General features: G+C 53.2%; 99 protein-coding genes, 5 tRNA genes and 2 other RNA genes (1 of these 106 running past the window's edge). 30 read left to right on the plus strand and 76 right to left on the minus strand.

Annotation, left to right across the window (positions count from 1 at the left end):
- Positions 1–148: 148 nt before the first annotated feature.
- The 4 genes from hemG to pepQ are packed head-to-tail and all read right to left on the minus strand — an operon-like array spanning position 149 to position 4135.
- Positions 149–685 carry a menaquinone-dependent protoporphyrinogen IX dehydrogenase gene (gene hemG, locus RAC60_RS14445; protein ID WP_033737395.1) on the minus strand — a complete coding sequence of 179 codons (537 nt, stop codon included), beginning with the start codon at positions 683–685 and terminating at the stop codon, positions 149–151.
- A gap of 18 nt (positions 686–703) precedes the next feature.
- Positions 704–2155 (minus strand): Trk system potassium transporter TrkH, encoded by a 1452-nt coding sequence (gene trkH, locus RAC60_RS14450; RefSeq protein WP_033737393.1) that lies wholly within the window; start codon positions 2153–2155, stop codon positions 704–706.
- 31 nt (positions 2156–2186) lie between these two features.
- The gene (locus tag RAC60_RS14455) at positions 2187–2804 is read right to left on the minus strand and encodes an IMPACT family protein (RefSeq protein WP_162286656.1); all 618 of its coding nucleotides are present in this window, start codon (positions 2802–2804) and stop codon (positions 2187–2189) included.
- Positions 2804–4135: a Xaa-Pro dipeptidase gene (gene pepQ, locus RAC60_RS14460; RefSeq protein ID WP_375093949.1), complete on the minus strand. Its 1332-nt coding sequence runs from the start codon at positions 4133–4135 to the stop codon at positions 2804–2806. Before pepQ ends, RAC60_RS14455 begins: the two co-directional genes overlap by 1 nt.
- A 185-nt stretch (positions 4136–4320) precedes the next feature.
- Between pepQ and fadB the strand changes: the two genes are divergently transcribed.
- Together fadB and fadA are read left to right on the plus strand one after the other, a co-directional pair.
- Positions 4321–6504, plus strand: coding sequence for a fatty acid oxidation complex subunit alpha FadB (gene fadB / locus RAC60_RS14465; protein WP_375093950.1), 2184 nt, complete (start codon positions 4321–4323; stop codon positions 6502–6504).
- 10 nt (positions 6505–6514) lie between these two features.
- The gene (gene fadA, locus RAC60_RS14470; protein ID WP_006121482.1) at positions 6515–7678 is read left to right on the plus strand and encodes an acetyl-CoA C-acyltransferase FadA; all 1164 of its coding nucleotides are present in this window, start codon (positions 6515–6517) and stop codon (positions 7676–7678) included.
- A gap of 68 nt (positions 7679–7746) precedes the next feature.
- Here fadA and fre read toward each other — a convergent pair whose 3' ends face one another.
- Both fre and ubiD read right to left on the minus strand, forming a co-directional pair.
- A complete protein-coding gene (fre, locus tag RAC60_RS14475; RefSeq protein WP_033737387.1) occupies positions 7747–8448 on the minus strand; it encodes an NAD(P)H-flavin reductase in 702 nt (233 codons plus the stop codon).
- Between the two features lie 42 nt (positions 8449–8490).
- Complete coding sequence (gene ubiD, locus RAC60_RS14480; protein ID WP_054688529.1) at positions 8491–9975, minus strand: 4-hydroxy-3-polyprenylbenzoate decarboxylase; 1485 nt, start codon at positions 9973–9975, stop codon at positions 8491–8493.
- Positions 9976–10278: 303 nt separating this feature from the next.
- Here ubiD and rfaH point away from each other — a divergent pair, with 303 nt between their 5' ends.
- Complete coding sequence (gene rfaH, locus RAC60_RS14485; protein ID WP_006121479.1) at positions 10279–10767, plus strand: transcription/translation regulatory transformer protein RfaH; 489 nt, start codon at positions 10279–10281, stop codon at positions 10765–10767.
- On the opposite strand, the gene tatD is transcribed toward rfaH, so the two are convergent.
- The 9 genes from tatD to udp all read right to left on the minus strand — a co-directional run bounded on the left by tatD (position 10764) and on the right by udp (position 18896).
- Complete coding sequence (gene tatD / locus RAC60_RS14490; protein WP_375093951.1) at positions 10764–11546, minus strand: 3'-5' ssDNA/RNA exonuclease TatD; 783 nt, start codon at positions 11544–11546, stop codon at positions 10764–10766. The genes rfaH and tatD overlap by 4 nt on opposite strands.
- 97 nt (positions 11547–11643) lie before the next feature.
- On the minus strand, positions 11644–12402 hold the full coding sequence (gene tatC, locus RAC60_RS14495) for a Sec-independent protein translocase subunit TatC (RefSeq protein WP_375093952.1): 759 nt from the start codon (positions 12400–12402) through the stop codon (positions 11644–11646).
- On the minus strand, positions 12402–13037 hold the full coding sequence (gene tatB / locus RAC60_RS14500; protein WP_006121476.1) for a Sec-independent protein translocase protein TatB: 636 nt from the start codon (positions 13035–13037) through the stop codon (positions 12402–12404). Before tatB ends, tatC begins: the two co-directional genes overlap by 1 nt.
- A 3-nt stretch (positions 13038–13040) precedes the next feature.
- Complete coding sequence (tatA, locus tag RAC60_RS14505; protein WP_033737383.1) at positions 13041–13295, minus strand: Sec-independent protein translocase subunit TatA; 255 nt, start codon at positions 13293–13295, stop codon at positions 13041–13043.
- Positions 13296–13405: 110 nt separating this feature from the next.
- The gene (ubiB, locus tag RAC60_RS14510; protein WP_006121474.1) at positions 13406–15043 is read right to left on the minus strand and encodes a ubiquinone biosynthesis regulatory protein kinase UbiB; all 1638 of its coding nucleotides are present in this window, start codon (positions 15041–15043) and stop codon (positions 13406–13408) included.
- The gene (locus RAC60_RS14515) at positions 15040–15645 is read right to left on the minus strand and encodes an SCP2 domain-containing protein (protein ID WP_006121473.1); all 606 of its coding nucleotides are present in this window, start codon (positions 15643–15645) and stop codon (positions 15040–15042) included. Before RAC60_RS14515 ends, ubiB begins: the two co-directional genes overlap by 4 nt.
- An 11-nt stretch (positions 15646–15656) precedes the next feature.
- Positions 15657–16415, minus strand: a complete 759-nt coding sequence (gene ubiE / locus RAC60_RS14520) for a bifunctional demethylmenaquinone methyltransferase/2-methoxy-6-polyprenyl-1,4-benzoquinol methylase UbiE (RefSeq protein ID WP_033737381.1) — start codon at positions 16413–16415, stop codon at positions 15657–15659.
- A gap of 76 nt (positions 16416–16491) precedes the next feature.
- Positions 16492–17991, minus strand: coding sequence for a DNA recombination protein RmuC (gene rmuC / locus RAC60_RS14525; RefSeq protein ID WP_110268642.1), 1500 nt, complete (start codon positions 17989–17991; stop codon positions 16492–16494).
- A gap of 143 nt (positions 17992–18134) precedes the next feature.
- A complete protein-coding gene (gene udp, locus RAC60_RS14530; RefSeq protein WP_006121470.1) occupies positions 18135–18896 on the minus strand; it encodes a uridine phosphorylase in 762 nt (253 codons plus the stop codon).
- Between the two features lie 302 nt (positions 18897–19198).
- Between udp and RAC60_RS14535 the strand changes: the two genes are divergently transcribed.
- The 3 genes from RAC60_RS14535 to RAC60_RS14545 all read left to right on the plus strand — a co-directional run bounded on the left by RAC60_RS14535 (position 19199) and on the right by RAC60_RS14545 (position 21946).
- Entirely contained in the window at positions 19199–20035 is an 837-nt protein-coding gene (locus tag RAC60_RS14535) for a dienelactone hydrolase family protein (RefSeq protein WP_006121469.1), read from the plus strand.
- A gap of 429 nt (positions 20036–20464) precedes the next feature.
- A complete protein-coding gene (gene metR, locus RAC60_RS14540) occupies positions 20465–21382 on the plus strand; it encodes an HTH-type transcriptional regulator MetR (protein ID WP_006121468.1) in 918 nt (305 codons plus the stop codon).
- Positions 21383–21466: 84 nt separating this feature from the next.
- On the plus strand, positions 21467–21946 hold the full coding sequence (locus RAC60_RS14545) for a DUF1456 family protein (RefSeq protein ID WP_006121467.1): 480 nt from the start codon (positions 21467–21469) through the stop codon (positions 21944–21946).
- Positions 21947–22134: 188 nt separating this feature from the next.
- On the opposite strand, the gene RAC60_RS14550 is transcribed toward RAC60_RS14545, so the two are convergent.
- A complete protein-coding gene (locus RAC60_RS14550) occupies positions 22135–22998 on the minus strand; it encodes a carboxylate/amino acid/amine transporter (protein ID WP_375093953.1) in 864 nt (287 codons plus the stop codon).
- 357 nt (positions 22999–23355) lie between these two features.
- On the opposite strand from RAC60_RS14550, the gene glpT reads away from it, so the two are divergent.
- Positions 23356–24696, plus strand: coding sequence for a glycerol-3-phosphate transporter (glpT, locus tag RAC60_RS14555; RefSeq protein ID WP_375093954.1), 1341 nt, complete (start codon positions 23356–23358; stop codon positions 24694–24696).
- Between the two features lie 41 nt (positions 24697–24737).
- Here the strand turns inward: glpT and yigL are convergent, their stop codons facing one another.
- Positions 24738–25538, minus strand: coding sequence for a sugar/pyridoxal phosphate phosphatase YigL (yigL, locus tag RAC60_RS14560; RefSeq protein WP_033737375.1), 801 nt, complete (start codon positions 25536–25538; stop codon positions 24738–24740).
- A 54-nt stretch (positions 25539–25592) separates the two neighbouring features.
- On the minus strand, positions 25593–26585 hold the full coding sequence (gene pldB / locus RAC60_RS14565) for a lysophospholipase L2 (protein ID WP_324029356.1): 993 nt from the start codon (positions 26583–26585) through the stop codon (positions 25593–25595).
- Between the two features lie 113 nt (positions 26586–26698).
- Here pldB and rhtB point away from each other — a divergent pair, with 113 nt between their 5' ends.
- Positions 26699–27322 (plus strand): homoserine/homoserine lactone efflux protein, encoded by a 624-nt coding sequence (gene rhtB / locus RAC60_RS14570; protein ID WP_058708543.1) that lies wholly within the window; start codon positions 26699–26701, stop codon positions 27320–27322.
- 64 nt (positions 27323–27386) lie between these two features.
- Here the strand turns inward: rhtB and rhtC are convergent, their stop codons facing one another.
- Genes rhtC through pldA form a run of 3 tightly spaced genes read right to left on the minus strand, consistent with a single transcriptional unit; the run spans position 27387 to position 30748 of the window.
- Complete coding sequence (rhtC, locus tag RAC60_RS14575; protein ID WP_006121460.1) at positions 27387–28010, minus strand: threonine export protein RhtC; 624 nt, start codon at positions 28008–28010, stop codon at positions 27387–27389.
- Positions 28011–28022: 12 nt separating this feature from the next.
- The gene (gene recQ / locus RAC60_RS14580) at positions 28023–29849 is read right to left on the minus strand and encodes an ATP-dependent DNA helicase RecQ (protein ID WP_375093955.1); all 1827 of its coding nucleotides are present in this window, start codon (positions 29847–29849) and stop codon (positions 28023–28025) included.
- Positions 29850–29872: 23 nt separating this feature from the next.
- On the minus strand, positions 29873–30748 hold the full coding sequence (gene pldA / locus RAC60_RS14585; protein WP_033737373.1) for a phospholipase A: 876 nt from the start codon (positions 30746–30748) through the stop codon (positions 29873–29875).
- Positions 30749–30938: 190 nt separating this feature from the next.
- Here pldA and RAC60_RS14590 point away from each other — a divergent pair, with 190 nt between their 5' ends.
- Positions 30939–31409, plus strand: coding sequence for a thioesterase family protein (locus RAC60_RS14590; RefSeq protein ID WP_006121457.1), 471 nt, complete (start codon positions 30939–30941; stop codon positions 31407–31409).
- A 53-nt stretch (positions 31410–31462) separates the two neighbouring features.
- Here RAC60_RS14590 and RAC60_RS14595 read toward each other — a convergent pair whose 3' ends face one another.
- Positions 31463–31936 carry an ester cyclase gene (locus RAC60_RS14595; protein ID WP_006121456.1) on the minus strand — a complete coding sequence of 158 codons (474 nt, stop codon included), beginning with the start codon at positions 31934–31936 and terminating at the stop codon, positions 31463–31465.
- A gap of 233 nt (positions 31937–32169) precedes the next feature.
- On the opposite strand from RAC60_RS14595, the gene RAC60_RS14600 reads away from it, so the two are divergent.
- Positions 32170–32547, plus strand: a complete 378-nt coding sequence (locus RAC60_RS14600) for a helix-turn-helix domain-containing protein (RefSeq protein WP_006121455.1) — start codon at positions 32170–32172, stop codon at positions 32545–32547.
- Between the two features lie 119 nt (positions 32548–32666).
- Positions 32667–33566, plus strand: coding sequence for an EamA family transporter RarD (rarD, locus tag RAC60_RS14605; protein ID WP_054688544.1), 900 nt, complete (start codon positions 32667–32669; stop codon positions 33564–33566).
- Here the strand turns inward: rarD and RAC60_RS14610 are convergent.
- The 10 genes from RAC60_RS14610 to RAC60_RS14655 all read right to left on the minus strand — a co-directional run bounded on the left by RAC60_RS14610 (position 33537) and on the right by RAC60_RS14655 (position 44221).
- Positions 33537–34589, minus strand: a complete 1053-nt coding sequence (locus RAC60_RS14610; RefSeq protein ID WP_185200358.1) for an AbrB family transcriptional regulator — start codon at positions 34587–34589, stop codon at positions 33537–33539. The genes rarD and RAC60_RS14610 overlap by 30 nt on opposite strands.
- A 96-nt stretch (positions 34590–34685) precedes the next feature.
- Positions 34686–35639 carry a magnesium/cobalt transporter CorA gene (gene corA / locus RAC60_RS14615; RefSeq protein ID WP_006121454.1) on the minus strand — a complete coding sequence of 318 codons (954 nt, stop codon included), beginning with the start codon at positions 35637–35639 and terminating at the stop codon, positions 34686–34688.
- Between the two features lie 167 nt (positions 35640–35806).
- Positions 35807–35863, minus strand: a complete 57-nt coding sequence (gene ysgD / locus RAC60_RS14620; RefSeq protein ID WP_349887138.1) for a YsgD/CorL family protein — start codon at positions 35861–35863, stop codon at positions 35807–35809.
- Between the two features lie 67 nt (positions 35864–35930).
- Positions 35931–38093, minus strand: coding sequence for a DNA helicase II (gene uvrD / locus RAC60_RS14625; protein ID WP_039339236.1), 2163 nt, complete (start codon positions 38091–38093; stop codon positions 35931–35933).
- A gap of 54 nt (positions 38094–38147) precedes the next feature.
- Positions 38148–38864, minus strand: a complete 717-nt coding sequence (gene yigB / locus RAC60_RS14630; RefSeq protein ID WP_375093956.1) for a 5-amino-6-(5-phospho-D-ribitylamino)uracil phosphatase YigB — start codon at positions 38862–38864, stop codon at positions 38148–38150.
- On the minus strand, positions 38861–39766 hold the full coding sequence (xerC, locus tag RAC60_RS14635) for a tyrosine recombinase XerC (protein WP_375093957.1): 906 nt from the start codon (positions 39764–39766) through the stop codon (positions 38861–38863). Before xerC ends, yigB begins: the two co-directional genes overlap by 4 nt.
- Positions 39763–40467: a DUF484 domain-containing protein gene (locus RAC60_RS14640; protein ID WP_006121450.1), complete on the minus strand. Its 705-nt coding sequence runs from the start codon at positions 40465–40467 to the stop codon at positions 39763–39765. The genes xerC and RAC60_RS14640 overlap by 4 nt, the downstream gene beginning before the upstream one ends.
- A complete protein-coding gene (gene dapF, locus RAC60_RS14645; protein WP_033737412.1) occupies positions 40464–41288 on the minus strand; it encodes a diaminopimelate epimerase in 825 nt (274 codons plus the stop codon). Before dapF ends, RAC60_RS14640 begins: the two co-directional genes overlap by 4 nt.
- A 29-nt stretch (positions 41289–41317) precedes the next feature.
- The gene (locus RAC60_RS14650) at positions 41318–41527 is read right to left on the minus strand and encodes a lipoprotein (RefSeq protein WP_033737356.1); all 210 of its coding nucleotides are present in this window, start codon (positions 41525–41527) and stop codon (positions 41318–41320) included.
- 135 nt (positions 41528–41662) lie between these two features.
- Complete coding sequence (locus tag RAC60_RS14655) at positions 41663–44221, minus strand: class I adenylate cyclase (RefSeq protein ID WP_033737355.1); 2559 nt, start codon at positions 44219–44221, stop codon at positions 41663–41665.
- Between the two features lie 311 nt (positions 44222–44532).
- On the opposite strand from RAC60_RS14655, the gene hemC reads away from it, so the two are divergent.
- From hemC to hemY, 4 genes are read left to right on the plus strand one after another with little or no spacing between them, the layout of a single operon-like run.
- Positions 44533–45474, plus strand: a complete 942-nt coding sequence (gene hemC / locus RAC60_RS14660; protein ID WP_039339259.1) for a hydroxymethylbilane synthase — start codon at positions 44533–44535, stop codon at positions 45472–45474.
- Entirely contained in the window at positions 45471–46199 is a 729-nt protein-coding gene (hemD, locus tag RAC60_RS14665) for a uroporphyrinogen-III synthase (RefSeq protein ID WP_006121445.1), read from the plus strand. Before hemC ends, hemD begins: the two co-directional genes overlap by 4 nt.
- A 24-nt stretch (positions 46200–46223) precedes the next feature.
- A complete protein-coding gene (gene hemX / locus RAC60_RS14670; protein WP_375093958.1) occupies positions 46224–47357 on the plus strand; it encodes a uroporphyrinogen-III C-methyltransferase in 1134 nt (377 codons plus the stop codon).
- Positions 47358–47359: 2 nt separating this feature from the next.
- The gene (gene hemY, locus RAC60_RS14675; protein ID WP_033737352.1) at positions 47360–48556 is read left to right on the plus strand and encodes a protoheme IX biogenesis protein HemY; all 1197 of its coding nucleotides are present in this window, start codon (positions 47360–47362) and stop codon (positions 48554–48556) included.
- Positions 48557–49359: 803 nt separating this feature from the next.
- Here the strand turns inward: hemY and RAC60_RS14680 are convergent.
- The 16 genes from RAC60_RS14680 to trxA all read right to left on the minus strand — a co-directional run bounded on the left by RAC60_RS14680 (position 49360) and on the right by trxA (position 63033).
- A tRNA-Pro gene (locus tag RAC60_RS14680) sits at positions 49360–49436 on the minus strand.
- Positions 49437–49457: 21 nt separating this feature from the next.
- A tRNA-Leu gene (locus RAC60_RS14685) sits at positions 49458–49544 on the minus strand.
- Positions 49545–49560: 16 nt separating this feature from the next.
- Positions 49561–49636 (minus strand) — tRNA-His (locus RAC60_RS14690).
- A gap of 95 nt (positions 49637–49731) precedes the next feature.
- A tRNA-Arg gene (locus RAC60_RS14695) sits at positions 49732–49808 on the minus strand.
- A gap of 157 nt (positions 49809–49965) precedes the next feature.
- Positions 49966–50706 carry a lipopolysaccharide N-acetylmannosaminouronosyltransferase gene (wecG, locus tag RAC60_RS14700; protein WP_375093959.1) on the minus strand — a complete coding sequence of 247 codons (741 nt, stop codon included), beginning with the start codon at positions 50704–50706 and terminating at the stop codon, positions 49966–49968.
- A gap of 42 nt (positions 50707–50748) precedes the next feature.
- Positions 50749–52092, minus strand: a complete 1344-nt coding sequence (wzyE, locus tag RAC60_RS14705; protein ID WP_006121440.1) for an ECA oligosaccharide polymerase — start codon at positions 52090–52092, stop codon at positions 50749–50751.
- Entirely contained in the window at positions 52089–53156 is a 1068-nt protein-coding gene (locus tag RAC60_RS14710; protein ID WP_375093960.1) for a TDP-N-acetylfucosamine:lipid II N-acetylfucosaminyltransferase, read from the minus strand. The genes wzyE and RAC60_RS14710 overlap by 4 nt, the downstream gene beginning before the upstream one ends.
- Positions 53153–54403, minus strand: a complete 1251-nt coding sequence (gene wzxE, locus RAC60_RS14715; RefSeq protein WP_039339227.1) for a lipid III flippase WzxE — start codon at positions 54401–54403, stop codon at positions 53153–53155. The genes RAC60_RS14710 and wzxE overlap by 4 nt, the downstream gene beginning before the upstream one ends.
- Positions 54403–55533 (minus strand): dTDP-4-amino-4,6-dideoxygalactose transaminase, encoded by a 1131-nt coding sequence (gene rffA, locus RAC60_RS14720; protein WP_375093961.1) that lies wholly within the window; start codon positions 55531–55533, stop codon positions 54403–54405. The genes wzxE and rffA overlap by 1 nt, the downstream gene beginning before the upstream one ends.
- Positions 55520–56227, minus strand: coding sequence for a dTDP-4-amino-4,6-dideoxy-D-galactose acyltransferase (gene rffC, locus RAC60_RS14725; RefSeq protein WP_375093962.1), 708 nt, complete (start codon positions 56225–56227; stop codon positions 55520–55522). The genes rffA and rffC overlap by 14 nt, the downstream gene beginning before the upstream one ends.
- A 35-nt stretch (positions 56228–56262) precedes the next feature.
- Positions 56263–57522 carry a UDP-N-acetyl-D-mannosamine dehydrogenase gene (gene wecC / locus RAC60_RS14730; protein WP_164482733.1) on the minus strand — a complete coding sequence of 420 codons (1260 nt, stop codon included), beginning with the start codon at positions 57520–57522 and terminating at the stop codon, positions 56263–56265.
- On the minus strand, positions 57519–58649 hold the full coding sequence (gene wecB / locus RAC60_RS14735; protein ID WP_033737347.1) for a non-hydrolyzing UDP-N-acetylglucosamine 2-epimerase: 1131 nt from the start codon (positions 58647–58649) through the stop codon (positions 57519–57521). Before wecB ends, wecC begins: the two co-directional genes overlap by 4 nt.
- 10 nt (positions 58650–58659) lie before the next feature.
- Entirely contained in the window at positions 58660–59709 is a 1050-nt protein-coding gene (wzzE, locus tag RAC60_RS14740; RefSeq protein ID WP_375093982.1) for an ECA polysaccharide chain length modulation protein, read from the minus strand.
- 26 nt (positions 59710–59735) lie between these two features.
- Positions 59736–60821 (minus strand): UDP-N-acetylglucosamine--undecaprenyl-phosphate N-acetylglucosaminephosphotransferase, encoded by a 1086-nt coding sequence (wecA, locus tag RAC60_RS14745; protein ID WP_033737346.1) that lies wholly within the window; start codon positions 60819–60821, stop codon positions 59736–59738.
- Between the two features lie 278 nt (positions 60822–61099).
- Positions 61100–62359: a transcription termination factor Rho gene (gene rho / locus RAC60_RS14750; RefSeq protein WP_006121431.1), complete on the minus strand. Its 1260-nt coding sequence runs from the start codon at positions 62357–62359 to the stop codon at positions 61100–61102.
- A 341-nt stretch (positions 62360–62700) separates the two neighbouring features.
- Positions 62701–63033: a thioredoxin TrxA gene (gene trxA, locus RAC60_RS14755; RefSeq protein WP_006121430.1), complete on the minus strand. Its 333-nt coding sequence runs from the start codon at positions 63031–63033 to the stop codon at positions 62701–62703.
- Positions 63034–63150: 117 nt separating this feature from the next.
- On the opposite strand from trxA, the gene rhlB reads away from it, so the two are divergent.
- Both rhlB and gppA read left to right on the plus strand, forming a co-directional pair.
- Entirely contained in the window at positions 63151–64443 is a 1293-nt protein-coding gene (gene rhlB, locus RAC60_RS14760) for an ATP-dependent RNA helicase RhlB (protein WP_033737345.1), read from the plus strand.
- 7 nt (positions 64444–64450) lie between these two features.
- Entirely contained in the window at positions 64451–65935 is a 1485-nt protein-coding gene (gene gppA, locus RAC60_RS14765) for a guanosine-5'-triphosphate,3'-diphosphate diphosphatase (RefSeq protein ID WP_006121428.1), read from the plus strand.
- Positions 65936–65963: 28 nt separating this feature from the next.
- On the opposite strand, the gene rep is transcribed toward gppA, so the two are convergent.
- Entirely contained in the window at positions 65964–67985 is a 2022-nt protein-coding gene (gene rep / locus RAC60_RS14770) for a DNA helicase Rep (RefSeq protein WP_033737343.1), read from the minus strand.
- Positions 67986–68126: 141 nt separating this feature from the next.
- On the opposite strand from rep, the gene ppiC reads away from it, so the two are divergent.
- The gene (ppiC, locus tag RAC60_RS14775; RefSeq protein ID WP_039339212.1) at positions 68127–68408 is read left to right on the plus strand and encodes a peptidylprolyl isomerase PpiC; all 282 of its coding nucleotides are present in this window, start codon (positions 68127–68129) and stop codon (positions 68406–68408) included.
- On the opposite strand, the gene RAC60_RS14780 is transcribed toward ppiC, so the two are convergent.
- A complete protein-coding gene (locus RAC60_RS14780; protein WP_039339211.1) occupies positions 68409–70469 on the minus strand; it encodes an AsmA family protein in 2061 nt (686 codons plus the stop codon).
- 63 nt (positions 70470–70532) lie between these two features.
- Positions 70533–71306 (minus strand): cyclic-guanylate-specific phosphodiesterase, encoded by a 774-nt coding sequence (gene pdeH / locus RAC60_RS14785; RefSeq protein WP_058701519.1) that lies wholly within the window; start codon positions 71304–71306, stop codon positions 70533–70535.
- 268 nt (positions 71307–71574) lie between these two features.
- Here pdeH and RAC60_RS14790 point away from each other — a divergent pair, with 268 nt between their 5' ends.
- The 3 genes from RAC60_RS14790 (at position 71575) to RAC60_RS14800 (ending at position 74282) form a co-directional block, all read left to right on the plus strand.
- The gene (locus RAC60_RS14790) at positions 71575–72507 is read left to right on the plus strand and encodes a sugar kinase (RefSeq protein WP_375093963.1); all 933 of its coding nucleotides are present in this window, start codon (positions 71575–71577) and stop codon (positions 72505–72507) included.
- Between the two features lie 65 nt (positions 72508–72572).
- Positions 72573–72872: a hypothetical protein gene (locus tag RAC60_RS14795; RefSeq protein ID WP_375093964.1), complete on the plus strand. Its 300-nt coding sequence runs from the start codon at positions 72573–72575 to the stop codon at positions 72870–72872.
- Between the two features lie 537 nt (positions 72873–73409).
- The gene (locus RAC60_RS14800; RefSeq protein ID WP_006121422.1) at positions 73410–74282 is read left to right on the plus strand and encodes an alpha/beta hydrolase; all 873 of its coding nucleotides are present in this window, start codon (positions 73410–73412) and stop codon (positions 74280–74282) included.
- 4 nt (positions 74283–74286) lie between these two features.
- Here the strand turns inward: RAC60_RS14800 and RAC60_RS14805 are convergent, their stop codons facing one another.
- The 21 genes from RAC60_RS14805 to RAC60_RS14905 all read right to left on the minus strand — a co-directional run bounded on the left by RAC60_RS14805 (position 74287) and on the right by RAC60_RS14905 (position 102235).
- Positions 74287–75795 (minus strand): pitrilysin family protein, encoded by a 1509-nt coding sequence (locus RAC60_RS14805; RefSeq protein WP_033737328.1) that lies wholly within the window; start codon positions 75793–75795, stop codon positions 74287–74289.
- A 246-nt stretch (positions 75796–76041) separates the two neighbouring features.
- On the minus strand, positions 76042–77331 hold the full coding sequence (locus RAC60_RS14810) for a dicarboxylate/amino acid:cation symporter (RefSeq protein WP_172677667.1): 1290 nt from the start codon (positions 77329–77331) through the stop codon (positions 76042–76044).
- 215 nt (positions 77332–77546) lie between these two features.
- Complete coding sequence (gene hmsP / locus RAC60_RS14815) at positions 77547–79556, minus strand: biofilm formation regulator HmsP (RefSeq protein ID WP_263757234.1); 2010 nt, start codon at positions 79554–79556, stop codon at positions 77547–77549.
- Between the two features lie 186 nt (positions 79557–79742).
- Positions 79743–80750, minus strand: a complete 1008-nt coding sequence (locus RAC60_RS14820) for a glycosyl hydrolase family 8 (RefSeq protein ID WP_033737323.1) — start codon at positions 80748–80750, stop codon at positions 79743–79745.
- A gap of 9 nt (positions 80751–80759) precedes the next feature.
- Positions 80760–81206 (minus strand): cellulose biosynthesis protein BcsD, encoded by a 447-nt coding sequence (gene bcsD, locus RAC60_RS14825; RefSeq protein WP_162286643.1) that lies wholly within the window; start codon positions 81204–81206, stop codon positions 80760–80762.
- A complete protein-coding gene (locus RAC60_RS14830; RefSeq protein WP_039339203.1) occupies positions 81206–85012 on the minus strand; it encodes a cellulose biosynthesis protein BcsC in 3807 nt (1268 codons plus the stop codon). The genes bcsD and RAC60_RS14830 overlap by 1 nt, the downstream gene beginning before the upstream one ends.
- Before the next feature lie 11 nt (positions 85013–85023).
- Entirely contained in the window at positions 85024–87996 is a 2973-nt protein-coding gene (gene bcsB, locus RAC60_RS14835; protein ID WP_324029374.1) for a cellulose biosynthesis cyclic di-GMP-binding regulatory protein BcsB, read from the minus strand.
- Positions 87993–90101, minus strand: coding sequence for a UDP-forming cellulose synthase catalytic subunit (gene bcsA, locus RAC60_RS14840; RefSeq protein WP_006121414.1), 2109 nt, complete (start codon positions 90099–90101; stop codon positions 87993–87995). The genes bcsB and bcsA overlap by 4 nt, the downstream gene beginning before the upstream one ends.
- Before the next feature lie 53 nt (positions 90102–90154).
- Positions 90155–90958 carry a cellulose biosynthesis protein BcsQ gene (bcsQ, locus tag RAC60_RS14845; protein ID WP_054634734.1) on the minus strand — a complete coding sequence of 268 codons (804 nt, stop codon included), beginning with the start codon at positions 90956–90958 and terminating at the stop codon, positions 90155–90157.
- Entirely contained in the window at positions 90949–91527 is a 579-nt protein-coding gene (bcsO, locus tag RAC60_RS14850; protein ID WP_324029377.1) for a cellulose biosynthesis protein BcsO, read from the minus strand. Before bcsO ends, bcsQ begins: the two co-directional genes overlap by 10 nt.
- A 593-nt stretch (positions 91528–92120) precedes the next feature.
- Complete coding sequence (dppF, locus tag RAC60_RS14855; protein WP_033737317.1) at positions 92121–93143, minus strand: dipeptide ABC transporter ATP-binding subunit DppF; 1023 nt, start codon at positions 93141–93143, stop codon at positions 92121–92123.
- On the minus strand, positions 93133–94119 hold the full coding sequence (gene dppD / locus RAC60_RS14860) for a dipeptide ABC transporter ATP-binding protein (RefSeq protein WP_006121410.1): 987 nt from the start codon (positions 94117–94119) through the stop codon (positions 93133–93135). The genes dppF and dppD overlap by 11 nt, the downstream gene beginning before the upstream one ends.
- A gap of 12 nt (positions 94120–94131) precedes the next feature.
- On the minus strand, positions 94132–95034 hold the full coding sequence (dppC, locus tag RAC60_RS14865; RefSeq protein WP_006121409.1) for a dipeptide ABC transporter permease DppC: 903 nt from the start codon (positions 95032–95034) through the stop codon (positions 94132–94134).
- A gap of 9 nt (positions 95035–95043) precedes the next feature.
- A complete protein-coding gene (gene dppB, locus RAC60_RS14870) occupies positions 95044–96063 on the minus strand; it encodes a dipeptide ABC transporter permease DppB (protein ID WP_033737316.1) in 1020 nt (339 codons plus the stop codon).
- 205 nt (positions 96064–96268) lie between these two features.
- Entirely contained in the window at positions 96269–97879 is a 1611-nt protein-coding gene (gene dppA, locus RAC60_RS14875; protein WP_006121407.1) for a dipeptide ABC transporter periplasmic-binding protein DppA, read from the minus strand.
- Between the two features lie 898 nt (positions 97880–98777).
- A non-coding RNA gene (locus RAC60_RS14880) (RtT sRNA) lies at positions 98778–98905 on the minus strand.
- Between the two features lie 33 nt (positions 98906–98938).
- Positions 98939–99066, minus strand: a non-coding RNA gene (locus tag RAC60_RS14885) — RtT sRNA.
- Between the two features lie 33 nt (positions 99067–99099).
- Positions 99100–99176: transfer RNA gene (locus RAC60_RS14890), tRNA-Pro, on the minus strand.
- Between the two features lie 125 nt (positions 99177–99301).
- Positions 99302–100993, minus strand: coding sequence for a kdo(2)-lipid A phosphoethanolamine 7''-transferase (gene eptB / locus RAC60_RS14895; protein ID WP_006121406.1), 1692 nt, complete (start codon positions 100991–100993; stop codon positions 99302–99304).
- 254 nt (positions 100994–101247) lie between these two features.
- Positions 101248–101676, minus strand: coding sequence for an organic hydroperoxide resistance protein (locus tag RAC60_RS14900; protein ID WP_006121405.1), 429 nt, complete (start codon positions 101674–101676; stop codon positions 101248–101250).
- A 94-nt stretch (positions 101677–101770) separates the two neighbouring features.
- Positions 101771–102235, minus strand: coding sequence for a MarR family winged helix-turn-helix transcriptional regulator (locus tag RAC60_RS14905; RefSeq protein WP_172913520.1), 465 nt, complete (start codon positions 102233–102235; stop codon positions 101771–101773).
- 62 nt (positions 102236–102297) lie between these two features.
- On the opposite strand from RAC60_RS14905, the gene RAC60_RS14910 reads away from it, so the two are divergent.
- The 4 genes from RAC60_RS14910 to tnaB all read left to right on the plus strand — a co-directional run bounded on the left by RAC60_RS14910 (position 102298) and on the right by tnaB (position 106370).
- Positions 102298–102891, plus strand: coding sequence for an HD domain-containing protein (locus tag RAC60_RS14910; RefSeq protein ID WP_375093965.1), 594 nt, complete (start codon positions 102298–102300; stop codon positions 102889–102891).
- Positions 102892–103256: 365 nt separating this feature from the next.
- Positions 103257–103334, plus strand: coding sequence for a tryptophanase leader peptide (gene tnaC, locus RAC60_RS14915; protein WP_071988795.1), 78 nt, complete (start codon positions 103257–103259; stop codon positions 103332–103334).
- Between the two features lie 259 nt (positions 103335–103593).
- Positions 103594–105009 carry a tryptophanase gene (gene tnaA, locus RAC60_RS14920; RefSeq protein ID WP_375093966.1) on the plus strand — a complete coding sequence of 472 codons (1416 nt, stop codon included), beginning with the start codon at positions 103594–103596 and terminating at the stop codon, positions 105007–105009.
- A 113-nt stretch (positions 105010–105122) separates the two neighbouring features.
- Positions 105123–106370 carry a low affinity tryptophan permease TnaB gene (gene tnaB, locus RAC60_RS14925; protein WP_006121401.1) on the plus strand — a complete coding sequence of 416 codons (1248 nt, stop codon included), beginning with the start codon at positions 105123–105125 and terminating at the stop codon, positions 106368–106370.
- 101 nt (positions 106371–106471) lie between these two features.
- On the opposite strand, the gene RAC60_RS14930 is transcribed toward tnaB, so the two are convergent.
- Positions 106472–106765, minus strand: coding sequence for an HTH-type transcriptional regulator (locus RAC60_RS14930; protein ID WP_006121400.1), 294 nt, complete (start codon positions 106763–106765; stop codon positions 106472–106474).
- A 984-nt stretch (positions 106766–107749) separates the two neighbouring features.
- Here RAC60_RS14930 and RAC60_RS14935 point away from each other — a divergent pair.
- The 5 genes from RAC60_RS14935 to RAC60_RS14955 all read left to right on the plus strand — a co-directional run bounded on the left by RAC60_RS14935 (position 107750) and on the right by RAC60_RS14955 (position 113156).
- Positions 107750–108466 (plus strand): DUF3053 domain-containing protein, encoded by a 717-nt coding sequence (locus RAC60_RS14935; RefSeq protein ID WP_006121399.1) that lies wholly within the window; start codon positions 107750–107752, stop codon positions 108464–108466.
- 437 nt (positions 108467–108903) lie between these two features.
- On the plus strand, positions 108904–110838 hold the full coding sequence (locus RAC60_RS14940) for a PTS mannitol transporter subunit IICBA (RefSeq protein ID WP_054634740.1): 1935 nt from the start codon (positions 108904–108906) through the stop codon (positions 110836–110838).
- A gap of 94 nt (positions 110839–110932) precedes the next feature.
- Positions 110933–112081 carry a mannitol-1-phosphate 5-dehydrogenase gene (mtlD, locus tag RAC60_RS14945; protein WP_133745819.1) on the plus strand — a complete coding sequence of 383 codons (1149 nt, stop codon included), beginning with the start codon at positions 110933–110935 and terminating at the stop codon, positions 112079–112081.
- Between the two features lie 7 nt (positions 112082–112088).
- Positions 112089–112691, plus strand: a complete 603-nt coding sequence (locus RAC60_RS14950; RefSeq protein ID WP_172677666.1) for an MltR family transcriptional regulator — start codon at positions 112089–112091, stop codon at positions 112689–112691.
- Positions 112692–112793: 102 nt separating this feature from the next.
- Complete coding sequence (locus RAC60_RS14955) at positions 112794–113156, plus strand: YibL family ribosome-associated protein (protein WP_006121395.1); 363 nt, start codon at positions 112794–112796, stop codon at positions 113154–113156.
- Between the two features lie 9 nt (positions 113157–113165).
- Here RAC60_RS14955 and RAC60_RS14960 read toward each other — a convergent pair whose 3' ends face one another.
- The 3 genes from RAC60_RS14960 to fdhD form a co-directional block, all read right to left on the minus strand.
- Complete coding sequence (locus tag RAC60_RS14960) at positions 113166–114128, minus strand: VirK/YbjX family protein (RefSeq protein WP_172913524.1); 963 nt, start codon at positions 114126–114128, stop codon at positions 113166–113168.
- A gap of 287 nt (positions 114129–114415) precedes the next feature.
- Positions 114416–115033 carry a superoxide dismutase [Mn] gene (gene sodA / locus RAC60_RS14965; RefSeq protein ID WP_006121393.1) on the minus strand — a complete coding sequence of 206 codons (618 nt, stop codon included), beginning with the start codon at positions 115031–115033 and terminating at the stop codon, positions 114416–114418.
- 222 nt (positions 115034–115255) lie between these two features.
- A protein-coding gene (gene fdhD, locus RAC60_RS14970) for a formate dehydrogenase accessory sulfurtransferase FdhD (RefSeq protein WP_226374606.1) crosses the window boundary here: on the minus strand, positions 115256–115343 show its final stretch. The gene runs 686 nt beyond the window's last position; 88 of the gene's 774 nt are visible here — the last part of the coding sequence; the start codon falls outside the window, past its right edge — the gene reads right to left on this strand; the stop codon is at positions 115256–115258.

Here is a 115343-nt window from a genome sequence, read left to right on the forward strand (position 1 = left end):
GCTCAGTTGCCTGACCCTCTCAACACCGCATTCCGTAAGCCGTTGTGCCGTGTCGATGGAGGCGCATTATAGGGAGTTCGCGCGGCCTGACAAGGGTTAATTGCAAAAATATTACTGTTCGTCTCAAATTTCGCCAGATCGCGTTATTTCAGTACGATTTGCCTGGTAACTGTGCAAAATCTCTGGCGAAACCGCGCACCTGCTCCCAGTCCGTATACTCAACTTCCTTCGTCGTATCCGTTTCGCCGCCGGTCATGCGCATAATCAACTTAATCATGACCCGATCAAACCAACGATAGCGGGGATAATACAGTGCACCAGCAAAAACCGCACAGCAATCGGGCTTCCAGGGCGACTGCGCTAAAAACTTAACGGTATAGGCATTGGTTTCCGGCGTCCGCTTCTCTGGCTTTCGCGCCGTAAGATTCACGGAGAAGAAGCCGCTGACGCGCTGCTGCAATGCGGCCAGGTTCTGCTTAACAAATTCGTTTACGGCGGGCTGAAAGTGACCATAACGGATTGAAGCCCCAATCAGCACCCGATCATATTGCTGCCAGTCAATCGCGTCTGCATCCTGAATATTCATCACATCGCACGCTTGCTCGCCCTTAATCGCCTCCGCCATAGCGGAAGCGATTTTTTGCGTCTGACCGTCACGGGTCGAAAAGAGAATTAATGCTTTCATCATCTGCATCCTTATTAGTTATTCTCGCCAGAAGGTTGGCGTGAATAACACCAGCAACGTGAATACCTCAAGGCGACCAAACAGCATAGTCGAAATTAAAATCCACTTTGCCACATCATTCATTGAGGTGAAGTTATCCGCTACAACACCCAGACCGGGCCCCAGGTTGTTTAACGTTGCGGCGACCGCGGCAAAAGCAGAAAAATCATCCACGCCGGTGGCAATAATGGCCAGCATACTGATCAGGAAGACCAGCGCATACGCAGAGAAGAATCCCCAGACCGCTTCCAGGATGCGTTCTGGCAACGCGCGATTACCCAGCTTAATGGTGTAAACCGCATTGGGATGGACAAGGCGTTTGAGTTCGCGATTCCCCTGTTTACACAGCAGCAGGATGCGGATCACTTTCAGGCCACCGCCCGTCGAACCGGCACAGCCGCCAATGAACGCAGAGCACAGCAGCAAAACCGGCAGGAACAGCGGCCAGCGCGCAATACTGTCTGTGGTAAATCCCGCTGTCGTCGCCATCGAGACAACCTGGAAAAACGCCTGATTCAGCGTTTGCCATCCGCTGTCATAAACATTATGGAACCACAGTACCACCGTACAGATCAGTACCAGCGTCAGTTGCACACCGATAAACATACGAAATTCGGGATCGCGTAAGTACACCCGAAGATTGCGGTTACTCAGTAAAGAGAAGTGCAGGCCGTAGTTACAGCCGGAGATCAGCAGGAACACGGCCACAATCGTATTAATGGTGCCGCTCTGGAAATAGCCGATACTGGCATCGTGGGTTGAAAATCCCCCAATAGCAATCGTCGAAAAGCTGTGCCCAATGGCATCGAAGGCGGGCATTCCGGCAAACCATAATGCCAGTGCGCAGGCCACCGTCAGTAATACATAGATAAGCCATAGCGTCTTGGCCGTTTCGGCAATACGCGGACGCATCTTATTGTCTTTCAACGGACCGGGCATTTCGGCACGGTAAAGCTGCATCCCACCGACGCCCAGAATCGGCAGAATCGCCACCGCGAGCACAATGATTCCCATACCGCCAAGCCACTGCAGCATCTGGCGATAGAACAGAATCGCTTTAGGCAAAGAGTCCAGCCCCACCAGCGTCGTCGCACCGGTGGTGGTTAACCCGGAAAAGGATTCAAAAAAGGCATCGGTAACCGACAGATGCGGCTGTTCGGCAAAGATAAACGGCATGGCCCCGACGCTGCCCAGCACGGTCCAGAACAGAACCACGATCAGAAACCCTTCGCGCGGCTTAAGCTCCGTTTTCTTCTTACGGTTTGGCCACCACAATAATGAACCAATCACCAGAGCCATCATAAACGTCTGGCTGAAGGCGCGGCCGGCACCATCCCGATAAATCAGCGCAACGAGGCCGGGTACAATCATCGTCACCGAGAAGAGGATCACCAGCAGACCGACAATGCGGGTAATGGCGCGAAAATGCATTAAGCCGTTCCTTTAGTTAAAGAGAAGAACATCATGATGTAAGCGGAAGAAGCGTTAACGCACCCCGGCTGAAGTCTGACAGATTTTGCTTAAATCCCTCAATTTGTCCATAAGGCAAAGCCAGCGTCATCGCGATACGGTCGCAATACTGACTTTCAGTAATGCTGCCGTCGTAGCGCTGCACCAGACGCTCAATGTCGCTCAACTGGGCGTAGTCACACTGCAACGTGAATAACCTTACCGGGACTTTTCGCTGGCGCTCAAGCTGTTTCAGCCCTTGCTGGACACCGCCGCCATAAGCCTTTACCAGACCGCCCGTTCCCAGCATGATGCCGCCGTAGTAACGTACGACGACGGCGGTGATTTCCCCTATGCCTGCCCCCATCAACTGCGCCAGCATAGGTTTCCCCGCCGTTCCCGAAGGTTCGCCGTCATCGGAAAACCCCAACTGCTGCGAATCATCGGGCGCGCCCGCCACCCAGGCCCAGCAATGATGCCGGGCCGTCGGATGATCCTGTTTTACCTGCTGGACAAAAGCCCGCGCGGCTTCGACACCGTCCGTGTGCGCCAGTAACGTAATAAACCGGCTCTTTTTGATGGTCTCCTCACTCACGCTCAGCGCTTGCGCAGGAATATCGTAAGCCTCCATCAGGCGAGGTGCAGGTCGCGAGTCATGTTTTCAACGCGATTAGCATGAATAACCACGTTATCTTCAATGCGAATGCCGCCGTAAGGCTTAAGCGCATCCAGTGCCTGCCAGTTAAAATGCGCACTGAATTTGCCAGCGCGCAGCGGTGCCAGCAGTGAATCAATAATGTAGAAGCCTGGCTCGATGGTTAACACCATCCCCGGCTGGATGACACGGGTGCAACGCAGGTAAGGATATTGCGCTGGCGCAGCCAGGTGCGTCCCGCTTTCATCCTGCATAAATCCGGCGACATCATGAACCTGCAGGCCCAGCGGATGACCTAAACCGTGTGGCATAAACGGACCGGTCAGCTCTTCGGCCACCAACGCCTCTTCACTGATGCCGTGGACCAAATCAAACTTCACCAGCAATTTTGCAATGCGCTGATGCATTTGCAGATGGTAATCGGTGTAGCGCACGCCCGCTTTCAACGTCGCAATCAAGGCCAGCTCTTCCGCATTCATCGCCTCCACCATTTTGGCATACAGCGATCCGCTTTGTGCGGCATAGCTGCGGGTCAGGTCAGCGGCATATCCCTGATATTCCGCCCCGGCATCAATCAGGAAACTGTAGCGCTTAGCCGGTGGCTGATGATCCAGTTTGGTGTAATGCAACACGGCAGCATGTTCGTTCAATGCAATAATGTTGCCGTAAGGGACATCCGTATCGCGATGACCAGTCGCGGTCAGGTACGCCTGATTAATATCGAATTCACTCAGACCTGCCGCAAACGCTTCTTTGGCAGCGCGATGTCCTGCCACGGCGATTTTCTGCGCCTGACGCATACAGCTCAGTTCGTAGTCAGTTTTAATACTGCGGTGATAATGCAGGAAATCGATCACCGCTTTAGGATTGATGTTGCCTGCCGTAATGCCTAACTGCGCAGCGCGTTCGATGACCGGGCCAATATAGGCAACATTTTCGCGCTGAGCAGGCAGGAGATCGCCAATGGCATTCGCGTTTGCCAGCCCGATAATCTCAATGTCGTCGGTCCAGAAACTGTGCGGAAGCGGTTCAACGTTGTGCCAGTAATCCACCGGCGAATAGAACCACAATTTCGGTTTGTTCACGCCATCGATCCACAGCCAACAGTTAGGTACCTGTATTACCGGCACCCAGGACTTGAACTGCGGGTTGACCTTAAACGGATACGTGTGGTCGTCCAGAAATACGGTGAGTAGCTCGCCGGAATGGATCAGCATGGCGTCCAGTTTATGACGTGCCAATACCTGCTGAGCACGTTGTTGCAAGGTCGTAATATGCGCGTGATACAAGCTCTTAAGTGAATCCATTGCCGCCTCTCCAGTGTCCGGAAAAGCCGCAGTTTATCACAGGCAAAATCCGGATGCCGGGTTCCCCGTGGCTGTGATCTTGTTAGCAAATAAACAAAGACCTGTTTGCAAAAAATTAACATCCCTCCCAAACTCACGATCATCTGGTATGACCAGATCACCTTTCGCGGTTTCAGGAGACGTACATGCTCTACCAAGGCGCTAACCTCACTCTTCACCAGCTGGACGATGGTATTGTCGAGCTGGTATTTGATGCCCCCGGCTCCGTTAACAAGCTGGATACGCAAACCGTGGCCAGTCTTGGCGATGCGGTAACGGTGCTGGAAAAACATGCCGGCCTGCGCGGTGTGCTTCTGCGATCAGCAAAACCCGCCTTTATCGTGGGTGCGGACATTACTGAATTCCTGGCGCTCTTTGATGCGCCGACAGAGAAACTGAGCCAGTGGCTGACCTTCGCCAACAGTATCTTCAATCGTCTGGAAGATTTGCCGGTGCCCACGATCTCGGCGATTGAGGGCTATGCGCTGGGCGGTGGCTGTGAATGTGTACTGGCCACGGATTTGCGCGTTGCCACACCGACGGCCCGCCTGGGGTTACCGGAAACGAAGCTGGGCATCATGCCGGGTTTTGGCGGCAGCGTGCGTCTTCCTCGTCTGTTAGGTGCCGACAGTGCAATGGAAATCATTGCCGCAGGCAAAGATGTTGACGGTGTTGAAGCGCTGAAACTGGGTCTGGTGGATGCGGTTGTCAGCAACGATAAGCTGCGTGATGCTGCGTTAACCATGCTAAAAGCGGCCGCCCACGACGGCAGCTGGCGTGCCCGTCGCGCCCCTAAACTGGCTCCGTTGAAACTCAGCCCCGTTGAAGCCGCGATGAGCTTTACGATAGCCAAAGGCATGGTGATGCAAACGGCGGGGAAACACTACCCTGCGCCAGTCACTGCCGTTAAAACCATTGAAGCGGCAGCAGCGCTGGGCCGCGATGATGCGCTAAAGCTGGAAACCGCAGCGTTTGTTCCGCTGGCACAGTCAGATGTGGCCCGCGCGCTCGTCGGGATTTTCCTCAACGATCAGTACATCAAAAGTCTGGCCAAAAAACGCAGCAGTGAAAGCGGCTCGCCCAGACAGGCCGCCGTGCTGGGCGCCGGTATTATGGGCGGTGGAATCAGCTATCAATCGGCATGGAAAGGCGTGCCGGTTAAAATGAAGGATATCAATCCGCAGGCGCTGACGCTGGGCATGAATGAAGCCAGTAAGCTTCTGAATAAGCAACTGGAACGCGGTAAAATAGACGGAAACAAGCTGGCCAGCGTCATTGCCACTATTCAGCCTACTCTCGATTATGCCGGTTTCGACCAGGCCGACATCGTGGTAGAAGCCGTCGTCGAAAATCCGAAAATCAAGGCCAGCGTTCTGGCTGAAACCGAAACCCATATGCGCGCTGATGCCATTCTGGCGTCAAACACCTCAACCATCCCCATCAGCCATCTGGCGCAGGCGTTGCAGCGTCCAGAAAATTTTTGTGGCATGCACTTCTTTAACCCGGTTCCACGTATGCCGCTGGTAGAGGTGATCCGTGGAGAGAAAACCAGTGAGGCCACGCTGGGTAAAGTTGTCGCCTGGGCCAGTAAAATGGGTAAAACCCCGGTGGTGGTGAATGACTGTCCGGGTTTCTTTGTTAACCGCGTTTTGTTCCCCTACTTCGCTGCCTTCGGCATGCTGTTGCGTGATGGTGCGGACTTCCGCCAGATCGACAAGGTAATGGAAAAACAGTTTGGCTGGCCGATGGGGCCTTCATGGCTGCTGGATGTCGTGGGCATTGATACCGCGCATCATGCGCAAAGCGTCATGGCGGACGGTTTTCCTGAACGGATGAAAAAAGACTATCGCGATGCGATCGATATTCTGTTTGAGGCGAAGCGCTTTGGTCAGAAAAATGGTCTGGGTTTCTGGCGCTGGGAAGAAGACAAAAAAGGGAAACCGAAAAAAGTGTCCGATGCAGAGATCGATGCCTTACTCGAACCCGCCTGCCAGCCTAAACGGATATTCAGTGATGAAGAGATTCTGAATCGCATGATGCTGCCGATGTTGAATGAAGTGGTTCGCTGCCTGGAAGAGAAGATTATCGCCTCACCTGCTGAAGCAGACATGGCGCTGGTCTATGGTCTGGGATTCCCGCCTTTCCGTGGCGGCGCTTTCCGTTATCTCGACACTTTGGGTAACGGCAACGTGGTGGATCAGGCGAAACGTTATTCGTCATTGGGTGGGCTGTATGCGCTCCCTGCCCTGCTGCTTGAGAAAGCGCGCCAACACGAAAGCTGGTATCCCGCCGTCAAACCGATCGATGAAGCCGCGTTCAGAAGCGCCTGAGGTAATCAAAATGGAAAATGTGGTAATTATTGACGCGGTGCGTACGCCGATGGGCCGTTCAAAAGGTGGGGCATTTCGCCATGTACGCGCTGAGGACCTGTCCGCGCATGTCATGCGTGCTCTGTTGAACCGCAATCCGGGGGTGAATGCCGCCACGCTGGACGACATTATCTGGGGTTGCGTGCAGCAAACGCTGGAGCAAGGCTTCAACATTGCCCGCAACGCCGCGCTGCTGGCTGAAATCCCGCACCGCGTTCCGGCTACAACGGTTAACCGTCTTTGCGGTTCTTCAATGCAGGCCTTACATGACGCCGCACGCGCAATCATGGTCGGCGATGCTCAGACTTGTTTAATTGGCGGTGTCGAACATATGGGGCATGTCCCCATGAACCATGGCGTCGATTTTCATCCGGGTTTAGGCCGTACCGTTGCGAAAGCCGCAGGGATGATGGGGCTAACGGCAGAGATGCTGGCGCGCATGCACCATATCAGCCGCGAGCAGCAGGACGCTTTTGCTTTGCGCTCTCATCAGCGTGCCTGGCAGGCCACGCAGCGTGGCGATTTTGCCAATGAAATTGTTGCGCTGCATGGTCACGATGCCGATGGCGTCCTGAAACGCTATGACGTTGACGAAGTCATCCGTGAAGATACCAGCCTGGAAGGACTGGCAGCACTGCGGCCTGCCTTCGATCCGGTGAACGGAACAGTCACTGCGGGCAGTTCGTCAGCGTTATCAGACGGGGCGGCGGGCATGTTGATCATGAGTGAAAGCCACGCACGAGAGCAGGGCCTGAAACCCCGTGCACGCATTAAAAGTATGGCAGTAGTGGGATGCGATCCTTCCATTATGGGATACGGCCCGGTCCCGGCCAGCAAGCTGGCACTGAAGCGCGCCGGGCTGAGCGTAAATGACATTGATGTTTTTGAACTTAACGAGGCTTTTGCCGCGCAGGTTCTGCCCTGCATCAACGATCTCGGCCTGTCAGACAGGCTCGATGACAAGGTCAACCTCAATGGCGGCGCCATCGCGTTGGGCCATCCGTTAGGCTGCTCAGGCGCACGCATCAGCACGACGTTGCTGAACATTATGGAACGTCGCGATGCGCAATTCGGCCTGGCCTCCATGTGTATTGGTTTGGGTCAGGGCATCGCTACCGTTATTGAACGCGTTTAATACGTTGGAACGTTATAGTGTGAGATTTACCCGCCTGTCAGGGGCGGGTTTTTTCTTGTGCTGTCACGTCAGATAAAAGCAAACGCATCGCCATACATTTGTGCTTCAACGGCACCTCGTTCTGAACAAAAGCGTTCACGGGCGATTTTCGCCATTTCGAAGCGGCCGGCAATATAAATCTCATGCTCACTCAGGGTCGCAAAGTCCTGCATGACGGCTGTCAGCACCGTACCAGAACGGCCCGGCCAGCCTGCTTCAGGCTGTTCGACAACCGGAATCACTTTCAGATTCGGATGCTTAATCGCCAGTGCTTCCAGCTCGTCCAAATCATACAAATGCTTCAGTTCGCGCCCGCCCCAGTAAACCGCAATATCACGGTTGGGTTGTTCGGCAAGCGCAGTGAGTAAAATGGAACGCACATAGGAAAAGCCTGTGCCACCCGCGATCAGGATTAACGGCTTGTCACTCTCTTCACGCAACCAGGCATCACCATGTGGGATGTCCACCACAATTTGCCCTTCCTGCTGAATACGATCCATCACCGCCATGGCGTAGAGATTCAGCTCTGAGGCACCGATATGCAGTTCAATGATTTCAGTTTCCATTGGCGTGGAGGCTAATGAAAACGGGCGCTTGTCACGCTCATCCATTACGACCATCAGGTACTGCCCTGCGCGAAAACTAAAATCTGCTTCCGGAATCAGGCGAACGCGATACACCGTGTCGGTAATCGCCTCAACTGAAGTTACTTTACAGCTTAACGTTGTCATGCGGTCCCTCTGTCGGGTCGTCTTTATGGTTATTGCTCACCATCAACGCTGTGATGGTTGATCAAAAATACCGAGGTCATCCCAGATAGCGTCGATACGTGCGGTAACGGCCGGATCTTTAACAATCGGCGTGCCCCACTCTCGTTGCGTCTCACCTGGCCATTTATTCGTGGCGTCGAGGCCCATCTTTGACCCTAGTCCGGAAACCGGAGACGCAAAATCAAGATAATCGATTGGCGTGTTTTCTACCAATACGGTATCGCGTGCCGGGTCCATACGCGTCGTGATTGCCCAGATGACGTCGTTCCAGTCGCGGGCATTAACGTCATCATCACACACAATAACAAATTTGGTGTACATGAACTGCCGTAAAAATGACCAGACGCCAAACATCACGCGCTTGGCATGTCCCGCGTACTGTTTTTTAATCGTCACGACCGCCAGTCGGTAAGAGCATCCTTCTGGTGGCAAATAGAAATCGACGATTTCCGGGAACTGTTTAATCAGAATCGGTACAAGCACTTCATTCAGCGCCACGCCCAGGACGGCGGGTTCATCCGGTGGCCTTCCGGTATAGGTAGAATGGTAGATCGCCTGATGACGCTGCGTGATGTGCGTAACGGTAAACACCGGGAAACTGTCGACTTCATTATAGTAACCGGTGTGATCGCCATAGGGACCTTCAGGTGCCATGTCACCGGGTTCGATATAGCCTTCCAGCACAATTTCGGCGCTCGCAGGCACTTCCAGATCGTTTGAGAGGCACTTGACGACTTCGGTCTTGTTGCCGCGCAGCAGACCGGCAAACGCATACTCTGACAACGTGTCAGGGACGGGCGTGACCGCACCCAGAATGGTCGCCGGATCGGCGCCCAGTGCAACGGACACCGGGAAACGTTCGCCAGGATGTGCCTTGCACCATTCAAGATAATCCAGGGCACCACCACGATGAGAAAGCCAGCGCATGATCAGGCGATTTTTGCCAATCACCTGCTGACGATAGATGCCTAAATTTTGTCGCTCTTTATGCGGGCCGCGCGTTACGGTTAATCCCCATGTAATCAGCGGGGCAGCGTCGCCGGGCCAGCATTTCATGACCGGGATTTGGGTCAGGTCGACCTCATCACCACTGAAAACCACCTCCTGACAGGGCGCATTGCGCAACCTTTTGGTCGGCATATTCAGTACTTGCTTAAACTGCGGCATTTTACTGAACAGATCGCGGAAACCTCTCGGTGGCTCAGGTTCTTTTAAAAAGGCCAGCAACTCACCCACTTCACGCAGTGCACTGACCTCTTCCTGGCCCATGCCCATGGCCACGCGTTTTGGCGTACCGAACAGGTTACACAGTACAGGCATGTCGTAACCTTTTGGGTTCTCAAACAGCAATGCCGGACCGCCTGCACGCAGGGTGCGATCGGCAATTTCGGTCATTTCCAGTTCGGGGTCGATCACGTGCGAGATACGCTTGAGTTCACCACGCTGTTCAAGCAGCGCAATAAAGTCTCTTAAATCCTGATATTTCATGCGGCTTCAACTTTCCGGCCAGAGTGAATTTGCCATTATAGGGCTGATTACATGAATGTGTGGAGCTTTATGCACCGCATGGCTTATCTTGCCCGTCACGGGCAACCATCAGACGAATAATGTCGCTTAGTTTTCGTGCTGAACCTTACCGCATAATGGCTATTTTTTCATTTTATGCGATGGCATTCGTCATTCAGAACAATCTTAGTTTATTTTCCAGGCAACGCCGCGTAACAGACCCCAATGCGCTATAACTCTGAGTGGAGGTTTGCTATTCTTAGCGTCCATTCATTGGGAGCAGTTATGGAATCCTGGTACTTACTCTATTGCAAACGTGGGCAGCTATTGCGTGCGAAAGAGCATCTTGAGCGGCAAGCCGTAAATTGCCTGAGCCCCATGATCGCGCTTGAGAAAATTGTGCGTGGCAAGCGAACTACCGTAAGTGAACCGCTGTTCCCAAACTACCTGTTCATTGAGTTTGACCCCGAAGCCATTCACACCACAACCATCAGCAGTACACGTGGCGTCAGCCATTTCGTGCGCTTTGGCGCGACGCCGGCCACCGTACCTGCTGTCGTTATTGATGCACTGCAGACTGATGTGCCACAAACGCTGATCGATCCTGAAACGCCGCAAAACGGCGATGAAGTCATCATCACCGAAGGGACGTTTGAAGGTCTGCGGGCTATCTTCTCAGAGCCCGATGGCGAAGCACGCTCCATCCTGTTGCTGAATCTGCTAAACAAACAGGTTGTCCGGAGCGTGGATAACCGACAATTCCGTAAAGCCTAACTCAGCCCGAACAGCGTGCGCGCATTATGATCCACCTGGGCTGCCAGCGCCTCTGGTTCCTCGCCTCGCCAGTTCGCGACCTGCTGCAGGATATGCGGTAAAAAACAGGGTTCATTGCGCCGGGAAGTTGGCCGTGGGCGCATATCCCGCGGTAACAGATAGGGCGCATCCGTTTCCAGTAGCAACCGTTCGGCGGGAATCAACGGCAACATCTCACGCAGGGCAATTCCCCGGCGTTCATCGCATACCCAACCGGTAATGCCTACCGATAAGCCCATTTCCAGGCAGGCCGCTAACTCTTCCCGCGTACCGGTAAAACAGTGAATCACGGCGGCGGGTAATTTGGGCAACCAGGGCTCAAGTACCGCAGCAAAGCGTTCATGCGCTTCCCGACAGTGAAGAAACACGGGCATATTCAGTTCCGCAGCTAATGCCAGTTGCGCGTCAAACGCATATTCCTGCTGCTGATGTGCGGACAGGTTACGATTGAAATCCAGCCCGCATTCACCTATCGCCACAACCTGGGCTTTTTCCGCCAGCCGGCGCAGCGTATTCGCGACCTCTTGTGACCACTCACTGGCATGATGGGGATGCACGCCCGCGGTGGACCAGCAGTAACCCGGATGAGCCTCAGCCAGCCGCTGCGCCTGCTGACTTTCCAGCGCATTGGTACCGGTAATCAACATGCCGGTGACGCCCGCGTCACGGGCGCGCGTAATCACCTTTTTTCGATCGGAGGCGAACTGCGTGCTGGTCAGGTTTACACCGATATCAAACATATTTTTACTCTCTGTCAAAAACATCCTAAACAAAAAACCGCCTGACGGCGGTTTTTGGCTTGTGTCTCCCGCTTCTGCGGGTGTACTGAATACGACATCAGGATTCGATGTTCTGTTCCTCATCCTCTGTCTGACGGCCTTTTCCCACATAGTACCGTGAAAAGAATACGCCGACTTCAAACAGGCAGTACATCGGAATAGCGAGCAAAGTTTGAGAAAAAACGTCCGGTGGTGTGAGCAGCATCCCGACAACAAACGCGCCGACCAGGATGTAAGGACGCTTCTTTTTTAAATCCTCAGGGCTGGTAATACCGGTCCAGCACAGCAGCACAATGGCTACCGGCACTTCAAATGCCACACCAAACGCCATAAACAAGGTCATGACAAAATCGAGATAGTTGGTGATATCTGTCGCGATAGTGACGCCCTGCGGCGCGGTTTTCGCAAAGAAGCCGAAAGCCAGCGGAAAAACAATGAAATAGGCAAAGGCCACGCCAACATAAAACAGTAGCGTACTGGAAAACAGCAGCGGCATGACCAGCTTACGTTCGTGGCGATAAAGCGCTGGCGCAATAAACGCCCAGACCTGATAAAGAATAACCGGCACGGCAAGGAACACCGACACGATCATCGTCAGCTTTATCGGCGTGAAGAAAGGTGAGGCGACATCCGTCGCGATCATGCTGGCACCCGCTGGCATCTGATTGATCAGTGGCGACGCCACGGCATGGTAGATGTCATTAGCAAAGTAGATCAGTGCCAGAAAAATAACTAACACAGCAATTATGCAGTTCAGCAGACGTTTACGCAGCTCAATCAGATGGCTGATAAGTGGTTGGGTATCTTCAACGGCCATTATCGTTCATCACTTGCAGAAGGAGGAGAAGCTGGGTTGAGCGACGGCGCGGCGTTGCCCGGTTTTTCCGCAGGCGGTGCGTCTGTCCGACCCGGCGATTGCGGCGGAGCACTGGCATAGCCGGACGCAGGCCGCGGCGGGACCGGCGTGGTCGCCGTGTTGCTGTCCTGTGCCGGTGCAACCGCAGCCTCGACATGGGGTTCAACAGGTGCGTGTGCGAGTGACTGTGCCTGCTGCTCACTGGCCACAGGCGTCACCGGTTTCGGCGAGTCACTCCCCGTCTGGTGTAACGGGGAATGGATGGTGTTTGCTTCGTCTTCTTCTCTTTCGATATCAATGCTCTGTTGAACCGAGCGTTTCATTGAATCCGCGGTTTTACGCAACGCTTCCATGGATTCTTTCAGCTCAGGCGACAATGTGCCGTGGCTGGCTTCCTCCACCTTTTTCAGGCTGTCCTGCAGTTCCTGCAGTTTCAGCTCTTGCGCCAGCTCACTCTGAACATTGGCCGCCAGTGAACGGACCGCCCGAATCCATCCGACAACCGTTTTAACCGCATGCGGCAAACGTTGCGGACCCAGGACAATCAGCCCGATCACGAAGACTAATAGCAACTCACCAAAACCAATATCGAACACGGTTTACACCTGCTTGTCGTTCTTAATGTCGTCTTTCTGAGCAGACGTTGGCTGTTTGTCCGCCAGCGTTTTCGCATGGAAATCCGCGTCCTGCTCTTTTGGCTGATCTTTTTTGTCGTCTTCATCACTCATGGCTTTCTTGAAACCACGGATAGACGAACCCAAATCCGACCCCAGATTACGTAACTTGTTGGTACCGAACAAAAGCACCACAATCACGGCAATAATTAATAACTGCCAAATACTGATACCGCCCATGAGATAGCCTCGATTTTTTTGTTAAAAACTGCGGAATGAAGCACAACCTAAACCCTTGTTAATTCGGGTCTCAGTCAGCGACATTACCGCGTTTCAGCCGCGAGTGACAATCAGTTTGTCTTGCGCCAGCCGATTAACCAACTGACAAAACCTGCCGCCATTAATGCCGCCGGAAACAGGTCCCACTCAGGCCTGCTGAGGAGTACCGCTGTACCGCTAATCAGCAGCGTGGCACCGACGCCAAACAGGAAACGCGCCTGATGCTGACGTGTACGTTGGACACTCAAATCGTTCACGAGTTTATCGACGCTAAGACGTAACTGCTTATGCTGCTGCATGCTGTCATAGAACAACTCGGGCAGCTCGGGCAGTTTCTCTGCCCAGTAGGGCGCTTTTTCTTTCACTGCGCGAATGATCGCCGGAATACCAATCTGATCTTTAATCCAGTCTTCAAGGAACGGTTTCGCCGTTTTCCATAAGTCCAGTTGCGGATAGAGCTGCCGGCCAATCCCTTCGATATAGAGCAACGTTTTTTGCAACAGCACCAGCTGTGGCTGCACTTCCATATTGAAACGTCGCGCCGTGTTAAACAGGTTTAGCAGCACGTGACCAAATGAAATTTCAGCCAGCGGTTTTTCAAAGATGGGTTCGCACACCGTACGAATGGCAAACTCGAAGTCTTCCACGTTGGTATCTGCCGGTACCCAGCCAGAGTCAACATGCAGCTCTGCCACTTTGCGGTAATCCCGGTTAAAGAAGGCGATAAAGTTTTCGGCCAGATAGCGCTTATCTTCCTTGTTCAACGAGCCGACAATCCCGCAGTCGATGCCGATATATTGCGGGTCTTCAGGATGCTCATAGCTGACAAAGATATTGCCAGGGTGCATGTCTGCATGGAAGAAGCTGTCGCGGAAAACCTGTGTGAAGAACACCTGTACGCCGCGTTCGGCTAACAGTTTCATGTTAACGCCATGCTGCTCCAGCGTCGCCACATCGGAGATAGGAATACCGTAGATGCGTTCCATCACCATCATGGTTTCGCTGCAGTAGTCGGAGTAAACCTCGGGAACATACAGCATGCGGCTGTTTTCGAAGTTACGCCGCAGCTGGATGGCATTGGCTGCTTCACGCAGCAGGTTTAATTCGTCGATCAGCGTTTTTTCATAATCGCGCACCACCTCAACCGGACGCAGACGGCGACCATCCGGCAGCAGGCGCGGTACCCAACGGGCGATGCGGTAGATCAGCTTCATATCGGCTTTGATCACCGGCAGAATATCCGGGCGGATAACCTTAATGACAACCTTTTTGCCGTTGGATTTCAGTGTTGCCGTGTGAACCTGCGCAATAGAGGCAGAAGCCAGTGGGGTGATATCGAAGTCATCAAACCAGGACTCAATCGGTGCCCCCATGGAAGCTTCGATTTGTGCTTTGGCTTTCACGCCGTCGAAGGGCGCAACCCGGTCCTGCAAAATAGCCAGTTCATCGGCGATCTGCGGGGGAAACAGGTCACGCCGCGTGGACAGCATCTGACCAAACTTGATCCAGACGGGGCCCAGCTGTTCCATCGCCAGACGCAGCCGAATGCCCATCTGTTCGTGTTTGTGCTGGTTAGGAATCCAAAACACGCACCGCCGCCACAGCCGAAGCGGCAGAGTAATACGCATTTGGGGAATCAGTTCATCAAGTCCGTATGTCAGAAACACCTTGATAATGAAATATAACCGGCGGATCTCTCCAAAACTCATTTCGCCTCCAGCTGTGCCAGACGCGCATTAAGCGCATCAAGCGAACGTTCCATCGCGCTAACTTCCTCAGCGAACCAGGCAAATTCCAGCGCACCTGGCGCAACGCGCCACTCTTCCGTCAACGCCTGACCGAGATAATCCTGACGTCGCTGCGTTTCCGCTTTAAACAAGCGAAATGCGCGCTGCGCACCCTGGCTGATCCCTTGCGCGGCGATATCACCGATCCAGGGCGCCAGGTATTCGGCAGGATCCAGCTCAGCCAGATCCATCAACGCAGAGAATTGCTGCACCACCTGCAAATCCCCTTCGACCTGTAACTCACCGCTGCGTATCAGCGTCGTCAGTTGCTGGCGATCGCGTAGCTTCGGCAGCGACTTAAGCTGCGTAATGACCGTGCAGTCGCTGCTGTCCTGCCAGTCACTAAGGACATCCAGCTGTTGCTCACTGAACACCAGCACCAGCGGCCAGGATAGCTCACTCAAACGCAACATCAGTACCTTGCCTGCTAAACGCTGACGTGCGCTTTTCAGACCACGATCGCGGTAGAGAATACGGTTTAGCGCCGTTTCAATACCGGCAGTGATGACGGGGGTTAAGGTCATGGCCATAATGGTTAAAATTTAAACCCACGATGAAGTGCCACGATGCCGCCCGTCATATTTGAATAGGTGGTGTTTTCAAATCCCACATCGTTCATCATCGCTTTCAGGGTTTCCTGGTCGGGATGCATGCGGATGGACTCGGCCAGATAGCGATAACTTTCTGCATCCTGAGCAACCAGTTGGCCGATGCGCGGCAGAATATGGAACGAGTAGGCATCGTAGGCTTTGCTCAGCGGCTCAATAACAGGTTTCGAGAACTCCAGCACCAGCAAACGTCCACCCGGTTTCAGCACGCGGAACATCGACGCCAGCGCCTTCTCTTTTTCCGTAACGTTACGCAGGCCAAAAGAGATCGTAATGCAGTCGAAGTAGTTGTCAGGAAACGGCAGCGCTTCGGCGTTGGCCTGAACATAACTGACATTGCCAACGATACCGAGGTTTCGTAGCTTCTCCCGGCCCATTTTCAGCATAGAGCTGTTAATATCAGCCAGAACAACCTGCCCGGTCTCGCCCACCAGCCGTGAAAATTTTGCGGTTAAATCGCCGGTTCCACCGGCCAGATCCAGGACACGCTGACCGCGACGCACACCGCTGCTGTCGATGGTAAAACGCTTCCAGACGCGATGGACGCCAAACGACATTAAGTCGTTCATCAGGTCATATTTCGCCGCTACGGAATGAAACACGTCCGCGACTTTGTCAGCTTTCTCGCTCTTGGCGACGGTCTGAAAGCCAAAATGGGTAGTTTCCTGCTGTGATTCATCTGCCATCGGTTTTACCTGCTCCACAAACAATACTTATGGAAGTGTATCAGAGTCACGGAGGTCAGGCACGTTGGCGACCTGCTTATTCGTGGAGGTGCCGAACCCGCTCACAACTTTCTTCTGCGTTTTGGTCGTTACCGGGCATACTGTCGTGCTCATTTTCGGGCATCGCGCGTTCGACCAGATGGGGATTGATAGCGCGTTTAACCTCTACACCTAAGTCACGGAAGCCTTCCGTTTGTGCGATCAAATTACCCCGCCCTTCTGCCAGCTTCTTCATCGCTTCACGATAGCTGTTTTGGGCCTTATCAAGGCTGTGACCAATACCGCTCATATCATCAACAAACAGGCGCATTTTGTCGTAAAGCCTGGCTGCGCGCTCGGCAATCCGCTGCGCATTGCGGCTTTGATGCTCGTAGCGCCAGAGATTGTTGATGGTACGCAATGCAACCAGCAGCGTGGTCGGACTGACCAGCATGATATTTTGCTGGAGCGCTTCGCCGATCAATTCTGGCTGCCGATCGATTGCCAGTAAAAACGCCGGTTCAACCGGGATAAACATCAACACATAATCCAGTGAGCGTAAACCGGGCAATTGTTGATAATCTTTACGGCCCAGCAAACGGATATGGCCGCGTACGGCACTGATATGCGCCTGAATGGCCTGTTCACGTTCAATGTCATCATCCGCGTTGAAATACCGCTCGTAGGCAACCAGCGTCATTTTGGCGTCGATCACCACATCTTTCCCCTGGGGAAGCCGGACGATGACATCGGGCTGCATGCGGCTTTGCTGCTCGTTCTGCATGCTGACCTGGATATCGTATTCATAGCCTTCACGCAATCCTGACGCTTCCAGTACCCGGCTCAGCACCACCTCGCCCCAGTTGCCCTGGATTTTGTTGTCGCCTTTGAGCGCTTTGGTCAGGTTGAGCGCTTCCTGGGCCATCTGCGCATTCAGTTGCTGTAGCTGACGAATCTCGTGGGTCAGTGTATGGCGTTCACGCGCTTCCGCGCCAAAGCTCTCATTGACCTGCCGCCGAAAGCCATCGAGCTGTTCACGCAACGGCCCAATCAGGCTGTTCAGACTTTGACGGTTTTGCTCATCAACGCGGCGACCGCTGTTTTCAAAAATTCGGTTAGCCAGGTTTTCAAACTGCGCGCTAAGCCGCTGCTCGCTGTTGGTCAACAGGCGCTGCTTCTCTTCCGCTGCAAAACGGGTTTCCTCAAGACGGATGGTCACTTCACGCAGCTCGGCTTCCTGCGCGCTGTTCACCTCCAGCTGATTGCGCAGCTCTCGTGTCAGTTGCTCGCTCTCATTACGCCAGTAATCCAGCTGTTGCAGGCGCTCATTGGCTCCGCTTAATGATCCATGAAGCTGTCTCAACTCCTGTTCGCGCTGTTGCAGCTGCTGCTGGAGCTGCTCGATATGCTGTTGCTGACGTTGTTGTGCTTCGTTAAGCAGACGGCGCTCTGTGGTAAAGCTGGCTAACTGATGACTGACACGCATTTGCGCCAGTATCCAGCCAACACCCAGGCCGGCGAGCCCAAGGCAGATGCTGATAATGATGTGCTGATCCATATTCTCCTCGCTGGTCAGGCTATTGAGGAAAAAGGTAAATTCGCACTGTATGAATGTCCAGATATATTTACTGAGGGGGAAAACGAGACGTAAAGACAAGGCCATGACAGGCCGGACAGCCGGCCTGTCTGTCAAACGAAGGGCTAGAGTAATCGACGGGCCGCTTCAACTACTATTTTGACGGCATCGCTTTCGGTCTGCTTCATCGTCACTGCATCGGGAATCTCTTTTTGCGTGCGGTTAACAATCACGCCCGCCACCATGCCTGCGCGCAGGCCCTGACTGGCGCACATGGTTAACAGCGTCGCCGATTCCATCTCATAGTTCAGGACGCCCATCTGCTGCCACTCCTGCATAGAGCCCTGAAAACGGTTCACGACGCGGCCCGAGAAGGTGTCGTAGCGCTCCTGGCCGGGGTAGAAGGTATCAGATGAGGCGGTAATCCCGATATGGGTTTTAGCACCGCAGGCTTCTGCCGCAGCCACTAAGGCCGTTGTGCAGGTGAAATCGGCGACGGCCGGAAATTCCATTGGTGCGAAGTGCAGGCTGGCACCGTCCAGGCGTACAGACGCCGTCGTAACCAGAACGTCGCCGACATTGATATGCGGCTGGATGGCGCCCGTTGTCCCTACACGCAGGAAAGTGCGCACGCCAAGCTGAGCAAGCTCCTCGACGGCAATGGAGGTGGAAGGTCCGCCAATCCCGGTAGAACAGACCACGACGGGTTTACCGTCAAGCTTAGCCAGCCAGCTGGTGAACTCACGATGGGAAGCCAGGTGCCGGGGATCGTCCATCAGTCCGGCAATTTTTTTTACACGTTCCGGATCGCCAGGAACAATGGCCAGTGTCGCCCCCTGCAGGTCGGCTTTCGTCAGGCCAAGATGGAAAACGTCAGACTGTGTCATATCAGACTCCGGGTTAAGGAAAAACAGTACGCCACTTTACGTTACCCGACGGGTTAAATGTGTGACTGGTTTCACTCAAGAAAATGAAAGTTACATTTTCGGTGAAATTTTTAGTGATTAATATCACACATTTATCTCAGACCTTCCGTAATGCTACATATGGTGATGTGGAAGGCAGCATGAGAATGTTAAAGAGAAGTGTATTTTAAAGGTTATAAGCTCTGTTACGCATTGCCCGGAACCAGTAATAAATGCCCAGGCTATAGTTACGTGATTGCGCATACGCTTGCACGGAGATAACGATGAAAACCGACGATAATATGACACAAAAATCAGCCGCAGGCGCGTTTGCTCCGGCAGTTCAGCCCACGGCTTCGACCACCATTATTACCGACAGCCCGGCCATCCACGCCGGTGAGACGTCTATTCCGAGTCAGGGTGAAAATCTTCCGGCTTTTTACGCGAAACCGCAGTCAGCAGACGGGCCGTTGCCTGTTGTGCTGGTCGTGCAGGAAATTTTCGGCGTTCATGAACACATTCGCGACATTTGTCGTCGTCTGGCGCTGGAAGGCTATCTGGCTGTCGCGCCAGAGCTTTACTTCCGCGAAGGCGACCCCAACGACTACAACGATATTCCTACGCTGTTTAAAGAACTGGTCAGCAAGGTGCCTGACAGCCAGGTATTGGCGGATCTCGATCATGCCGCTAACTGGGCGGCCCGCAACGGTGGCGACATCCGCCGGATGGGAATTACCGGTTTCTGTTGGGGCGGACGCATCAGTTGGCTCTATGCGGCACACAACCCGCAACTTCGCGCTGCCGTGGCCTGGTATGGTCGCCTGGTAGGGGAAAAAACCATGAAGCAGCAAAAACATCCTATCGATATTGCTGTGGATCTGAACGCGCCTGTACTGGGTTTGTATGGTGGTCAGGATGACGGCATTCCGCTGGAAAGCGTGGAGCAGATGCGCCAGGCCTTACATGCTGCAAACGCAAAGGCAGAGATCATTGTGTATCCCGATGCCGGGCATGCTTTTAACGCCGACTATCGTCCGAGCTACCATGCCGAATCGGCAAAAGACGGCTGGGCACGTATGTTAGCCTGGTTTAAGCAGTACGGTGTCGCATCCACTGAGTGATAAAAAAAGGGCGCGTAAGCGCCCAAACTCTCGACGTCGCCATCCAACACCCGCAAATCTGAGAGCTTTTCCGCGTTAACCCTGCTCACAAGCCTGGTGGGTTTTCAGGCTGGATTGCGGAGTGTCCCATAGCCGTTCTGCAGCAACATAACGCGCCTCATTTTTTCTGCTATTTCTTGAGTGAATGTCGTCACCCTCCGGTCCGTTCCGTTTGGATAAGCAAATACTCATTTTTCAGCTCGCGCCGCACACCTGTACGTGAAAAGCCGGGAGTAGGGTTATGGATTGGTATTTGCTATTCTCCAGAAATGCCTGGGTCAGTCTGATCGCCAGTCACGTTTAGCCGTCCAGATGTTTACACCGCTATATTCTGCGGGTACTGTATGTCTCTCAAGCGCAAATTATTCAGTTTCGATGTGAAGGACCCTCATGATCGAATTCAAACATCTCCGGACGCTTCAGGCTCTGCGGAATACCGGCTCGCTGGCCGCCGCGGCCGCCCAGCTTCACCAGACGCAGTCGGCGTTGTCACATCAGTTCAGCGATCTGGAACAGCGGCTGGGATTCCGCCTGTTTGTACGCAAAAGCCAGCCATTGCGCTTCACGCCGCAGGGCGAAATTCTGTTGCAGCTGGCGGAACAGATTCTGCCGCAAATTCAGCAGGCGCTTCAGGCCTGCCATGAGCCGCAACAGACTACGCTTCGTGTTGCCATTGAATGTCATAGCTGCATTCAGTGGCTCACGCCGGCACTGGATAAGTTTCGTCAGAGCTGGCCACAGGTGGTGATGGATTTTAAATCAGGTGTGACCTTCGATCCGCAACCTGCACTGCAACAGGGTGAGCTGGATATCGTTTTAACGTCCGATATTCTGCCGCGCTCGGGCCTGTTCTATTCACCGATGTTCGATTTCGAAGTGCGCCTGGTGCTGGCACCCGATCATCCTCTGGCTCAGGTCGAACATATATCCCCTGACGCACTGGCCGACGAAGTGTTGATGATTTACCCGGTGCAGCGTCAGCGGCTGGATATCTGGCGTCATTTCCTTCAGCCCGCGGGCATCAGTCCTGCACTGAAGAATGTGGATAACACGCTGTTGATGATTCAGATGGTGTCGGCGCGCATGGGCATTGCCGCGCTGCCACACTGGGTAGTGGAGAGCTTTGAAAAACAGGGGTTAGTGATCACGAAAACACTGGGAGAGGGATTATGGAGTCGGCTTTATGCCGCCGTGCGTGACGGCGAGCAGCGTCAGCCTGTGCTGGAAGCCTTTATCCATTTTGCCCGTCAGCATGCCTGTGAACATTTGCCTTTTGTCAGGAATGCCGCGCATCCTGCAGCCGTTTAGCCGCATGAGCGACAAAGCTGCGCGGCGGCGGGCAAAATCCCCTATAATGCGCAGCCTGTTGACTGACCTTGAGACGATCTCACCATGACTAACAACGATATTTTGCGCAGCGTGCGCTATATGCTCGATCTGAACGATGCCAAAATGGTGGCGATTTTTGCCTTAGCGGAGTGCGAGGTTCCTCAGGCCGATATCACCAGTTGGCTGAAAAAAGATGAAGATGCGGCATTTCGCCCCTGCCCCGATGTCCTGATGGGCTATTTCCTGAATGGCTTAATCTTTCATCGCCGTGGGAAAAGTGAGGATGCCCCTGCGCCTTCCATCGAGCGTAAGATGAATAACAACATTTTCATGAAAAAGCTGCGTATTGCATTTGACCTGAAAACGACCGACATCCCTGATATCCTGAAAAAAGCCAACTTCACCGTCTCTCAGGCGGAGATTGGCGCGATCTTCCGTAAACCGGATCACAAAAACTATCGTGAATGCGGTGACCAGATTCTGCGTAATTTCCTCAAGGGGCTGACGATGATTCATCGCCCTGCGCCAGGCAAGCCCGCTTAAACCAGCCGCCGACTTACGCTCGTCCCGCCGGAGAAAGCGCACCGGGATAACAATGCGGTCCGCTCTGCCGGGCGAGCAGACGCCGTCTTGCTCGCCTTCTGCCGACGCGCGCCCCGTCCGCCATGGGATCGCAACAGACTGAGCGGCCTGCTACTTTTGGCGTCGATGCGCGGCGATGCCTTGTTTCTTCACTGTTGATTGTTCTTACCGATCACCCAGCGCTTATGGACCCACAAGGACGCTACTATCACGAGCGCACCGGCAATAAAGCTTGGCCAGTGTGGCTTTTGCTGCCATATCGCCAGGTTGACCAGCAAGCCTGCCGGCACATGCATGTTGTTCATGATGCCCAACGTGCCAGCATCGACCTGCGTAGCACCGTAGTTCCACATAAAGTAACCCAGTCCGGACGCCACCACGCCCAGCCAGACCAGAATGCCCCACTGCAGTGAGGTGGTCGGAAGTTTATGCGGGTTGCCCCAGACGGCCCAGGCCACCACCGCAATCAGCACCGCGCCCAGATAGAACCACGAAAAGGCCGTGTGCTGCGGCACAGGACGGGTTTCCTGCAAACGTTTGTAGCCCACCATACCTGCTGCAAAGCAAATATTGGCTAACTGTACCAGCAACAGGCCGAACCAGAAGTTATCGCTGACTTTGTCATAACGAATGATTGCCGCGCCCGCCACAGCCAGCAACGCACTGAAAATGTACCCTGCGCGCAGAGGCCGTCGACTGATCACGTCGTAGATCAACGTGACGTACAGCGGCGTCATCACGGTAAACAGCAGGAATTCAGACACGCTCAGATAGAGATAGGCTTCGAAACTCAGTAAATACATGATGCCCAGTTGCAGCATGCCTACCAGCATATACAGCAGGAGCGTAGAGGGGCGATAGCCGCGCCAGCGCAGGAAAGGCAAAAATACCACGGCCGCCAGCGCCAGGCGCATCAGCACCGAAAACCAGCTGTCAACCTGACCGGCAAGATACTCGCCAATCAGGCTGAATGAAAAAGCCCACAGAATGGTAGTAACAATCAATAAAAGCACGGTAACAACCCCGAAATAAACAGAGCGACAGTGTAAACAATGTCCGCACAGCAGGGAGATTTATCTGGTTGACATCTGTGCATTAACCAGGCAGTTACGCATTAATCTGCCGGTCAGGCTTTTTACCTTCTTATCGGGCATATCCTGTCAGCAGAAAAATGTGCGAATCAGCGCATCGGCCTGAGCTTTTCGCGCCAGGCTGTCATAAATCTGTAACATATTTGTCATTCATCACAGTAAAGCCACGTATCTCTGTCTATTCTCTGCGCGAAATGGCGCATCCCGATCGCCGTTTTCTTGAGTTTTGCCCAACCTGCCGGGAATCAAAATCATAATGCGCCCTGGAGGGCCACCGCTATGTTGAGTATTTTTAAACCTGCACCACACCAGCCCCGGGTCGAAGATCATCGTATCGATCCACGCTACCGTCGCCTGCGCTGGCAAATCTTTATCGGAATTTTCGTTGGCTATGCGGCCTACTATCTGGTTCGAAAGAATTTCGCCCTGGCGATGCCCTACCTGGTTGAACAAGGCTTCTTACGCGGCGATCTGGGTTTTGCGCTTTCAGGCATCTCCATCGCCTATGGCTTTTCCAAATTTATTATGGGTTCGGTGTCAGACCGGTCGAATCCACGGGTCTTCTTACCTGCCGGCTTAACGCTGGCGGCTGCTGTAATGCTGATTATGGGGTTTGTGCCCTGGGCAACCTCCAGCATTATGGTGATGTTCGTACTGCTGTTCATCTGTGGCTGGTTTCAGGGAATGGGCTGGCCGCCCTGCGGACGCACTATGGTCCACTGGTGGTCACAAAAGGAGCGCGGCGGCATCGTTTCTGTGTGGAACTGTGCGCATAACGTCGGCGGCGGGATTCCGCCCCTGCTGTTTCTGCTGGGGATGGCGTGGTTCAACGACTGGAAAGCCGCGCTATATATGCCCGCCTTCGGGGCGATCGCCATTGCGATTCTGGCCTTTGCCCTGATGCGCGATACGCCGCAATCTTGTGGATTACCGCCGATTGAGGCCTATAAAAACGACTATCCGGTGGATTACAACGAAAGTCATGAGGAAGAGTTCACTGCCAGACAAATCTTTATGAAGTATGTCCTGCCCAACAAACTGCTGTGGTACATCGCTCTGGCAAATGTGTTTGTCTACCTGCTGCGTTACGGCATCCTCGACTGGTCACCGACCTACCTGAAAGAAGTAAAGCATTTCACGCTTGATAAGTCCTCCTGGACCTACTTCTTTTATGAGTATGCGGGCATTCCCGGTACGCTGTTGTGCGGCTGGATGTCAGACAAGGTCTTTCGCGGCAACCGTGGTGCGACAGGGGTGTTTTTTATGACGCTGGTTACCGCTGCTACCGTCATCTACTGGCTAAATCCGCCGGGCAATCCCGGTGTGGACATGGCCTGCATGATCGCGATTGGCTTTCTGATTTATGGACCGGTAATGCTCATTGGTCTGCATGCGCTGGAGCTGGCACCCAAAAAAGCGGCTGGCACGGCTGCCGGGTTTACGGGGCTGTTCGGTTATCTGGGTGGCTCAGTCGCGGCCAGCGCCATTGTGGGTTATACCGTCGATTACTTCGGCTGGGATGGCGGATTCATCGTGATGATTGCCGGCGCCGTTATGGCGGTAGTGCTGCTGCTGTTAACCATGATCAGTGAGCACCGGCATAAGCAAAAAAGGGCATAACGGCTTTGCCAGAAGGCCGGCTTACCGGCCTTCTTTTCGGATTACGACAGATAGAGTGTTCTCAGCGTCTCCGGGACGGCATCCTGGGCATTACTGCCAATCACTTCCAGTTCAGGTAAGGTGTCTTTCAGACGCTGATGGGCGTTAGCCATAATGCAGCCTTTGCCTGCCATACTCAGCATTTCGACATCATTCATACCATCACCAAACGCAATACAGTCTTTAAGCGTAAAGCCTAACTGTTTTGCCACCGCTTCCAGGGCATGGCCTTTTGACACGCCGCCTGCCATCACTTCGAGGCAGGTCGGCAGCGAAAAACTCACGTTAACCCTGTCGCCCCAGCGTGCTTCGATGGCCTGCTCCATAGGGACAAGGTGTTCCGGTTCTTCACAGGTAAAAAAGACTTTGCTGATGCCATCCGTCGGCAGCATGCCCGGCTCATAAACCTGATAGTGAAAATCGGACTCGCGAAAATAATCCTTCTCCGCCGGACTGCAGCGGCTGACAAACCACTCATCGTCGCGATAAACATGCGTCAGCACGTCCGGATGATGATACTGCAGACCAAACAGATCGTGGGCGATGTCCGCGTCCAGATTGTGGCTAAAAACCAGCTCCCCTGCCGGATTGTGAACGCGCGCGCCGTTTGACGTAATCATGTAAGCCGGAATCCCCAGCTTGTCACGCATTTGCCCGACATCGATGTGATGACGGCCTGTGGCAAAAATAAAGTGAATGCCCTGCGCGACCAGTTGCTGAAGCGTTTCGCGCGCATTGGCGGTCAGGCGATGTTCGGGAGAAAGCAGTGTGCCATCCAGATCGGACACAACAATGTGGTACATGAAAACCTCGGGTATCGGTGTCGGTTGGCCGTAGCCGGTAATGTAAATTGCGAACTAATGCTGCGATAAAAAGAAATCGACGATGGTATTGAGCGCTTCGGCGCGCATGCTGTCCTTTTCAAACAGGATCTCGTGGCGCGCGCCGCTGATAACCTGCGGTATCCGGCCCTGACAGGGGTGACCGGCTGCCGCCATCGCGTCACAAAACAGATCCTGCGAGCGATTATCCACCACGCTGTCTTCACTGGCCTGCAGCACCAGCAACGGAGTCGTAATGTTATCCACCTGGCTCAGAATATTGCGCCCGGCATGAATCCCTTCTCTGACCCAGTGATACGTAGGTCCGCCCACGCGAATAGCCGGATCATCCGCATAAAAACGCAGACTGCGGCGGTAGCGCTCATGGCTGTGCGTTAACCGGTTGATGCCGAAAGGGTGCGCCCGCCAGCGCCCTGTGCCTAATGCATAACCCTCACGCACAGCGGGGCGCTTTTCCGCCCAGTCAAGAATCTTATGCGCCAGAAAAGCGGGTAACGGCAACGCAATCCCAAACATGGGAGCCACCAGCGCGGCGGCATGAAATGCACCGGGCTGACGCGCCAGGAAGAGCGTCAAAATCGCGCCGCCCATCGAATGAGCCAGTGAATAGCGCTGCTGATAATGACGGCTCACAATCTCTTTGAGATAAAGCGTTTCGAGGTCATCAACATAATGGCTGAACTCCACCACATGCCCGCGGTGAGAGTCATCCAGCAGACGATCCGATCGCCCCTGACCGCGATGATCGAGCACGATCACATCAAAGCCGCAGTGAAAAAGATCGTAAGCCAGTTCGGGATACTTAACGTAGCTTTCGATGCGCCCCGGCACGATAAGGATGACGCGTTTATGTTGCGGTGAAATGAACCGGACATAGCGCAATGTCAGGTTTCCAACGCCAGTGAATTCGCACTCTTCACGGCTGTGCCAGAAATCAAGCAGTGGACCAGTAGCAAAGGCGGCAAAGGCCTTTTCGCGTCGCAGCCAGCTTGCCCTGTGTTGCTTCATCCGCCCTCCTGATTGCCGGAAAAAAGAGTCTGAACGGCCGCATGATGTCCATGGCTCTGCGCAGCATTCTGGCGTATTGTGTCACACTTCAGACGAGACCGGGAGTACAACCCATGACCATCGAATGGTGGCTGACCTACCTTCTTACCACCACAATTCTGAGCCTCTCACCCGGCTCAGGCGCGATTAACACCATGAGCACCGGCATCAGCCACGGTTATCGTGGTGCCGTCGCCTCCATCTCCGGGCTGCAGGTAGGGCTCGCGCTGCATATCGCCCTGGTAGGGGTGGGTCTTGGCGCGCTGTTTTCTCAGTCGCTGCTGGCGTTTGAGATTCTGAAATGGGCCGGTGCCGGCTATCTGGTCTGGCTGGGTATTCAACAGTGGCGGGCTGCCGGCACCATTGATCTCAACGCGATGTCAAAAGCGATGCCGCGTCGCCGCCTGTTTAAACGGGCTGTCATGGTGAACCTCACCAATCCCAAAAGCATTGTGTTTCTGGCCGCGCTGTTTCCGCAGTTTATCCTGCCTCACCAACCCCTTATGCTGCAGTATCTGGTTCTGGGCATAACCACCGTACTGGTGGATATCGTGGTGATGATTGGTTACGCCACCTTAGCGACGCGCATTGCAGGATGGATCAAAGGCCCTAAACAGATGAAGCTGATGAACCGTATTTTCGGGGGATTATTTATTGCGATTGGCGGACTGCTGGCCAGCGCAAGGCGAATGGCCTGATGTACACCTGCAGCCGCACGACAGAGCATACTGTCGGCGGCCGCATAAAGCCGGTCTGGCGACCTTAGCGTGACAGGATAAGATGAATGCCAAATCCGGCGAACAGTACGCCCGCCATGCCATCCACCCACTTCGCGGCACGCTGATATTTATCCCGCATCCATGGCAAAGCAAAAATTGCGGCGACCAGAGAAAACCATGCAAAGGTTTCGACGCTAATCAACACAAACAATCCCCAGCGCTCCAGCCCACCGACATCGTTACCGATAAATAATGAGAAGACGCTACCAAAATAGATCACCGCTTTGGGGTTAGAGAGATTGGTTAACAACCCTTTGATAAAGCTCATGCCTTTCTTTGGCAGATCGACGACAGGTTCCTGCTGTACCGGCTGCTTATGACGTTGACGCGCGGAACGGATCAGCTGCCATCCCATCCATAACAGGTAAAGCCCGCCACCGACCATGATGATTTGATGCAGCCAGGCCATTTTTTGCAGGATCAAATGCAGGCCCATTAACGCCACCGCTGCCCAGATCATGACCGCCAGCGTAATGCCCAACACACCCAACATCGCTTCTTTGCGCGAACGGCTGGCCGCCGTTTGCGAAACGAAAAAGAAATCCGGGCCGGGGCTCATGAGCGCAACAAGGTGGACCAACGCAATCGTGCCAAACAATATCAACATGGTAATGCCTCTTTACTCTTCATCAAGATGCTCTTTAATCATCAGCAAAAAGGGCTTACCGAAACGTTCGAGTTTACGGTGACCGACCCCATTCACGCTCAACATGTCTGACGCACTGACCGGCATCTGTTCCGCCATCTCCAGCAATGTGGCGTCGTTAAAGACCACATAGGGTGGAATGTTCTCTTCATCCGCTATCGCCTTACGCAGCTTGCGGAGTTTGGCAAACAGCTTACGGTCATAGTTACCCCCGTAGACTTTTGCCGAACTGCTGCTTTTCGGTCTGGTTGTAATGAGCCGTGGTACCGCCAGCATCAGCGGGACTTCACCGCGCAGCACCGGTCGGGCCGCTTCGGTAAGTTGCAGTGCAGAATGCATGGCAATATTTTGGGTGACTAACCCCAGATGAATCAGCTGACGCAGCACACTCACCCAATGCTCATGGCTGTTCTCTTTACCCAGCCCATAAACCGGCAGCTTGTCGTGACCCTGTTCACGGATACGATGATTGTTCGCGCCGCGCAAAACTTCAACGATGTAACCCATGCCAAAGCGCTGGCCGACACGGTAAATACTCGAAAGCGCTTTCTGGGCTTCAACCAGACCGTCATAGCGCTTAGGCGGATCGAGACAGATATCGCAGTTACCACAAGGTTGCTGCCGCCCTTCACCAAAGTAGTTCAGCAGCACCAGACGGCGACAGGTCTGCGCTTCAGCAAAGGCGTTCATGGCATTCAATTTATGCCGCTCTATGTCCTGCAGCGGGCCGGGCCGTTTCTCTTCGAGACATTTACGTAACCAGGCCATATCTGCAGGATCATAAAGCATCATCGCTTCCGCAGGCAGGCCATCACGACCCGCACGGCCGGTTTCCTGATAGTAGGATTCGATATTGCGGGGAATGTCGAAATGGACCACAAACCGCACATTGGGTTTGTTAATGCCCATGCCAAACGCCACGGTGGCGACCACAATTTGCAGATCGTCGCGCTGAAACGCTTCCTGCACGCGGGCGCGCTGCGCGCTGTCGATACCGGCATGATAGGCACCCACGCTGAGACCGCGGCTCTGCAGGCGCGCGGCCGTGTCCTCAACTTTTGCCCGGCTGTTGCAGTAAATGATGCCGCACTTGCCCCGCTGATCCTGTACGTAACGCAGTAACTGTTCGGTGGGTTTGAATTTTTCCACCAGCGTATAGCGGATATTGGGTCGATCAAAACTGCTGATTTGAATCAGCGGGTCCTGCATATGCAGCAGGTTGACGATATCAAGGCGGGTGGTTTCGTCGGCGGTCGCCGTGAGCGCCATAACCGGCAGATCGGGAAAGCGCTGACGCATCTGCCCCAGTGCGCCGTACTCGGGCCGGAAATCGTGTCCCCACTGAGAAATGCAGTGCGCCTCATCCACCGCCAGCATCGCAGGCTGCCAGTGCGCCAGGCTTTCCAGGAAGTTATCCATCATCAGGCGTTCGGGCGCAATATAGAGCAACTTTACGCGTCCGTTTCGGCAGTCCGCCATGACGTTTTGCTGTTGCTCGCGGGTCATGGTCGAATTGAGACACGCCGCCGCAACACCATTTGCCAGCAGCTGATCCACCTGATCTTTCATCAGCGAGATCAAGGGCGAGACGACCAGTGTCAGCCCTTCACGCACCAGCGCGGGGATCTGATAGCAGAGTGATTTCCCGCCGCCGGTTGGCATCACCACCAGGCAGTCTCGCCCATTCAGCGCTTCATTGATAATGGCCTGCTGACCGGGACGAAACTGCTGGTAGCCGAAGGTATCCTGTAATACCTGCTGCGCCAACGCTTCCTGATTAAGAACTGCCGAGGTTGCCACTGTGATCCTGACTTGATGGTTAATTAAAATAAATCGTTGAGTGTCACGCCCACACCGACGCGTGTCTGACGATGGTTGTAGTCAATAAGGGATTCGCCATAGCCGCTAAACAGTTGCGTATAGAAACGAACGTGTTGGGTGATCGGATAACTCCAGCCCAGCGTAGCGCCGCCGTAGCCGCTATTCCAGTTATAGTTGCCTTCAACGCTGAAAATACTGTCGCCCATGGCGTAACCTAACTTCGCACGATAATAACCCATGTATTTGGTGATATCGGGGTTGTCGTCATTATTCGCGCTTTCTGAAATACGGAACCAGGGCTTGATCTCGGCCAGGAAGTTACCGTTCTGCGCCATCAGACGAGTATAAACACGGTTCCAGCTGCGTGAGGTCGGATCGCTGCGGCCGTTAGACTGATGATTCACACCGACCTCAACGTCACGCAGTGTCCAGCCGGCAAACGAGTAATCGGTCGCCCAGCCCAGGAAAATCTGTGGCTCATAGTTCGTCTCACGGAAAGGCGACGACTCTTTTTTATTGGATAACTGCCACCATGAGCGCTGAGTATAAGACGCCGCTAATACGGAGTTGTCACCGACGATGCCACGCCACAACGGAAATGCCAGGCTGAGCTGGAATTTCACTTCATCTTTACGTGCGTTTTTTGCCCAGTTGTAAGAGGAAATCGCCTCTTTATTTATGTCGCTGGTATAGGTGTAAAGCAGATAATTATTTTCGTAAGGATAAAGCACAAACGGGTTGTCGTGCTGCTCCAGCAGGTTGGCAATGATGCTGCCTCGCACCTGCGGTGCATCGTGAACATGTTTAATTGTGGCTTCGTCCGCCTGCGCCAAAGCAGGAAGTAACATTGCCGCCAGCAAGGCGCGATGCTTACGCATAGGATTCTCCGGTGAAAACTGCGTATTCATAAAAGCGAATGGGTGTTGTAAAAAGCAGGACATTCTACACACAAAAGTGGGTGAACATCAGCGCTGATTTCCTAAACTGGAAACCCTGTTGAGCGAAGCATAGAATAAACATCTTATTAACATCTACAGTTCAATTACCAGCTGTTCAGGACTAAACACCATGTCATCCGTGCTATTGACTCAGCAGGACGCTCGCCGCCTCGTCGGTGAAATTTTTATTTATCACATGCCGTTTAATCAGGCGCTGGGTCTGGAACTGGATCGCCTGGAACCCGATTACGCAGAAATCAGTTTTGCCAACAAAACCATGCTGGTGGGCAATGCCGCCCAGCACATTCTTCATGGTGGTGTAACAGCAGCGGTACTGGATGTCGCCGCGGGCATGGTGTGCGTAAGCCATGCCTTGACACGTGATGAGCAGATAAGTGAAGACGTGCTGCGCCAGCGACTGTCCCGTATGGGGACGATTGATATGCGGGTGGATTATCTCCGTCCCGGACGGGGCGAGCGCTTTATTGCCAGCAGCCGTTTACTGCGTGCCGGCAATAAAGTCTCTGTGGCGCGGGTAGAATTACATAATGAGCAGGGCCTTTACATTGCCACCGCAACCGCGACCTACCTGACCGGTTAAGCGAATCGACGCGTAGCACCGTTCAGGCCCTGCCACGCAGTATCCTGCCTGCCTCAGAACATCGTATTGGTATTCGCTGAGGTCGCCGGTACGGCCTGAATCACATCCCAGTGCTCGACAATTTTGCCGTTTTTCACGCGGAAAATATCCGTAACAGCCTGACCACGATCGTGTTCACCATTGGTCGAGTGAACATGCAGCCATACCAGATCACCGTCGGTTGCACTGCGAACGATGCGCGCTTTTGACTGTGGGTTTTTGCTGAAAAAATCGCTGAAAAAGTTAACCAGCGGTGCCTTGCCATTCGGCACCCCGGGATTGTGCTGGCGGTAATCGTCCGCCACCACCCGGGCCGCTTCTGTCACCTTGTGCTGATTGAAAAATTGATTATAAAAGTTGATCACCAGCGCACGATTGGCCTCTTCCACGTTAAGATCGCGGCCTTCTTTCGGTTGCACGGCGTACCCAGCGCTCGCTGTCAGGATACCTGCCGTCAGCAGCAGGGTTTTCAGAAAGGTTGCCATCATTTTTCTCCTTGCTCATTCGTTACAGCGCTAACCGCTCCGCGCCAGAGGATCACTTTATACAGGGTGCCGGGCGTGGCCCGGACGCGCCATCGGGTTTTGATATCACACCAGGTCACAAAAATAGACTGTTGTCGCTGCGGATGGTACATTCGCGCAAAATGGATAACAAGACGTCACTTTGTGCTGACTCAGTCACATGAAAGTGACTATTACAACGTGCAGGAACCCTTTCCATGTCTGTGTCATCCCCTAACACATTCAGTTATGAACAGCCTTGCCCCATTCGGGATGTACTTGACCGGATTGGCGATAAATGGAGTTTGCTGATTCTTGAGGCGCTGGCCGAGCGCACGCTGCGCTTCAATGAGCTGCACCGCCATATTGGCGATGTCGCTCGTCAGGTGCTGTCACGAACGCTGAAACGGCTGGAGGTGGACGGCTATATCCTGCGGACTCTTTATCCGGAAGTGCCGCCACGGGTTGAGTACAGTCTGACAGAGTTAGGTCGTTCTTTTCTTAAACCGATGCAGCAACTGATTGCGTGGGCGGATGACAATCATCAGGCCATTTGTCTTTCCCGACAGCGTGCCCGTGAGCAGGACAAAGCCTGACCCTGCCTGTTGCCAGATCGGGCTACAGACATGACGGGGACTGCGGTAACATTGCGGCCCTCTGTCACGCCGCTTTCTCTCAGTGACTTTTGGTACAGAACGAACTTTCAGGATGATTTATGGATACCCAGCAAACCCGTCAGGGAATAGGTTTTGCGCTTGGCGCTTATTTCATATGGGGCATTGCACCTGCCTACTTCAAATTAGTTAAAGCCGTCCCTGCGACTGAAATCATGACGCACCGGGTAATCTGGTCAGCCTTGTTTATGCTGCTGTTGATTACGCTTAGCCGCAGCTGGGGGCAGGTCAGAAGCGTCGTGCGCCAACCCAAAAAGGTCTTGCTACTGGCGCTGACCGCCGTCACGGTGGGCGGTAACTGGCTGCTGTTTATCTGGGCGGTGAATAACCAGCATATGCTAGAAGCCAGTCTGGGCTATTTTATTAACCCTTTGATTAACGTTGTGTTTGGTATGGTTTTCCTGCGCGAACGTTTTCGTCGTCTGCAGTGGCTGGCTGTGGCGCTCGCTACCGCTGGCGTCCTTTTGCAGCTGTGGCAGTTTGGTTCGGTGCCGGTGATTGCATTAGGCCTGGCCTTCAGCTTTGCGTTTTACGGCCTCATGAGGAAGAAAATTCAGGTCGATGCCCAGAGCGGTATGCTGATTGAAACGCTGTGGCTGTTTCCGCTGGCCGCGCTGTATTTATTTGGTTTTGCAGACAGCAGTACCAGCCATCTTACCGCCAATCCCGCCAGCCTGAATCTGTTGCTGATCGCCGCAGGTATTGTGACCACCATTCCGCTGATGTTCTTTGCCGCAGCCTGTGCCCGGCTGCGCCTGTCGACGGTTGGCTTCTTTCAGTATCTTGGCCCAACGCTGATGTTCTTACTGGCGGTGCTGTTTTATGGCGAGACCATCACGCCGGATAAAATGCTGACGTTTGGCTTTATCTGGCTGGCATTGCTGGTCTTCATTCTGGATGCCGTCGTGTTTTCAGCGCGGGGCCGACTGCGCAAAGCGTGACAGAAAACGCGCCATTGCCGGGCCGGTCAGGAGAATGGTGAATAACCGCAGGGTTTGCATCGCCATCACAAACGCCATATCCACTCCGCTTCCGGCCGCAATGATCGCCACGGTGTCCAGGCCACCTGGACTGGTGGCGAGATAGGCGGTCATCAGGTCAATATGGAGTACGCGCGTCAACATCCACGCCAGTCCGCCACACAGCAGCATCAGGCCGAAAATGGACAGCAGCATTTGCGGCAGGGTGCTCAGCGCCAGTTTGAAAATGGGTCGGGTGAAGCGCAGCCCCACGCTCCAGCCGATCAGCGCGTACGCCAGGGCAAGCAGCCATTCAGGCATCTGAAGCACGGCTGCTCCGGTAGCGTGCAGCGTAGCGCCAATCAGCGCAGGCACCAGCAACGCGCCGGACGGAATGCGTAACCAGGGGCCCAGCCAGGCGCTGCCGATCACCAGGCAAATCGTCAGCAGAAAACCGCTGTTCAGTGCAGGAAACCACACCAGTGATCCCGCATGAGCGCCATCGCCCAGGCCGATGCGAGCCACCATTGCTGCCGCGCCCGCCACAAACAGAACGCGCAGATACTGCATAAAGGCGACCAGACGCACATCCGCGCCGAATTCTCCCGCCATCGCCACCATGGCAGAAGCACCACCAGGTGACGATCCCCACGCGCCGGTCGGGCCGGGAAGCTGACTAAACCGAACCAGCAAAAAGCCCGACACACCGCTGGCCGCCAGAGTCAGCAGCAGTACCGCTACCACGACGGGCCAGTCCTGTAACAGCGGCGTTAAAATGGACGGTGACAGGCTCTGTGCAATCATACAGCCCAGTACCGCCTGCGACAGCAGGAACAGCCGCTTGTGGATGCGCAATGTGGCACCGGATAACCCCATCATCACGCCCACAATCATCGGGCCCAGTAACAGGGCGGCCGGAACATGAAAATACTGGAAGAGCGCGCCAAGTAATACCGATGCGACCAACAACAGTAACCACTGCACGCGCAATGAAAGAGAGGCCATAAAAGTTAATTTTTTGTGAAAATGGAGCGGGTAGATTACGCAGAATTGTGCCAGCAGGCCAGCGAAATGGGCCGGTTGACCGGCCCTGACAGACGATTACAGCCAGTTCTTGCGTTTGAAATAAAGATAAGGCGCCAGACCGGCAAGCATCATCAGGCAAATCGCACCGGGATAGCCAAAGCTCCATTTCAGTTCAGGCATAAACTCAAAGTTCATGCCGTAGCTGGAGGCCACCAGCGTTGGCGGCAGGAAAACCACGGAAACCACCGAGAAGATCTTGATGATGCGGTTCTGCTCAATATTAATAAAGCCCATCGCCGCCTGCATCAGGAAGTTGACCTTCTGGAACAGGGACTCATTGTGAGGCAGCAGCGATTCGATATCCCGCAGGATTTCGCGCGCCTGCTCCAGTTGATTGCCTGGCAAACGGGCTTTTCGTACCAGGAAGTTAAGCGCTCGCTGCGTATCCATCAGGCACAGGCGCACTTTCCAGCCGATATCTTCCAGCTCAGCTAACCGCGACAGCGCCTGATCGTACTCCTCGCCCTGCTGACCTTCCATAATCACGCGGCTAAGCTTTTCCAGCGCGCTATAGATGTTTTCAATCTCATCCGCCAGCTGTTCAATTTTGGTCTCAAACAGGTCGAGTAGCAGCTCGTAAGCGTTACCGTCAATCAGCGTCTGGTTGCGGGCTCGCATGCGGTAAAGACGAAAGGCAGGAAGCTCCCGCTCGCGCAGTGTATATAAGCGTCCTTCGCGAATCGTAAAGGCGACCGTCGAGTTGCCGGCATGATCTTCGGCATCTTCAAAAAAGAAAAAGGAGTGGATGTGCAGGCCATCTTCATCTTCGAAGAAACGCGCTGAGGCTTCGATATCTTCCAGCTCAGGGCGCGTGGCCAGGCTCTGCCCCAGCTCGGACTGAACACGGTCGCGCTCGCCTTCCTCAGGCTCGACCAGGTCAACCCACACTGACGTGGTCAGTTTATCGCTTTCTTCTTCCAGTTCCAGACGCGTCAGGCGACTGTTATCAAGTTTAAATGCGCTCAGCATAGCAAGACTCCCCATTGCAGACTTTATGGGACAACGCTGTAAGGCGGTCGGAACAGATAACCGCGAACCTGAACACGGAGAAACGATAAATCAGTGCTGACTCGTGCGACGGATCAAAAAGGGAGGTCGCTGATAACCGCTAAGGCTACCAGCGTAATGAGATAGCCTTAGATGTTATTCCTGAAAACCAGGTTAATGAGCCAGCATCGACTGGGCGTGTCCAAGGCATTGTCCTCTCATGATAATAGTGCGCGCATGTTACGCTGAGACGAAAAAGTCGTCAACCGGCGGCTAGACGGTTTCCAGTTTGGCGTAGGCAGCCACCAGCCACTTGATCCCCTGCCCCTGAAATGCCACCTGAAGGCGGCTGTGTTCCCCGCTACCTTCCAGATTCACGATGGTGCCTTCACCAAACTTCGCGTGACGAACGCGCTGTCCCAGAGAGAACCCCGTGTCGCTTTTGCTGATCGGTGTGCCCATGCGCTGATGGCTGACCGGCCGCGTAACGCTGGCGCGTAACCGGACTTCTTCAATACAGTCTTCGGGCAGCTCACCGATGAATCGCGAGGGGCGATGGTAAACTTCTTTTCCGTACAGACGGCGGGTTTCCGCGTACGTCAGCGTCAGTTTCATCATGGCACGTGTGACGCCAACGTAAGCCAGGCGGCGCTCTTCTTCCAGCCGTCCACCTTCGTCCAGGGCCATCTGGCTGGGGAACATGCCTTCTTCCATGCCGACGATAAATACCTGACTGAACTCCAGCCCTTTCGCAGAGTGCAGCGTCATCAGTTGTACCGCATCCTGCCATTTGTCCGCCTGCCCTTCGCCGGCTTCCAGCGCGGCATGCGACAGGAAGGCCTGAAGCGGCATCAGGTCTTCATCTTCATCCTGATAGCTAAACTGGCGCGTGGCTGTCACCAGCTCCTCAAGGTTTTCGATACGCGCCTGGCCCTTTTCACCCTTTTCCTGCTCGTACATCAGCCACAGACCGGAATCCTTGATGACCCGATCGGTCTGTACGTGCAGTGGCATTTCGGCGGTTTCGCTTGCCAGTGAATCCACCAGCTCACAGAAACGTTGCAGGGCAGAGGCGGCACGGCCGGCGAGCGCGCGTGACTGAAGGAGTTCACGCGTTGCCTGCCATAAGGTGATCTGCTGTTCGCGGGCCGTCTGACGCACCACATCCAGCGTACGATCGCCCACGCCACGTGTGGGCGTATTGACCACGCGCTCGAAGGCCGCATCGTCGTTGCGGTTGGCTATCAGACGCAGATAGGCCAGCGCATCTTTAATTTCCTGGCGCTCGAAGAAGCGCATGCCGCCGTAAATCCGGTAGGGCATACTGGCCTGCAGCAGGGCTTCTTCCAGCACGCGCGACTGGGCGTTACTGCGGTAAAGAATCGCGCAATCGGCCAGCGCATTGCCATTTTCCATCCAGGCTTTAATGCGATTGACGACAAAGCGCGACTCATCCAGCTCGTTGAAGGCGCAGTAAACCGAGACCGGCTCGCCATCGCTGCCATCGGTCCACAGCTCTTTGCCGAGTCGGCCATTATTATTGGCAATCAGGGCGTTAGCGGCTTTCAGAATCGTGTTGGTGGAGCGGTAATTCTGCTCAAGACGAATGGTATCGGCACCGGGAAAATCCGTCAGGAAGCGCTGAATATTTTCAACCTGCGCCCCGCGCCAGCCATAGATGGACTGATCGTCATCACCGACGATAATGACTTTGCTGCTGTCGCCCGCCAGCATACGAATCCAGGCATACTGAATGTTGTTCGTATCCTGAAATTCATCCACCAAAATATTGCTGAAACGCTCACGGTAGTGATTCAGGATAGGGGGCTTGTTTAACCACAGTTCATGGGCCCGCAGCAGCAACTCGGCAAAATCGACCAGCCCGGCACGATCGCAGGCTTCCTGATAGGCCTGATAAATGCGCAGCCAGGTCTGTTCTACCGGGTTGCCATAGCTTTCAATGTGCTTCGGCCGTAAACCTTCATCTTTCTTGCCGTTGATGTACCACATGCCCTGACGCGCAGGCCACTGCTTCTCATCCAGATTCATCGCCTTAATCAGGCGTTTGAGCAGACGCAGTTGATCTTCACTGTCGAGGATTTGGAAGTCCTGCGGCAGCCCCGCGTCGAGATGATGCGCACGCAGCAGACGGTGCGCAAGGCCGTGAAACGTGCCAATCCACATACCGCCCTGACTGGTGCCGATCAGGTGCTCAATACGGTGACGCATTTCTGCCGCCGCCTTGTTGGTAAAGGTCACCGCCATAATGGAATAAGGTGAACAGTTTTCAACGGACAGCAGCCAGGCGATGCGGTGCACCAGAACGCGTGTTTTTCCACTGCCCGCGCCCGCCAGCACCAGCAGGTTGCTGCGCGGTGCCGCAACGGCAGCACGCTGTTTGTCATTCAACCCGTCGAGCAGTTCAGAAACGTCCATAAGCACCAATAAGTCAGAGAATGCGAAGCATAAGACTGGATAAATTTACAGCCATTATAACAGCGAGGTCAGTGATGCCAACTGTGAAATTTCAACGTGGGGCAGAAGACGGGCATCGTCAATGTGCATCAGATTCCCCTCACGCAGGTTAATCCAGCAGGCTTGCATGCCATAACGTAACGCGCCGGCCACATCCGTAGTGAGATCGTCACCGACGTGAAGAATACTGCCCGGGGCGATATTCAGGCGTTGCGCGGCAAGGTGATACATATCCTGCCACGGCTTCGCGCGCCCGTCTGGGCCAGCACGCAGTGAAAACTGGAAGTAGGCTGACAGGCCGAGCTTTTCAGGCTGCGCGTTACCATTCGTAATCGCTACCAGCGGGACTTTTTTCGCCAGCGCTTTCAACGTGTCATGGGTTTCCGCCGGCATCGCCACCTGGCTGCGCCAGTGATGGAACACCTCCATGATCTGGGCGGCGCCCGCTGTCGCGTCTGCTGCCGTTAAGCCCGCGTCAGTCATAAGCAGCTCTATCGTACGACGGCGCCATTCTGTCACATCGTGATAAATGTCAGGTTCATGAAGTCGCAGTTGATTGCGCAGCGTCGCCACATCATCCGGCGTCACGTCACGCAGTGCAGGATGAAAAGCCTGCAGAGCGGCATGCGATGCTTCTGTGGTTTTACGTATGACCGGATAGTTGTCATACAGCGTGTCGTCTAAATCAAAGGTGATCGCTTTGATGGCACGCAGCGGGCGATAGAACTTCATTCACTCTTTCCTCGTTTGGCGCGGGGATGCGCAGCATCATACACCGAAGCCAGGTGCTGGAAATCAAGGTGGGTATAAATTTGCGTCGTCGACAGGTTGGCATGACCAAGGAGTTCCTGCACCGCGCGCAGATCGCCACTGGATTCCAGCAGATGGGTTGCAAAGGAGTGACGCAGCTTGTGCGGATGAATATGGCTGTTCACGCCCTGTTTAATGCCCCATTCGGCAAAACGTTTTTGAACATTACGGGCAGAGATGCGCTTGCCCCGGCTGGAGAGAAACAGCGCATCGTCGTCGGCGTTAAAGGCGAGACGGTGCGGCAGCCATTGCTGAATCCAGTTGACCGCTGTGCGTCCAATCGGTACGCGCCGCTCTTTATTGCCTTTTCCTGATACCCAGACTTCTCCCGCCTCAAGATCAACATGGCGGCAGTCCATATTGACCAGTTCGGACAGGCGAAGCCCTCCGCCATACATCACTTCCAGCATGGTACGATCGCGTATTGCCAGCGGATCGTTAAGATCGATTTCCAGCAGTTGATTAACTTCATCGACGTCGATATTTTTGGGCAGATGGCGGCCATTACGCGGTGTGGCAATGCCTTTCGCCGGGTTGGCGAGCAGCATGTCCTGGCTCACCTGCCAGTCAAGAAAACTGCGTAGCGCCGAAAGCCGTAGCGCCAGACTGCTGGCGGCCAGGCCTGCCCGACGGCTGCGGGCAGCCATACTGCGTACCATGGCGGGATCGAGTTGCGACCATGCGCCGACCTTCATTTCATCGGCGATGCTCACCAACGCCTCTAGCTGGCGCGCATAGCTGCTCAGCGTTAACGGGCTGAGCTGGCGCTCAACCTTCAGGTAGCGCAGAAATCCGTCAACGGCCTCCTGCAGCACGCTGCTCATGCGCGCTCCACCCAACGTTCCAGTAATTCCGGCATCATCTGCGAAAGATGCTGTAGCAGTAAGGTTCCCATGCCCGACTGATAATGCAGGCTGTCGCGACTGCTGAACATGATGATGCCGAGTTCCCCCTGTTCGCCCATCAGTGACATGGCCACCGAGCCGATGGCTTTCGCCTGGGGCAGCAGTAGCAGCAGTTCGGGGCCATTAATACTGCCGAGATAGTGCTGTTCATTACCGAAGCGCTGAATGCGCAGCGGTTCAAAGGCCTGGCGCGCCAGGCCAAGCTGCACAAAATCAGAGGGCGCACCCAGCCGCCACTTATCGTTAAACAGGCGGATATTGGCCCCGGCCAGGCCCAGCTCACGCGCCCAGCGATGCAAGCGGTTCAGCATATCCTGCAGTGAACTCGCGGCGGCAAGATGGCTTTGCAGTGCAAGCAGGCGGGCAAAAAGTTGCTGGTTCGCCGTGGCCTGCTCCATCAGCAAGGTGATTTCTTCTTCCAGCCGTTGAATATGGTTGCGCTGGCGCGCCATGTGCCATTCCACCAGCGAAACGCTGCCGCGAACCGGATGCGGTACGGCCATCTGTTCGACCTGGCGCGCATTACGCATAAAGAAATCAGGATGCTGTCGCAGATAATCACTGACGGCCTCATCGTCCAGCAGAGGTGTGTTTTCCACCTGCTCTTCGACATTTTTCATAAGTGAATAAACCCATCGTAGACATGTGTGGCCGGGCCGGTCATAAACAGCGGCTGTCCGGCACCTTTCCAGGCGATGTGTAACGTACCGCCTGGCAAATCAACGCGCACTTTCTGGCTCAGAATCCCCTGCTGAATGCCACAGGCCACCGCTGCACAGGCACCGCTGCCGCACGCCTGCGTTTCGCCCGCACCACGTTCGTAAACACGCAGCCGGATATGTTCAGGGTTGATGATTTCCATAAAGCCAACGTTGACGCGCTCAGGAAAACGCTCGTGGCTTTCCAGTATCGGTCCCAGCAGCTCGACCTGTGCGGTTTTGGTGCTTTCGACCTGAATCACGCAATGGGGATTTCCCATGGAGACGGCACCAAACATGACCGTCTGCTCCGCCACGCGAAGCAGGTACAGGTTTTCAGCCTTGTTAGCGCGGAAAGGCACCTGCTGGGGCTCAAAATTGGGCTCCCCCATATTCACGCGGACCAGCTCGTCGGGCGTAACGCTGAGCACCATTCTGCCCGCCTGGGTGCTGACGCGAATGTCGCTTTTATTGGTCAGGCCTTTCAGCTGGACAAAGCGGGCAAAACAGCGCGCCCCGTTACCGCATTGCGCCACCTCGCTTCCGTCCGCATTGAAAATACGGTAGTGGAAGTCGAGATCGGGATCATAAGGCGGTTCGACGATCAGTAGCTGATCAAAACCCACCCCTAAATGGCGATCGGCCAGCCGGCGGATCAGTTCCGGCGAGAAAAAGACGTTTTGCGTCACAGCATCCACAACCATGAAATCGTTGCCGAGACCGTGCATTTTGGAGAACTGCATTTTTTGCTCCGCCGGATACGCCATAAGAATTATTTCATTTGTGAGCTTGAATCACCGGTCACCAGACCGCCCACATCCGCTTTAGAGGCCTCGGCTTTCTGCTTTTGCGTGGGCGCTGACGTGGGCGCGGCTTGTTTTGGCGTTTCCTGCGGTGGGAAGTAGAGCGGTCCTTTCAATCCACAGCCTGCAAGGCTTGTTAATGCCAGTGTCATTGCTAACAGGCTTATCGCTTTCTTCATTCTTTATGCTCTTCATGTCCTGTGTCCTGGATGCTTATCATCGCAGTTGAAGTTGGAAAAGCAACAGGAAATCCCAGCAATTCACGCAAGCCTTGGGGCAGGCCCTGGCAGAGCGCCACAAGCCTCCGGCAGAACTCAGTGCATCTGATAGCGTGGTTGATAGTCGTTGTTGTCGTTATCGGGCTGTGAGGCGCACAGCGCCGTTAATGTCTGATTCCTGAAGGGAATCACCTGATAACGGTCACCCACATTCACGATTTGGTAAAACTGCGGCAGGTTGAAATTGATAAAGCTAGAGCCGTAGGTAAAACGATCGTGTGACGACGAGTAAAAACGGCTGACATCCCGCACCAGCTCTTCTTTGCTGCCTTCACAGTGGTGGTAGACCTCAACGCGGTTACTTTCATCCAGGATATAGATATTGAAGCCGCGATCGTCAGTGGTGTCTTCAAAGAAGAACTGAATGATCCCTTCGCTGGCGTAGCCATTGACCACCGGCGGCAAAGGCGTCTGATTGGACTCAACCTTGATCGACAAACCGTGCAGCTTGTTATTGGATATGGCGCCATAGAACTCAACGGCGTTTTCCAGTTTCTGCACCGAAACCCCCATGCGTTCAAAGAACAGACCCCAGGTCTGGCCGGCCATGCGTAATGCCTTGAACCGGCCCGGCTCCTGACGCGTACTGGAAAGGCGCAGTTCAATACATTCAGACACCAGTTGCTGCACACGGGTACGAATCAAGCCGCGCAAATGCTGGCTATAGCAGAAAACCTCCACCGTATCTGGCGGTGAGGCATCCTGATGCATTTTACCCAGGATGGTCTTCAGCCCTTCTATCATCGCCTGCTCGCCACTAAAGTGCAGCGTACGCACTTCATTCCATGAGTTACGGTACAGCAGGTCAATGCTGCCAATTAAACATTGCTGCTGCTGGCCAAAGCTGAAGACATCGAGCTTACGGAAATCAAAATGCACCACCTGGTTACGGAACGCCGAGGTCGGATCGTGCTCAAGGTTAACGATGATCGCCAGGTGACGAATTTCACAGGGGCTGTAGAGCGCTTTGGGCGTGGGTGCAGGCAGGCGCAGCGGGAAATGGCTGGAGACATCATCAACCAGCTCCTGCAGGCGCGCCAGATCACACAACTCGTTGCCTTTGATATGCAGACGGGTTTTGCTGGTCAGCAGACCATTGAACCATGCCCAGGCCACCAGCTTATTGAGATAGCGGTTATATTCCAGCGGCTGGTGACTGATGATCGAGCTCATATCCGGCGCCTGATTATACAGATACCAGCCTGGACGATTGGCGCGGCCCGCCGGCACATGAATAAAGGTCAGGTTGGATTCGGACAGGTCGGGGGAAATCTGCGGATTAACCAGCGTCACCTTGCCCGGCAAAGCCTCAAAGGCAGCGTACAATTTACGGGTCAGCACGCCGATATCCTGCGGGCTGGCACTGACGCTTAAATTGTTGCGGCGGGCAAAGCGGATAAGATTGCGATAGCTTTGCATCATGGCATCGAGCAACTCATTATGCGCTTCACGGACGCGTTCGATTTTCCATTCGGCACGGTTGTCCAGAATGGCGAGCTTTTCATCGTCCCAACCCCAGGATTTCACCAGCTGCGACAGAATTTCACGACGCCAGCCGCTACGTTGCTGATGGTCATCCGTACTGAGTTTTTCGCATACTTTCAGATAGAAGCAGCGGCGTACTAAATCGAGCCGCGGCTGATCGTCGATACTGGTGAGATAATGCGTAACGCGCTCCAGCATCATGCAGTAAGGATCCAGACCGAAACAGACGATCTCGCCATCGTGCAGTCGCTGTTTGATGTCCATCGCCAGCAGTTTAGTGTCCGGGTATTCCCAGCTGTAGGCTTCAAGCAGCAGCGTTTTCAGGACTGCTTTGTAAGGTGAGTCGATACTTTTATACAACTGCCACAGGCTGGCACCAAAATACTCTTCCGCTGACAGGGTACTGAGGCCGCCTAAATCAAGCCACTCGTTGGGCGTGAGCACGCCTTTCGCGTAGAGCGACATCACATAGTCATCATAGTGATGCTCTTCTTCGCCCGGCACCATATTCCACAGGATACGTTTACCTGCCATGCGCACGGCTGTGCGGTAGAACTCGTCCAGCAGCAGTATATGCTGAGTGGAACCGCAGTCCTCACCGCCAAGATTCCCGCTTTCGTTATGGCGGAAGCGGTTTTCATCGATCAGGAAGAAGCTGACTTCGATGCCCATGGAGGCGCACCATTTTTGCAACAGCGCACATTTGCGCTGCAGATTGAGGCGCTCTTCATTATCCAGCCAGGATTGATGGCACACCCAGATATCCAGATCGGACACGCTGTTTTGTCCAACAGAGGAGGTACTGCCCATCGAGTAAATACCGGTAATGGGCAGTTCGCCTTTTGGCGCGTCAACCAGGGTAAGTTCTTGCTCGCCTGTTAACTCGGCCAGTAGCTGCAGTTGGTTTTCATCAGGCGTGAAGACGTTGATGCCATGTGGAACGTTACCTTTGAGGTAACCCGGCATCAGCGGATGTTGATAATGTAATAAGATCGGCAGCAGACTGTAGACTCGCTGAAAAGCGGGTCCCATTGCAGCCAGCGCGCGATCTACGCGCAGCTGGTTAATTGCATCCAGTCTCTGTTTCAGTGTCTCAATATAGAGGTACAAGACGTTTCGCCTGGTTGTCCTGGAGTTAAGCACCCTGCTTCCGCTCTCTGCCACTTATTATAAAGATGTCGTGCAGATTATTGCTGGAAACGTGATCAATCTATCACTCGCCGGATTGACCGTAAAGAAAGTTACGCTACCGCTATTTTAGCACGGTTTCGTCTACTTTTCGCACACCCAACGAGCGGCCTGCGATTACTGCCTGATATCTCAGGTTTAATCTGCGGGCGGTTCTTTTCAATCCGTTGAAACTGACAGCCTTCCCTCAACGATGATAGGATATTCGATGAACGATCTAAATGGTTAACGGCATGTTAAACAAAATTTTCAGAATTGCTACACGACAAAGCCCTCTTGCCATGTGGCAAGCACAATATGTACAGCAGCGTTTGATGAGCGCCCATCCGGGTTTGCAGGTTGAACTGGTGCCCATGGTGACCAAAGGCGACATCATCCTGGATACGCCGCTGGCTAAGGTGGGCGGTAAGGGGCTGTTTGTCAAAGAACTTGAGCAGGCGATGCTGGAGAACCGTGCCGATTTGGCCGTGCATTCGATGAAAGATGTGCCCGTAGCGTTCCCGGCAGGCTTGGGCCTGGTCACCATTTGCCAGCGTGATGACCCACGCGACGCCTTTGTCTCAAATCATTACGCGTCGATTGACGAGCTTCCTCATGGCGCGGTGATTGGTACGTCCAGCCTGCGCCGTCAGTGTCAGATCAGTGCACGCCGTCCCGACCTGGTCATTCGATCGCTGCGCGGCAATGTCGGCACGCGGTTAAGTAAGCTTGATGCTGGCGACTATGACGCCATTATCCTTGCCGCCGCCGGCCTTAACCGCCTGGGGCTGGAAACGCGAATTCGCCAGCTACTGCCGGCTGAAATTTCACTGCCAGCCGTCGGCCAGGGTGCGGTGGGCATTGAATGCCGCCTGGATGACAGCACCTTAATTGGGTTACTACAGGCACTGAATCATGATGATACGGCTGTCTGTGTCAAAGCTGAGCGCGCCATGAATACCCGTCTGGAAGGCGGCTGTCAGGTACCTATCGGCAGTTTTGCGGTGCTGAATGGTGATGAGCTCTGGCTCCGGGGTCTGGTTGGCGCGCCGGACGGCAGTACCGTTGTAAGCGGCGAGCGCCGCGGGCCACGGTCTCAGGCCGAGCAGATGGGGATCTCGCTGGCCGAAGAACTGCTTAACAACGGCGCGCGTGAAATTCTGCACGACGTTTATCAGGGACAACCCCCCGTATGACGATTCTGGTCACGCGCCCGGAACCCGCAGCGGCAGAGCTGGTCTCCCGACTGCACGCCCAGGGTAAACAGGCGTGGAGCCTGCCCCTGATCGAATTCGCGCCGGGAGCTGACCTGCCCTCATTACCGGCTTCGCTAACCACGCTGCGCCGGGGCGATATGGTCTTTCTGCTCTCGCAGCAGGTTATCCACTATACACAGCATGCTGTCAAAGCATGGCCCGCAGACCTGGACTATTATGCAATTGGTCGCAGTACCGCGTTAGCGTTTCATACAGTGAGTGGCTTACAGGTGACCTGGCCTCATGCACAGGAAACCAGCGAGGCGCTGATCAAGCTGGCCACGTTGCAACAGGTGTCAGGTAAACGCGCGCTTATCCTGCGTGGCAATCAGGGCCGCGAACTGCTGTCAGAAACGTTGACGGCACGGGGCGCGCAGGTCTTCTATGCCGAGTGTTATCAGCGCTGCCAAAAACATTATGACGGTGCAATCGAAGGCCGCCGCTGGCGCGATCGTCATGTTTCTACGCTGGTCGTCACCAGCGGCGAAATGTTGCATCAGCTGTATTCGCTGTTCCCCGAGGTCGATCGCGAGGAATGGCTGCTCCGCTGCCGACTGATTGTCGTCAGCGAACGTTTGGCTTCTGTGGCCGCCAATCTTGGTTGGCAGGATATTCACGTAGCCGAAGGTGCCGATAACGATGCGCTACTGCGCGCGTTATGTTGAACTTAACAATGGGATGTGCCAGATATGACGGAACAAAAAGACACCTCCGCCGTGGTTGAAGAAACTACACCAGCGGTTGATCGCGATGCTTCTCTTCAGGAACAACCACCCCGCAAGCAAAAGAACGGCGGCATGATCCTGGGAGCGGTCGCGATCGTCATCGCTCTGGCGATTGGCGCAGGTTTATACCTGAACGATAAACACCAGGCCGAATTGCAGGCACAAACCAATCAGAGTCTGAGCGAACAGCTTGCCAAGCTACAGCAGCAGGCAAACAGCGATAAACAGCAGCTTTCTCAGCAGCTGAGCACCACAGAAAAAGCGTTAGAGACCGCTCAGGCACAACAGGCGGCTTCTGAGAAAGCGCTGCAGGCGTTGCGCGAAAAGTTAGCCTCCATTTCAGGAAACGACGTGCGCAGCTGGCTGGTGGCTCAGGCAGATTATCTGGTGAAACTGGCGGGTCGTAAGTTGTGGAGCGATCAGGATGTCACCACGGCCGCAGCGTTGCTGAAAAGCGCTGATGCCAGCCTGGCAGATATGAACGATCCCAGCGTCATGAATGTGCGTCGCGCGTTGACGCAGGATATCAGTACGCTTTCGGCTATCTCCCAGGTGGACTACGACGGCATTATCCTGAAGCTTAATCAGCTATCAAACAACGTGGATAATTTACGTCTGGCCGATAACGACAGCGATGACGCGCCGATGGACAGCGACAACGGTGAACTTTCTGGCTCTATTCGCGAATGGCGTCAGAACCTGGTGAAGAGCTGGCACAATTTTATGGATGACTTTATTACCATCCGTCGCCGGGACAACACTGCCCAGCCCTTACTGGCCCCGAATCAGGACGTTTACCTTCGCGAAAACATTCGTTCTCGTCTGCTGATCGCGGCCCAGGCCGTGCCGCGTCATCAGGAGGAGATCTACAAGCAGTCGCTGGAAACCGTCTCAACATGGGTGCGTGCCTGGTATGATACGAACGATGCCTCGACAAAAGCGTTTCTGGCCCAGTTGGATGAACTTAGCCAGCAAGATATCAATATGGATCTGCCAGACAGCCTGGAAAGCCAGCCGTTGCTTGAACAACTGATGCAAACGCGCGTGCGTAACCTGATGGCACAACCCTCTGCCGCCGCAAACCAGCAGGGAGGCTGATCATGCTTAAGGTATTTATCCTCTTTGTCCTGTTGATTGCAGGGATTGTGCTGGGGCCGATGATTGCCGGCCATCAGGGTTATGTGCTGATCCAGACCGACAACTGGAATGTGGAAACCAGTGTGACCGGCCTTGCCATTATCCTGATTATCAGTTTGTTAGTGATTCTGGCGGTGGAGTGGCTGCTGCGTCGCCTGTTTCGGACGGGTGCCCGTACCCGTGGCTGGTTTACCGGACGCAAGCGCCGTCGTGCACAGCGCCAGACACAAAACGCCCTGCTTAAACTGGCAGAAGGTGATTTCAGGCAGGTAGAAAAGCTGCTGTCCAAAGACGCCGACCATGCTGATGTTCCTGTCGCAAACTATTTGCTCGCGGCAGAAGCGGCTCAGCAACGAGGCGACGAAATGCGGGCTAATCAGCATCTTGAACGGGCAGCTGAACTGGCTGGTAATGATGTTATCCCGGTCGAGATTACCCGAACCCGCATCCAGCTGGCGCGACATGAAGATCACGCTGCCCGCCACAGTATTGATCGTTTACTCGAAGTGGCTCCGCGTCATCCAGAGGTCCTGCGCCTGGCCGAGCAGGCTTATATTCGTACCAGTGCCTGGAGCGCCCTGCTCGATATCCTCCCGTCCATGGAAAAAACGCAGATTGGCAGTGAAGAGCACCGCGCTGCGCTGCAACAACAGGCCTGGCTGGGTCTGATGAATCAGGCGATGGCCGATCAGGGCAGCGAGGGATTAAAACGCTGGTGGGGAAATCTGAGCCGTAAAACACGCCATGAGACCTCGTTGCAGGTGGCGATGATTGACCATTTGATTGAGTGTGACGATCACGATACCGCTCAGGAGATTCTGCTGGATGGGCTGAAACGTCATTACGACGATCGTCTTGTCCTGTTGATGCCGCGCCTTAAAAGCGGTAACCCGGAAGCGCTGGAAAAAGCGTTACGTCAGCAAATTAAGCAGCATGGTGCCACGCCTTTACTGCACAGCACCCTGGGTCAGTTGCTGATGCGCCATGGTGAATGGCAGCAGGCAGCGGAAGCCCTGCAACAGGCGCTGGCACAGCGCCCCGACGCTTTTGACTACGCCTGGCTGGCGGATGTGTATGATCGTCTGCGCCGTCCGGAAGACGCCGCAAAAATGCGTCGTGAAGGTCTGTTACTGACGCTAAAGAACAATCCCGATGCCTGATCTGTTAAAACCGGGTTCGCCCGGTTTTTTTACGCCCACAGGTTGAGACAAAAAAAAAACACCTGCCGAAAGCAGGTGTAAAATCAGGTCGGTTTGACAACCGAGAGGTACCCGACTCAACGTGGTGTCTGTTAATCCTGTAAGGCTTTCGCGATACAGGCAGGCAGACAACAGGTACCCAAAATTGGCTCTGCGTCATTCCCAGGTTTATGTAGCCGAAGCAGACATAAGAGGTGGAATGAGCATCTACGCGTTAATTATTGCATAATCCATGCCAGTTGCGCTTTTTTATTTTTTACTTAATTAAAACAGAGAGTTAGAAATAAATAATTTTATCACTCTTTGCGCGCAGCCTGGGAATTGTCGGGATAATGCGACACAGCGCTCGCTTTACGTCGCAAATAAGCGACACGTAAAGTAAAGGCGCGTCAACTTCATTTAAAACAATGCGTTAAGCGTCTCGATTCTGCGACAACCACTTAATGCCGGTTTCCGCGGAACTACCGTAAGCAAAGCAGGCTGGACAAACGAGCAATAGCGCCGCTTACGGCGGAAACGCAAACTAAATTTCTTTCTCACCACACCTGACCAGAAACCGCTCTCACAGATGCACATCGCCCTTTCGGCAAGACGATAAACCTGTTTGTGCAGACCGTTCTGGTGAGAGAAGACTATGCTTCCTGTGCAGGTTTTTGCATTCGCAACGTTGCCTCGCTTCGCCCGGCACAAACCGCCTTCGGTGGTCTTCACCCTCTTTTGTACGGACGAAAAAAAACCTGTCTTCTCAGACAGGTTTCTAAAAATGGTCGGCGAGAGAGGATTCGAACCTCCGACCCACTGGTCCCAAACCAGTTGCGCTACCAAGCTGCGCTACTCGCCGATTTTTTTAATTTGTTTTGCCTGGTGCGAAGAGAGGGACTTGAACCCTCACGTCCGTTAAGACACTAACACCTGAAGCTAGCGCGTCTACCAATTCCGCCACCTTCGCGTATCCCAGCAAAATCTGGGGTGGCTAATGGGACTCGAACCCACGACAACTGGAATCACAATCCAGGGCTCTACCAACTGAGCTATAGCCACCACTGTACTGAATGTTGTAAGTCAAACCTACAGCATTTAAATCTTTCTACCTAACGCGGTACTGATACCACCGAAGCTCATACGCACAAACTAAATGGCGCGCCCGACAGGATTCGAACCTGAGACCTCTGCCTCCGGAGGGCAGCGCTCTATCCAGCTGAGCTACGGGCGCGTAGCGCCGTTGCGGATGTGCATACTAGAGATAAGCGCCCATCCTGTCTAGTGCTTTTTAAAGAAAATAGCGCGTTTGATTACGCTTTGTGCATTTCGTCGACAAATAACGCATTTACGCCTGTGCGGACGCGAAATTCTGGCATTAATCAGCGATATCACAGATCGCCACGCCAGTGATAACGCAGGTATTTCACCAGCTTTAACTGCCTGCGCAAGCGACTGGGCTGCACGAGCAAGCGATAGAGCCACTCCAGCCCCAGTTTTTGCCAGAAGACAGGCGCACGCTTTACGTGTCCCGTAAAGACATCGTAGGTGCCGCCTACGCCCATATACAGCGCCTCTGGCCACTGCCTCTGGCAATCCGCCATGAAAAGCTCCTGGCGTGGTGAGCCCATCGCTACCGTCACCAGCTTTGCGCCGCTCGCTGCAATGCGGGCACACAGCGCCTCACGTTCAGACGGGACAAAGTAACCGTTCTGGGCACCGACGATGTTGACGTTCCACTGACGACGCAGCTTCGCGCACGTTTCATCCAATACCGCCTCACGGCCACCAATCAAAAACACCGGGGTCCCCTCGCGGCCAGCGCGTTGCATTAAGGCTTCCCACAGATCGGCACCCGCGATGCGCTGCACGGAGGCCTGATGATATTTCTTTCGAATCGACCGTACAATACTGATGCCATCAGGATAATTGAATTCGGCCTGCTGGATTTGGGCGCTCAACGCCGCATCCCGTTCAGCACTCAAAACCTTTTCCGCATTAATGGCCACCAACGTACCTGTACGGATACCGGATGGGGGCATCAAAAAATCGACAAACGCTGTCATGCTGTCGAAACCGTACAGGGTGATACCGCGAATCTCGTAGCGTGGTGTACCGGTGTGCGTACTCATATCTTTATTGTTTTTCCCTTTCATACCAGAGGTGCATCAGCGTCAGGATGGGCTATGCAGCGGACGTTCTCTACGGCTGCGAATCAGACCGACATGATTCAGTAATCCGTAAAGCAGTTTCGCTACCGCCAGGCAGGCCGCAAAAATAAGGCAAAAAAACACCACGCGGGAGCCAAATGCATCCAGCCCTTCACGCGCCAGTACAATCATGTTGAATACCGCACCAAAACAAAAACTTTGCAGAATGGCCCCCGTATAGCGATTTGACTCACTGCGTCCGCGCTTATACAAGCTATCAAAGCCTTTAATTATTAAGCCCACAGCCACAGCACCTGGCACTATCGCCCCAATACCGCCCATCACCAGCAGTGAACCGATCAAGGTAGGAGAGATCGCCAGACCTGAATGGTTATTAAGCACCTCCCATGTGAAATAGTTGGCACTGTTCAGGACGGTCAGAGGACGGTCGGGCCACAGCCATGACGGGATAAATACATAGAAATCACGCCACATGGGCGCTAAACCCTGAAAATCGATTTTATGGTAATTTTCGAGCAGCAACGCCAGATTTTCCCAGGGCGAAAAAGTATCCCGGGTCAGATAAAGAAAGGTATAAAACGCTTCTGCGCCCATTACGTCCAGGTTATAGCGTCGCAGCGCCAGCCAGAACATACCGGCAATGGCCATCACGCCAGCGACGGCCAGCATCCATAAGGTTATCCAGCCACGCGTAATTCCGATAAACAGAAACAGCGCAAAAGCGATGATGATATTGGCACGCGTCCCGCCAACCAGCGCATAGGTCAGCAAGCCAAAACTGACGGTGACAATCAGAAAGAGCAGCCAGTTACGGCGTGTAGGATGTAAAAAATACGGGATCAACATCGCCGGAATAAAGAAATAGAAAAAGCGCTTCAGAGCGACACCGGAAACCTCACTGGAAAAGATCTGGTTGTAGGCTGTGAGGCGAAATAATAAAAAGCCGTTATGGATGAAAAAAACCGTCACGGTCGCGATGGCGACCAGCGCCAGCAGGCCACAGGTCAAATGCGTCTCCACACGGTTCATCTGTAGCCAGGGCCGGGCAGGTGATGTCGCCATCGGCCTGAGACGGACCTTGTAACTGACAAAGTAAATGACATAAAACGCTGTGGCAGACAGCATCGCCTGCAGTAAAAAATCGGCCGGCACCACCTGAGTGTCAAAACGAAACACCAGAATGCTGGTAAGCGGAAACCCAAAATAAAAGGTCAGCAGAAACAGCAAGGTAAAAAACAGGTGAAAGTTAAATCGTTCCTGTTTCATCTCGCGTACATTCAGCGTGACGATGATCATGAGTGACAGCACGTAGACTAACAGCAGACCACTAAACGCCAGTAGACTCATGAAGGCTCTCCTTCGCAAAGGCGCAACGCCGCCTGCCAACCCACGAGATAGCCCGGCGCCAGAAACGCAACGTGCTGCTTGTCGCATCCCATGAGCTGTCGGCGCGCTTCTGCAACGATAGCAGGCGTCAGCGCATCATCGCAGAACAGGACCGGAAGCTGTTGCGCGGTGACATCACGCCAGAAAGGATTTTTACGCGTCAGCACGAAGGGGATATTGGCTTGAATCAACAAACACAACGTGCCTACGCCCTGCTGCCGCTCGAACATAAAATAGCCTAAATGGCAGCGCGCCAACAATGCCAGATAATCATCGAAGGCCAAATTTTCACGCAGTAACGTTACCTGCCCCTGAGGAAAAAGTCTGTCAGCGGCATTCTGAATCCGGGCAATATACTCATCGTTATTGGGCGGATAGCCAAGCGGCACCGCAATACGCACATTCTGGCCAAACTGCGCCCGAATCGCTTCCAGCCCTTCTGTATGACGATTACTGGCATCGCCTGAATTCCCCAGCAGCACCGTCAGGATGTCATCCGGGCGGGGCGTTATCGCCGCGGTGGGTAAACGGGTTGGGAAGTAAAGTAAGGTGCGCGGTACCGAAGGATGGCGTTGCTGATAATAATACAGATCGCCTTCAGTCGCGAAGACACGCGCAATCCGCCCCTGCGCAATACGACGCAGAAAATAAAACAGGCGGAATTTGAGGCTGCGCGAGTCTTCATATAAATCGGCGCCCCAGACGTGCCAGTACACCTGAGACCGGTGCAGCCTGCCACTCAGTAACGCCAGCCACAGCCAGGGATTAAACTGTCCATGGCAAAAGAAACGCTGCTCGCGCTGTTTAGCCCGGCGTAAAAGTGCTTCAGAGAGCGCTTTCTTGCTGCTAAACGTTTCAATGCGCAATGCATCAAAGCCAATAAGGCTTTCCGGCTGCCTGGTGACCACCATAAAGTGACGCGCCACAGGCGCAGGCAGTTCGGTGCTCATCACGTCATTAAAAAAACGCAACACCGTGAGATTGTGATGGGGAATATCCGATCCCAAAACGTGAATCAAAGTCATTTTCTTCGGCAGTAGAGAATAAAGGCGCCACAGCAGAGCGCGAAATAGGTAATGTACGTGAACATATAGGCTTGCGCTGCGCCACTGGCACCGTGTAACGGAATCAGCCAACGGGAAAACAGGGTCAGTAACGCAAACTGACTGATTTCCGTCAGCACATAAAAACGTAACGATGCTTTCGCGATGACCAGATAGCCAAAAACATAAGCCCCCACTTTAAAAACATCCCCACACAACTGCCAGACGAACAGATCCCGCATATCATGGAATGCGGCAGAAAACAGCAGGCGGATAGCGATATCCCGCATTATCCACACGATCAGGCTGGCCGCCGCGACAGCCGGCAACACAAAGCGCAATGCCCGTCCGATCTCTCGTGCAATCTCTGTTTTGTTTTCTAACCTGGCCAGCGTGGGCAGCAGCCAGACGCTAAAGGTTGCGGTAATAAACTGCAGGTAAGCATCGGAAATACTGGTTACGCCCTGCCATAAACCGACCTGAGCCCAGCCGTTGTGAGCGGCAAGTTGGTTTCGCATCATGACCCAGGCAACCGGAAGCGTGACGGCGGTGATCAGTGCCATCAGCGTATATTTTGCCAGCTGACGCGCCATCTCAGGCTGCCACTGCGGACGCAGCCAGCTTAAGGGCAGCGGCACACGATACCTGAATATCACCAGGGCAGGAATAACCAGTAATGCCGGCACCATCGCTAAACCGGTTAATGCGCCCGCGTACCCTCCCAGCCCCCAGCACAGCATATAACCGGCTACGCCAGTCACGCTGCCTGTCATCAGCGCCAACGCATTACCCTGTGCATCCCGGTAGCCTTTAATTAAAGCCAGAATGAGATTGGCCCAGGCAATGCCGAACTGCAAAAAAGCAACGATACGGATAACGTTTTGATAGCGATCGTGCCCAAACAAGGCGGTACTGACAGGGGCTGCAGCAAGCAAAAAAACCAGCGCCAGCAGTGTTGAAAAGCCTGTCACCATCGCCGAGGCCGTTCCAACCAGCGCGCGCAACGGCTGCGGTTGCTGGCGATATTGCGCGACAAAGGTTGTGACGCCGTTGAAAATCCCGGCCCCCGCCAGAACGCCCAGCACCGTGATCAACTGTCGAAAATTCCCCGCCTGACCAACGCCTTCCGGGCCGTAACTGATCGCCAGCAGCTTGACCACCAGCAGGCCCACGGCAATTTTGACCAGAGTTGAAGAGGCCGTCCATACAGAGGCTTTGGCTAATGACATCAGGAAAAGAAGCTCAGCAGTGAGCTGATAACCGTGCTCTGGTTATTATCTGACAGGTTAAAAAACAGCGGCAGCCGCAATAAGCGCTCACTTTCGGCCGTGGTGAAGCGGTCATCGCCCGCAAAACGGGAAAACTGCAGGCCAGCAGGTGAAGTGTGCAACGGAATATAATGGAAAACGGCCAGGATTTCGGCCTCTTTAAGCCAGTTAATCAACGCCTGACGATGTTCCTGATCGCGCAGTTTAATATAGAACATGTGCGCGTTGTGCTGACAGTCGGCCGGAACCGTGGGCAAGGTAATGTGGCCGCTTTCTGCCAGCGGTTTTAGCGCATTATAGTAGCGCTGCCATAACCGCAGCCGCTGCTGGTTAATACGCTCGGAGGCTTCCAGTTGCGCCCAAAGATAAGCCGCCTGTAGATCCGCCATCAGATAACTGGATCCCATATCGCGCCAGGTATATTTATCTACCTGACCACGAAAAAACTGGCTGCGGTTGGTGCCTTTTTCACGGATGATTTCCGCACGCTCAACCAGGCTGGCATCATTGATCAACGTTGCACCGCCTTCTCCGCCCGCCGTGTAGTTTTTGGTTTCGTGAAAACTAAAGCAGCCGATATGACCGATAGTGCCTAAGGCCCGCCCTTTATAACGTGACATCACGCCCTGCGCAGCATCTTCAATGACCAACAGCTTGTACTGGGCCGCCAGCGCCATGATCGTGTCCATCTCACAGGCAACGCCGGCATAATGTACCGGTACGATAGCACGCGTTTTATCCGTGATGGCGGCTTCGATCAGCGTTTCATCCATATTCATCGTGTCAGGGCGCACATCCACAAACACGATTTTTGCGCCCCGGAGTACAAAGGCATTCGCAGTGGACACAAAGGTGTAACTCGGCATGATGACCTCATCGCCGGGTTGAATATCGATCAGCAATGCCGCCATTTCCAGTGATGCGGTACAGGAAGGCGTCAGTAACACTTTTGCACTGCCGAAACGCTGTTCCATCCACTGCTGGCAACGGCGCGTAAAACCACCATCGCCGCAGAGCTTGCCGCTGCTCATGGCCGACTGCATATAGTCGATTTCGCTGCCCACAACCGGGGGCGCATTAAAGGGAATCATGACCTCTCCTGTAAAACCAGTACGCCGTGCTTTCCAGTCGTGCACCACTGCGTAAATAAAGACGCATCGCCGTGAGATTGCTGATTTGTGTTGCGACGCGCAGCCGATCGAGCTGGCGTACACGTCCCCAGTCAGCTGCCGCCAGCATCAGGCGCTGACCAATGCTTTGCCCCTGCGCCGCAGGCACGACAGCCAGTAAGCCAATGCGGGCATCGCCATCTACCTCACGCAAAGACACGAATCCCTGCAGCGCACCGCTGTCATCGCAGGCCACCAGACACTGATGATCAAAGGTGCCAAGTACCGCATTTTCAATCCACTGCGCGTAAAAACGTCCGCTCTCATCTGGCGCAAACCACGGCGAACGAAACCGACTCTGGCGGAAAGCCTGAGAAGCCGCCTCACGCAGTGCGGGGATCTGGCCTTGACGGGCAATACGAACTCCCGTTTGCCGCTCGGTTCGTTTAATCGTGAGGGACAACTCCGCCTCGCCCTCCACCAACTGGAACTGATGTTGATTCAGGACGTCAATAGTGGCGGTCTGATCAGCGGGCACTTTAATTTGAAACAACGCACAAGGATGCTGAAGCGCGCTTTCCAGCGGCAATGTTCCACCCGTTTCCAGTCTGACAGACTGGATGCCGAAAAACTGGCTCTCCCAGTCGAGGGGATTGACCTTAACGTGAACGGACATGTGTTCCTCAGAGCTTTGTTAATCAGCGTCTGTTTTCAGCGCCAGACACCTTTCGTATCAACGACCCATTGCTGGGTCACGTGCGCCGCATCAATGGCGCGGAACGCCTGATGATCGACCAGCATCACCAGAATATCGGCCTGTTGCAGCGCCTGCTCTGTTGACACCAGCGTGGCCTGCGTTTCCAGACGTTCGGGAATCTGCTCAATATGCGGTTCAGTCACCCAGGTACGACCCTGATGCCAGTCTGCAATCAAATGGGCGACTTCCATCGCCGGGCTTTCACGCAGGTCATCAATATTTGGCTTAAACGCCAGGCCAAAACAGGCAATCGTCAGATCGCTGGCGCGCTTATCGGTTTGCGTCAGACACTCTGCCAGTGCTTTTTTTACCTGCTCCAGTACCCAGTGTGGCTTGGCATCATTCACTTCGCGGGCGGTACGGATCAGTCGCGCTAAGTCAGGGTTCTGCGCCACGATAAACCAGGGGTCGACGGCAATGCAGTGTCCGCCTACGCCGGGACCGGGTTGCAAAATATTCACACGAGGATGACGGTTTGCCAGCGCAATAAGCTCCCAGACATTAATCTGCTGCTCAGCACAGATCAGGGACAGCTCATTGGCAAACGCAATGTTTACGTCCCGGAAGCTGTTTTCGGTCAGCTTGCACATTTCGGCGGTACGGGCATGAGTTTCCACGCACTCGCCCTGGAGAAAAATACGATATAACGCGCTGGCACGGGCAGAACAGGCTGGCGTCATGCCGCCAATAACACGATCGTTTTTAATCAGCTCAACCATGATCTGGCCGGGCAAAACACGCTCAGGGCAGTAGGCAATAAAAACGTCCGGTTCATCGCCCTGCTGGGGGAAACGTAAATCAGGCCGCTCGGCAGCCAGCCACTCCGCCATCTGCTCGGTGCTGCCTACCGGAGACGTCGACTCCAGAATCACCAGATCGCCTTTTTTCAAAACCGGTGCGATGGATATTGCGGCCGCCTGCACAAAACGTAAGTCGGGCTGGCGATCGGCCTGGAAGGGCGTAGGGACGGCAATCAAAAAGGCATCCGCCGCTTCCGGTTGCGTGGTGGCACGTAAATCGCCACGCGCAACGGCTGCCTGCACCACCTGTTCCAGATCGGGTTCGACGATATGAATGGCACCGCGGTTGATGGTGTCAACAGCCCGGGCATTGATATCAACGCCCACCACTTTTTTTCCCTTTGAGGCAAAAACGGCTGCGGTAGGCAGCCCAATGTAACCCAGTCCAATGACGGAAATGGTTTCAAAACTCATAAGTTGGCTCTGTTATCTTTTAAGGCTTGTAAGATTCGCCCGCAGGCATTGCCATCCCCATAGGGATTATGGGCGCGGCTCATGGTCTGCCAGGCCTCGTCGTCATTCAGTAATGCGCTGACTTCGGCAACAATCTTCGCCGTATCCGTTCCCACCAGTTTTACCGTTCCCGCGTCAACCGCCTCTGGCCGTTCCGTGGTTTCACGCATCACCAAAACGGGTTTACCCAGTGAAGGCGCTTCTTCCTGAATTCCGCCAGAATCGGTGAGAATGAGCCAGGCACGATTCATGAGCCAGACAAACGGCAGATACTCCTGCGGCTCAATCAGTACTATGTTCTTGATGTCGCGCAGAATGCGGTTAACGGGCTCATGGACATTCGGGTTGAGATGCACAGGATAAACGATCTGCGCCTCAGGGTGCTGACGCGCAATTTCGGCTAAAGCGCTACAAATACGCTCAAACCCCCCGCCAAAACTTTCCCGCCGATGGCCCGTTACCAGTACCAGCTTTTTGTTTTCATCCAGAAACGGATAACGTGCAGCCAGTTGCGCATTAATGGCGTTATCATCCAGTACCCGATCGCGCACCCACAGCAGGGCATCAATCACCGTATTGCCGGTAATCACAATGCTGTCATCGGGCAGATTTTCATCCAGCAGGTTCTGTCGGGAACGGGAGGTTGGCGTGAAATGCAGCCGTGCCAGATGGCCTGTCAGTTTACGATTGCCCTCTTCAGGCCACGGCGATGCCAGATCGCCTGTCCTTAAACCCGCTTCAACATGGCCGACAGGTATTTGTTGATAGAACGCAGCCAGACTGGCCGCCAGCGTGGTTGTGGTGTCACCGTGAACCAGAACAATGTCGGGTTTGAAATCGAGAAGGACGGTGTGCATGCCTTGCAGGATACGGCAGGTTATTTCCGTTAATCCTTGTTCAGGCCGCATAATATTGAGGTCGTAGTCAGGTTGAAGCTGAAATAAGCTCAGCACCTGATCGAGCATTTCACGGTGCTGTGCGGTTACGCACAGCCGTGATTCAAAAGCCGGATCCTGTGCCAGGGCCTGAACGAGTGGTGCCATCTTAATGGCTTCAGGTCGGGTGCCAAAAACTGTCAGAACTTTCACACTGTTTCTCTCAATCTTGTGTATCTGACATGGGTCGCCGACGACGTGCCAGTGCCACACCGGCGCCAACCAGTGCCCCTACCGCGCCCCACATCACCATCATAAATACCCGGCGTGGGCTGTCACGTGACACCGGCTCTTCCGGTGTACGTAAATAACGGTAGGTCTGAAATTTGTTGGTTAACGCAGGTCCTGCATCCAGTGTCGTCAGCATCGCTTTATTTTGATCGTAGCTTATATCAAAGCTCGGTCCCGTCGCACGCAGGGTGTCGAGTTGCCCCTGCAATAGCGGCTGACCGATTAAAAACAGATCGCTGTCAGCAAGACTCTCACTGACTTCATTCGTCTGTTTTTCAGTAATTCCTTTTTGGCTGGCCACCTTCAGCGCCTGTTCCAGACGATGAATGCGACGCTGGAAGACGGTATTCGCCACAGCTTCCTGACGCCTGACCTGTGCCTGAAGTTGCGCATCTCGTGCCTGCCACGCACCTTTTAGCTCCGCGTTGAGATGACGTGCTGCGCGCTCACTGGCATAGGCAATGTACTGACGCAACAGGTTGTTGGCATCGCTCGCCGTTTCCGCTTTCAGTTTGACGCTGTCGAACGTGTTACGCGCGGTATCCGCTGGCGTAAACTGGATGTTATCAATTAGCTCATCTAACAGGACCGCATCATTGTGCGCATTGCCGCTTTTCCGGCTTTTGTAATAGTCGGTTTGCAGCCAGAACTCGCGACGAGTATCCCAGGAGGAAAGCTGCACCAGAAACTCATGATAAACCTCATCCATCACGTTGGGAGACGCGCTGGTTAACGTCACGGCGTCATTGCGTACATCCAGGTTATTGAGAAACTGCTGCTGTGAATAGTACGAGCCCAGCATATTCACTGTTGGACGTCCTGTAATCGCCGTTGTGCTCCATACCTGTTTCATCAGCAGCGTCGCCAGCCAGGCTGCCACTGCAAACAGCACTGCGCAACCGACTATCCAGTGCTTTCCGCGCCACAAGCGGCAGCACAGGCCGCGAATATCCAGTTCGTTCTCCACAACGTTTGCAGGCATCACAGCGTCATCCTTTTTAAGACTCATCAGGGTTCATTTTTCCTGGCATTTCTAAAATTATTCAGGCGGCGTTTAAAGCGTCTGATTTTTCTTGCCACGCGCCATGCGTGCTTCAAACAATAGCCGTAACCCATGAAGGCAATCAGAAACAGAATTAACATCACCCATTCAGGTATAAAGGCAAGGTATTCTCCCAGTACGCCAATACCTGCAAGAAGTGCCGCAGCGGAAGTAATCAGGACGAAAGCCTGACGGGAAGTAAAACCGGCCCGCATAATTAAATGGTGAATATGCTGACGATCGGCAGAAAAGGGGCTCATTCCCTTGCTTAAACGACGATACATGATGGCTACCATATCCATTAAAGGAATGGCGATTAGCCACAATGCCGTAACAGGTGTAATAGGATGACTCAGGCCCTGAGTCGTTTCGAGCAAAATCCATATGATGGTGAAACCAATCATAGTGCTGCCCGCATCCCCCATAAAGACTTTGTAGCGCCGGCCCAGAAAACCGAGATTAAGAAAAACATAGGGTAATGTGGCGGCGATCATCGCGAAGCACCACATTGCGAGGCTGTGTTGGCCATCAAGGTAGAGAATAATTCCCATTGCCGCAAAGGTCACAATGGAAAGCCCCCCTAAAAGGCCATCGATGCCATCGACCATATTGAAAGCATTAATTGCTGCCCAGACAGCAAAAAGAGTGAGGACGTAACCAAACGGCCCGACAATCAATTCAACCGGGCCTATGATAAATCCGAGGCTCAGCAAATAGAGCTTGCCAAAAAACATCATCACTACAGCCACAATACCTTGTACTGTCGCGCGAATTTTTACGCTGATGTCGAACCTGTCATCCAGCGCCCCGACAAATACCAGTACGCCCGCGCAGGCCAGGTAAAGCATGGCGTGCGGCAGGTAATAATTAGTAATGTAAAAGGCGAAACAGATACCTGCATAAACGGATATGCCCCCCACCAGCGGTACTACCCCCTGGTGGCGCTTACGCATATTGGGCTTGTCAACCAGTCCAATTTTCTCGGCTGCTTTACGAGCAAGGAAAAGAAACGCCAGGGAAAAGACAAAAACTAAACCAAGCTCAGTACTCATAGTGAGTAAATTCACGTTAAACGCTCTCAGCTATCATCCTGGATACACACAATACGCGAAAGAAGGCGCATATTACCGTCCCAGATTCCGAATTCAGCATTAAGCGGTGTACGAACGGTCAACCGTCCACCACTTTCACCGTCATTATTATTACGTCTGCCAGACCACAATCCTATAGCCCGTAAATGAAAAACGCCACGTCAGAACGTGGCGTCAGAGCTATTTTACGATCTTTTAAAGTAAAAAACGCCATCCTGCTCAGATGGCGCTTAAAAGGATCAAGAGCGCTTCATCATGTCGAAGAATTCATCGTTGGTTTTGGTCATGGCCAACTTGTTAATCAGGAACTCCATCGCGTCGATTTCGCCCATTGGGTGAATAATTTTACGCAGGATCCACATTTTCTGCAGTTCTTCCTGAGAGGTTAACAGCTCTTCTTTACGTGTACCGGAACGGTTGTAATCAATGGCCGGGAAGACGCGTTTTTCCGCAATCTTACGTGAGAGATGAAGCTCCATGTTACCGGTGCCTTTAAACTCTTCGTAAATCACTTCGTCCATTTTCGAACCGGTATCCACCAGCGCAGTCGCGATAATGGTCAGGCTACCGCCCTCTTCCACGTTACGCGCCGCACCAAAGAAACGCTTAGGACGATGCAGGGCGTTAGCATCCACACCACCTGTCAGCACTTTACCGGAGGCCGGCACCACGGTGTTATAGGCACGTGCCAGACGCGTAATGGAGTCGAGAAGAATGATGACGTCTTTTTTATGCTCAACCAGGCGCTTAGCCTTTTCGATCACCATCTCTGCAACCTGAACGTGACGCGAAGCCGGCTCATCGAAGGTTGAGGCAATCACTTCGCCTTTGACCAGGCGTTGCATCTCTGTTACTTCTTCCGGACGCTCATCGATCAGCAACACCATCAGCACGCAGTCAGGATGGTTATAGGCAATGCTCTGTGCGATGTTCTGCAGCAGCATGGTTTTACCGGCTTTTGGCGGAGCAACAATCAGGCCACGCTGACCGCGGCCAATGGGCGACGCCAGGTCCAGTACGCGCGCCGTTAAGTCTTCGGTTGATCCATTACCGCGCTCCATACGCAGACGGCTGTTAGCGTGCAGCGGCGTAAGGTTTTCAAACAGAATTTTGTTGCGCGAGTTTTCAGGCTTGTCGTAGTTGACTTCATTAACTTTCAGCAGCGCAAAATAGCGTTCACCTTCTTTTGGTGGGCGAATTTTGCCGGCGATGGTGTCACCAGTGCGGAGGTTAAAGCGGCGAATTTGGCTGGGAGAAACGTAGATGTCATCAGGACCGGCGAGGTAGGAGCTGTCTCCAGAGCGGAGGAATCCAAATCCATCCTGCAATATCTCCAGCACACCATCACCGAAGATGTCCTCGCCGCTTTTCGCGTGCTGCTTCAGGATTGAGAAAATAATGTCCTGCTTGCGCATACGAGCCTGGTTTTCCAGCCCCATATTCTCGCCGAGGGTAATCAGCTCAGAAACCGGCGTATTTTTTAATTCGGTAAGATTCATAGTGATGGGTTCTTAAACTCGGGGTAATACTCGAAATGTTTGTCGTGAATGGTATGGCAGTTAATCCATGCCTGTTCTGTTAATGACTTTTCAACTCTTCTCAACGATCGTTGTCTTGAATGATGACTGGAAGCGAGGAGTCGGTCGATTTAAGTCAGAGTAGAGCTAGTCGTTAGATTGCTAAACCGCTGGTAGGTACAGTGCGACAGGGTTTAACAAGGGAAAACTTTGAATGCTAACTACAAGGTATGATCATAGTGCAGTGAAAATAAGTTAGCACGCTTAAAAGCGAACGTCCAGCAGGAGGAAAAAATTTAACCACTGCCGAACGTTCAGCCCGATTACGCCAGGTTGGCGTTCAGGAACTCTTTTAATTGACCTTTGGACAATGCGCCCACTTTCGTTGCAGCGACTTCACCGTTTTTAAACAGCAGCAGCGTCGGGATGCCACGAATGCCGTATTTCGGTGCGGTACCTGGGTTATCGTCAATATTCAGCTTAGCGATGGTCAGCTTGCCATCATACTCTTCTGCAACTTCATCAAGGATTGGGGCGATCATTTTACAAGGACCACACCATTCAGCCCAGAAATCTACCAGTATAACGCCGTCGGCTTTCAGCACGTCGGTGTCGAAACTGTCATCGGTCAGATGAACGATTTTATCGCTGCTCATGTTTTACTCCACAAGATTATGCCTGGCGAATTGGCGTAATATAAACCAATGTTGGTTGACTTTATTTCATCGGATACGCTTTCGTAAAGCGATAGTAAGCTGATATTCTACCACACTATGAGCAAAACACACTTAACTGAACAGAAGTTTTCCGACTTCGCCCTGCACCCACAGGTAGTGGAAGCCCTTGATAAAAAAGGGTTTCATAACTGCACGCCTATTCAGGCGTTAGCACTGCCATTTACGCTTTCAGGGCGTGATGTCGCAGGTCAGGCGCAAACCGGTACCGGCAAAACGATGGCGTTTTTAACGTCAACGTTTCATCATCTTCTTTCTCACCCTGCACCAGAGGGACGCCAGGTTAACCAACCACGCGCGTTAATTCTGGCACCTACGCGTGAACTTGCCGTGCAAATTCATGCGGATGCAGAACCGCTGGCGGCATCGACCGGCCTGAAACTAGGCCTGGCTTACGGTGGCGACGGCTATGACAAGCAGTTAAAAGTTCTGGAAAACGGTGTCGATATTCTGGTCGGCACCACGGGTCGCTTAATTGATTATGCGAAGCAAAATCACGTCAACCTCAGCGCCATACAGGTCATGGTGCTGGACGAAGCCGATCGCATGTTCGATCTCGGCTTTATTAAAGATATTCGCTGGTTGTTCCGCCGCATGCCACCCGCAACTCAACGCCTGAGCATGCTGTTTTCGGCCACGCTCTCGTATCGCGTGCGTGAACTGGCCTTTGAGCACATGAACAGCGCCGAATACGTCGAAGTCGAGCCGGAACAAAAAACGGGCCACCGCATTAAAGAAGAGCTTTTCTATCCTTCCAACGAAGAGAAAATGCGTTTGCTGCAAACGCTGGTGGAAGAAGAATGGCCCGATCGCGCGATTATTTTCGCCAATACGAAACATCGCTGTGAAGATATCTGGGGCCATCTGGCTGCGGACGGTCACCGTGTCGGCTTGCTGACCGGTGATGTGGCTCAGAAGAAGCGTTTACGCATTCTGGATGACTTTACCAAAGGTGACATCGATATCCTGGTAGCGACCGATGTTGCGGCACGTGGCCTGCATATTCCCGCAGTGACACATGTATTTAACTACGATCTGCCTGATGACCGCGAGGACTACGTTCATCGCATTGGCCGTACAGGACGCGCAGGGGCAAGCGGCCACTCAATCAGCCTGGCATGCGAAGAGTACGCGTTAAATCTGCCGGGTATTGAAGAGTACATTGGTCACAGTATTCCGGTGAGCAAATACAACAGCGATGCGCTGTTAAGTGAACTCCCGCCGCCGAAACGTCTGACGCGTAATCGTACAGGCAACGGTCAGCGTCGTGGCGGAAATAACGCCAGTCGTCGCGGTGCTCCACGTCATAACAACCGTAAACGTTCGGGTTAAGTTCACCATGCTAAGCGCATCGACACTCTATGCTGCGATTGATTTAGGATCTAACAGCTTCCACATGCTGGTAGTCAGCGAAGTGTCTGGCAGTATTCAGACTATCGCCAAAATCAAACGCAAGGTGCGCCTGGCTGCTGGCCTGGACAGCGCCAATCATTTGTCAGCTGAAGCGATGGCGCGGGGCTGGCAATGTTTGCGGCTTTTCTCGGAACAACTTCAGGATATTCCGCCTGACCAGATTCGGGTGGTGGCGACGGCTACGCTGCGTATTGCAGCAAATGCACAGGTCTTTCTGGATAAGGCTCAACAGATTCTGGGCTGCGCCGTCAATGTGATTAGCGGTGAAGAAGAAGCCCGTCTGATTTATCAAGGCGTGGCGCACACCACCGGCGGCTCCGATCAACGTCTGGTTGTCGATATCGGCGGCGGCAGTACCGAGTTAGCCACCGGTGACGGCTCCCATGCCAGCGTGCTGTTTAGTTTGCAGATGGGCTGTGTCACCTGGCTGGAACGCTTCTTTGGCGATCGTCACCTGGCGCAGGAAAATTTTGACCAGGCAGAACAGGCCGCCAAAGCCATGCTGCAGCCCATTTCGGCAGAACTGCGCAAACAGAGCTGGCAGGTTTGCGTCGGTGCATCCGGCACCGTGCAGGCGTTACAGGAAATCATGGTGGCACAGGGCATGGATGAGCGCATCACCCTGAGCAAACTCCAGCAGTTAAAGCAGCGCGCTATTCAATGTGGCAAGCTGGAAGAGCTTGAAATCGAAGGACTGACGCTGGAACGTGCGCTTGTGTTCCCCAGTGGGCTCTCAATCCTGATCGCCATTTTTCAGGAACTCAATATCGACAGCATGACGCTGGCCGGTGGTGCACTGCGCGAAGGGCTGGTGTACGGAATGCTGCACTTACCTGTTGATCGTGATATTCGCAGCCGTACTCTGCAAAATGTTCAGCGCAGGTTCAACATCGATGTGTGCCAGGCCGATCGGGTACGTCAGCTGGCTGAAAGTTTTTTTCGCCAGGTCAGCGTGGTCTGGAAACTGGATCAGCGCTGTCGGGAATTACTGCTGAGCGCCTGTGCTATCCACGAAATCGGGCTGAGCGTCGATTTCCGTCAGGCACCTCAGCATGCTGCCTACCTGGTTCGCCATCTTGATCTGCCGGGTTTTACGCCCGCGCAAAAAAAGCTGATCGCCTGCTTACTGCAAAACCAAAGCGGCAGCATCGATCTTGCGTTACTGACCCAACAAAATGCCGTACCGCCGCGTCTGGCAGAGCGCCTGTGTCGCCTGCTGCGCCTGTCGATTATCTTTTCCAGTCGCCGTCGCGATGACACCCTGCCTGCCGTACGTATGCAGGCCGATGATGAAGCGCTGAATGTCACATTGCCGGCGGGATGGCTGGATGTACATCCGCTTCGGGCGGAACTGCTTGAACAGGAAAGCCATTACCAGTCCTATGTACACTGGCAGTTATCGCTGACCTGAGTGTTTGCGGTTACGCCCGATCGGCGCATTAACCCTTTTTCGCCTTTTCCAGCATCGCCCGTAATCCGGCCACCCGACTCTGGCCGGTTTTCATTCGCTCTTCAGCACTGACCACCTTACGCTCGGTTTCCCACACCACATCATCCTGCGGCAGCTCCAGCAAAAAGCGGCTGGGCTCGGGGCGAACCAGTTCACCATACTGACGGCGCTCACGGCATAAGGTGAACGTCAGCTCTTTCTGCGCACGGGTGATACCGACATAAGCCAGACGGCGCTCTTCTTCAACGTTATTTTCATCGATACTGCTCTGATGCGGGAGCAATCCTTCTTCCATGCCAACCAGGAAAACATAGGGAAATTCCAGCCCTTTAGACGCATGCAACGTCATTAGCTGCACCTGGTCTGACTCGTCGTCACTTTCGCCGCGCTCCATCATGTCGCGCAACGTAAACCGCGTGACGACCTGGGCCAGCGTCATCGGCTCATCCAGATCGCTCCCTTCCAGCATTTCCGTCATCCATTGAAACAGCGTATTGACGTTTTTCATGCGCATTTCAGCGGCTTTAGGGCTACCGGAGGTTTCAAACAGCCAGCTTTCATAATCGATGCCGCGAATCAAATCACGGACAGCGTTAACGGGTTCCCGCTCACTGAGCTGGATAATCTCATTGAGCCAGTGAGTGAAGCGCTGCAGATGCTCAAGACCGCGGCCGGTCAGGGTCTGCCCCAGTCCCACATCGAAGCTGGCGTTAAAAAGACTTTTACTGCGGATAGTGGCCCATTCACCCAGTTTTTGCAGCGTCGCCGGGCCAATTTCACGCCGGGGAGTATTCACAATCCGTAAAAAGGCGCTGTCATCGTCGGGGTTAGTGAGTACGCGTAAATACGCTAACAGATCTTTTATTTCTGGCCGTGAGAAAAAGGAGGTGCCACCTGAAATCCGGTAAGGGATACGGTTCTGCATCAAGAATTTTTCGAATACCCGGGACTGGTGATTCCCCCGGTACAGAATGGCGTAATCTTTATACTGCGTTTTATTGATAAAGTGATGAGCAATCAGTTCACCCGTTACCCGCTCGGCTTCGTGTTCTTCACTGTTTGCGCTCAGCACTTTCAGTTCACTACCGATACCCAGTTCAGAAAACAGGCGCTTCTCGAACACGTGCGGATTGTTGGCAATCAGGATATTGGCAGCTTTAAGGATACGCTGTGAAGATCGGTAATTCTGCTCAAGCTTCACCACTTCCAGCGTCGGGAAATCCTCATTCAGCAGGACCAGATTTTGCGGACGCGCTCCGCGCCAGGAATAAATCGACTGATCGTCATCGCCAACGACAGTAAAACGCGCTCTGGCACCCACCAGCAATTTAACCAGTTCGTACTGGCTGGTATTGGTATCCTGATATTCATCGACCAGCAGATAGCGAATACGTTGCTGCCAGCGCTCGCGCACTTCCTGATTACGCTGTAGCAGAAGGGTCGGCAACAAGATCAGGTCGTCAAAATCCAGCACATTACAGGCTTTAAGGTGCTGATCATACAGGGCATAGCAGTGCGCGAAAACGTTATCGCGCTCCGAACGGGCTAATGCCGCCGCCTTGGGCGGATCAACCAAATCATTTTTCCAGTTGGAAAGGGTGGAAATCAACTGCTGCAGTAAGGTCTTGTCCTCTTCCAGCCACTGGCTGGTCAGGTCTTTAAGCAGGGCCAGTTGATCCTGGTCGTCGAACAGGGAAAAGTTAGACTTCATTCCCAGCGCTGCATATTCGCGCTTAATAATCTCCAGTCCCAGGGTATGGAATGTCGAGATCATCAGGCCGCGCGCCTCCTTACGCCCCAGCGTTTGCGCGACGCGCTCTTTCATTTCACGTGAGGCTTTATTCGTGAACGTCACGGCCGCAATGTGGCGCGCCTGGTAACCGCACTCCCGAATCAGATGTGCGATCTTATTGGTGATAACGCGGGTTTTACCCGAGCCAGCCCCCGCCAGCACCAGACAGGGACCGGTGACAAATTCGACGGCACGTTGTTGGCTGGAGTTTAAACGCATAGGGAATCGCTCTGTTGGAATAAGATACCCGCTTCGCCTCACACGCGTGCCAACGGCATGAACGCGGTGCCGTTAACGTCTCTGCGATTTGAAAAGACGGGTTTATAATGGAGGGCAATTATACACAACAGAGACACCATCATGGCGAAAACTGCCGCGGCTTTACATATTCTGGTGAAACAGGAGGCAGAGGCGAGAGTCTTGCTGGAGAAGTTGAAAAAAGGGGAGAATTTCCAGCAGCTTGCTAAAAAACACTCCATCTGCCCTTCAGGCCGAAACGGCGGCGATCTGGGTGAATTCCGGCGGGGAAAGATGGTAGCTGCATTTGATAAAGCGGCCTTCACCTGCCCACTGTTACAACCCTTTGGGCCGGTGAAAACCGCGTTTGGTTACCACATCATCAAAGTGCTCTATCGCAACTGATTATTTTTTGCTTTTCATCTGCTGCAATACCCGGCTGCACTGATTTTCATCATTATCGCTGGGGGAAATCAGTGCCAGTAAGGCCGCCGCCGGTGCTACCACGGCACCCAGGGCAACGGCTGCCGCACCACGCGCCAGTAGTGGCCCGGTCTTCACACCGGCATCCGGATTTTTAAACGTACCACGGACGTACAGCGGTGAGCGCAGGGTCACGATACGAATGCCTTTACTCTCTGGATTCACAGACAGGTCCAGACGTTCAGTGGCGAAATTCGCATTTCCCGTCACGTTGATGACCGCATTTTCCGTATCGAACACAAACAGGTTTGGCGTGGCCAGACCGTTTTGCAATTTCAGATCCGTTGCCGCACAGTTGATGCGCACCTCATCATCACCGAACAGCTTACCAACCAGATAGTTACCGACATTTAATCCGGCAATCTCCATCAGATTGCGGCTAATCAGCCCGTCGTTCATTAGCAGCTTGAGTTGGCCGTTACTGGTTGCGAGCAGGTCAGCCACAGAATTGCCCGTGCCCGTCAAGCTGGCATCACCGTTAAGCTGTCCCAGACTGTTTTGCATTGCCTGTACATTGGGAAACAACTGGCGCAGGCGAAGTTTGCGCGCATGAATATCCGCGCGGCCTCGCATGGGAGAGCGATCGCCTTCTAAACGAATAGTGCTGTTCAGGTTGCCCCCGGCCATACCAAAACGCAGCGGATCGAGCAGTAGATTACCGTTATCAAGCTGCAAATGCGTGTAAAGATCGCTTAACGGCAAGGAATTACTGTGTTCGATACGTTTACCACTGAACTTCACGTCAGCATCCATCACCGACCAGTTTTTCGTATCGAATTGATCATGAGGCAAAACACGATCGGCAGGCTGTGTCGATTTTTCGCCGCGCTTTGCCTTAGCCTGTTGCGTTTTCTCACTGCCTTTGCCGGAGTCAACGCCAATAAGCGGCCCCAAATCTGCCATACGCAATTGGTCAGATCGCAGTTCCCCTACCAGTTTAGGGCGAGGTTTGCCCTGGCTGTAGGTCAGGGAGCCATGAATATCGCTATCGCCAATGTGCCCATTGAATGCCTGATAGCGGAAAACAGACCCATCTTTACCAGTGAATTTAGCAATAAGGCGACCATCTGTTTCATAGGGCGGCGTATCCGGTAATAACACGCCCGTCAGGCCATACAGATTCGCCAGCGTGTCGCCAGAAAAACGCAAACGCACATCCAGTCCGCCCAGATTTAACGGATCCTGCACACCGCCAGAAAGCTGTACCCGTGTAGTACCGTTACGGACATCCGCCTGCACCGGGAACGGTGTCGTCTGGCTTCGCAGTGATAACATGCCGCCGAGCTTACCCTGGCCCGTGAGTTTTTCATTGTTATAGCGCCCTTCGGCCTGCCAGCCGAAAACAAAGTCGCCCGCCCCTTTTTGGCTGTCGTCTCCACCCGCGATTTGCGCGAAAGGCACAGGTTTGCCAAGCGAATTGAGTTTTACAGTGACATCAGCCTTGTTAACCGCATCGCGATAAAGCAGGGTTCCCTGATCGAACAGAATATTGTCCAGCCGAAATGACCAGGCGGAAGGCGGTGCATTGTCATCTTTGCTGTCACTTTCAGCGAGCGTAAACGTCCAGTTGTTTTTCTTGTCGGCGGTTTGAATCAACCGGGCATCCGGCTGCTGTAGCTTTATCCAGGGGATAAAGACTTGTTTGTGCAGCAGTGCCAGCGGCGCAAGCGTTGCGTCGACGCGCTGGAGATGAATCATAGTGACATCGGGAATATCAGGCGGATTGCCCAGCATGATGTCTTCGGCATGCAGATGCGGCCAGGGGATAAAACTGCGCCATCCCGGTTCGTCGCGTTGTCGTTGCCACGCGATACCCAAATCACCACGAATGGCAAAAGGTCGGTTCAGTTCTGCTGAGACTTTTTTGTTGATGGTCGGCTTCAGGCGATTCCAGTCGAATGTGGCAATGACAATGACCACGACGACGATCACCAGGACTAAAATTCCCGCTATCCAACTGACTATTTTTCCAGCGCGTGACATTAGGCATCCTCCCTGCTCTTTCACGGTCTCCGTTAAAGATAGTCGAGAGCGAGCCGGAAGGGATCAATCAAGCTGGACAGGCAGGTACGCCAGTTCCGAAAAAGGGGCGGGGCGTGAGAAAAAATATCCCTGCGCCGCAATGGCCGGAGAGGCTTTTACCTGCTCCCATTCATCCTGCGTTTCCACGCCTTCAACAATAACGCCGTTACAGTAGCGGTTAATCAGCGACAACAGCATAGGAAAGAGTGTTCGCCCTTCCCCCGATGCACACAACAAAATAAACAATTCGCGCGACAACTTGATGTAGTCGTATTTCAGCTCCGTCAGGGCAGAAAAATTTGCCATCCCTGAGCCGAAATCATCCAGCCAGAGCGGCCCCAACTCCGGCATTTGCGCCACCATCTCTTCCTGAGGCAAAACGTGGTGCTCGGTCAGTTCAAAGCGCACCCAGGGCAATCGGGTGATAAGGCTGCGAATCGGCAGATGATGTTGTATTAATGACAGAGAGGGGCCGTCAATATTGACTGATGCCATGACCTCATTATCGGCAAAGAAAGCTTCCCACTGGCTGAGCAACGTTAACTGCTCCTGCACAACGTCAAGGCGCTCTGCTACCTCCAGCTCAGCAAAATACGCTTCCGGGGAGAGTTTTTTTTCAGGTTCAGACGGATGCATGACCGCCGTCAGCAACTCAATCGCCAACAGCCGCCCAGAGACTTTGTAGATAGGCTGAAAGGTATACTGGCGTTGACACTGTCGCCAGAAGAGGCGCTTTTTCTGCTGGGGAGTGATGTCAACTGAAGAAGGTAGCCATTGACTAATATTCTCCATAACCATGGTCTTTTCCTGGTTGATAGTAAGCGCCTTCATTTGGGCGGCTTAGCGGCAATTATCGTTTGTATTTCGATACATAGTGAAAATCTGGCCACATAGGAGCCACGAGTCTACGCGAGTTTTGACACGACAATCGCCGAAACAGGGCGCGTTATCGGGTTAATTATCATGTTTTAGCGCCCTAAATTAAATTAAAACACTGTTTTAAAAAGTTGACGACAGGCCTTACAAACGCGAGACTGAAGCGAACTTTTACTACAGGCCTGAAACCATGACGCAGATAAAGATCGCTATTATTGGTGAGTGCATGATTGAGTTGTCCGAGAAGGGTGAGAACCTCAAACGCGGCTTTGGCGGTGACACGCTGAATACTGCGGTTTATCTGGCCCGGCAGGTCAGTCAACAGGATGTACGGGTTGATTATGTCACCGCACTGGGCATTGATCCCTTTAGCGCAGAGATGATGACTCGCTGGCAGGCGGAAAACGTCAATACTGCACTGATCCAGCGCCTTGCAAACAAAATGCCGGGTTTGTACATGATCCAAACCGACGATAAGGGCGAACGCTCCTTTTGGTACTGGCGCAGTGATGCGGCAGCCCGTTACTGGCTTGATGGCCCGGGTGCCGACGACATTTGCCAACAGCTTAAACATTACGACTATCTTTATCTGAGCGGAATCAGCCTGGCTATCCTGCCTGACGACAGTCGCGCCCGGCTCATGCAACTGCTCGCAGACTGTCGGGCAAACGGGGGGAAAGTGATATTTGATAATAATTACCGCCCGCGCTTGTGGAAAGATAAGGTCACTACTCGCCAGGCTTACCGGACAATGCTCGAAAACACGGATATGGCGTTCCTGACGCTGGATGACGAGCACCAGTTATGGGGCGAACAGTCTGTTGAGGACGTCATTGCCCGCGCACGTGATGCGGGCGTAAAGGAAGTCGTCATCAAACGCGGGGCAGAATCGTGCCTGATTGCGTTTGAAGACCAGCCATTGGCCGAGGTACCTTCCGTCGCGCTGCCAAAAGAAAAGATTGTCGATACCACGGCCGCCGGGGATTCATTCAGTGCGGGCTACCTCGCCAGGCGACTTGTCGGCGCGACGACAGAAGAAGCGGCACGGCGCGGTCATCTTACCGCCAGCACAGTGATTCAGTACCGCGGTGCGATCATTCCGCGTTCGGCAATGCCGGAATGATTGCCAGTCGCTCATAACGGGGACACCGGTACAGGCAGCATGTCTGTGCCTGAAGGAAAACGGGGGTGGATACGAAGCACATTAATCTGGTCTGTCTGGTATACGCGACAGGGAAAAAGCGTCAGGCTTTTACAAAGCGAGTGGGTGTAAGACGTAGATTATTGAGCCAAATCCCCCCATCCTGTTTTTCAAAAACCGCGGTACGAAGCCCAGACGTTATCCGCAGGCAAAAGATATTCAACGATACGGTACCGTCTGCGCTCGCTGAAGAGAGCTTCGATGGCATGGCTTTTGCCATCAACGCAAAGGCGCAGAATGACGTCGATGCGCTAACAGCGTTGGCAGAAAACCGTGGGACACCGTAGTAAAGCCGCCAAAACTGTTCACGAAGGTAAATCAAGGGGGGATAGTTCCGTGAGCCGGAGGGCTGTTACTGAAACGTCACCTGGACCGCCTTCTGGAAAGTTGACGGTCAGGATACACTGACGATTAATAAGCCCCCATGAAGCGGGACGATATATTGAGCCGCAATGGCATCGTACCGTCCGGCATCCAGACATTATGTTTCCTGAAACATCACAGGGGAATAAATTCCTGCTATTTCCGTCAGGGCAACATGAAAAACCGCTCATTTAGCTTAAGTCAGCTCAGCCGTTTTAACGCCGTCGCCTCTGGTCCTCATCTGTTAACAGTTTCTAATCTTAATGCGTTTTTATTCCTTTTAAATTATCAAGTTAGCCAGGCAGCTTCAACGCCAGGCATAGTCCGAATCTCATGTATAAACCGCTTTTAGGTTGGACGATTACATTAAAACAGGCCATCTTTTAAACAGCGACAGCAGGATGCTGTTCTCACGGCCGCGAACAAAACAACGACAACATCTCTCGCATCAGGACACTGCTATGAATACAGAAATTATTAATATCTGGCCAAATGGTGATGCGCCAGGCGCCAGCGATTCTCGTGCTCAGCCCCAGATTGTGGATACCGCAAAAGAGTATGAACCCTACGACCGCGTAGCAACCGGTGTACGCTGCCCGGAAATGGCTATCTGGCATCCTGTTGAATCCAATGGCATCACCTTGCTGGTTGCGCCAGGGGGCGGCTACCAGCGCATCATGATTGATCGTGAAGGCAGTGCGCTGGCAACGTTCTTTACTTCGATGGGTTATACCCTGGCGGTAATGACTTATCGCCTGCCCTATGATGGACATCACGAAGGACCAGATGCACCGCTGGCCGACGCACAGCGCGCCGTGCGCGTACTACGTGAACGGGCACAGCGCGGGCTAAACGGAAAATATATTGTGATGATGGGCTTTTCTGCTGGCGGCCACGTCACCGCGAGCCTGGGTACGCGTTTCGGCGAAAAACTTTATCCCGTTCAGGACAGTGCAGAAAACCTGTCGCCTCGGCCGGATGCAATGGTTCTGGTTTATCCGGTCATCAGTATGCGCGATGGTCTGGCCCATGAAGGATCACGCACACGCTTATTAGGTGCCTGGCCCGATCAAAAAACTATCGATGCTTATTCACTCGAGACCCGGGTTCACAGTCAGGTGCCGCCTACGTTGCTGATTCATGCCGCCGATGATGATGACGTGCCAGTGAATAACAGCATGGTATTTTTTAGCGCGTTACGGGAACATAACGTCCCCGTGGAAGTGCATTTTTATCAGAAAGGCGGGCACGGCTTCGGCATTCGTGGTGTAGCGGATTTGCCCCTTGCCAGCTGGCCGATGCTGGTGACCGAATGGCTCAGGGCAAAAACCTGATCAATCAGGAGGCCGGTGGGGCAGCGTCACCTGCGGGGCTGCTCTCCGGCTGGCTGACGTCAGTGCCGCCTGACTGCGCTGCCGACGGAGCAGGTTCCCCCATCAGTTTGTCCCAGTCAGCTTTAAGGCTTTTCACATTGGTTTCTGTTTCGCCTTCCGGCTGAATCAGCACCATCATGAGTTCCTGACTGAGCTGCTGCCGTAATTCCTGATTCATCTGATCACGTGTCAGACCTGCCAGGAAATCCTGCCGCAACTTTTGATACTGTTCCGGCGCGATATCCACCACAGAATTACGTTGCGAGCGCAGGCGCTGACTGATCAGCACGTCCGTATCAGTGCGGGCATAGGTGGTAAACAGCTTATTCAGTTCCAGCAGCTTCTGAGCCATCAGCGCGTCAAACTCTTCCTGAGGCAAACCGTTATCGCGTACGGCGGCCAGCTCACGTGCCACCAGATTCATATTCTGTTCCAGGCTGTCGTTGCGCGTGTCCATATTAATGGAACACTGGGCGCGTTGATAAAGCACCCGGCAATCAAAGCCAACCTGAACGCCCTGCGCTTTGCTGTTGCTCAACGCACGTTGAACGTGCCAGAACAGCGCCTCACGCGCCAGGTCGCCCCGCCAGTAACGCTGGAGGTTTTGTGAATCACGGATAGGCTGCCAGGGTGTATCCCACACCAGAGAAAGGCGGTCCTGCGCACCACTGCCGCTTACCAGATTCACTGGATCATGCGGTAACGGGGACAAGGTCGGCACCGGCGCAGCCGAACTGCGCTTGCCTTCCAGCGAGGAGAACGCTTTATTGATCTGCTCAGAAAAACTACGGCTGTCGACATTGCCGACCACATACAGAGTGATGGCATCCGGCGTGTACCACTGCTGATAAAAGCTTTTTAGCTGTGCGATATCCACCGGCGCGCGCGGTTTCTCTGCCGGATCGTGTGCTAATAGCGCGGACCCTTTCAGTCTGTAGCGCCACCAGACATCCTGCGTATCCGTTGGCCAGGTTTTAACCGGATCGGAAGCAGATAACGCGGTGTCCACCACCTGATTAGTGATCGCCATATCGCCAGCCGTCGCAGCCAGCCAGTTCAGGGCTTCCTTTAACAGGTCTGGACGGTTATTGGGTAAGCTTAAGTTATACTGCGTGTAATCATACGATGTGATGACGGGCGGTAACGGGCGCTGTGGATCGATGCCCTGCTGCCATAAAGCACGCTGCTGATTTGTATCCAGTGCGGTGTTATGAACCAGCGCCAGACGTGACAAAAGGTGGCTAAAACCGGTTTGCTGCGCACTTTCTACCAGTGAGCCTGTGTTAACCACCATACGCAATTCAATGCGGTCGCTTGGCCGTTGCGGTGTTGCCAACAGTTGCCAGCTAAATCCGTTGTCCAGTTTTCCCTGTTGCCAGGCTGGATCAGGTTGCAGCGTTTCAGCGGATGCACCGTAACTGGTCGCTGCCAGCACTAGTCCACCAACCAAAAGCCGAATTCTGGTGCCCTGCATGTGAACCCCTACTCAAACAATTCAAAAAATCGTTATCACTGGCACGTTTAGCCGCGTTTATAAGCGAACCGGTCATTGCCGATTCGCGCTGCCGATCATTAACAACAGGTTTGACCACAGGAAGACCGGGATGTCACGCAACGAAGTGAAAAACGTTGAAAAAAAACAAGTGGGGTTATTATCCAAATGCCCGCTGTCAGGGCAAGTGACAGCGGGCATTTGAGAGGATTAAATCACATTCAAGGATTAAATCGTGGATTCAGACGGGTCTTTTGCGCCATTTTTGCCCGCTAATGTCTCACCCAACTGTTTTTTATCCAGTTGATCAACCCATTTCGCGACCACAACGGTTGCTACGCCATTACCTACCAGGTTCGTCAGCGCACGGGCTTCTGACATAAAGCGGTCGATACCCAAAATCAGCGCCAGGCCGGCGACGGGTAAATGTCCCACTGCCGACAGTGTTGCAGCCAGAACAATAAAGCCGCTGCCTGTAACGCCCGCCGCCCCTTTAGAAGAGAGCAGTAATACCACCAGCAGGGTAACCTGATGGAAGATATCCATATGCGCATTTGTTGCCTGAGCAATGAAAACGGCCGCCATCGTCAGGTAGATAGAGGTACCGTCCAGGTTAAAGGAGTAACCTGTGGGAATGACCAGTCCCACCACGGATTTCTTACAACCCAGCCGCTCCATCTTATCCAGCATACGCGGCAGCGCCGATTCGGATGAGGACGTCCCCAGAACAATCAGCAGTTCTTCTTTAATGTAGGCAATGAATTTGAAGATGCTAAAGCCACCGAAGAGGCGGGCAATCAGCCCCAGCACAACGACTACAAACAGCACACAGGTAATATAGAAACAGATAATGAGCTGGCCAAGCTGCACCAGTGAACCTACGCCATATTTACCAATGGTAAAGGCCATGGCACCAAAGGCCCCGATAGGCGCCAGGCGCATAATCATATTGATAATGCCGAAAATGACCTTTGAGAAGCTCTCGATCACATTGAAAATCAATGTGCCCGTGTTGCCCAGACGATGCAATGCGAAGCCAAACAGCACGGCAAACAGTAATACCTGCAGGATATTGCCACTGGCGAAGGCGCCAATCACGCTACCCGGAATCACATCCAGTAAAAAGGCCACAATGCCTTGCTGCTCAGCCTGTTGCGCATAGATGGCAACCGCTTTGGCATCCAGCGTCGCAGGATCAACGTTCATTCCCGCGCCAGGTTGCACAACGTTAACGACGATCAGGCCGATAATCAGCGCAAGGGTACTGACGATTTCAAAGTAAAGCAGCGCAACCGCACCGGTGCGACCCACGGCTTTCATGCTTTCCATTCCGGCAATACCGGTAACGACTGTGCAGAAAATCACGGGGGCGATGATCATCTTGATCAGTTTAACAAAGCCATCCCCTAGCGGCTTCATCTGCGTCCCTAAATCAGGATAGAAATGGCCCAGAAGCACGCCGATGGCGATGGCGACCAGAACCTGGAAATAAAGGCTTTTAAATAGTTTCATAAACAGGTATCCACTAACGAGAGGTAATGTTGTCGGATTTTTTATTGTGACTGTCTGACAGGGCTGGCAGGTCAGGCAGTGGACAGAAAATAACACTCTGTTTACGTGATTAATACAGGGCTGCAAAGTCAGGGGAAATGATAGGCGCGTAATTCTGAACTGAAACGCTTCAGCAAGGGGTTTTGTAACTAAATTTCTCGCAAAATCAAGGAATCAGGTCGTTATTCCTCCTCCAGGGCATTATCCAGCCATTGATGAGTAAATTGCGCCAGCGGCACGGCTTCAGAATAAAGATAGCCCTGACCAATCGTGATACCGCGGGCCAGCAGCCAGTCACGCTGTTCACTGGTTTCTACCCCTTCAGCAATGACATCCAGGTCAATAATGTCAGCAATGGCCGCCACGATACGCACCATCGTGTCGTCCTCAGGCAACGCGGCAACAAAGCTGCGATCCATTTTCAGTTTGTTAACCGGTAAGGCTTTAAACTGATGCAGGTAGTTAAGATTGGAATAGCCCATCCCAAAGTCATCCAGTGCAACGGCAACGCCGGTTTTTTGCAACATCCGCAGCAGGGAAATAGCCTGCTCAGCATCGCCCATTTGCGCGGTTTCGGTAATCTCCAGCACTAATGTGCCTGGCGCAATTGAATGGCGCACCAGCAAGGATTGCAGATGATTCACAATGCTGACATCGCGTAACTGAACGGCAGAAATATTGATACTCAGCGGGACCCTCACCCCATGGCGCTGCCAGCCAGCCAGAATGCGGCATGCTTCTTCAAATACCCAGCGGCCAATCGCTGAAATCACCCCGATTTCTTCCGCGCTGGCGATGAACTCTTCGGGTAATCCGTACCGGCCGTCCGCCTGACGCATACGCAGTAGTGCCTCCGCACCCGCCAGCCTGCCGGTGCGCATATCAATCTGGGGTTGCAAATAGAGGGCAAACTGCTCGTCGTGCAAGCCCTGTAAGATATCGTGTTCCTGAGTTAAGCGCTTTTGCGCCCGTTCGGTGAGGGCGGCATCAAAAAACAGGATCTGATTTTTGCCCTGACGACGGGCTGACATCATTGCGGAGGTCGCACGATCCAGCATCTCATTAGCCCCCGTCGTTTCATCTTCTTCGCTTAACGCCAGACCGATACTGGCATTGGGTCGCAGTTGTAGCTGATGCAGAGTGACAGGCTGATTAAGGCGAATCATCAGATTGCGGGCCAGCCGCATCGCGCGAAAGGGGTTGCTGGCTGATTTCATCAGTAAGACAAAATCACTGGTAGCAGTCTGTGCCAGCAATGTCTGATCATCAATGGTGCTGCGAATTTTCTCGGCCAGCGTCAGCATCAACGTATCGCGCTGTTCATCACTGAGTACACCATTCGCTTCCTGCAGGGTTTCGATGCGTATCACCATCACACTAAAAGCATGGCGACGAGCGCGGATAAACTGTTCCAGTAAAGCTAAAAACAGCGCCCGATTCGGCAGATCGGTGACGTCGAAATGCGTTGTTAACCGACTCATCTGATCATGAATGGACTCAAGCACCTGCTGGTTGCGGTTATAGCTGCGAATCAACATACCGATTTCATCGTCACGGTGATCGGCTGGCACAGACAGTTTGTGGGTCAGAATCGCCTGCGGTGGCAGTTCCTGTATTTCACGGGAGATACGGCGCAGCGGATGCACCACCAACCGGTTTATACACCAGCTAATTGAAACGGACAGGATGAGTGCTAGCAGCAAATAGGTGATGATCATCGTGGAGAACGTGCTCAGAATAAACTGGTAAACACGAAATGAATTCGCCTGCAGTACCAGATAAGCCAGCGGCTTCGGTAAACCGGTATGCTCAACAGAGTAGAGCGGTAAGGTGATTTGCACCGGCAGTTCAAAGATCCTGGCGATCAGTCTGGGAACGGGTTTTTCGTTTTCGAAGTTCGCATGCAGCGCCTGGAACGCATTCGGCAGCACCACATCAGCACGCGACAAAATCCCGGCGGGTTTTAACGAATTAAGAATGCGTTCAGCCTGAGGGATGTCCGCTTTCAGCACCGCTTCAGACAGCGGCTGACGCACGGTATGCGCGATATTCTCCATCTGCTGGGCGTAGTCGATTCTGCGCTGTTGCACAAAATGAAACAGTTGGATAACGATAAAAATGCTGATGGTCACTGTCGCAATCAGCGAGACTGTCGCCATCTGTTTTATCGTCAGCGATCGGCTTACGCGCAAAAATTCACTCCCGGCTCGTGACGAGCGTAGACATCAGAAAAGAAAAGCGCGTCAAGTATATCCTATCGCAAGATGTATTTGTGGCTTAAGGGGGCGGAAGCAGACGAATCGGAATTGCGGTCACGTCAGTGACCACAAGAAAAGCGGCATGCCGGAACAGCATGCCGCAGAGCGGGCATCAGGCGCTTAGTGCTTCTCCTGCCAGGCTGTCCAGGTCAGCAACTGGAGGCTGGCAGAAAAGTAGTTCTGCCCGGGCGACAGCTTGTCGCTCAGGTAGCCGGTTTGGTTCAGCACCAAATCCCGTACCGCTAGTAAGCCGCCGTCCATATTATAAGGGGCCGCCGTATTGGCCAGAACATCAAACCAGGCTGGCGTATTCGTGCGACTATAACCTTGCCAGAGGCGCTGAAAGGGGCCCAGCGCCAGGCTTTGCGGATCGTACCACCAGATGTTGAGCGGGACGCGAATCGCGTCATAACTGAATCGGTTTGAATAGCCCACCGCTGGCGCAACGGAACCATCCGCATTCAGCGCTACCCAGTCCAGCGGCAGGTCGCTGTTGCCGAAATGCATTTTGCCCAGCAAGGCCATTCCACCGTCAATCAGCTTATTCCATACCTGTAGATGGCTGCGCTGGCCAAACTCCTGCCAGGCAACAAACAGAAAATAAGACGGGTTCAGCACCACATAGCTGTTTTTGTTGAAACCCTGCGCACCGGGCATCAACACGGTGTAACCGCCGAAATTCGCCACATCCAGTTTTACAATGGCACGCTGAATGCGGTCTGATTCCTGTTGGTAATCTGCGACGTTCCACTTTTGCGCCGCACGCTGTAACGCCCAGGCAATTAACACATCGCCATCAGAAGCATTGTTTTTATCCGCTACCGGATCCTGTGCTCCGGGAATATAGCGCCAGTAGAACAGATCGTTTTGCGGATTTCGCAACGTGGTGCGCGTCCATTTCCAGAGCCGGTCAAAAGCCGCGCGGTCATCGTAGGCGACCGCCAGCAACATGCCGTAACCCTGCCCTTCGGTATGGCTGACATTATTATTTCCCGTATCAATAATGCGCCCGTCTGACTGCAGGAAGCGGCTTTTGTAGGTATCCCACCCGTTGGCCATCGCCTGAGCACTAAAAAACATCACCATAAAACAGACCAGAATTCCTGACCACACTGACTTAAGTCTCATCAGAGCACCTTATTGATATCGGAAATGCAACGTATTGCCGTCATTAAGCTCCAGCGTCACCGGTACGGCTTTATTGCCGCCCTGTCCCTGAAGCCAGCCGGAGAAAAGCCCCGCGAGAATGGCAGCAAATGCCGTCTGCCAGTCGGCGGCAGGCTGATAACTGTCGCCTGCGGGTGCAGCGTGGTGCTTAATTAAAATGGCACTATCCTGCGGCTGTAACTGAACAAACCCCCAGTTGAAGCGGGCCAGTTGCAGGTTACATTCACGCTCCAGATCCTGCACGGTACGGGCTGCGGGCAACGCATAACGTGCCGCAAGTGATTCACCCATGTTATATAAAAAAGCCGTGGCCTGCTCCTGGCCCGCGTTGGCAATCATGCCTTCGACCAGAACGCTGACCAGATCAAACCAGCCAGGCTGATGTGGGTGGCTCGGCCCACTCAAAGCTTCACTCATTAGTTGTCTCCGAACAGGTAGCGGAAATAGAGCTGCGCGCTGCTTTCGTTATAATCACCAAAGGTGTCATAACCCAGTTGCCCGCCAATCGTGACATCTTTATCGATTTTATAATCGGCACCTGCATGCAGGTTGTAACCTACACCGTTTTTACTGTTGCCCTCGTAGAAGGCGCTTTTGACATGCCCGTTGGCGGCCAGCGCTTCCAGCTGTGCCTGACGGGACGGATCGTTCGGGAAGTACGCACTCTTATCCTGGCTGTAACTCTGGTAACCCAACGCGCCGCCAATATTCACCTTCAGGTCATCGAAGGTGCGCGTGAAGTCGATCGGGAAGGAGATGGACGCATAATCCTGCGGGCTAAAATAGCCACCCTGTCCGTAGCTGAAGTAGCTGAGATTTTTTGAGAAATCCATCCACGATAAACTCATACCGACTTTAAGTTCACGATCGTCAGCATGGAATGGACGAACATAGACGCCCGCGTTGGCTTGCAGGTTGTTGTTACTGGCTACGTTTTCACCTACATAGCTGTATGCGCCAGCTCCGACATACATGCCGGCGTCGCCATTATCGTAGCTCAGTAAGGCATTACCGCCGTTTTTGGTGACGTTCCCCCAACGCTTGCCGCTGGATTTATCTTCAGTCCCGACATAGGACAGCAGACTGTCAGTAATCGCACGCCGTTCCCCGGTCAGGATAAGCGTCAGGAAGTCCGTGATTTTGGGCGACCACTGCACACCACCGACCAGCGTATTCAGGTCCTGGCCCAGCGGCGTACTGCCTAAATCCACTTTGTAGCTGTCGCCCTTAAGCGCCAGGCTTAGCTCAACCCCAGAGGCCGTTTGCGAATTGGTCGAGGCCGTCGGCACATCGTCCACTTTTGCGCCATTGGCCGCCACCACTTTGCCTTGTTCCAGCGCGTTGGTGCCGAAACGCCGCCATGCATCGCCCGCAGCGCTGCCCGCCGTCAGTGACACTGGCGTCATGGTAAAGTCGAACCGTGCGTCGCCGAACGGCACAGTTGAGAAAGTGAGTGGAGCTTTCGCTTCCGTCAGCTGACTCAGGCCCGACTCACCGTCACGTCCGCGTACCTGTACCGTGCCCTGTGCCCAGGTGCCCGTTTTTTCCTGGAGGGTTTCCATCATGGCATCAATATCATGTAACGTCTGAGCCTGCTGAGAGGGGACATTCGTCGTACTGGCCACGGTGGCATCCGGCGATGTGCCTGATGAGGCCGGCGCAACCTGCCAGGGCAATACCGTGCCATACGTCGACGGCGTGCGCCCAACAGGCGAGGTGCTGCGGTTCACAAATGGGTTGTCGGCGAGTGCCAGTCCGCCGATGGTTGGCGTGGTGCCGGGCTGCGCACCTTGCAGACCGATAATTTGTCCCCGCGCCGTTCGCAGATAACGCATGGCCTGGCTATGGTCGCCATTGGCTTCTGCCACCTGCGCGAGGAGCAACTGACGTTGCGGCGTCGGGTCGGGCGTCAGGCCACGGGCCAGTTCATTGGCACGCTGCACATCGTTTTGCGCCAGGGCAACATTGATCGCGCCAACGCGCGCGTCCTGCGACGGCGTATCCTGCGTCATTAAGTAGTCATAGACGACGCCCGCGTCTTTATTCATTTTGCCGTCCTGATAGAGACGGGCCATGGCAAACATTAAATCGCGGTTTTGTGGATCGCGCTGCAGCGCGCCAATTAACTTATCGTACGCGGCGGCGTACTGTTTCTGCTGACGCAGACGATCCACCTCGTTAATCAAATAGCCTTCACGCAAGTCGGCCAGTTGCTTAGGCGTACTGCGTGCCTGCAGCGCAGGCGTGCTCAGAAAACGTTGTGCTTCACTCTCAAGTCCGGCCTGGTTCAGCACGGCCACCTGTGCAGCATAGTCACCGGCATTGCCCTGAACACCCCGTTGCATATTGCCACGCACGACCGCTACGGCACCGGCAAGATCGCCGGCTTTTGCCAGTTTCTGTGCCAGATTTCCCGCATCAACCGGATTATCCGGCGGGTTGACGGCAAGGGCTTTTAACGTATTCGCCGCTGCCGCATCAGATCCTTGAGCCAGATACTGATCGGCCGTGGCCATTTGCAGATTAAAATTTACCCGCTGTGCCAGTTCTCGCATATCACGCGTTTGTGCACTGGCGGGAATACGGGCCAGCAATGCGCTTGCCTGCTGCCAGGCACCACTTTCGCTGGCGTTTAACGCACCAGCATAAAGCTCAGCCGTGCTGGCGCCGTCGCGCATCACTGGCTGCATCACGCTCGCCGCCTGGATTGAATCACCTTGCTGCCGATAAAGTCGCGCCAGATCAAGGCGTAACCAGCCATCCTGCGGATAGCGCTGAATGCCCTGCTGCAAGGTGGCGATAGCCGCACTGATGTTGCCCGCTGCCACCTGCCGCTTCGCCAACTGGCGAACAGGATCGACGCTGCTGCCACGCGGCGCCACACTTTGTCTGACGCTTTCTGGCAGCGAAGCCAGTAATGTATTGGCCTCCGCAGTGCGATTCTGCTGGCGTAACACATAGAACAGCCCTTCGCGCGCATTGCGGTTATCCGGATCGTTTTTTAAGATCGTGCGATAAGCCTGCTCAGCCTGCTCAGGTTGATTGCTTCGACGTAACACATCAGCGCGGAATAAGCCTGCTGCCACGCCTTTTTCGCCTTCCGCCTGAGTAAGGGGGGCGCTGAGTGCCAGTGCCTGCGCACTGTCACCGTTTTTAAATGCCTGTTGGGCGTTGGCTAACTGGGCATAAAAACGCGCATCAGCAGCCTGCTTCTGCCGATCGGCGCTCTGATCGCCGCCCAGTTGTGCCGCGCGCTGCAAGTAGTCCGCCGCCTCCTGATAACGGCCTTCTCGTTGAGCCACATAACCCATGCCAGCCAGCGCATCCGCATCCTGGGGGTTCGCCTGCAGCACTTTGCCAAAACTGGTTTCTGCGCTGTTCACATCACCGCTGTTCAGCGCGCTAAAACCTGCCCCCTTCTCCGCGCCGCCGACATTTTTACGGTAATAGTCCATCACCGCAGTATCCTGGGGATGACGCTGCTGCCAGGTTTGGTAAAGCGGCGCATCTGAAGCCTGGGGCCCCAGCCATAAAAGTGCCTGGCGAAGAGAGCGATCGGCATCCTGATTGCCGCTGGCCAGTGTACTGAGCAGCTCAATCCCTTCACGTCGGGTTGAATCCTGATATGTCAGTGCTTTTCCCAGCGCCAGTCTGGCCCCCATATCCTGCGGATGCTGAGCCGAAAACTGGCGCAATGCTTCAATCGCCTGCGGCAGCAGGGCACGGTCACCCGCCATGGTCAGGTAATATTCCGCAGCAACGCTGGGGGGCGGCTCATTGCCGCTAAAGGTATTGCGCCAGGTTTGCAAGGCCGCCGCGATATTGCCACTCCGCGCCTGCTGGCGAGCCAGGGAGAGCTGTGCCTGAGGAATGCTTTGCAGCTGGCGAGCGTTATCCAGTTCAGCCAGGTGCGGATCGTTGGGCGAAACCTGGCTGAGGCGCGCACGGTACTGCATCGCGCCCGCATTATCGCCACTTTGCTGAGAATAGAGCGCCAGCAGGTAAAGTGCCTGGGTGTTATCAGGCTCCACCATTAACACTTTCTGCAGGGACGCCTTCGCCAGATCATCGTGCGCTTTTTGATGCCAGTAGGTTGCCTGATCAAATAACGCCTGCAGCGCAGGATTGCTGCTCTCCGCTGCCTGAAGCGGCAGAGATAAGGCGATTGTCCCGCCCAGCACTAACGCGCGACAGATCCCGGCACTGATTTGGTTTTTATTCATTATTATGGCCCTTACTTCTTACCGGCATCGCGATTATCATTTGCCTGCAGTCGACGCGAGGCATGTCGTTTCAACATGGCCCACGCGGCACTGCCCACCACGGCGGAAAACAGCAGCGCAGCCAGCGCCATTAATACCGAGTGCTGGTTGGCATACCATACCACCATCATGTACCACGGCATTTCCCCACTGGGAAACTGCGGCCCAACCCGGAAGCTTCGGATGCCATTCTCATCGGTAATAATGGCAGTATCGCCTCTTACCGCCGCATTAATGCGGGCAGAGCTGAGGTCACCATGTAATCTCAGCAACTGGTCGTCACTGGTAGCAACCGCCATCACGACCAGACGATCCGGGTTCCATGTCGAGCGGTAACTCAGAAAACCACGCCAGGACTCATTCGAAGAGAAATAGCGATCGGCATCCAGTGGTTGACGATACCAGTCACCCATCAGCCAGCTGCGCAGTTTTTCAAGCGTGGTCGGTTCTTTCACACCCAGCGCGCTGCCGTTAGCGTCATAAGGCGAGTTTTCGAGCATTGCCTGATTGAATGCGCTGTTTCCGGTCGTGCTCACGGCCAGTAAATCCGTTTGCTGAACCCGTGCCAGGTTATTGCCGCCGTTTGGCAGACCAAACAACACCTGATTCTGTGCCAGGACAACACCCGTCGCATTTCCCGCGCGAGCGGACAGATTTAACAGCGTGGAAATTTCCGCATCGCTGGGCTGCCCGGGCAGCAGTAGTGTGGTTTGTGAAAAGTCCGCCAGACGGGAAAACGGAAACGAAGCGCCCACAAAATAGGACAGGTTAGGCAACATGCTAAAGTGCCGCGTGTGACTCAGATCGATCCAGGAGTCCTCTTCAATTCGGCTCTTAATATTGTTGTTGAGTAACACGCCGCAGGGCGCATCCGCCTTGGGCTTAATATTAAAATAGAGCGCCAGCTGGTTATCGCCATAAATCAGATAGGGATCGAGGTTAATCTGGTAATGCTCCTGACGCGCATCGCCACCCAGGCGGTGCCAGACGCTTTCCAGAAGCCCCTCTTTATTGACGGTCAGATTACGCAGGAAGGTTCCGTTCAGGGTGACATTAAGCAGTGAGTTTTTCTCATCAATCCAGGTCTCTGACGGAAAGCGGTAATGCAAATGGAGCGGAACCGTATCCCCATCCCACAAAAACAGATCGGGCGCTGCGCGGAAATTAACCCGCATCGCATCGTGCCAGATACCGGTTGCGGTAAGGCTTTGATCTTTGCGCAACAGCTGACCCAGACGGACAGGATGGAGCGTATTGATCCAGCGAGGCGCATCGTAAGGACTGCGACTGGCAATGGATTGCGGCTTAACCTGTAACATGCTGCCATCGGTAGTCAGGGGCTGGGTTGTCAGACGATTCGCGGCCTGGCGCAACTGATTTTCGTCTGCGCCACTCACCAGCAACAGCTTATACACCGGATTGCCTGGATTATCGACCATTTGCAGGGTGGGCCCTGAACCGGCAGGAAAGGTCAGTGTGCCAATCTTGTCACCGGGATGACCAAACAAGATGCCGTTTTTTTCCGGCAGCGTACCGCGGACGACCGGGAAGCTGATGCCGCGGTAATCACTTTGAATGCCCAACCAGGATGCCACCAGCACTGCCGCAGTGACCGTGTCGGGTGAAACGCTGTTGGTAAAGGCAAACGTGACATCCGCTGCGGTCATACGTTGCGGGTCAATAAATGGCCGCGGGAAGTTACGCAGGCTGGTACCAATATTTAACTGCTGGCCTTCAAGGCTCAACATCGTTTTGGGCAGAATAGTCACCTGATACTGTTCCGCACTGTCTTTTTCGCACAACAGCTTATCGGCGTCGTTAATTTTAAAACTCAGGTTGTTGTTGGACACGATCATGGCCGCCGGAATGTCCAGCTGGTAATCGCTTTCATCACTGTCGCCCGAACCTAACGGCAGCGTACCGAGCGGTTGGCCGTTTAACATTAACTGCAGAGAAGTATTACGTGCCGCCAGCGCCTGGGAAACGCGCAGCGACAGGTTAAGGCGTGCGTTGGTCACTACCTCATCGCCTGGCAACGTAAACAGGATACCCGATTGCAGTTGACCACCGGTCAGCGTAATCCCCTGCCGCTGCCCCATTTGCGCCACGCTCAGCGTGCTGCTGACGGGCTGATTGAGCATGCTGCTGGCCATCGCGGTCGCCGTAGCCTGACCCGGTGCATAAGGGGTTGCACCCGCCGCCGCTTCCAGGGCCGGTTCTGCGTTATCAAGCCCCGCCGGTGGCGGTACGCTCGACAGCGCGCTGCTGTCATGGGTGACGGTAGCAGGGCTGCTGGCAGACGGCGCAGCGGCTGTCCCGCCATTCGGCATCGCCGATCCGGAAGCCGCCTCATGAGTTGAGGTTGATACCGCAGGGTTCTCTGCCCCGGTGCTGGCTGCTGGGGCTGCGCTGTTATTCAGCCCGGCATTGCTGTCTGGCACTGGGCTGTTGTTTGGTGTGGTATTGCTATCCGGTGCAGTCCTCATGATCGGGGCAGCACTGCTATCTGGCACAGGGCTGTTGTTGATCACTGCGTTGCTGCCAGGTGCGGCGCTGTTGTTGAGGATGGTATTACCATCCGCTGCAGTCCTCATGATCGGGGCAGCACTGCTACCTGTCGCAGGGCTGTTGTTGATTACTGCGTTGCTGCCAGGTGCGGCGCTGTTGTTGAGGGTGGTATTACCATCCGCTGCAGTCCTCATGATCGGGGCAGCACTGCTACCTGTCGCAGGGCTGTTGTTGATTACTGCGCTGTTATTCGGCACCGCGCCACTTTCCGGTGCCGCGCTGTTGTTTAACACCGCATTGCTGTCCGTGGTCTGGCCGTTATTTACCGCAGTAAGGCTGGCGTTATTACCGGCAACGGGCGCCTCTGCCGACGCCGGCAGAGCCCACAATGCAGCCGAAAGCGACCCTGCAAGCATCGACTGTATCAACATTCTCATACTGCACTGTCCTCTTTCACCGCCACGTTTTGCGCTCCGCCTTTACGTTTCTCACGGCGATCTAACCAGGTCAGCCAGAACAGTTCGAAAACAGTACGAATAATGGTACCCAAAGAAGTAAGGGGGTTATCTTGCTTATATTCAGGCTGAATCCATGCATCCGCTCGCGCCAGTACCACACGCACCAGTTCGCGACGACGCGACAGCGGCATTGCGCCAAAGCTGAGACGAATGCTCTCTTCATCGCCGGAAATTTTGCTTGCCGGGATAGTAATCGTGCCGGATTTCAGCAACAGATCGATCTCTTCAATCGTGTCATGCTCATGACGGTTATCCGGTGCGTCCAGATGCGCGCCTCCCATTGAGAGATCGCTGGTCATAGTGCGCGAGGAAATACCGCTGGCGTAATGAATAATGGCCGGAATCTGCACCTCGATACGAATCGTTTTTCGTACCTGCTTGGTTTCACGCGCGACCGCAATCGCGGCCATTAAAATAATTAAGCTGAAGATCGCCCAGCCTACGTTAAGGGCAATCACGTAAGGATCGACACCAAAATAGTCATGCATCGTCGCACGCACGATACCCGCTACGATGCCAATGCTGAGCAATAGCGCAACGATGACGTGCGGGCGAACAATATGGAAATCGAAGAAGCCCTGATCCAGTACACCGCCTTTGTCCGTTACGTTAAATTTGCCATGCTTAGGTGACAGCAATGTCAAAATCGTCGGAATCACCAGGTGGAAACACATGACGGTTTCATAAATTTCCCCCCAGAAGGTGTAGCGGAAACGGCCATTCATACGCGAGTTTACCGACAACGACAGCACCAGATGAGGCAGGACATAAGCAAAAATAAGCGATGCTGACGAATGGATAATATTCAGATTGAACAACAGATAAGCCAGCGGCGCGGTCAGGAAGATGACGCGCGGCAGACCAAACTGGAAATGCAGCATGGCATTGAGATAGCAAAGCCGCTGTTGCCACTTTAAGCCACGACCCAAAAGTGGGTTATCGACGCGGAAAATCTGCGTCATTCCGCGGGCCCAGCGGGTACGTTGTATTACGTGCAGGCCCAGACGTTCAGTCGCCAGACCTGCAGCCAGAGGAATGGCCAGAAAGGCCGATCCCCACCCACGACGCTGCATTTTCAACGCCGTATGGGCATCTTCGGTCACCGTTTCGACGGCGAAACCGCCAATCTCTTCCAGCGCAGAACGACGAATGACGGCACAGGAACCGCAGAAGAAAGTCGCGTTCCAGTTGTCATTACCCTGCTGCACCGGACCATAGAACAGCGCACCCTCATTAGGAATACTGCGCGCTGCGCGCAGATTGCGTTCAAAAGGATCGGGCGAATAAAAATAGTGCGGCGTCTGTAACAGCGCCAGCTTAGGATCTTTCAGGAACGGGCCCACCGTTGCCTGTAAAAATGTGCGGGTCGCTACGTGGTCGCAGTCAAACACGCAAATCAGTTCACCTTTTGTGATCTTCATTGCGTGATTAAGATTACCGGCTTTGGCATGGCTGTTATCGTCGCGCGTGATGTAGCCCACACCCACGTCGGCCGCGAATACAGCAAACTCCCGGCGTTTTCCATCGTCAAGCAGGTAAACCTTTATCTTGTCACGCGGATAGTCAATGCACTGTGCGGCCAGAACAGTGTCACGTACGACATCAAGACTTTCATTATACGTGGGGATATAGACATCAACCGTTGGCCACAGGCTGGTGTCCTCCGGCAGGGGTTCAATCGTTCGCTTTAATGGCCATGTGGTTTGCAGGAAGCCGAGTATAAGGATCAGCCAGACATACAGTTCCGCAATATATAAGCCAATGCCAAGAATCGCTTCGATTTCAGAATTAAAATACAGTGTTTCCGTCGTCCGCCACCATATATAGCGGGATGACATCAGGGCGGAAAGAATAACCATCACTACCGTTATTTTACGGCTTTTACTGAACCCCAATAAAAACACCATACCAATGCTAATCAAGCCAAAAATATACTGTTTTTGACTATCCATCGGCGTGATAATAATCACCGCAGCAACAGGTGCAAGCACCAGCAGCAGCAGGTAAAACCCAAGTTTACCCATGACCCACCCTGAAAGAGCTGTTTTTTTTAACCTGCCGGAGCAGGTCATTACATTTAGTAGTTACCGGTGTTAATTTGCGCCTGAACTTCGCCATTCCCCACCGTGATATTCAGAATACTGGCGACACGCCTGGTGATCAGTTCGATATCAAAGGCAGCAGCAGAGGCAGGGCTGAAATCATAAACGGATTGCTGCGAGGCGTTGGCCTCACCCACACTTTCATCACGATGAATCTGCCCCAGTAGCGTATCGCCCAGCCGTTGCTGAAGAAAAGCGGTCACATCGCGATTGATATTCCGGCGATTGTCGCACTGGTTGAGGACAAAATAGTGACCGTGCCGGCTGTTCAGCGGCTGCCCAATCAGGCGGTTTTCTTCAATATGGGGTAACAGTGACACGGAGGCGGTATCCGCCAACATAACGACCAAATGCATATCGGCTAACGCCCTGATGGCTTTAAGCGCAGGTCCGGGTCCGGGAGGAAAGTCCGCTACCATCACCAGGCCGGGATAGTTCAGTAACGTATCAAGGCCTCGCTTGAGAAAATGCGGGTCTTTAGTCAGATTCTCTTCGAACCGCTCACGCTGGGCTTCGGTAACATTGCCGTAAGGCAGAACAAAAATGTTCCCTCCGGTCGTCAAAATAGACTGGCTCCAGTCAGCCTGCTCTTCTGAGCGAGCAACGAAACCCCGTCCGTCATTCAGGGGAACGCCGAAATGAAGACGCAATGCATTCTGTACATCAAAATCAATTGCCAATACCTTGCTACCCGATCGGGCCAGACTCCAGGCCAGATTGGCTGCCAACGTAGTTTTCCCCACCCCACCTTTGGGCGAGCACACACAAACTAACGGCATAAGGCAATCTTCTCCAGTAACGGTTTTAATAACGTTTCTTTAGGTAAATTCTCTGACGCGCTGTTACGCGCACGGAACAGATCGCTGAAGCGACCGTTCTCTGCTTCAGGACGCGCCGGGATTGAGGGGGCAGTGTCAGGTGCCTTTACCGGCGCATGCGTCTTCTGTACGGCGACCTCGGCCTGAGGCGTTGCTGAGGATGTCGGGAACAGGGAAGAGGAAGCGTGTGAAGCAGGCTCAGTCACGTCAGGAAGCGGCTCGCTGGCTGACAGGCTGTTTATGAGGGAACGGGAAGAGGCAGATGCAGGCGTCGACACCTGCGCGCTCTGAGTTAACGCTGAACCCATGTCCAGACTAAACTCATCACCTTGAATCGGTTGTGGCTGGGGTAAATCAATACGCTGGCCACCACTAAACGGCATTTGCTGATCGTCACTCGCCAGTTGACGAATGAGAGACCATTTACTTTTCTCCGCCGCTTCCTGCGATTGGCCTGACATATCCTGAAAGGCGATATCGAGCGTTTTTGTCTTTTCCTTAAAACGCTGTAAGTCGTCGTAATTCTTCATACACCACAACCTAAAACATAGGGAGGATTTTTCCAGGAATATATCATAATAATTTGAACACAGTGAGATAATTCTGATTACAAAACCAACAGATTCAATAAGAAAGATTAATGCTAATTAGTTGTGTTTAGCAAAAAATGAGCACTAACTCACATATATTTCGTAAAATTATTGAGACAGCCTTAAGTAAAATATCAGCCTCAATGATTAAGATCTAAGTATCTACTAACCCGGGGAGCATGGCTAACACAACTCCTTGTATTGGAAAGCAAAAAAAAGCTGTCTCGTGTACTGTCGTTTTTACAGCATTCTGACATTGGTGCTTAAGGGTTGTGAGAATATTGAATTATGGTTGGTAAAGTATTACTACGCGAATGCGTGGCCAACAAAACCTGTATTCTTCAAATCCGGCGGCACGTCACATCCCAGGATTTATGAATGCCGCGAACGGGCAGAGGAAGAACGTGCCACTAACCAGCGGTGCATTTTGGCGATGAGTGACGCCAGGAAGGTAACGACAGCGTTGCGGGCTTCTAGAGTCAAGCGGAATCACCTGTCGTTTACCTACAAGGATTCCGCATGACAGGACATCTCTAGCGCGTCACATCACCTGACGCAATCAGTTGGTTTTCATCCTGATCAACCGCAAAGCAGGCTATTTGCTGCTCACCGTACTGTTTCAGTTTCGGCTGCAACTGAACACAGGTGCCAAAACGGCGACGGCAGCGCGCATTGAACGCGCAACCCGGAGGCGGATTGAGCGGGCTGGGGAGTTCACCGGTCAGCTTGATACGTTCACGACGATCGTCAGGATTCAGACGTGGCGTGGCCGACAGAAGCGCCTGGGTGTAAGGATGGCGGGGATGAGCAAAAATCGCCTCTTTACTGCCCTTTTCAACGCAGCGTCCCAGGTACATCACCATCACGTCATCTGCAATGTGTTCAACCACCGACAGATCGTGAGAGATGAAGACATAAGACAGCCCCATGTCTTGCTGCAGATCCATCATCAGGTTAAGCACCTGCGCACGCACTGACACGTCCAACGCCGAAACCGGTTCATCTGCGATTAAGACATCCGGATCGAGCATCAGGCCACGCGCAATCGCAATACGCTGACGTTGCCCTCCGGAAAACATATGGGGATAACGGTCATAGTGCTCGGTTTTCAGACCGACTTTGGCCATCATTTCCAGCGTTTTTTCACGCCGCTCGGCTTTAGTGAGCGAAGTGTTAATGATCAGCGGCTCTTCCAGAATCTGGCTGACTTTTTTACGCGGATTTAGCGAACCATAGGGATTTTGAAACACGATCTGAATTTTCTGTCGACGCAGCTTTTGCGCCTGCGGATCGTGTTTTAATAAATCCTGACCATGCCAGTAAAGCTGCCCTTCCGTCGGCGTTTCAATCATAGTCAGCAAACGGCCTAACGTGGATTTGCCGCAGCCTGACTCCCCCACCACGGCCAGTGTTTTTCCGCGCTCCAGGTTAAAAGAGACACCATCCAGCGCTTTGACCAGCCGCTCCTGACCAAATAAGCCTTTTTTCACCGGATAGTGTTTTTTCAGGTCAATAGCCTGCAGCAGATAGTCGTGCTTCGTTTTCTCAGGACTCATAGGTTGGTCTCCCGGCATCGTCCAGCGGATAGTGACATTTGGACTGACGTCCCGGAATCGTCCGCAGTTCAGGTTCTTCTTTACGGCAGCGATCGTTAGCATAAGGGCAGCGTGGATTCAGCAGACAGCCCATTGGACGATCGTATTTGCCTGGCACCACCCCCGGCAATGAGGCCAGGCGTGCTTTATCGGCCGCGAATTCTGGCAGCGCACGCAATAACGCCTGCGTGTAAGGATGACGGGGGGCTTTAAAGATATCGGACGCTTTGCCGCTCTCTACTACCTGGCCGGCATACATCACAATGATATGGTGGGCCGCTTCTGCCACCAGTGCCAGGTCGTGCGTGATCAGGATCAGCGCCATGTTTTCCTGCTTTTGCAGGTCCAGCAGCAGTTCAATGATCTGCGCCTGAATCGTCACGTCCAGCGCGGTCGTCGGTTCATCGGCAATCAGCAGCTTTGGACGACAGGCAATCGCCATCGCGATCATCACGCGCTGGCTCATCCCACCAGACAGTTGATGCGGATACACATCCAGCCGCGAGGCCGGATCGGGAATCCCCACCTGATTCAGTAGATCAATCGCCCGCTGGCGGCGGGTACTTTTATTACCGCCCTGATGGACCTTAATGGCTTCCATGATTTGGTAACCCACGGTATAGCAGGGGTTCAGGCTGGTCATCGGATCCTGAAAAATCATGGCCACTTCGGCGCCCACCAGCTGACGGCGCTCTTTTTCAGAGATACGCTTTAGATCGCGTTGGTTGAATTCGAGTTTTTCCGCCATCACCTTACCGGGGAAATCGATCAACCCCATGATAGCCAGAGAACTGACGGATTTACCCGAACCCGACTCACCGACAATGCCCACCACCTGGCCCTGTTCAACCTGATAACTGATGCGGTCTACTGCGCGGAACGGTGCCTTATCGTCGCCGAAATGCACCGATAACTTATCTACATTTAATAACGCCATCTCGGTGCCTCTTTACTGCTTGAGTTTCGGGTCGAGTGCATCACGCAAACCATCGCCCATCAGGTTAAATGCCAGCACGGTCAGCAGAATGACTAATCCGGGGAACGTCACCACCCACCAGGCACTTTGCGCGTACTGCAATACGTCGGAGAGCATAGTGCCCCACTCCGGCGTTGGCGGTTGCGCACCCATACCGAGAAAGCCCAACGCCGCCATATCAAGAATGGCGTTGGAAAACCCTAACGAGGCCTGAACAATTAACGGGGCCAGGCAGTTAGGCAGAATGTTCACAAACATCTGACGCAGCATACCGGCACCGGCGACACCTGAGGCCGTCACATAGTCACGATTGACCTCAACCAGTACCGCCGCGCGTGTCAGACGGATATAGTGCGGCAGCGCGACAAAGGTCAGAGCAATAGAAGCATTGACGATCGACGGACCAAAAATGGCGACCAGAACAAGGGCTAACAGCAGGCTAGGCAGCGCCAGCATAATGTCGACCAGACGCATAATCGTGGCATCAACCGCTCCACCGATATAGCCCGCCAGCAGGCCGAAAATCACGCCAAAAATCAGCGACAACACAACGACCATGCAGCCCACCAGCAAGGAAAGGCGCGCGCCGTACATCAAACGCGAGAGGATATCGCGCCCCACATCGTCGGTGCCCAGGATATAGCTCCAGCTTCCTCCCTCCTGCCACACAGGTGGATGCAGCAGGGCATCACGGAACTGCTCCGCCGGGCCGTGCGGTGCCAGCACCTCGGCAAAAATGGCAATCAACAGCATCAGAATGATGTAAACCAGCCCGATAACCGCGCCTTTGTTACGTTTAAAGTAGTGCCAGAACTCCTGAATCGGGGTCATCGGCTTAGGTGCGACATTCACACTCGCGGGATCAACGACAGACATGATGCCCCCTTATTTCTTATGACGTATGCGCGGGTTCACCACGCCATACAGCAGATCAACTAACAGGTTGACCAGGATAATCAGGATAGCCGTCAGCAGCACACCGCCCTGCACGACCGGATAATCACGGCGTTGCAGCGCTTCGATCAGCCAGCGCCCCAAACCCGGCCAGGAGAAGATGGTTTCGGTCAGGATGGCCCCTGCCAGCAAGGTGCCCACCTGCAAACCGATGACCGTCACAACCGGCAACATCGCATTACGCAGAGCGTGAACGACGATAACGCGCATACGCGTCAGGCCTTTCGCCCGGGCGGTGCGGATATAGTCTTCACCCAGCACTTCCAGCATAGAAGAGCGCGTCATGCGCACGATGACGGCCAGCGGAATGGTGCCCAGCACAATCGCGGGCAGAATCATATGCATGACGGCATCTTTGAAGTCGCCAGGCTCTCCCCAGATGAACGTGTCAATCAGCATAAAACCGGTCAACGGATGGCTGTCGTCCAGAAACACCGTATCTGCCACGCGACCTGAAACCGGTGTGAGATTGAGCTGGACCGACACCAGCATAATCAACATGATGCCCCACCAGAAAATCGGCATCGAGTAGCCGGTCAGGGAAATCCCGACCGCGGTGTGATCGAATACAGAACCACGTTTTACTGCGGCCAGAACGCCAACCGGAATCCCCACGGCGACGGCAAACATCATGGCGCAGATCCCCAGTTCCAGGGTGGCTTTAAAGCGCGGGACGAATTCAGTCCATACAGGAATGCGGCTCTTCAGTGAAATACCTAAATCACCGTGCAGCACACCGTTGATATAGTGCAGATACTGTTTCCACAGCGGCTGATCGAGCCCCATCATCGCCATTAACTCAGCATGGCGCTCGGGGGAGATACCGCGTTCACCTGCCATGATCAGCACCGGATCGCCCGGGATCATATGCACAAACGCGAAGGTCAATAATGTAATACCGATGAACGTTGGGATGACAAGCCCCAGACGCCGGAGTATGAACTGCAGCATAGGCGTAATTCTCAGTCGTTTTACTCTGGCCCTGGCCAGAGATAACATTGCTCATTAACCGCATCCCGCGACAGCAGAACGCGACGCAGGAAGCGCTTCTTTTTGTAAAAGTAATTAGCCGGAAAAAAAAGAGCAGATAACAGGCGACCTGACACGGTCGCCTGAGGGCCGGTAAAACCGGCCCTGACTGCAGTAATCCGAAAGGTTATTCCTGAATATCGACGGTATCGAAGTGATGTTTACCTAATGGATCAACGACATAACCAGTAACTTTCTTGCTTACAGGCTCATAAACGGTTGAGTGAGCGATGATCAGCGCAGGCGCCTGGTCATGCATGACAACCTGAGCCTGCTTGTAGTACTCAATACGTTTGTTGTGATCGGATTCCGCACGTGCTGGCTGAATCAAATCTTCAAACGGCTTGTAGCACCAGCGCGAATAGTTAGAGCCGTCTTTCGCCGCCGCACAGCTGAACAGCGTTGCGAAGAAGTTATCGGGATCCCCATTATCGCCAGTCCAGCCCATCATGACCGTCTGGTGCTCACCCGCTTTGGCACGTTTCAGGTACTCGCCCCATTCATAGGTGACAATCTTGGCTTTCACGCCAATTTTCGCCCAGTCAGCCTGAATCATCTCTGCCATACGGCGCGCGTTCGGGTTATAAGGACGCTGAACCGGCATTGCCCACAGATCGATAGAGAAACCATCCGGCATACCGGCTTCTTTCAGCAACGCTTTGGCTTTCTCTGGATCGTAGGCATAGTCTTTAACATCGTTGTTATAGCTCCACATTGTCGGTGGAATCAGGTTTTTCGCTGGCTGGCCGGCGCCCTGATAAACCGCATCAATGATGGCTTTCTTGTTTACCGCCATGGTCAGTGCCTGACGCACTTTCACGTTATCCAGCGGTTTTTTCTCGGTGTTGAATGACAGGTAACCGACGTTCAGACCTGGCTGCTCCATCAGGTTAATTTTGCTGTCTTTCTTCATGCTGGCGATATCAGCCGGATTCGGATACGGCATGATCTGACATTCGCCTTTCTGCAGCTTGGCGTAACGTACTGACGCATCGGGGGTAATCGAGAAAACCAGACGATCGATTTTTGGCTTGGTTCCCCAGTAATCCGGGTTGGCTTTGTACAGGATACGTGAGTCTTTCTGGTACTGCTGAAGCACAAACGGCCCGGTGCCCACTGGATTCAGGTCAATTTTTTCAGGCGTGCCGGCTTTCAGCATGTTGTCAGCGTATTCTTTGGACATGATGGAGGCGAAATCCATGCCCAGATCAGCCAGGAAAGGCGCTTCAGGACGCGTCAGCACAAAGCGAACGGTATGATCGTCTACTTTTTCGATTTTGCTGATCAGCTTTGGCATATCCATACCTTCAAAGTACTCGTAGCTGCCGCCAGAGACGTTGTGGTACTTGTTGTTTTTGTCTAACTGACGCTCAAAAGAAAACACGACGTCATCCGCGTTAAATTCACGCGTAGGTTTGAAATCTTTAGTCGTTTGCCATTTCACGCCGTTGCGTAAATGGAAGGTATACGTTTTGCCATCAGCGCTGACGTCCCACTTTTCAGCCAGTCCGGGTACCAGTTCGGTCGTACCCGTTTTGAATTCAACCAGACGGTTATAGATTGGAACAGAGCTGGCATCGTACGTCGTACCCGACGTAAAGAGTTGCGGGTTAAACCCTTCCGGAGAACCTTCAGAACAATAAACCAGGGTTTTCGCCTGAACACCTGCGGCTACGGTCATGGCGACGAGGCTCAGACCGACCTTCAGCATCCTGGATTTGGCCAGGGAGTTGATCATGCTTTTGCTCCATTGTGATGTGTTGTTGTGTGCATTGCCCGACCTCTGGTTTTTTTATGCGGTTCAGGCGGTCCACCCTGATCGGGTGATAAGAGTGAGATATTTTTGTTTTGATAATGCTGATTGATAAGTACCCATCAGAAAAATCTGTATCTGCACCGTTATTGACGCATCAATTTGTCAACAGTTGCAAAGAACGTCAATACAACGGTTAGTTATTTACACAGAGTGTGAGGAATAGCAAGCAACGATAAAAAAAACCCTGCGCGCGCTAATGCCCTATATTGCACAGTGGCGTGGCTCTATTTCCGCGCATTCTGCTACGACAGTCATCGTTAAGCAGTCGTTACCACTAAATAAAATCGTACATCATTTAGCGCCAAATGTTGGATATCTGAACGATTCCCTGTGCGTTATGACGTTCATACAGCGGAAAATGCTGATATTTTCTCGCAAAAATTTAACATTTTGCGTTTTTACAGCATAACCAAAACTTATATTTCGCCTGCCAGCATCCCTCAGGCAACAAGGCCTGCATCGCATTGAGACGGCAAAATAGCGGTCTGCCATGAAATTGCGCTGCAAGGATGTGTTATTGGTTTTTCACGAAATTACTGACATGAGATTTTCTAATACCAAACCCATAAAGGCTTGCTGTGATGATGTAATTTTCACACCACGTCATAAGCCCCGTCACAAACACAGGTGACGATGACTATGTCAGGCCGCAGCAAAAAAGCTGTTTTATCATTGGGTTAAAAACTAAACAGAAAGAGTAAAGATGGCCCCCTTTATTAACGAAACTCTGCGCATGCACGGCGCAAGCTGCCTTCGGCAGTTCTCATTCGCTTTTATTCAGGCAAAAAAAACCTGTCTTTGCTGACAGGTTGCTTAAACAGGGTCGGCGAGAGAGGATTAGGCTTACTACGTAAGCCCCCTTCGGGCCGTTGCGTTCGCAACGTTGTCTCGCTTCGCCCGGCGCAAACCGCCTCCGGAGGCTCTCATCCTCTTTTATTCAGGCGAAAAAAAACCTGTCTTTGCAGACAAGTTTCTTAAATATGGTCGGCGAGAGAGGATTAGGCTTACTGCGTAAGCCCCCTTCAGGCCGTTGCGTTCGCAACGTTGTCTCGCTTCGCCCGGCGCAAACCGCCTCCGGAGGTTCTCATCCTCTTTTATTCAGGCGAAAAAAAACCTGTCTTTGCAGACAGGTTTCTTAAATATGGTCGGCGAGAGAGGATTCGAACCTCCGACCCACTGGTCCCAAACCAGTTGCGCTACCAAGCTGCGCTACTCGCCGATGGGGGCGCATGTTACTGCTCCCCCTGATAAGCGTCAACCGCTTTTTGCGCTTTTAAGGCCAATCGCCTGGAAAGCAGGCGGTCAGCGGCTTCTCGGCGTTATCAATCCAAAATCCCTGTGTGATTACAGCGCTTTAGTCGCCGTTCTGGCTGGCGCCTGACACCAGTTGTTCGCCTGCTTAATTCCACCATCGGGCGAGGTATAACCCAGGCAGCCCAGAATCGTATCAAACAGCTCAACATGACGATGGGTTTTGCCCGTACGCTGTTGCGCCTGCAGTCGTTCAAAGTTTTCGCGATTCGTAGAGTCCGCCAGGTATTTGTCCGATGCCCAGACCATCATCGGCACGCGGAACTGCTCTGGTGGTGCCATCTCACGCGGCGTGCCGTGCAAATGCATATTGTCGCTAATCGATTCACCATGATCAGAGGCATAGAAAACAATCGCTTTCTTATCACGCAGCTGATCCAATACGCTGTCCAGCATGCTGTCGACGTAGAGTACCGAATTATCATAGGCATTAATCAACTGCGCTTTGCTACAGGTTTCATCCACGCCCATGCATTCAGGCTGGTAACGCGCAAAACTGCGCGGATACCGTTGCGAATAGAGGTAATGGGAACCTTTGGTATGTAACACAACCAGATGCTTACCTTTTGGATAACGCTGCAATGATGCCTGCAGCTCAGGTACAAGCAGCATATCATCCACTGACTTGCCCTGATTGCGTGGTTCTGAACCGATCTGCTCACGGAAAGAGAAGTTATTAGCGTTGATGTTATCGTAGAACCAGACTTCACTCTGCATCGCAAACAGCTCTGAGGTGAAGCCTAGCTCTTTCATTACCGCGAAAACATTTTGCTCTTTTAACGTCCGGCCAGGATTATCCATGGTGCCGCCTTCACGTACAAACATACAACGTAAAGACAGCTTGGTCGCGGTATCACAGGATTCACCGCGGAATGCGACCAGATTCTTCTCCTGAGAAAGCTTCGGCGTGGTATTACGCTCGTAGCCCAGCAACCCCATATGGTCCCAGCGCGTGGTTTCGCCGATAACAAACACAACGTAAGTATCATCTAAGCCCGGCGGCGCAACATAGGTAAACTTTTGGGCAGGATCCAGCAGTTCATGGTTTTCCAGCGTTTCGTCGACTTTCGTCCAGGTAAACAGGCCCAGCGCGGCCAGCCAGTTAGAGGGTAAATAGGAGTGCGCAACTACGCCGCCATAACTGGGCAGATCGATATTGGTCACTTCCTCATTGTTTTTTTGCAACTTATCAAGGTAGCGGATGGGCAGCCAGACGAGGGCGACGCAAGCCAGCAGGATAAGCGTCGGCTTAAGACGCTGTCCTGGTGTGCGCAGTTGCTCATTGAGCGTCATGCTAAGACTGTTACGCCAGATGAAGAACAACGGCAGCGCACTGGCCAGGACCATCCACAAAATGAAGTGATAGCCCACGACCTCTTTAGACAGATCGGTATCGGTTGTCATCACGGATGCAACAATGCCATAGCCGATAACCACATTAAAAAAGGCCATGTAATAGGCGGCGGCGACAGAAATCAGCACGATCAACGTGGCCAGAATACGGTAAAACACTCTTCCACCCAGCGATAACAGCCGCATCAGGAAAAACGTTAACAGTACGATAGCCACAACCTCTGTAAGCGCGGTGAGCCAGGCTGTCACGGTTGAGGTTGTCAACAGTCCCGCAAAGCGGCGATAAAAAATCGGCAAATTCAGCAGGATACCGAGATACAAAGCCAGCAAGAGCGACAGCTTTTGCTGTGTTAATGATTTTATATAATTCATGAAAAATGGAGTTTCCCCGGACTAAGCGCTTAACCAAACGTTAATCTGACTGCCATATTTCTGCAGAGTTCGCGAATTAAGCAAGCCGGTTAAATAAGAAGAGAATTCTGAGCGTTTTGACATGCCCTGATATAAAGCGGCACAGTTAAGCACGCGGCCACGCTATAAACCAGAAAATAATCCTGTTCAGCACGATCCGGGAAGTGGGCCAGAAGAGAAAGTAAGGAAGGGCCCGGAACCAGGCCCTTGATCGCTTAGCGAATAATGTTCAGTGTTACGTCAATATTGTTACGTGTGGCATTCGAGTAAGGGCACACGATGTGCGCGGCATCAACCAGCTTCTGTGCTTCTGCTTCATCCATGTCAGGCAAGTGGATATTCAGCGTCGCTTCGATACCAAAACCATTTGGGATTGGACCAATTCCGACTTCACCTTCAATCCATGCATCTTTTGGCATCGCAATCTTGTCGCGGCCAGCAACAAATTTCATCGCACCCAGGAAGCAAGCTGAGTATCCCGCTGCAAAAAGCTGCTCTGGGTTAGTGACTTCGCCACCTGCGCCGCCCATCTCTTTTGGCACACCCAGTTTGACATCCAGCACGCCGTCAGAAGACGTTGCGCGGCCATCACGACCACCGGTAGCTTTAGCTTTTGCACGGTAAACCACTTGTTCTAAAGACATCGCTTTTCTCCATTGCACTATTTAATCGCTCGCTACTCATCACGACGTAGTCGAACAGCGAAGGTTAATTTACTGCCTGTACTCATTAGAAAATTTAGCGCGGAGCCATCAGTTTGTCACGTAACTGGTTGAGCTGTAGCTTAAGCGCATACATCTCGTCCTCGCTACAGTCTGACGCACACTGAATGTCATCAGGAATACTTTCAGCCTTCTGACGTAAAGCCCACCCGGCATCCGTTAAGCTGACCACCACCTGACGTTCATCCTGACGGGAACGCTGACGGTTGATTAAGCCCGCATTTTCCAGACGTTTCAACAGCGGCGTCAGCGTCGCTGAATCCAGAAAAAGCCGTTCGCCTATTTCTGACACCGTGAGTGAATCCTGTTGCCACAGCACCAGCATGACCAGATATTGCGGATAGGTAATATCCATCTGGCTAAGTAACTTGCGATAGACTTTATGCATCGCCAGATTGGCGGAATAAAGTGCGAAGCAAAGTTGCTGATCGAGCAACAGTGGCGCTGCTTTCACTTTTTTGTCATCTTGATAACTGTTCATGGAAGTAATATAGATAGCACACTAGTTAATTGCAAGCAATTTATGACAGCCGGGGGTAGTGCATGCAGGATTCTTTGGAAGAACAGGCACGACGCTATGCCACGCAGGTCCATGCTGAATCAGGACAGCGGCGTAAATATACCGATGAGCCCTATATTGTTCATCCGACAGCCGTGGTGGAGTTGGTCAGAAGCGTAACCGATGACCCGGTTATGCTGGCCGCTGCCTGGCTGCACGATACTGTAGAAGATACGGCGACGACACTCAACGATATTGAAAATCATTTCGGCCCGGAAGTGGCCCGACTGGTTGAAATGCTGACCGATACCGCCCCCGCGCAGGCAAAAAATCGGGCAGCCAGAAAAATGGCGCATTTCCGTCATACTGCCCAGGCCAGTCCTGAAGCGCAAACTATTAAGCTGGCCGATATTATTGATAACACACGGGCCATCGTCCGCTTCGATCCGCACTTCGCCCGCGTTTACCTGATTGAAAAGAAAATTCAGATTGGCCTGCTCAAAGAAGGCAGTGAAGTACTCTGGCATCAGGCCTCGACAAATATTGAAAAGGGCATTGCACAGCTAAGTCAGGCACCGTACAGCGTGCCCGAGAACTGGTTTATAAAGCAGGCAGCGCGCTACGGCGGGTTACGTTGACGCTGACTGAGTATCTTTCTCACAGCAGGTAAACGCCAGCCATAGTCGAATCTGAACGCAGCGCTGGCTGTTCCGGTTCCCGAAATGCGTCACCGGGCCTGTCGTCCGAATCCCTGTGCTGCGAGTACGCCGCTGTTTTTTCCTGATGGCAGACGCCGTGGAAACGTAACGGTGTAATAATAACGACGACAGGGCCAGCAATAGGCTTTTGAAAGAGATCCAAATCCAGGTTAAATCAGTAATAATCTACCTTTAACGAGCACACTTTTATTACTGTGATAATAATCACGATAGCCTACAAAAACGATGGACTTATAAAGATAATAGAATAGGGTAATATGATGTTTAATGAGAGTTGAAACATTATGATTATCTTAAACAATCCTGCCCTGTTATCTAAATGGTTTAACCTTGACAATATTATCGTCAATCATCGCCCTTAATCCTTTCCTTTTACCGTTCTGAGCACTCGCTGGCTTATACCTCCGGTGTCGCGGGTGCACGCACGCGCATCCTGATTTCATTAAGACTGCATAAATAGTGTCGTCCTGTTGCATCGCTTTTCTCGCTCTTTTTACAGGCTACGTACCCTGCCGTCTCAGCGAAATTCATGGACATTTAAATTTAAAAGAATGGCCACGCCTGATTTTTATTTATTTGCAAAAGTCACGGCACCGGCATGCCTGAATAAAAGGAAGAGCAATGAATAACTTTAAACATTTACCGGAACCTTTTCGCATTCGTGTTATTGAACCCGTTAAACGGACGACCCGCGAATATCGCGAGGCGGCGATAATAAAAGCGGGTATGAATCCTTTTTTACTGGACAGTGAAGACGTTTTTATTGATCTCCTCACGGACAGCGGCACCGGCGCAGTGACACAAAACATGCAGGCAGCCATGATGCGGGGCGACGAATCATACAGTGGAAGCCGCAGTTACTATGCATTAGCCGATGCCGTGAAAGCCATCTTTGGGTATGAATATACCATTCCGACTCATCAGGGCCGGGGTGCAGAGCAAATTTATATCCCGGTATTAATTAAAAAACGTGAAAAGGAAAAAGGCCTCGACAGAACCAAAATGGTGGCTTTTTCTAACTACTTCTTCGACACCACGCAAGGACATAGCCAGATTAACGGCTGCACTGTCCGAAACGTTTATATCAAAGAGGCTTTCGATACCGCAGTACGTCATGATTTTAAAGGCAATTTCGACCTGCAACGTCTGGAAGACGGTATAAAGGAAGTGGGTGCCCGTCACGTGCCTTACATTGTGGCGACGATCACCTGCAACTCGGCTGGAGGACAACCTGTCTCCCTGGCCAACTTAAAAGCCATGTACCAAATCGCAAAGCAATATGACATTCCTGTGGTCATGGATTCAGCCCGTTTCGCTGAAAATGCCTACTTTATCCAGCAACGTGAAAAAGAGTACCAGGGCTGGACAATCGACGCGATTACCCGGGAAAGCTATCAATATGCCGACATGCTGGCGATGTCGGCCAAAAAAGATGCCATGGTGCCAATGGGCGGTTTGCTCTCCTTCAAGGACGACCGCGTCTTTGACGTCTATACAGATTGCCGAACACTGTGCGTCGTGCAGGAAGGTTTTCCCACCTATGGCGGCTTAGAAGGCGGTGCGATGGAACGGCTGTCAGTAGGGCTTTACGACGGGATGCGTCAGGACTGGCTGGCCTATCGCATCAGCCAGATTCAGTACCTGGTAGACGGGCTGGAATCCATAGGCGTGACCTGTCAGCAGGCTGGAGGGCATGCTGCTTTTGTCGACGCCGGTAAATTATTGCCTCATATTCCCGCCGATCAGTTTCCGGCTCAGGCCCTGGCCTGTGAGCTGTATAAGGTGGCAGGCATTCGGGCGGTAGAGATTGGATCATTTTTGTTAGGTCGCGATCCGAAAACGGGTAAACAGTTGCCCTGCCCGGCTGAATTGCTGCGTCTGACCCTTCCCAGGGCCACCTACACGCAAACGCACATGGATTTCATCATTGAAGCATTCGGACATGTGAAAGAGAATGTGGCCAACATAAAAGGTTTAACCTTCATCTATGAGCCTGAGGTATTGCGCCACTTCACTGCAAAACTTAAAGAGATTTAACTGTCATACCTGTAAAGTGAGCGGCTGTCAGCGACAGCCGCTCTGCCGCATCGCTCTGTTAACCTCACAACAATAAAAATGATAAACATGAGATACCGTATTGAGAGGACACCATGGACGATCATCCACATCAAAAACATTCCGCCTTTTGGGGCGTGATGGTTATTGCCGGCACGGTCATCGGTGGCGGCATGTTTGCACTGCCCGTCGATCTGGCCGGCGCCTGGTTTTTCTGGGGCACTTTTATCCTGGTGATCGCCTGGTTTTCCATGCTGCATTCCGGTCTGTTATTGCTGGAGGCCAATTTAAATTACCCACCAGGCTCAAGCTTTAATACATTAACCAAAGATCTGCTGGGTCAAAAATGGAATGTAGTTAGCGGCATTACCGTTGCGTTTGTGCTGTATATTCTGACGTACGCCTATATCTCAGCCAATGGTGCGATTATCAGCGAAACGTTGTCCGCTCACACGGGCCTGACTTTGCCTGCCCGCGTCGTCGGCATCGGCACCGCGGCAGGTGTTGCTGGCGTGCTGTGGATAAGCTCACTGGCAACAAGCCGGATTACATCCCTCTTTCTCGGCGTTAAAATCCTCGCCTTTATCATTGTTTTCGGTTCATTATTTTTTGACGTTGACTATGCCATTCTCAGCGATGCCAGCAGCCTCAGTGACACGCATTCTTACTTCGCCTGTATCTTTATGGCTATCCCTGTCTGCCTTGCTTCATTTGGTTTTCATGGCAATATTCCCAGCCTGATAATTTGTTATGGCAAGCAGAAAGACAAGCTGGTGAAAAGCCTGGTTCTGGGCTCCTTACTGGCGCTGTTTGTCTATCTTTTCTGGTTGTATTGCACTATGGGCAATATCCCGCGCGAAAGTTTTAAAGGCATTATTGCGTCGGGGGGCAATGTTGACGCCCTGGTGAAGTCGTTTATGGGCACCCATCCCGACAGAGTTATTGCCTTTTTCCTGCTGGTTTTTTCTAATCTTGCCGTTGCCAGCTCTTTTTTTGGCGTCACGTTGGGGTTATTCGATTATCTGGCGGACTTGTTTAACATAGAAAATACCGCCGTTGGGCGAGGCAAAACGGTGCTGCTCACCTTTCTTCCCCCCAGCCTTTTGTACCTGATCTTTCCAAATGGCTTTCTCTATGGCATTGGCGGCGCAGGCTTATGCGCAACGGTGTGGGCCGTCATCGTGCCTGCCCTACTGGCAATGCAGTCCCGGAGACGCTTTCCCGACCAAATTTTTACCGTGTGGGGTGGCAGAATCATTCCCGCCATGGTCATCATTTTTGGTGTCGTTGTGATTGTCTGCTGGGTAGGTAACGTACTGGACGTGTTACCGAAGCTTGCCTGATAAGACACTGGCAGGAAATACGGATGGCGTTGTGTGCTGGAGGCTAAACAGCCGGCCACCCTTGTGACCGGCCTCACCTGTAAACGGGTGGGTTTTAAAACTTAATCAAGCAGCTGACGTCCAAGATACGGATTGGCGTGAAGTAATTTCATCAATTTCTGTGCCGTTGCTGAAGGGCGCGTACGCTGTGCTTCCCAACTTTTAACCGAAGAAACGCTAACACCCATGATTTTTGCAAACTCATCGACCTGCATTCCCGCCATTTCGCGCAGACGTTGCGGCTCTGGCATTGCAGGTTGACGCTGAGTTTGCAGCGCAACAGGGCTGTTATCACGTGTCAAAACAATCTGCTCAAGGCTGCTGAGCAATTCAAACATAGGATCTTTTAACTCCATAGAGAACTCCTTAAAACTCACTATGAATCACGTGAAAGAAGGTACACGAACCTGAAATCAGGTTCAGAAACCGGACTAAGCAAGCTGCATCCCATAAGAGTTTGTATTTATGATGAAAATCTTATGGGACACAGCCTGTACTGCACCGCTGCTTAAACATGACAACGCAATGCAACATATGCCGGGAGACTAAGTATGGATAGAGACCTGACAATTTGCAGTGCAAATTAAACATTTTTTTTAACTTTACAATTCTGAAAAAAGGCTAAAAACCCTAACCGTTTGATGCAATTGATTTTGTTGATACGGCATCCACTTCTCGTTCCGATCTTTTTTTCTTCACCCTCTTCGGTGAATAAATCGTCAGCCCCCCGCACGCGCTTACAACAAAAGAATTTGCAAAATATGCGCCAGATCTTTCGATTTTCTACAACAAAACGGTCAGTACCAGCAATTTATCAAGCTACGCACTGGCGATGCCGTGGCTGTCGTGCCGCCAGCGCCCAAAGACATAACGGTTATCAGGCAATCACCAGTACGATTAATCCTGCTCTGTCATCTGGACAGGCCCTTCCCATAGCGAGCCAGAGCAACGGGTTGCACTACTTTAAGGCAACTGAACAATGAAAGGGCATTTAGAGGATAGTTGTTAATACAGCCTGCACCCGGTACGGGATGCTCAGGCAGTGAGCGCGGTCCGGGCAGGCTTAACAAAGGGCGTCTGAACAGGCCCCGCTCAGGGTTTATTCTTACTGCCTTTACAGCACGAGCCGCCCCTTATCGGGTATGGAAAAAAGCCTTTTCACCGCTCTTTAACAGGCTTTGTAAACGGATGAGGCCCTGATTTTACGTTTAACCTCTTTTTTCTTACCCATAATGGCCTGACAGCGCGCTTTCACATTGTGTGGCCATTAACGTTTGTTCTATTCTTTAGGCCACTGCTTACCCGGACATCAGCCAGTTTTACTGACAGGAGTTGAACCCATGGCTTCAGGAATTTCCCGCGTCCTGGCACGCAGCGGCATTATGCTGGCTGGCGTGCTTATCGTTCTGCAACTCACCGCGTGTGGTGATAAAGAAGGCGAACAACGCAAAGCGTTTATCGATTTCATGCAAAATACCGTTATGCGTAGCGGTGAACATCTGCCGAGTCTGAGTGAAAACCAGAAACAGAGTTTTGGTCCCTTTGCTGGGGATTACGCGATTTTGTATGGTTTCTCACAACAGGTGAATAAGACGGTCGATCAGGGCATGCGCCCGGTCGTGGATGAGCTTTCTGCTATTCGCGTGCCGCAGGACTACCTGAGTCGCCGGGATTCTCTGGCTCAGGCCACCAGCGCCCTGACCGTCGCCACCCAACAACTCGAAAGCGCCAAAATGCAGGCGGATAAGAGCAAAGCCGGTCTGAAACAGTCTGACGATCTGAAAAAGGTTTTCGATACCGCCTATGACAAGGTCGTCACTCAGCCTGCCGCTCAGTTGATCCCATTGTTACCTAAACTCCAGGCGCTTAGTCAGGATGCGGTTAAAACTGGTGAATTTCTTCAGGCACAGGGGACACGCGTCAGTTTTAATAATGGCGGAGTCCAGTTCCCTACTCAGGAACAGGCTACCCAGTACAACAGCCTGATGACCAGTTTATCAGCGAATGTCCAGGCACTGACTCAGGCCAAGAATGCCGTTCAGGGCACGGGACAATAAATTTCACACGGACAGATTAGCGACTGTCCACCTCATAATCACTTCACCACGCGCTTGCGCTTCATAAAAACGGGCCAGATCAAAATGTGATCTGGCCCGTTTTTTATTAAATTAAGTTGTGACTTTAATCACATTTTATAAACAAAGCAGCATGATAAAAGTGTGATAAATATCACTTAAAGTAAAAAGAAACGGTCAAAGATTAGTCATAACTTTCCCGTATGACCCTTATTTTGTGATCCAAATCACTTAAAACGCCCCTGTCACCCCGTCATAAATGTGACCTGCATCACTCATGAGGTCACCCACTACGCAGGCCAATATTCGCGTGATAAAGTCCGCCTGCATACAGTAATACTGACGGCGCATCGCCGTAGTGGCTAAACAAAAACAAACGCGCGCTCCTGTTGCAGCGCGTCTCAACAAGGGGTGGGCTTATGTCCTCATCAGTAAAGGTCAAAGTTCAAAGCTTTGGTCGCTTTTTGAGTAATATGGTGATGCCTAACATCGGCGCGTTTATCGCCTGGGGTATTATCACCGCGCTGTTTATTCCAACGGGCTGGATTCCAAACGCAACACTGGCGAAACTTGTCGCCCCGATGATCACTTACCTGCTGCCATTGCTAATTGGCTTTACAGGTGGACGTCTGGTGGGAGGCGATCGCGGCGGTGTGGTGGGTGCCATCACGACAATGGGCGTGATTGTCGGTGCTGATATGCCGATGTTCCTCGGCTCGATGATCGCAGGCCCGCTTGGTGGCTGGGCAATTAAGTCATTTGACCGCATGGTTGACGGCAAAATCAAAAGCGGCTTCGAAATGCTGGTTAACAACTTCTCTGCCGGGATCATCGGCATGTTGTTGGCGTTGCTGGCCTTCCTAGCGATTGGTCCCCTTGTCGAAGGTTTGTCACATATCCTGTCCGCTGGCGTCAATTTGATGGTGCAAAATAACCTGCTGCCATTGACGTCTGTCTTTGTCGAACCGGCGAAAATCCTGTTTCTTAATAATGCTATTAACCACGGCATCTTCTCACCGTTGGGGATTCAACAGGCAAGCGAAGCCGGTAAGTCAATCTTCTTCCTGATTGAAGCCAACCCAGGCCCGGGTATGGGCGTACTGATGGCCTATATGTTCTTTGGTCGTGGTAGTGCGAAGCAGTCTGCCGGCGGTGCGGCTATCATCCACTTCCTGGGCGGTATTCACGAAATCTACTTCCCTTATGTCCTGATGGCACCACGGCTGCTGCTGGCCGTGATCCTCGGCGGTATGACCGGCGTGTTTACTCTGACGGTTCTGCATGGCGGCCTGGTTTCTCCTGCCTCACCGGGTTCTATTCTGGCAGTATTAGCCATGACGCCAAAAGGCGCTTATTTTGCGAATATTGCCGCCGTCTTCGCTGCTTTTGCTGTTTCCTTCGTGGTCTCTGCTATTTTGCTCAAAACCAGCAAAGTGAAAGAAGACGATGATATCGAAGCGGCTACGCAGCGCATGCATGACATGAAAGCCGAGTCAAAAGGGCAGGCGGTGTCAGGTGCCGCGGTTGCCAGCGATGCGATGAGCGTTGACCTGAACCATGTGCGTAAAATCATCGTGGCTTGTGATGCCGGCATGGGGTCAAGCGCTATGGGGGCAGGCGTACTGCGTAAGAAAGTTCAGGATGCAGGCTTAACGCATGTGTCGGTAACCAACAGCGCCATTAACGCGCTGCCGGGTGATGTTGACTTAGTCATTACGCATCGCGATTTGACCGAACGCGCCATTCGTCAGGCTCCTCATGCCCAACACATTTCACTGAATAACTTTCTGGACAGTGCTCTGTACAGCACGCTGACCCAGCGCCTGGCGGCGGCAAACCGGAGTGAAGCGAACCGGGAAGTCGTACAGAAAACATTGGGTGACAGCTATGATGACGGCAGTGCCAACCTGTTTAAACTGGGGGCGAGCAACGTGTTCCTGGGACTGAATGCCAGTAATAAAGAGCAGGCCATCCGCTTTGCGGGTGAGCAGTTGGTGAAAGGGGGTTATGTTCAGCCCGAGTACGTTGATGCGATGCTGGAGCGGGAAAAGCTGACGCCGACATACCTTGGCGAATCGATCGCGGTCCCGCACGGCACGGTTGAGGCTAAAGACCGGGTGCTGAAAACCGGTGTGGTTTTCTGCCAGTACCCTGCTGGCGTGCAGTTTGGTGATGAACCCGATGAGGTGGCGCGCCTGGTCATTGGTATCGCCGCCCGCAATAACGAGCATATTCAGGTGATCACCAGTCTGACCAACGCACTTGACGATGAGCAGGTCATTGAAAAACTGGCTCATACCAACAGCGTTCAAGATGTGCTGGATCTGTTATCAGGCAAGCCAGCGTTAGCCTGATTCGGTCCGACATTTTCCCTGGGGCGGTTATGCCCGTCCCACTTTGTTGGGGCGGACATGCCCGCCCCGTTGTCATTTGATATGGGTCAAAATTATGAAAGCGTTACATTTTGGAGCGGGTAATATTGGTCGCGGTTTTATTGGTAAACTGCTGGCAGACGCAGGTATTGAGCTGGTTTTCGCAGATGTGAATCAGACGGTACTGGATGCCCTGAATGCACGTCATGAATATCCTGTGCATGTCGTCGGTGAACAGGCCAACGTCGACATCGTTACAGGCGTCAGCGCCGTTAACAGTACCAGCGACGATATTATCCCTCTGATCGCTGAAGTTGATCTCGTTACCACTGCGGTTGGCCCGCAAATCCTGGAACGCATCGCCACCAGCGTCGCCAAAGGTCTGGCCAAACGCAGTGATAACGGCAATGTTCAACCGCTAAATATTATCGCCTGTGAAAATATGGTTCGTGGTACCAGTCAACTCAAACAGCATGTGCTGCAGGCACTACCGTCCCAGTATCACGCCTGGCTTGAGGCGCATGTTGGCTTTGTCGATTCTGCGGTTGATCGTATTGTACCGCCTTCTGAAGCCGGCAGTGAGGATCCGCTGGAAGTCACCGTGGAAACCTTCAGCGAATGGATTGTGGATAAGACCCAGTTTAAGGGCGATCTGCCCACCATTCCGGGCATGGAACTGACTGACAACCTGATGGCCTTTGTTGAGCGTAAGCTTTTTACACTCAACACCGGCCACGCGATTACGGCCTACCTGGGACAACGGGCTGGCCACCAGACCATCCGCAATGCCATTCTTGATGAGGGTATTCGCGCCGTCGTTCAGGGCGCCATGGAAGAGAGTGGCGCGGTGCTCATCAAACGTTATGGGTTCGACGCCGATAAACATGCTGCCTATATCCAGAAAATCCTGGGCCGCTTTGAAAATCCTTACTTAAAAGATGATGTTGAACGCGTGGGTCGGCAGCCACTTCGTAAGTTAAGTGCGGGCGATCGCCTGATTAAACCAACGCTGGGCACTCTGGAATACGGGTTGCCGCATGCCAATTTGGTGAAAGGGATTGCGGCCGCCATGCACTACCACAGCGACCAGGATCCGCAGGCGCAAGAGCTGGCTGCACTGCTGGCGGAAAAAGGGCCACAGGCAACCCTGGCTCAGGTATCTGGCCTGGAGGCTGACAGTGAGATTGTAAAAGAAGCCGTTAGCGCCTGGCACGCCATGGCATAATAACGCCATGTTAGCAATCCAGATCGGGGGCGATGACGTCGCCTCCGACAGCAGTACGACATTGACGCAGGCCATAATGGAAGAAAAGCAGGCTTTTGAAAATCGTGTGCTTGAACGTCTGAACGCGGGGCGATCGGTGCGGAGCTTTCTGTTCGCCGCAGTTGAACTGCTGGCCGAAGCCGTTAATGTGCTGGTGTTACAAGTATTCCGTAAAGATGACTACGCCGTGAAATACGCCGTGGAGCCCCTGTTGCTGGGCGACGGCCCGCTCGGCGAGCTGTCGGTCAGGCTTAAGCTGATTTATGGCCTTGGGGTGATTAGTCGTCATGAATATGAAGATTGTGAACTGCTGCTGGCCCTGCGCGAAGAGCTGAATCACGACGCGGGCGATTATCGTTTTACCGATGATGAAATTCTGGGTCCTTTCGGTGAATTGCATTGCGTCTCAGCCTGGCCACCGGTTCCCACCTTACAGGCAGACGATCCCGCCTTACAGGCGATGCAGCAGCAACGCTACCTGCAAATGGTGCGCTCCACGATGGTACTGTCTCTGACAGAACTCATTTCCCGTATCAGCCTGAAACAGGCGTTTAAGAAGGCATCCAGCTAAATCCTGCGGGGAGCCTGAACCGCTCCCTCTTTCACCCTTCTCCCGAGAATCTGTCGTGAATTTGGTGTATCCTTAGCCTGTTTTCCTCAACGAGTTGTTGTCATGAAAGAGCAAGAAAAGAACGAAATTAAACGCCTCAGCGATCAACTGGACGCGCTGAACCGTAAAGAGCCTCAGCTACTGGAAGCGGGTGATGCTGAAAAGCTGGGCGCGCTTTTAAAAGAGAAAGAAACGCTGGTGACGGAAATTGAACGTCTGCGCAATCAGCGCGACGCCAAATTGAGCCAGGAAGCGCAAAAACTGCAGAAACTGCCGTTCAGCCGCGAAATTACCAAAAAAGAACAGGCCAATCTGGGTGCCTTAAAGAAAAGTGTACGCGGCCTGGTTGTCGTGCACCCTATGACCGCGCTGGGACGAGAAATGAACCTGCAGGTCATGACAGGCTTTGCCAAAAGCGCCTTTTGATGTGTGCGATCAGGCAGCCGCCTGATCCACCGCATGCTGGCCAGTAGCCGTGTTCACCTGCTCTGCCAGCGTATCCAGCAGCGTATAACGACGGCGGTATTCGGCCCGCTTCTTGCTGGCAATTTCCTCAAGCGTTTTTCGTGGCAACATCAGCGGCAGTGCAAACATGCCGTCAGCGCGGGCCTGACCATTCAGCGTCAGCCAGAATTCACTGTAGCTGGCACAGAATTTATCGCTTTTACTGTGGCGATAACGCAGACTACGAAAAACATGCGTTTCATCGCCTACTGCGGCTATTTTTTTGACATCACACTGCTGCGACAAAATAAAGACCACCTCCATAAGCAAGCGCTTAGGAAATAAACCATGTGCCGCTTTCGTTGCGTCGCGAATCACCTCATTACTAATGGTTTTTCGCGGTCCCTGTAATCCTCCAATCACTAAGGTGCGTTCATTATCTTCATTCAAAATCGTGAATGACAGAGAGGCAATTCCCTCGCCCTGATAACGCAGCACTAAGGTGACTTCACCCTCACGATCGTAAAAGCCAGAACGGCAGGCAATAACAAAGTCTTCGTCGTTTTTACCCACAAGTCTGGCCAGAACAGTCTCTTCACCACTTTGCAAAATCTGGCGAAGCGATAAATTCGCCAGGTTGTTCATCAGATTATAGTGATCAAGAATCGCCTGCGCCCGTTGCGCGACGCTCATTCCCGCACGCAGATAGGGGCGATGAAGCTTCGCGGGTAACAGCCCCTGTACGTGCATTAACTGGGTGATTCTTGGTAACGCAGAAAGTTGCTGTAAATAACGCAAAGTCGTAACAGGTGCAATAAGGGTTCTTAAAGCAAATTTAAGCCGGAATCGCCGGCTCCGCCAGATTTTGTTGGGGACGTACTTTCCGCTAAGTAATTGAAAAAATAAACTGGCGTATGAATCCGCCATCACATCGTGTGTAGTATAAATAGACATAGCCGACATTCTTATTGGTCTGATAATGACACTGATGATAAAACGACCGGCATCAACGGCAGGTTAATGACTCAAATTGTTAAAAATTTAGCGGGGTAAACTGACGCTTCGTTTAATTTTCGTTTAGGCCCTTAAGCCCGACTGCATGTGTGCAGGTGGTTTGAAGGTAATAAAATGCCAGAGCAGGCACCATTGAGAAGTTGCAGGGTGGAAGAACAGCATCCTGCGGGCATAAAAAAACCGGCAGAGCCACTCTGCCGGTTGAAAGTACCTGTGGCGCTTAGCGCTTACTTAGCGGATGCGAAGCGCGCTGCCGCCTCGTCCCAGTTAACCACGTTCCAGAAAGCTTTGATGTAATCCGGACGTTTGTTTTGATACTTCAGGTAGTAGGCGTGTTCCCACACATCCAGACCGATGATAGGGTAACCCGATACGCCAGCGATCGCTTCGCCCATCAGAGGGTTGTCCTGGTTAGCGGTTGAAACCACGGCCAGTTTGTCACCTTTCTTAACCAGCCAGGCCCAACCGGAGCCGAAACGGGTCGCTGCCGCTTTTTCAAACTCTTCCTGGAATTTTTCTACGCTGCCGAAATCTTTTTCAATCGCAGCTTTCAGCTCGCCCTGCAGCGTGGTGCCGGTTTTCAGGCCTTTCCAGAACAGGCTGTGGTTAGCGTGACCACCCGCGTTATTGCGCAGCGGGCCTTTTTTATCTGCTGGCAGCTGATCCAGTTTGGTGATCAGTTCATCGACAGGCAGATCGGCAAATTCAGTCCCTTCCAGCGCCGCATTGGCGTTGTTGACATAAGTCTGGTGGTGTTTGGTGTGATGGATTTCCATCGTCTGCTTGTCAAAATGCGGTTCCAGTGCGTCGTAAGCGTAAGGCAGGGATGGCAGTGAATAACTCATGTTCTTCCTCTCCATTTAGTGTTTGAGCAGCACGACAATGTCGGCACGTGCCGCGTAAGCAGTCGTATCATTATAGTTAAATTCATGATCGGTAAAAGCGTAATCAATGCCCTATTAAACATAAGGTTTTGAAAAAGCATGCAAAGCAGACAGATTTTTCGGTGGCGGAAAGCCTGGGTGCGTAAAGAGGATTACCTGCAAAGCGCCCCGAACACGCAGACGTTATCTCAGCCGCTGCGGATGACTATAGATGGTGGCACGGCCCGGTTTACTGAATCCTACCAGGGTAAGATGACAGCGTTCGGCCACC

This window comes from Pantoea sp. BR_17 (genome assembly GCF_041955125.1).
Taxonomy (GTDB): domain Bacteria; phylum Pseudomonadota; class Gammaproteobacteria; order Enterobacterales; family Enterobacteriaceae; genus Pantoea; species Pantoea stewartii.

Coding starts and splice junctions, on each gene's coding strand:
- hemG (WP_033737395.1), bottom strand. CDS start 685: ATGAAAGCATTAATTCTCTTTTCGACCCGTGACGGTCAGACGCAAAAA.
- trkH (WP_033737393.1), bottom strand. CDS start 2,155: ATGCATTTTCGCGCCATTACCCGCATTGTCGGTCTGCTGGTGATCCTC.
- RAC60_RS14455 (WP_162286656.1), bottom strand. CDS start 2,804: ATGGAGGCTTACGATATTCCTGCGCAAGCGCTGAGCGTGAGTGAGGAG.
- pepQ (WP_375093949.1), bottom strand. CDS start 4,135: ATGGATTCACTTAAGAGCTTGTATCACGCGCATATTACGACCTTGCAA.
- fadB (WP_375093950.1), top strand. CDS start 4,321: ATGCTCTACCAAGGCGCTAACCTCACTCTTCACCAGCTGGACGATGGT.
- fadA (WP_006121482.1), top strand. CDS start 6,515: ATGGAAAATGTGGTAATTATTGACGCGGTGCGTACGCCGATGGGCCGT.
- fre (WP_033737387.1), bottom strand. CDS start 8,448: ATGACAACGTTAAGCTGTAAAGTAACTTCAGTTGAGGCGATTACCGAC.
- ubiD (WP_054688529.1), bottom strand. CDS start 9,975: ATGAAATATCAGGATTTAAGAGACTTTATTGCGCTGCTTGAACAGCGT.
- rfaH (WP_006121479.1), top strand. CDS start 10,279: ATGGAATCCTGGTACTTACTCTATTGCAAACGTGGGCAGCTATTGCGT.
- tatD (WP_375093951.1), bottom strand. CDS start 11,546: ATGTTTGATATCGGTGTAAACCTGACCAGCACGCAGTTCGCCTCCGAT.
- tatC (WP_375093952.1), bottom strand. CDS start 12,402: ATGGCCGTTGAAGATACCCAACCACTTATCAGCCATCTGATTGAGCTG.
- tatA (WP_033737383.1), bottom strand. CDS start 13,295: ATGGGCGGTATCAGTATTTGGCAGTTATTAATTATTGCCGTGATTGTG.
- ubiB (WP_006121474.1), bottom strand. CDS start 15,043: ATGAGTTTTGGAGAGATCCGCCGGTTATATTTCATTATCAAGGTGTTT.
- RAC60_RS14515 (WP_006121473.1), bottom strand. CDS start 15,645: ATGACCTTAACCCCCGTCATCACTGCCGGTATTGAAACGGCGCTAAAC.
- ubiE (WP_033737381.1), bottom strand. CDS start 16,415: ATGGCAGATGAATCACAGCAGGAAACTACCCATTTTGGCTTTCAGACC.
- rmuC (WP_110268642.1), bottom strand. CDS start 17,991: ATGGATCAGCACATCATTATCAGCATCTGCCTTGGGCTCGCCGGCCTG.
- udp (WP_006121470.1), bottom strand. CDS start 18,896: ATGACACAGTCTGACGTTTTCCATCTTGGCCTGACGAAAGCCGACCTG.
- RAC60_RS14535 (WP_006121469.1), top strand. CDS start 19,199: ATGAAAACCGACGATAATATGACACAAAAATCAGCCGCAGGCGCGTTT.
- metR (WP_006121468.1), top strand. CDS start 20,465: ATGATCGAATTCAAACATCTCCGGACGCTTCAGGCTCTGCGGAATACC.
- RAC60_RS14545 (WP_006121467.1), top strand. CDS start 21,467: ATGACTAACAACGATATTTTGCGCAGCGTGCGCTATATGCTCGATCTG.
- glpT (WP_375093954.1), top strand. CDS start 23,356: ATGTTGAGTATTTTTAAACCTGCACCACACCAGCCCCGGGTCGAAGAT.
- yigL (WP_033737375.1), bottom strand. CDS start 25,538: ATGTACCACATTGTTGTGTCCGATCTGGATGGCACACTGCTTTCTCCC.
- pldB (WP_324029356.1), bottom strand. CDS start 26,585: ATGAAGCAACACAGGGCAAGCTGGCTGCGACGCGAAAAGGCCTTTGCC.
- rhtB (WP_058708543.1), top strand. CDS start 26,699: ATGACCATCGAATGGTGGCTGACCTACCTTCTTACCACCACAATTCTG.
- rhtC (WP_006121460.1), bottom strand. CDS start 28,010: ATGTTGATATTGTTTGGCACGATTGCGTTGGTCCACCTTGTTGCGCTC.
- pldA (WP_033737373.1), bottom strand. CDS start 30,748: ATGCGTAAGCATCGCGCCTTGCTGGCGGCAATGTTACTTCCTGCTTTG.
- RAC60_RS14590 (WP_006121457.1), top strand. CDS start 30,939: ATGTCATCCGTGCTATTGACTCAGCAGGACGCTCGCCGCCTCGTCGGT.
- RAC60_RS14595 (WP_006121456.1), bottom strand. CDS start 31,936: ATGATGGCAACCTTTCTGAAAACCCTGCTGCTGACGGCAGGTATCCTG.
- RAC60_RS14600 (WP_006121455.1), top strand. CDS start 32,170: ATGTCTGTGTCATCCCCTAACACATTCAGTTATGAACAGCCTTGCCCC.
- rarD (WP_054688544.1), top strand. CDS start 32,667: ATGGATACCCAGCAAACCCGTCAGGGAATAGGTTTTGCGCTTGGCGCT.
- RAC60_RS14610 (WP_185200358.1), bottom strand. CDS start 34,589: ATGGCCTCTCTTTCATTGCGCGTGCAGTGGTTACTGTTGTTGGTCGCA.
- corA (WP_006121454.1), bottom strand. CDS start 35,639: ATGCTGAGCGCATTTAAACTTGATAACAGTCGCCTGACGCGTCTGGAA.
- uvrD (WP_039339236.1), bottom strand. CDS start 38,093: ATGGACGTTTCTGAACTGCTCGACGGGTTGAATGACAAACAGCGTGCT.
- yigB (WP_375093956.1), bottom strand. CDS start 38,864: ATGAAGTTCTATCGCCCGCTGCGTGCCATCAAAGCGATCACCTTTGAT.
- xerC (WP_375093957.1), bottom strand. CDS start 39,766: ATGAGCAGCGTGCTGCAGGAGGCCGTTGACGGATTTCTGCGCTACCTG.
- RAC60_RS14640 (WP_006121450.1), bottom strand. CDS start 40,467: ATGAAAAATGTCGAAGAGCAGGTGGAAAACACACCTCTGCTGGACGAT.
- dapF (WP_033737412.1), bottom strand. CDS start 41,288: ATGCAGTTCTCCAAAATGCACGGTCTCGGCAACGATTTCATGGTTGTG.
- RAC60_RS14650 (WP_033737356.1), bottom strand. CDS start 41,527: ATGAAGAAAGCGATAAGCCTGTTAGCAATGACACTGGCATTAACAAGC.
- hemC (WP_039339259.1), top strand. CDS start 44,533: ATGTTAAACAAAATTTTCAGAATTGCTACACGACAAAGCCCTCTTGCC.
- hemD (WP_006121445.1), top strand. CDS start 45,471: ATGACGATTCTGGTCACGCGCCCGGAACCCGCAGCGGCAGAGCTGGTC.
- hemX (WP_375093958.1), top strand. CDS start 46,224: ATGACGGAACAAAAAGACACCTCCGCCGTGGTTGAAGAAACTACACCA.
- hemY (WP_033737352.1), top strand. CDS start 47,360: ATGCTTAAGGTATTTATCCTCTTTGTCCTGTTGATTGCAGGGATTGTG.
- wecG (WP_375093959.1), bottom strand. CDS start 50,706: ATGAGTACGCACACCGGTACACCACGCTACGAGATTCGCGGTATCACC.
- wzyE (WP_006121440.1), bottom strand. CDS start 52,092: ATGAGTCTACTGGCGTTTAGTGGTCTGCTGTTAGTCTACGTGCTGTCA.
- RAC60_RS14710 (WP_375093960.1), bottom strand. CDS start 53,156: ATGACTTTGATTCACGTTTTGGGATCGGATATTCCCCATCACAATCTC.
- wzxE (WP_039339227.1), bottom strand. CDS start 54,403: ATGTCATTAGCCAAAGCCTCTGTATGGACGGCCTCTTCAACTCTGGTC.
- rffA (WP_375093961.1), bottom strand. CDS start 55,533: ATGATTCCCTTTAATGCGCCCCCGGTTGTGGGCAGCGAAATCGACTAT.
- rffC (WP_375093962.1), bottom strand. CDS start 56,227: ATGTCCGTTCACGTTAAGGTCAATCCCCTCGACTGGGAGAGCCAGTTT.
- wecC (WP_164482733.1), bottom strand. CDS start 57,522: ATGAGTTTTGAAACCATTTCCGTCATTGGACTGGGTTACATTGGGCTG.
- wzzE (WP_375093982.1), bottom strand. CDS start 59,709: ATGCCTGCAAACGTTGTGGAGAACGAACTGGATATTCGCGGCCTGTGC.
- wecA (WP_033737346.1), bottom strand. CDS start 60,821: ATGAGTACTGAGCTTGGTTTAGTTTTTGTCTTTTCCCTGGCGTTTCTT.
- rho (WP_006121431.1), bottom strand. CDS start 62,359: ATGAATCTTACCGAATTAAAAAATACGCCGGTTTCTGAGCTGATTACC.
- trxA (WP_006121430.1), bottom strand. CDS start 63,033: ATGAGCAGCGATAAAATCGTTCATCTGACCGATGACAGTTTCGACACC.
- rhlB (WP_033737345.1), top strand. CDS start 63,151: ATGAGCAAAACACACTTAACTGAACAGAAGTTTTCCGACTTCGCCCTG.
- gppA (WP_006121428.1), top strand. CDS start 64,451: ATGCTAAGCGCATCGACACTCTATGCTGCGATTGATTTAGGATCTAAC.
- rep (WP_033737343.1), bottom strand. CDS start 67,985: ATGCGTTTAAACTCCAGCCAACAACGTGCCGTCGAATTTGTCACCGGT.
- ppiC (WP_039339212.1), top strand. CDS start 68,127: ATGGCGAAAACTGCCGCGGCTTTACATATTCTGGTGAAACAGGAGGCA.
- RAC60_RS14780 (WP_039339211.1), bottom strand. CDS start 70,469: ATGTCACGCGCTGGAAAAATAGTCAGTTGGATAGCGGGAATTTTAGTC.
- pdeH (WP_058701519.1), bottom strand. CDS start 71,306: ATGGTTATGGAGAATATTAGTCAATGGCTACCTTCTTCAGTTGACATC.
- RAC60_RS14790 (WP_375093963.1), top strand. CDS start 71,575: ATGACGCAGATAAAGATCGCTATTATTGGTGAGTGCATGATTGAGTTG.
- RAC60_RS14800 (WP_006121422.1), top strand. CDS start 73,410: ATGAATACAGAAATTATTAATATCTGGCCAAATGGTGATGCGCCAGGC.
- RAC60_RS14805 (WP_033737328.1), bottom strand. CDS start 75,795: ATGCAGGGCACCAGAATTCGGCTTTTGGTTGGTGGACTAGTGCTGGCA.
- RAC60_RS14820 (WP_033737323.1), bottom strand. CDS start 80,750: ATGAGACTTAAGTCAGTGTGGTCAGGAATTCTGGTCTGTTTTATGGTG.
- bcsD (WP_162286643.1), bottom strand. CDS start 81,206: ATGAGTGAAGCTTTGAGTGGGCCGAGCCACCCACATCAGCCTGGCTGG.
- RAC60_RS14830 (WP_039339203.1), bottom strand. CDS start 85,012: ATGAATAAAAACCAAATCAGTGCCGGGATCTGTCGCGCGTTAGTGCTG.
- bcsB (WP_324029374.1), bottom strand. CDS start 87,996: ATGAGAATGTTGATACAGTCGATGCTTGCAGGGTCGCTTTCGGCTGCA.
- bcsA (WP_006121414.1), bottom strand. CDS start 90,101: ATGGGTAAACTTGGGTTTTACCTGCTGCTGCTGGTGCTTGCACCTGTT.
- bcsQ (WP_054634734.1), bottom strand. CDS start 90,958: ATGCCGTTAGTTTGTGTGTGCTCGCCCAAAGGTGGGGTGGGGAAAACT.
- bcsO (WP_324029377.1), bottom strand. CDS start 91,527: ATGAAGAATTACGACGACTTACAGCGTTTTAAGGAAAAGACAAAAACG.
- dppF (WP_033737317.1), bottom strand. CDS start 93,143: ATGAGTCCTGAGAAAACGAAGCACGACTATCTGCTGCAGGCTATTGAC.
- dppD (WP_006121410.1), bottom strand. CDS start 94,119: ATGGCGTTATTAAATGTAGATAAGTTATCGGTGCATTTCGGCGACGAT.
- dppC (WP_006121409.1), bottom strand. CDS start 95,034: ATGTCTGTCGTTGATCCCGCGAGTGTGAATGTCGCACCTAAGCCGATG.
- dppB (WP_033737316.1), bottom strand. CDS start 96,063: ATGCTGCAGTTCATACTCCGGCGTCTGGGGCTTGTCATCCCAACGTTC.
- dppA (WP_006121407.1), bottom strand. CDS start 97,879: ATGATCAACTCCCTGGCCAAATCCAGGATGCTGAAGGTCGGTCTGAGC.
- eptB (WP_006121406.1), bottom strand. CDS start 100,993: ATGAATTATATAAAATCATTAACACAGCAAAAGCTGTCGCTCTTGCTG.
- RAC60_RS14900 (WP_006121405.1), bottom strand. CDS start 101,676: ATGTCTTTAGAACAAGTGGTTTACCGTGCAAAAGCTAAAGCTACCGGT.
- RAC60_RS14905 (WP_172913520.1), bottom strand. CDS start 102,235: ATGAACAGTTATCAAGATGACAAAAAAGTGAAAGCAGCGCCACTGTTG.
- RAC60_RS14910 (WP_375093965.1), top strand. CDS start 102,298: ATGCAGGATTCTTTGGAAGAACAGGCACGACGCTATGCCACGCAGGTC.
- tnaC (WP_071988795.1), top strand. CDS start 103,257: ATGATTATCTTAAACAATCCTGCCCTGTTATCTAAATGGTTTAACCTT.
- tnaA (WP_375093966.1), top strand. CDS start 103,594: ATGAATAACTTTAAACATTTACCGGAACCTTTTCGCATTCGTGTTATT.
- tnaB (WP_006121401.1), top strand. CDS start 105,123: ATGGACGATCATCCACATCAAAAACATTCCGCCTTTTGGGGCGTGATG.
- RAC60_RS14930 (WP_006121400.1), bottom strand. CDS start 106,765: ATGGAGTTAAAAGATCCTATGTTTGAATTGCTCAGCAGCCTTGAGCAG.
- RAC60_RS14935 (WP_006121399.1), top strand. CDS start 107,750: ATGGCTTCAGGAATTTCCCGCGTCCTGGCACGCAGCGGCATTATGCTG.
- RAC60_RS14940 (WP_054634740.1), top strand. CDS start 108,904: ATGTCCTCATCAGTAAAGGTCAAAGTTCAAAGCTTTGGTCGCTTTTTG.
- mtlD (WP_133745819.1), top strand. CDS start 110,933: ATGAAAGCGTTACATTTTGGAGCGGGTAATATTGGTCGCGGTTTTATT.
- RAC60_RS14950 (WP_172677666.1), top strand. CDS start 112,089: ATGTTAGCAATCCAGATCGGGGGCGATGACGTCGCCTCCGACAGCAGT.
- RAC60_RS14955 (WP_006121395.1), top strand. CDS start 112,794: ATGAAAGAGCAAGAAAAGAACGAAATTAAACGCCTCAGCGATCAACTG.
- RAC60_RS14960 (WP_172913524.1), bottom strand. CDS start 114,128: ATGTCTATTTATACTACACACGATGTGATGGCGGATTCATACGCCAGT.
- sodA (WP_006121393.1), bottom strand. CDS start 115,033: ATGAGTTATTCACTGCCATCCCTGCCTTACGCTTACGACGCACTGGAA.